An 84,967-nucleotide genomic window follows, 5' to 3' on the forward strand; every position below is an offset into this window, starting at 1 on the left:
AACAGCAGCGCGGTTACCTACGGCAACATCGCCGCCAGCTACAACGCCGGCACCGGGGTGTTGACGCTGACTTCCAGCGGCGGCATCGCCACACTGGCGCAGTGGCAGGCCGCCTTGCGAGCGGTGACCTACACCGACAGTGCCATCACACCCAACACCGCCACCCGCACCGTCAGCGTCAGCGTCAGTGACGGCAGCAAGGACAGCGCAACGGTGACGCGCACGGTGACGGTGGCGGCCACCGACCAGACCCCGATCGCCACTACTACCGGCAGCGCCGGTGCTTATGTTGTTGGTGGCGGGGCAACGGCAGTGGACAGCGGCCTGACCGTGTCCGATCTGGACAGCGTCACCCTGGCCAGCGCCACGGTGGCGATTACCGGAAACTTCCACAGCGGCGAGGATGTGCTGGCGTTCAGCAACACCAGCGCGATTACCTACGGCAACATCGCCGCCAGCTACAACGCCGGCACCGGGGTGTTGACGCTGACCTCCAGCGGTGGCACCGCCACGCTGGCACAGTGGCAGGCGGCCTTGCGCGCGGTCACGTACAACGACACCGCGGGGACGCCGAGTACCGTCACCCGTACCATCAGTTTCAGCATCAGCGATGGCAGTAAAAGCAGCGCGGTGATGTCCCGCAGCATTGAAATGCAGCTGCCGGTGCCCAGCATAACCGGGCTGACGGTAGGCAGTGACACCGGCAGCAGTTCCAGCGACGGCATTACCAGCAATGTCCACCCCACTGTAACCGGCACCGCCGTCGCCAACAGCACTGTGAGCATCTATGTGGATAACGTACTGATTGACACCACCACTGCCGATGGCAGCGGCGCGTGGAGTTATAGCTTGGTGTCCAGCTTGTCCTCTGGTACTCATAGCATTACAGCGCTAACAACCATAGGCGGGGCCAGCAGTGCGCAATCCATGAGCTACAGCATCATGGTAGATAGCAGCGCCCCGGCCGCTCCGGCTGGACTGGCACTGAGTACGGCCACGGATAGTGGTAGCAGTAGCAGCGACGGTATCACCAGCCAAACCATGCCGACAGTGACCGGCACCGCGGAAGCCAACAGCACTGTGGAGGTGTATGTCGACGGCGTCCCGGTCGGCTCCGTGACGACTGACGGCAGCGGTGCGTGGAGCTATACCTTGGGCCGTGCGCTGAGCAGTGGTAGTCACAGTCTTAGCGCGATCGCCACTGATGCGGCTGGCAATAGCAGCAGCCAGTCTACGACCTACAGCATCACGGTAGACAGCAGTGCGCCGACGGTGCTTGCCATGAGCCTGCTCGATGACAGCCCGACCAGCAACAGTGTGCGCTATCTGGTGAGCTTTTCCGAAGATGTGGAGGGGCTGGACAGCATCGATTTCAGCCTGAGCGGCAGCGCTCGCGGCAGTATTGGCGGGGTGCAGCAGCTTAATGCTCGCACCTATATCGTGCTGGTGAACAATGTGGCGGGCAGTGGCGCCTTGCAGCTGAATCTGGCTGCTGGCAGTGTGGGCGATGCCGCCGGCAATACCCTGGCTGCTACTTACAACGGTGCCAGCTACAACGTGATACCGCTGGCGGTAGTGGTGGCCGAGCCCGCTCCGGAGGCGGTTGTCTCCACGCCCGCCGATGCGGATGTAATGCCAGTTACACCGAACATCGTGCTGGCGGCTACCGGTCTTGGCGGCGCGCTGGCGCCGATTGACACCTTGCTGCCAAGTGCACTGCTTACCGAAGCCATTCAGCCGCTGTTGGGCACTAGTGGCATGCCGATTAGCGCCGTCATGGTCAATGCCATGCAAGTGCTGGCCATCGAAGTGAGGTTGCCACTGCTCATCCAGCCCTTGCCGGTGGGCGAGAACTTCAGTTTCTCCCTGCCGCCGGGTACCTTCAGTCTCAAGCATGGTGATGGTGTGGTGATGGTTGCCCGCCAAACCAATGGCCAGCCCTTGCCATCCTGGATGCGCTTTGATCCGGCATCAGGCCGCTTCAGTGGCCTGATGCCGGCGGGCAATAGGCAACCTGTCGAGGTGGTGGTGATGGTGCGGGATAGCCAAGGTAATCAGGCCGAAACGCGGCTGAGGCTGGAGGCCGCTCGTGCCGCCCTGGAGCAGGCGACGGCAGAAGCGCCGGATCAAGGGTCTGTGGCCAGCGATGGTCAGAGTGCCGTGCTACAGGAGGATGGGCAGACCATCCTACCCGGCAAGCTGGCCTTGGCGGAACAGCTGGCGAGGCAGGGCAACAAGCATTTTGGTAGCGCAGTAAATGCATTGCTGGGGGCTGCCGACAAGGTGGTGACGCGTGGATGACGATGCTGGCTTTACCGGTTGCTCAATTTCAGTCGGACAAACAGGGATAATCTTATGACCAAGCTTGCAACAAGGGAGGGGGTAAACAAGTTGTTTGCCCTGAGCAGTCTTGCCGTGGCTGTATTGCTGTTGGGCGGTTGCGCCATTACACCAAAACCGCTGGACCAGGCCGGGCGCTTGGCTAGCCTCAATACTGATCGTCAGAACATGTTTGCCGGGCAGGAGGCGCTATCCGGCCCGGTAACGCTGCAGGAAACCATGGCCCGTGCGCTGAAATACAATCTGGATTACCGAGTGAAACTGCTGGAAGAGGCACTGGCGCAGCGTCAGCTGGACCTGACCAGCATGGATCTGCTGCCCAAGCTGACCCTAGGGGCCGGTTATAGCCATCGAGACAACGACGCCGCCTCCTCCTCGCAGGATGTCATGACCGGCAGGCAGTCGCTGGTGCCGTCGATTTCCAGCGAGCGTACCCGGCGGAATGCCGACCTGAGCATGACCTGGAACGTACTGGATTTCGGGGTCAGCTACTACGGCGCGCAGCAACAGGCCGACCGCGTGCTGATCCTGCAGGAGCGCAAGCGCAAGGTGGCACACCAACTGATGCAGCAGGCGCGGCAGGCGTACTGGCTGGCGGTTGGGGCGCAGCGCCTGGAACCCAAAATCAGCAGCTTGCTGATCGAGGCGGAAACGGCGCTGGACGATGCGAAGAAGGTGGAGCAGGAAAAACTGCGTTCGCCGCTGGAGTCGCTGAGCTACCAGCGCCAGCTGCTGGATGTTATTCGCCAGATGACGCAGATCCGTAACACGCTGGTGCAGGCCAAGCCAAGGTTGGCCGCGATCATGAACCTGTCGCCTGGCATGAGTTTCACTGTCGCCGAGCCGACTCAGCTGAGTGAGCCCAAGCTGGGGCTGTCTCTGGAAAAAATGGAAGAAATGGCGTTGAGCAACCGTCCGGAGATGATGGAAGCCCGCTACAACGAACGCATTGGCGTACTAGAAACCCGCAAGGCGGTGGCCAAGCTGCTGCCGGGGCTGGAGCTGAGCATTGGCGGGCACTACGACGACAATAAATTCCTGGTTAACCAGGGTTGGAACGATGTCGGTCTGCGCGTGAGCTGGAACCTGTTTAACTTGCTGAATGCCGGCGCCATTCGCCGCAGTGCCGATGCCCAACTCAAGGTGGCGCAAGAGCAGCGCATGGCGCTCAACATGGCGGTGCTGACTCAGGTGCATGTTGCTTGGCTGGATTATCAGGGTCGAACCCGCCAGTTCGCGCTGGAACATGACATTTTTGCGGTGGAAAAACGGCTGAAGGAATACAACAGCAACGCAACGCAAAGCAATGCCCAGGGCCGCCTGCCATCCATTCTGGCCAGTGCCAATGCAGTGCTGTCCGAGTTGCGGCTGTATCAGGGCTATGGTGACCTGCAGAACGCTTACGGCCAGATTGCCGCGACGGTGGGTCTGGATCCGTTGCCGGCGGAAGTCGGTGCGCATGATGTTGCCACCTTGGGGGGGGCGTTGCAGGATGTTTCCGCTCGGGTAGAGCAAACGCTGGCCGGAGGCGTGTGATGGCAACAGCCAAGTATTGTGTTGCCGCGTTGCCACTGCTGCTGGCGGCCAGTCTGCAGGCCGCCACGCCACCTGCCAACGGTGGTCGTATCCGCGTACAGTTAATGTCGCGTGCTGCTGTTACCCTCTCCAGTGAGCTGCCGGCCAAGATTGCGCGGCTACCTCTGGAGGAGGGTAGTCATTTTGCTAAGGGGCAGACGCTGGTCGAGTTCGATTGCAGCAGCTACCGTGCCCAGCTCAACAAGGCGCAGGCTTCGCAGGAGGCGGCGCAGCAGCTGGTGAAGGTCAACGCCCGGCTGGCCGAACTCAACTCCATCGGGGCACTGGAGCTGACCCAAGCGCAAGGCAAGGCCAAGGAAAGTCATGCCGAAGTCAGCTATATGCGCAGCACGGTAGCCAAGTGTGTGATCAGCGCACCGTTTGCCGGGCGGGTAGCCAAGCGCATTGCCGCTCCACACCAGTATCTCAATACCGGCATGCCGATTCTGGAAGTCGTCGATAGCGGCCCGCTGGAACTGCGCATGCTGGTGCCATCCAGATGGCTGGCCTGGCTCAAGCCGGGGCAGCGTTTCGATGTGCAGGTAGACGAACTGGGCCGCAGCTTCCCGGCCAGCCTGGTCCGGCTGGGCGCCAGGATAGACCCGGTCAGCCAGTCAATTGCCGCCACCGGCCAGATTGAGGCCAAGGATGCCGCGCTGCTGCCGGGCATGAGCGGCTGGGCTACTTTTGCGCTACCCAAATAAACCGCATGGCACAGCCATGCGCCAGCTGCTGCCGCCAGCCGGCGACAGCTTCTGCAGAGCAAATTCATGAATCCGCTTCCTCCCTCTGGCAGTGACGCGGCTCGCCCGCTGGCAACTCTGCTGCATTTGCTGCGCCGGGCACGCGATGCCGAAAGCGAACACGTGCTGGGCTTTGTCATGGTCAACGAGACCATCAATCTGTTGCCCTACCGCCAGGCCGCGCTGTGGCGTGGCGGGCCGCTAGGGCGGATCGTCAGCCTGTCCGGGCTGGCCGAGGTGGATGCCACCGCACCCCATGTGCAATGGTTGGCCGCCGTGTGTAAGGTATTGCCGGCAAGCATGCCGCTGCAGCGTGTGACTGCGGCTGATTTGCCCCCGGTTCTGGCGGCAGACTGGGGTGAATGGCTGCCGACCAATCTGCTGTTCATCCGCTTGGAACTGCAGGGTATCCATGCCGATGGTGCGCTGCTGCTGGCGCGCGACGCGGCATGGAGCGATTACGAACTGACGCTGGCGGCCGAGCTGGCGCACGGCTACGCTCATGCCCAGGCCCGCTTTGCTCCTGAGCGCAGTTGGCGCGACCGTGTTGCACTGCTGTGGCAACAGGGTAAGAACCGGCGCCGCCTGCTGCTATTGCTGCTGGTACTGGCCTGTTTCCCGGTGCGTCTGAGCGTGCTGGCGCGCAGCGAGGTCACACCGCAGGAGGCCATACTGTTGCGTGCGCCGTTGGCCGGGGTGATAGATCGCATCGAGGTACAGCCTAATCAGCCGGTGACGGCTGGTGCGCCGCTGTTCAGCCTGGACTCCACCGTGCTTGCCGGCCAGTTGGCGCTGGCCAGCACGGCACAGGAGGCGGCGGCAGAAAGCTTTCGGCAGCAGGCGCAGCTGGCGGTGACCGAGGACAAGGCCAGGCTGGAGATGGCCGGCGAGCAGGCGCGGCTGGAGCAGAGACGCATTGAGACCGAATACACCTCGCGCCAGCTGGCGCGCATTCACGTCAAGGCACCGCGCGACGGGGTGATCGTGTTTTCCGACCGTAACGACTGGCTGGGGCGGGCGGTGGCTCCGGGCGAGCGGGTGATGCAGCTGGCCGACCCAGGCAGGGTGGAGCTGACCGCTTGGCTGCCGGCATCCGAGGCGATTCATGTTGCCCCCGGCAGCAAGCTGCGGCTGTTTCCCAATGCGGCGCCAACCGAGTCTTACGATGCCGTGATCACCCGTGTGGCCTATCGTGCCGAAGTGGGAGAGGACAACGTACTGGCTTACCGGGTCTATGCCCGCTTCAGCGCAGGGCAACCGCTGCCACGCATCGGCCAGATGGGCACCGCCAGGATATACGGCAGCTGGGTGCCGCTGAGCTATTACTCGCTGCGCCGGCCGTTGACCTGGCTGCGGCAATGGGTGGGCTGGTAGATGGCAAACAGTTTGCAGCTGCCGGCACTGCGGCAGGATCTGGGACTGCACGCCGCGGCACCGGAGCACGACGGCAGCCCCGGCTGGGTGCTGCACGATGCTGCGGCCAACCGTTTCTACCGCCTGGGCTGGCCGGCCTTCGAAATCCTGTCGCGCTGGCCGCTGGGGATGGCCGAGGCTATCGTGGCGGACGTCCATACCACTACCACCCTGCAGCTGCACGCGGACGACGTGGCGGCGGTGGTGGACTTTCTGAGCCGCCACCACCTGCTGCAAGGCGGCAGTCCGGCGCATACCGAACAACTGACCAGGCATGCCGCCCGGCTGCGGCTGTCGCCGGCCAAATGGTTGCTTAAACACTACCTGTTCTTTCGCCTGCCGCTATTGCAGCCGATGCCGTTGCTGGCGCGGCTGGCACCGCTGTTCGAGCGGGTGTTCGCTCCCGGCTTCTGGTATCTAGTGTCGGCGGCCCTGTTGCTGGGGTTGCTGCTGGTACTGCAGCGCTGGGATGCCTTTACCCACACTTTTGCCAATTATCAGGGGATGGGGGGTTTGCTCGGCATCGGCTTGTCGTTGTCGTTTGCCAAGCTACTGCACGAGTTCGGTCATGCGCTTACCGCCTACCGTTACGGCTGCCGTGTGCCGGCGATGGGGGTGGCATTCCTGGTGATGTTCCCGGTGCTGTATACCGATACCAACGAAGCGTGGAAGCTGGCGTCGCGCCGGCAGCGGCTGCAGATCGGCGCCGCCGGCATGCTGGCCGAGCTGGTGCTGGCAGTGTTCGCCACCCTGTTGTGGAACTTTCTGCCGGACGGCCCGCTGCGCGCCGGGGTGTTCATGCTGGCGACCACTACCTGGCTGGCTACGCTGGCGATCAACGCCAGCCCTTTCATGCGTTTTGACGGCTACTTCCTGCTCTCCGACTGGCTGGGCATTCCCAATCTGCACAGTCGCGCCTTTGCTTTTGGTCGCTGCTGGCTGCGTCGTCAGCTGCTGGGGCTGGACGAACCCTTACCGGAAGCGGTGCCGGCGGCACGCCAGCGCATGCTCACCCTGTTTGCCTTTGCCACTTGGCTGTATCGGCTGGTGCTGTTCCTGGGGATTGCATTGGTGGTCTACCACTACTTTTTCAAGGCACTGGGCATCTTCCTGTTACTGGTGGAGTTGGGCTGGTTCATCGCCTACCCGCTGTGGAGCGAACTGAGTGTGTGGTGGCAGCGCCGCACCGAGTTGGGTTGGAACCGTATTACCTGCCGCAGCGTGTTGCTGCTGCTCGTCGCGCTGTTATGGGTGGCGGTGCCGTGGCGGGCCGAGCTGTCGGCGCCTGCGGTGATGGGGGCGCAGGAAGTGAGCGAGCTGTACGCACCGGCAGAGGCCACGGCGGAGGTGGTGCAGGTCTGGGTGCAGGATGGCCAGGCGGTACAGGCCGGCCAGCGGTTGCTGACCTTGCGCTCACCCGAGCTTGTCTGGCAGCGGCAGCAGGCTGAGGCTGAGGCTGAGGCATTGCGCTGGCAGCTGGAGCGGCAGCCATTTGACGACAAGCTGCTGGCCGAAGGGCTGGCATTGCAAAAGCAATGGCAGCTGGCTCAGCAGCGAGTCAACCAGCTGCAGCAGCAGATCGATCGGCTTGGTGTGCGCGCGCCGCGTGCCGGTCGGGTAGTGGATCGCAGTGAGGCCTTGCAGGTGGGGACAGTGATTCCGCCGGGAGAGCGGTTGCTGGCGGTAATCGACCCGAGTCGGCCACGTGGCGAAGCCTTTGTCGATGAAGCCGCGCGCATGCGGCTAACCCTGGGGGGCGAGGCAGTGTTTGTGGCCAACCTCGCCGAGCAGGAACGCGTGCAGTGCCGGATCGACAATATCGATCGCCTGGCTTTGCCCAGCCTGGATCAGCCCGCGCTTGCCTCCAGCTTTGGCGGGCCCATCGCGACCCAGCAACAGCAAGACAGCCTGCAACCATTGTCGGCACAATTTCGCGTGCGGCTGAGCCAGTGCGACGGCGGCGAACACTGGTGGCAGGAAATGCCCGGTGTGGCGCTACTCGAGGGCGAGCGGCAGAGCTTGCTGCAGCAATGGTTGAACCAGGCCGTGGCCTTGCTGCAGCGCGAAGCCGGGCTGTAAGTCCTCGCTGCCGCCAGCTTGTGGCCAACCTGGGCTGCCGTAAACCAGGACTCCTCAAGAGGGCGCCTTTTTTATTGGTCACCGGCCGCTTGCATCTTCAAACCAGATCGGCGCGGTAAGCCTGACAAGCTTGGCCGCAAGGCCGGCCTGACAGCAAAACCGCGCTCATGCAGATGAGCGCCGTTTGTGTTTGCTGGTGCGGCGCGTCAGGCCGCGTCGCTGTTGCGGGATTCGAAGCGCGGCTTGTTGGCCGAGAACGGTACGGCAGCGCCGGTCTGGCTGTCGATGCGGAACCAGGCCAGATCGCGGTTCATCTGCTCCGACACCTCGCGCCAGCGCCCCATCGCCGGCGCCAGCGATTCCATCTTGCCGAAGATGTCGCTGGCCAGCGCCGACACCTCGCTGCCGCGGCTGCGGATGTGGCTGCCGGCCTGGCTCTGCTGGTGGCTGGCTTCCGCCACCTCGCGCAGCACCTGGTTGATGGTGACCAGCGCGCTGTCCATGCTCAGCAGCGCCTCGCCCAGCGAGGTCTGCGCCACCACGCTGCCGTGGCTGGCCTGATGCGCGGCGTCCATGGTGGCGGCCAGCGCCTTGGTGGCGCCCTCGATGCGCAGCAGGGTGTCGAAGATGCCGGCGGTGGCACTGGAAGTGCGCTCCGACAGCTTGCGCACCTCGTCGGCGACCACGGCAAAGCCGCGGCCGTGCTCGCCGGCACGCGCGGCCTCGATTGCCGCGTTCAGCGCCAGCAGGTTGGTCTGCTCCGCCACGTCGCGGATCATGTTGCTGATCTGCGCGATGTCGGCGATGGCGTGCTTCAGCTGCTCGGTCTCGCCCACCGCACCCTGGATGCGGCCGGCCAGCGCCTGCAGCGTGCCGGCGGTGTCGCCGGCCAGCTCGCGGGCGTGGGCGGTGCGCTCGGTGGCGGTGTCGGCGTCCTGCAGCGCGCGGCGGATGTGGCTGACGATTTCCTCGGCCGAGCTGGCCACCGCGTTGGCGGCGTGGTTACTGTGCTCGGCGGTTTCCGCCTGCTGGCGGGTGGTGCCGATCACGTGGTGGGTGAGGTCGAGAATGTCCTGCGCCTCGCGCTCGCTGCCGGCGGCATTGCTGCGCACGGTGCCGAGCAGCTCGCTGAGCTTGTCGAGGAAGCGGTTGATGTGGCCGGCGGCCTGCGACAGCTCGTCGCGGCCGCTGACCGGCAGCCGGGTGCTGAGCTGGCCTTCGCCGAGCAGGTCGGCGGCGTGTTGCATCGCGGCGATCTGCTTCTTCAGCCGCTGTGCCAGCAACACCTGCGACAGCACCACCGCCACGCTGGCGACGCCGAGCGGGCCCAGCACCAGCAGCACCAGTTGCAGCATCGCCTGCGCCATCGCGCTTTCGGCGCTGGCCAGCTGGCGCTGCTCGTTATCCAGCGTGCTGTCGATCAGGTTGACCAGCGGCACGATGCTGAGGCTGTAGGCGCGCTCCGGGATCGACAGCGCGTCTTCCGGCGCGGTTTCGGCGATGGTCAGCGCCGAGCGCAGGTTCTTGGCAAATTCCTGCCAGTAGCCCTGCGCCTTGCCGGCGAAGGCCTGGCGGCTGGCCGGCGGCAGTGCCTGGCTAATCGCCGGGATCAACTTGGCGACGTTCTGCTGCACCCGCGCCAGCCGCGGCGCGGTGTCTTCCAGCAGCGGGTCGGCGCGCGAGAGCGACAGCACCTCCGCCTTCAGCGTCTGCAGGTGGGTGGACAGCTGCTGCCGCTCGCGATAGTCGGCAAACTGGTGGCGCAGCGAAAACAGCTGCTGGCTGCTGAGCAGCATCACCACGATCAGACAGCCAAGGGTAAAGGCTACGGTTAGCCACAGGCGTTTTACCAGCGTCATTTTCAATCATCCCTTCAAGATGCCGACAGTGTAGGGCGGCGACATTACCGGGAGATGACGTGTTAACTTGGCCGTCATGGCGCCTGCTGCGTTGCCGCAGTAGTACCCTAACCGTTGCGGGTGACGTTTTGGTGACGCCGGCTCAGTGCTGATGCAGGCTTTGCCGCGGCCGGTAGGCGTGGCTGTCGGCGACGTCGGCCTGGGCGGCGGCCAGATAGCGCCCTGCGTAGTGGCGCCAGATGCCGCTGTCGAGGAACAGCCGGTACAGCTCGGGGTCGAGGTGCCCGTCCTCCGCCATCTTGCGCATGATCTGCAGCGCCTCCGACAGCGGCTTGGCCGGCTTGTACGGGCGGTCGGCGGCGGTCAGCGCCTCGAACACGTCGGCGATGGCCATCACCCGCGCCAGCACGCTCATCTCGTGGCCGTGCAGGCCGCGCGGGTAGCCCTTGCCGTCGATGCGCTCGTGGTGGCCGCCGGCGATCTCCGGCACGTGGGCGAGGTGGGCGGGGAAGGGCAGCGCGTGCAGCATCTTGATGGTTTCGGTGATGTGGGCATTGATCTTGTAGCGTTCTTCCTCGGTCAGCGTGCCGCGGCGGATGGACAGATTGTTCAGCTCGCCCTTGTGGTACAGCAGCTCCGGCACCTTGACCTTGAAACCCCAGCGGTTGTCGGCCGGCAGCGCGTCAGCGCCGCTGCGAGCGATGCGGTGTTCCGGCTTGTCGGCGAGCAGGTTTTCCTCGACCGGCAGCGACGGCGCGGCGATGCCGGCCAGCCGTGCCTGTTCCATCGGCCCCAGCCCGAGACGGTCGTCCAGCGTGCGCGTCCAGCGGCGGCCGGCGATCTGCTGCAGCCGCGCCAGATCGGCGTCGTCCATGAATTCGCCGCCCAGGTTGCAGCGCGCGACGAAGGCGAAGTCGTCGTCCAGCTGCGCCTTCTGCTGCTGGCACTGCTGTTTCAGCCGCGCGGCGTCCTCGCCGGCGGCGAGACCCTGCCAGTAGGCGACATCGGCGTCGCGTTTCAGCAGCTCGAAGCGCATGCGGATCTCGTGGATGCGGTCGTACAGCGTTTCCAGCTTGGTGGCCTTGTCGACCACGTACTCCGGGGTGGTGACCTTGCCGCAGTCGTGCAGCCAGCTGGCGATGTACAGCGCCTCGCGGTCGGCGGCGCTGAGCTGGAAGCCGGCAAACGGCCCTTGCTGGCTCTGGTGCGCGGCCTCGGCCAGCGCCTGCGCCAGCTCCGGCACCCGCTGGCAGTGGCCGCCGGTGTACGGCGACTTGGCGTCGATGGCGCCGGCGATCAGCTCCACCAGCGCGTTCATCAGCTGCTGCAGCGCCGAGGCCAGGCGGCGGTTATCGATGGCGATGGCGGCAAAGCCGACCAGCGCCTGCAGGTAGTTGATGCGGTGGCCGCTCTGGGTGTGGGCGATGCTCTCGCTGCTGGCCAGCACCAGCAGGCCCAGCAGCTCCTGCGATTCCAGCCGCAGCGGCAGCAGAATCAGCTGCCGGGTGTCCTCGCCCAGCAGGCTGCGCATTTCCACCGGGATCAGCGCCGGGTTGGCCGCAATCTGCTGTGGCGCGCTGGCGGCCAGCGTGTCCAGCAGCAGCGCGTCGTCCAGCGGCAGCTTGCCCAGCTGCAGCGGCTGCTCGTGCTCGTCGCGGCTGATGGACGGCGCCAGCTGCGCACCGTCCATCAGCCACAGCCCGCCGCGCTGCGCCGGCAGCGCGTGCATGGTCGATTGCAGCACGGTGCCCAGCAGCTGTTCCAGCGCGTTCTCGGCGACCATGTCGCGACTGAGGCCGATGAAGTCGCGGATGGTGACCTTCATCGCCTCCGACGCCGCCATCAGCTCGTTCAGCTCGCGCACCGGGCTGGGTGGCAGGCTGCTGTCGGAAAAATCCAGCGACTGGATGCGACCGGAGGCGGCCACCAGCTGCCGCAGCGGCTGGCTCAAGAGGCGCGACAGCAGCCAGCCCAGCGGCAGCATCAGCAACAGGATCAGCAGCGGAATCCACGCCGCGCGCTCGGCCACCGCGCGGCCGGCGGCGAACAGCTCGTGCTCCGGCATCACCATCACCAGCTGCTGGTGGCTGCCGCCGGGCAGCGCCGACACCGCCACGTGCCATTGCTGGCCTTGCCACTCGATCACCGCCGGTGGCGGTGTGCCGGGGTGCCATTGCGTACCCAGCGTCGCCAGTGCCGACGGCGCGCTCTCGCCGAGCTTGACCGGGCGCGGGTCGCGTTCGTCGGTATGGGTGCTGACCAGGATGTCGTGCGCGGCGTTGACGATGGCCATCTGCGCCGCGGCACTGGGCAGGTTTTGGCGCAGGATGGTGCCCAGCGTCAGCAGGCGCAGGTCGGCGCCGGCCACCGCGCTGGCATCGCCGTTCTGGTGCGCGTAGGTGAGGCCGATCAGACCGGTGGTGCTAAAGCGGTACGGCTCGGTGGCGGCGGCGCCGTGGCTGGCCACCGCCTGCTGGTACCACGGCCGCTGCCGCGGATCGTACACCCGGCGCAGCACCAGCTCCGGCTGCACGCTGTTCAGTGCGTCGTCGAGAAAGCTGAAGCGCTGCTCGGCGACGCCATCCGGCTGCTGCTGCACCAGCTGTCTGGCCCAGCGTGCGCCGGGGCCGGCATCCGGCAGTGCCTGGCGCGCGACGTCGTCCAGCCGTCGCAGCAGGAAAAAGTCGCCGTTGGGGTAGACCATGTACACCGCCTGCAGCGCCGGGTTGCCGCGCAGCACCGCCACCAGCTGCCCGGTGTACAGCACCCGCTCTTCCATGCTGTAGGTTTCCGCCAGCGCGGAGTGCGCCAGCAAGTTGGTGGTGGCGGCGGCACCGGCGCCGCTCTGCTCGATATTGCTGGTGATCAGGGTGCTGGTGGCGCGGAACAGGTTGTGTTGCGCCAGCGTCAGCTGGCTCTGCATCGCGCGGTAGTAGAAGAAGCCGAGCGCGGCCGCGGTGGCCAGTACCAGCACCGAGATCAGCACCGTCAGCCATACTTGTAATGACTGTCCACTTTTGGGGAGAAGCTGTGGCATCACGTTTTGGCTCCGTTAAGGATGGCGTGCTCGGTACTGGCTATTTATGCTTGCAGTATTACAAATGTTTTATGCCTTGGTAATGAATAATGCACGCGGCGCGGCATTTGCCGCCGGCCGCGCCACAATTGGTCACAGATTGGCTTTGTGCTTCTGCATCACCTTCAGGTAATGCTCGGCGGAATACCTGAAGTAGGCCAGCTCGTCTTCGGTCAGCGGCCGCACCTGCTTCACCGGGTTGCCCAGGTACAGGTAGCCGCTCTCCAGCCGCTTGTTCGGCGGTACCAGGCTGCCGGCGCCGATCAGCACGCGGTCCTCGATCACCGCGCGATCGAGGATAATGCTGCCGATGCCGACCAGCACTTCATTACCGATGGAGCAGCCGTGCAGCGTCACGTGGTGGCCGATGGTGACATGGCGGCCGATCACCAGCGGCGCACCCAGCGGGTCGGATTCCTTGCGATGGCTGACGTGCAGCATGGCAAAATCCTGCACATTGCTGCCTTCGCCGATGCTGATGCGGTTGACGTCGCCGCGCACCACCGCGCACGGCCACACCGACACGTTGGCCGCAAGCTCCACCTCGCCGATCACCACCGCGGCGGGGTCGATATAGCAGGAGTCGTCGATCTGCGGCTGGTGGCCGTCGTAAGGGCGGATATTGCGATTCACTGATTTGTCCCTATCTCTAGAAAGATTCGCGCCGGCAACAGCACGGCGCACTGCCTACAGGATGCCAAACATGACCACCAATCCGCTACTGGACTTTAGCGATCTGCCGCGTTTTGCCGCGATCAAGCCCGAACACATCACCCCGGCGCTGGACGTGCTGCTGGCCAACGCCCGCGCCGCCATCGACAAGGTCATCGCCGCCGGCGGCGACGACTGGGACAGCGTGGCCGAGCCGCTGTCCGACGCCACCGAGCAGATCTCGCGCGCCTGGGGCGTGGTCGGTCATCTCAACGGCGTGATGGGCAATACCGACGGCCTGCGCGACGCGTACAACGCCGAAATCCCGCGCATCTCCGCCTTCTTCACCGAACTGGGACAGAACCTCGACCTGTTCGCGCGCTTCAAGGCCGTTGCGGCCAACCCTGCGTTCGCCGGCGCCTCCGCCGCGCGCAAGAAAATCATCGAAAACGACCTGCGCGACTTCCGCCTGTCCGGCGCCGAGCTGCCGGAGGCCGACAAGCAGCGCTTCGCCGCACTGTCCAGCCGTCTGGCCGAGCTGTCCAACCAGTTCTCGCAAAACGTGATGGACGCCACCGACAGCTTCGCGCTGTACATCGACGACGTGGCCGAGCTGGCCGGCATCCCGGAAGACAGCATCGCCATGTACGCGGCGCTGGCCGAGGCCGATGGTCAACCGGGCAAATACAAGCTGGGGCTGCAGTTCCCGCTCTTGTTCCCGGTGCTGCAGTACGCCGACAACCGGAGCTTGCGTGAAAAGCTGTACGAAGCCAACGCCAAGCGCGCCTCCGAGTTCGGCCCCGCCGAGCAGGACAACAGCGCGCTGATCCGCGAAAAACTGCAGCTGGCGGCGGAAGAAGCGCAGCTCTTGGGCTTTGCCAACTACGCCGAGCTGTCGCTGTACACCAAGATGGCGGAAAGCCCGCAGCAGGTGATCGACTTCCTGCGCGATCTCGCCCGCCGTGCCAAACCCTACGCCGAGCAGGACCGCGCCGAGCTGGAAGCCTTCGCCCGCGACGAGCTGGGCCTGGACACGCTGCAGGCGTGGGACATCACCTACGCCGCCGAGAAGCTGCGCGTCGCGCGCTACGCCTTCTCCGAGCACGAAGTGAAACAGTACTTCCCGGAGCCGAAGGTGCTGGCCGGCCTGTTCAGCGTGGTGCACAAGCTGTACGGCATCAGCGTGGAACAGAAGGACGCCGAAACCTGGCACGAGGACGCGCGCTACTACCAGATCTTCAAGGACGGCCAGCTGCTGGGCGGCTTCTACCTGGATCTCTACGCCCGCGACGGCAAGCGCCCCGGCGCGTGGATGGACGACGTGCGTGGCCGCCGCCTGAAAAACGGCCAGGTGCAGACCCCGGTCGCCTACCTGGTGTGCAACTTCACCCGCCCGCTGGGCGACAAGCCGGCCTACTTCAGCCACGACGAAGTCACCACCCTGTTCCACGAATTCGGCCACGGCCTGCACCACCTGCTCACCCGCGTCGACGAGCTGGGCGTGTCCGGCATCAGCGGTGTGGAGTGGGACGCGGTCGAGCTGCCCAGCCAGTTCATGGAAAACTTCTGCTGGGAATGGGACGTGCTGCAGGGCATGACCGCGCACGCCGAAACCGGCGAGCCGCTGCCGCGCGCGCTGTACGACAAGATGCTGGCGGCGAAGAACTTCCAGTCCGGCATGCAGACCGTGCGTCAGCTGGAGTTCTCGCTGTTCGACATGCTGCTGTACACCGACGCCAAGCCCGAGTCCGTCGACTGGCTGGCGCTGCTGGAAACGGTGCGCGACGAAGTCGCCGTCAACCGTCCGCCGGCCTACAACCGCTTCCCCAACAGCTTCAGCCACATCTTCGGCGGCGGTTACGCTGCCGGCTACTACAGCTACAAATGGGCGGAAGTGCTGTCCGCCGACGCCTACGCCGCGTTCGAGGAAGCCGGCGGCGCCAATCCGGAAGTCGGTCGCCAGTTCTGGGACGAGATCCTGGCGGTGGGCGGTAGCCGTCCGGCGTTGGAATCCTTCCGCGCCTTCCGCGGCCGCGATCCGCAGATTGATGCGTTGTTGCGGCATAGCGGGATGAGTGAGGTGGCGGGGTCGTGATGGCTACTTAGCGGGATGCGGCCAAGGTTGGCCGCAGGGTGATTGAGAAAGGGCAAGTCGTTGTGGCTTGCCCTTTTGCTATTGTGGTAATGCTATGATTTTCAAATATTAGGTTGGTGTGATGAGATGTCTCGCTGAATGTTAGTCAGGGTGGTGCAGTGAGCGGTAAGCTTTGGGTTTCACAACGCTCGCCCAACACTAACGTGCTGCTTCTCCTGGATAAAATGAAAAGCACTCTGGAGTGGTGAATCATATGTCTGATGAAAACAGGATGATTGAAGAATTATATCGTGTAAAAAATAGTGGAAATATTACAGAGGAAGATTTTTTAAATTATTTTTCTTGCAAGTATCCATCGGTTAGGGCATTGGCTGCAACGGTGGTAGGCCTGAATCTAAAGAAAGAATTTGCGTGTAAGCATATTGTTAAGGCAATTGATTTTGAGAGTGACGAGACAGTGGTTAAGTCATTAGTGGATTCGTTGGTTTCTCTTGTTCATGCTGGAGTTTGTGATAAAGAAGCTGTTGCATCGAAATTAAAGAAAATAATTATTCTTGGATGTGGGAGTGATGAATTGAAAGGCGGGGTTTATTTGGGCTTGTTGAAGTTGTTTAGAATAATTACGCCAAGAGAGTATGCGATTGCTCCGGACTTTTTGAGTGAAATGAGCTTGGATGTTGATTTTATTGAATCGATACCGTTGGTGAGTGGTGATAAAGGTTGTGAAACGCGGTAAGTCGGCTTGTAGGTTGGCGCTGAGCCTGCGAAGCCCAACGTTTACCGCGATGGAATGAAAAAGGTTGGCCGCAAGCCGTAACAGGTTTTGCGGCCAACCTTGTTTTTGTCTGGGGTATCCGCTGTGCGGATGTTTTTTAGCTGCCGCTTGCCGCGCGGCGGCGGGAAAAGGGGCTGCCGCCGCCCCTTTTCAATCCCCGCTCTCCCGAAGGCGCAAGAATTCCCGTGCAAACCGCCGCCATCCCGGCGCCGCCCATACGCTGCGCTCAAAAGAGGGCGGCTTGTTTCCGGGCTGTCGGCAGTTTGCACGGCTTGCGCCAACGGGACGGGGCGCATCGCGGCAGTTCTGGCTGTTGCGGGGTGTGCTTATTGATATAGCGTGCGTCACCCGGCTTGCCAGGCGCCGCACCGGTGATACGCAAAGGTTGGCCGCAGAATAATTTTTGAAAGGACATACCTGATGGCTTGCCCTTTTGTCATACTGGCGTGCCATCTGTCGAGATGGCGAACTGCCAGACTGAACTGAGTTGCTGGCTTACACAATAAGTTGACTGTTTTCAGATTGAGCCACCATGCAAGCATATGAGTTCATCGAGGGGTACGAGCAGGTTGTTGCCCGGTTTGGGGTGTGGCCGAGTTTTCATGATGGCGAGGTGCTGCGAATTATTCTGGATCGGGTGCCTCGTTTACCAGACGGGGCAAGTGTCCCGTCAGTCGAGATTCACCTTCGTGGCTGGATCATGGGGCCAGAATTTTCTGAGGATGGCAGCTACAAACTCCACAACGATTCTGTCGTGCACCTGCTATTTGAAGACATTTTTGAATTCGAGCTTGAAGGCTTCAATCAACAGAATGTTGTGTCGTCGCTAAACCTCTCGCTGTGCGACGAGCCTCATGGGGGACGTGACACACTACACATAGAACTTGAACACTGCTATCAGTTTTGCTGTGAGTTCAAGGCTCTCCGCGCGAAAGTTATTGCTGTCACTCCATATGTCGAACCCTCCGCCCGTTAACCTGAGGGCAAGCAGCCCCCTGTCTGTCATTGGATACCCCTATGCAGCATCAGTGGTTCCTCTGCTCGCAAAACCGCTTGCGCAACGCGGTAAGTCGGGCTTGTTAGGTTGGCGCTGAGCTTGCGAGGCCCAACGTTTACCGCTCATTCAGGAATGGCATCGTATGTCGCTATCAATTCAAAAAATGCATGATGCAACCCTGCTGGCGATCCACTTTGATTGGATGTCACGTACGTGCACATTCGATTTTGCCGGGGCGCCGACTTTACTAGAGCCTTTTGCCATTAGTTTTTTTGATGTCACTGAGCTTGTGGTGCCTGCAAAGCAAGAATGGGGATCATCCAATTCCGTTCTTGAGGTTCTGGATCAAGGAACGGGTTGCCATGACTTCATCATGCAATCTGGTGACATCATCCGGGTTGTAGCGTCAAACCATTCTGGATTGTCCCCTCTATCTCAACATGGTAAGTCTGGCGTGTGGCCTGGTGCAGAGCCTGCGACGCCCAGCGGTTACCGAGAATCAATGAACAAGGTTGGCCGCAAGCCGTAACAGGCTTGCGGCCAACCTTGTCTGGTTTGTGCCCGTCGCGCGGCGGCGGTGGCTTACCACCGCTTTCTCATCCGCAGTTCCACTTGGTGGCGCTTCACCTTGACCGACACGCGGGTGTCGTCGTCCAGCCGCCAGCTGGGGCGCAGGTCGATCTTGTTGCCGCCGGAGAGTTCGTTTCTTTCCAGGATAAAACTGGGGGTCGGCGGGGGGATGAAGGTCTTGTCGCCGGCGCTTGCCGTTTCCAGCTGCAGGATCAGCGGGGCGGTTCTGGCGCATTTGAGGACTTCCGACACACAGAGGGCGTGGGTCGGCTGGGCGATGCCTAGCAAGAGCAGGCTGAGCAGAAAAGAGCGTGTCATGGCGCGTGTCCCGCCGGGGCGACCCAGTGTCGCCGCTAGCTTCAGCATGGTTCATCCATGGGGACTTGCAAGCCCTGTTTTGGGGCCGGGCGGGGGCGGGCGGATGGGGGCCGGCGTCTGGCCGCGCAGCGCCGGTTTTGCCGCTCCGGCGCGCGGCAGGGCGGCGCTGACGGGGAGCCAGGCTGGCGCCGGTGCTGAGCCGGGGGAGGCGGCTTGCGGGGCGGCTAGCGGGTGCCCGTGCCCGTCGCCACCGGCGCGGCTTGCGGCCAACGTTGGCCGCAGGCGTTCAGCGCTTGAAGGCGAGTTGCACCAGCAGGCCGCCCAGTTGCGGGCCGTCGTGCAGGCTGATGTCGATGTCGTGGAGGCGGCAGATGTCCTTGACGATGGCAAGGCCAAGGCCGCTGCCGCCGGGGGCGGCGTCGGGCAGCTGGTGGAAGCGCTCGAAGACCTGTTCGCGCTGCTCGGGCTGGATGCCGGGGCCGCTGTCCTCGATCTCGAAGATGCAGCCGCGGTCGCCGCCGGGGGCGGCGTCGTACAGGCGCAGGGTGATCACGCCGCCGGCCGGGGTGTGGCGCAGCGCGTTGTCGAGCAGGTTGAGCAGCACTTCTTCGATCAGCATCTGCTTGCCGTGGATCGGTACGTTCTGGTCGCGGCAGCGGTTTTCCAGGCCGAGGTCGATGTCCTTGCGCCGCGCGGCGGCCAGCTTGGCCATCACGATCTTCTCGATGCTGTCGAGCAGCGAAAACGGCGGTTGCGGCCGGTCGCGGCGCAGCTGGTGGCTGCCGGAGTCCATCTTGGCCAGCAGCAGCAGCTGGTTGGTGAGGCGGGTGGTCTTCTTCAGCATCTGCTTCAGCTCGGTGAGGCTTTCGCGCATCACTTCCGGACTGCCGTCGCGCAGCGCGTGGTCGGCCTGGGTGGTCATCACCGCCAGCGGGGTGCGCAGCTGGTGCGAGGCGTCGGCGGCGAAGCGCTGGTAGCGCGTCAGCAGCTGCGCCAGGCGGCGGCGGTACTGGTTGATGGCGGAGACCAGCGGCAGCAGCTCGCTGTGGGTGGTGCCGACCTCGATGTCGCTGAAGTCGCCGGGCGGGCGGCGGATCACTTCCTCGCCCAGCTGGCGGATCGGCTGCAGGATGCGCGTCATCGCCAGCCACACGAAGCACAGCGCGCAGAACACCAGTAGCCCCTGGCCCCACAGCGTGTAGTTGAGCACCTGGTGCGTCATGTACTGTCGCGCCTCGGTGGTTTCGGCGACCTCGACCTTGATCATGCCCTGCAGCCCGCCCTCGTACAGCGGCTTGTAGAAGGTGGCCATGCGGATCGGGCGCTCGCGGTAGGTGTCGTTGTGGAAGTGCACCAGCGCCGGGTACAGCTCGGTGCGCGGCGTGTTCTTCGGCATCTGCGGCAGGTCGCCGTAGCCGGAGATGATGTTGCCGGCGAAGTCGCTGACGCGGTAGAACATCTGGCCGCGGTTGTCGTACTCGAAGTTGTCGAGCGCGATGTAGGGCACTTCCACCTGCAGCTTGCCGTTGCGCACCATCACCTGTTCCGCGATCACCCGCGCCGAGGCCAGCAGGGTGCGGTCGTAGGCCAGGTTGGCCGCGGCGCTGCTGATCTGGTAGGCGACCACGGTGTTGATGATCCACAACAGCAGCAGCGGCAGCAGCAGCCAGCGCACGAACTTGCCGAGCAGGCTGCGGCGGTTGAACAGCTGCTCAAGGCGCATCGCGCTGTTCCAGCAGGTAGCCCAGGCCGCGCAGGGTGGTGATGCTGACGTTGCTGCCGTCCAGCTTCTTGCGCAGGCGGTGGATGTAGACTTCGATCGCTTCCTGGTTGGCGTTGTCATCGAGGGTGAACACCTGGTTGAACAGGCGTTCGCGGTTCAGCGGCTGGCCCTTGCGCCGGATCAGCACTTCCAGCACCGTGTGTTCGCGCCGCGTCAGCGTCAGCAGCTTGCCGGCCAGCTCGAAGAACTGCTGCTGCTTGCTGTAGCGCAGGTCGCCACACTGCAGCCACGCGTTTTCGTGGCCCTGGTGGCGGCGCAGCAGCGCCTTCAGCCGCGCCTCCAGTTCGTCCAGCTCGAAGGGCTTGACCAGGTAGTCGTCGGCGCCCATTTCCAGGCCCTTGACCTTGTCCGACAGCTCGCCGCGCGCGGTGAGCACCAGTACCGGCAGGGTCTGGTGGCGGGCGCGCAGCCGTTGCAGGATGGTTTCACCGCTCAGACGCGGCAGGTTCATATCGAGGATGGCGAGGTCATATTCTTCGGTTTTCAGCGCGTTGTCGGCGTCGATGCCGTCGCCGATCACGTCGACGACGTAGCCGCTGGCGGTCAGCGCCCGCGCCAGCCAGTGGGCGAGGTCGGGCTGGTCTTCTATCAGGATGATGCGCATGCTCTCTCTTTGTCTCTGTGCGTGCCGGGTGAAAGGTTGGTGAAAGTGCTTGTGCTTATGATCGTCTCCAATAATACGGAGCGTGATTCGCCAACCCCGGACAAGCGTTGCGCCTGACGGCGCGGGTGTCAATAGGCAGTATCGGGGGCAGACAAGGCGAACGGAATAATGAGGAGTCAACACATCATGGCAAGATCCTGTGTTGCCGTGCTGGCGGGCGCGCTGCTGCTGGTGTCGCTGGCCGCGGCGGCGGAGCCGGACGACCCGGAATGCATCGCCCCGGCACGGCCCGGCGGCGGCTTTGACCTGACCTGCAAGCTGGCACGCTCGGCGCTGAACAACAGCAAGCTGCTGACGCGGCCGCTGCGCATCAGCTACATGCCCGGAGGCATCGGCGCGGTGGCCTACAACACCGTGGTGGCGCAGCGTCCGGCGGACGGCAACATCATCGTCGCCTTTTCCGGCGGCTCGCTGCTGAACCTGGCGCAGGGCAAGTTCGGCAAGTACAACGTCAACGACGTGCGCTGGCTGGCCGGGGTCGGCGCCGATTACGGCATGATCGCGGTGCGCGCCGATTCGCCGTACCAGAACCTGAAACAGCTGGTGGCGGCGGTGAAGGCGCACCCCAGCGAGATCGTGTTCGGCGCCGGCGGTACCGTCGGCAGCCAGGACTGGATCAAGACGGTGCTGATCGCGCGCCAGGCCGGGGTCAGCCACCAGCAGATGCGCTATGTCGCGTTCGAGGGCGGCGGCGAGACCACCACCGCGCTGCTCGGCGGCCATATCCAGGCCGCGTCCGGCGATCTCAGCGAGGTGATGCCGCAGCTGGACCAGCGCAAGATCCGCGTGCTGGCGGTGATGTCGGACAAGCGCCTGCCGGGCCGGCTGTCCGGCATTCCCACCGCGCGCGAGCAGGGTTTCGACATCGTGTGGCCCATCATCCGCGGCTTCTATGTCGGGCCGAAGGTGTCGGCCGCCGATTACGCCTACTGGGAAACCAGCTTCCGCAAGGTGATGGCGACGCCGGAGTTCGCGCGCCTGCGCGAGGGCTACGACCTGTTCCCGTTCAGCCTCACCGGCGCGCAGATGGACGCCTATGTAAAACGCCAGGTGAAGGAATACCGCAAGATCGCCACCCAGTTCGGGCTGGTGTACCAGACACTGTGAGCGCCCGGCGCCTGCCGGCGCTCGCCACCGGATCCACGTAGTACTCTCTTTTGCCACGCCTGACCGGCGTGGTTTTTTTATGGGGTGGTGGCGGAACTAGTGGCGAGGTGGCGTGCTCCTACCCGAGGTTGCATGCAGTGAAAGAACTAGACGTTGGCCCCCGCCGCAAGCGGGGGCATTCTTTTGTCCGCGTCAGTGCTGCATCGCGGCCAGTGTCACGCCGGCTACCACGAACAGGCCGCCGGAAGTGCGCGAGAAGCGCTGCAAACGTTGGCCGCAGGCCAGCCACACGCCCAACCGGCCACCGGCGGCGGCCAGCAGCACGGCGATGACCAGATCGGCCACCACCCAGGTGGCCGCCATCACCGCGTATTGCGGCCACAGCGGCTGCTGCGGCTCCAGGAAGCGCGGTAGCAGCGCGCTGAAGAACACGGTGTCCTCCGGATTGCTGATCGCCAGCAGGAAGGCGGGGCGGAAACCGCTCCACAGCTTGCTGGCCGGCGCGGCGCTGGTGCCGCCACCGATGCTGAACGGCTTGCGCCACAGCGCCACCCCCAGCCACACCAGATAGCCGGCACCGAGCAGCTTCACCACGTTGAACGCGGTCGGCGAGGCCAGCAGCAGCGCGCTGATGCCCAGCGCCGACAGCGCCATCAGCAGCAGCGCGCCGGCGGAAAAGCCCAGCGCATTGGGAATGCCGCCACGGGCGCCGTGTTGCGCGCCGTGCGACAGGGTCAGCAAGGGCGCCGGGCCGGGCGCCGCCATCAACAGCACGATGGTGCCGAGGTACATCAACCAGTTATGGAATTCCATTACAACATCCTTGGCCCGCGGCCCGGCCGGCGCTAGCAACACCGGAACAGCCGCGGCTGGCGCACGACAAGGGGCGCAGGCAGGCGGCATGACGGCATCACCGTGCGGCAAAAGGGCGGCAACGGGCGACAGGCACAGTACGGGCGCGGGACGCGGGTACTGCGCGTTTTACGACATCAAATCAGCGGGAAGGTAAGGCGGCGAACAGCGGCGGGAAGCTAACGGGGTGGCTCGGACTGGGTGTCCGGCTGGGCAGCGGCGTGCAGGGTGTCGCGATGACGGAAGGTCGGGGTACGCATGGCAAAGCTCTGCGCGATCGGCGCCAGGCGGTTGCGTTGCGGGTGCAGCGTCGGGCAAATGGCGACGGCGGACTGCGGCAGTTGTTTGGAATTGAACGACAATTTGGACATCCGGTTACGATAACGGGACCATTCTAGGCAGCCGCGCACGGCTTTGGCAAATCGGCATGCGGTGGCTGTTGTTTATTTGTTTAAACATGGTTGGGCAAAAATCAGCCACTTGGCGCTTTTTTTGGCGTGATGGTGTTTGGAATATTAGTCACTGGCGTGCTGCACACTGGCGGGTGGCGGGCGTGGTTTGCCAGCCCGCAGCCGGCACGCTAAGGTGGCGGCCTGCAATCAATTAGGAGCCTCGCTATGCGTCTTGCCACCTGGAACGTCAACTCGCTGAAAGTGCGCCTGCCGCAAGTGCTGCAATGGCTGGCCGACAACCCGATCGAGGTGTTGTGCCTGCAGGAACTGAAGATGGATCACCCGGTGTTCCCGCTGGCGGAGATCGAGGCTGCCGGCTACCAGGCGGCGTGGTTCGGGCAGAAGACCTATAACGGCGTCGCCATCCTGGTGAAGAACGGCTGCAGCGTCAGCGACGTGGTGGCCGGCATTCCCGGCTACGACGACGAGCAGCGCCGCGTGATCGCCGCCACCGTCGACGGCGTGCGCGTGGTGTGCGCCTACTTCGTCAACGGCGAATCGGTGGAATCGCCGAAGTACCAGTACAAGCTGCAGTGGCTGGCCGAGCTGGAGCGCTACGTCGCCAGCGAGCTGGCCGTGCACCGGGATTTTGCGCTGCTGGGCGACTACAACATCGCGCCGGAAGACCGCGACGTGTACGACCCGGAGGGCTGGCGCGAGCAGGTGCTGTGCACCACGCCGGAGCGCGACAGTTTCCGCCGTCTGATCGGCATGGGACTGGCGGACAGCTTCCGCCTGTTCAACGACGAGGACAAGCAGTACAGCTGGTGGGATTACCGCGCGATGATGTTCCGCCGCAACATGGGCGTGCGCATCGACCACATCCTGATCAGCGACAGCCTGAAGGCGCGCGCCAGTGGCTGCGTGATCGACAAGACACCGCGCAAGTGGGAGCGACCATCGGACCACACCCCGGTGGTGATCACGCTGGCCTGAGATCGCGTGCCAGCCTGGCATTGAACATTGCGGCCAACCTTTGCCAAGGTTGGCCGCAATGCCGTCAGCAGTCCGGCAGCAGTGCCAGCAGGTCGGTGACGCCGATATCGGCGCCCTGCCGGTAGAGCTGGGTGCTGGCCTGGCCGCGATGGTGGCTCTGGTGGTTGAAGAAGTGCACGATCAGCGAGGCGAACGGCTTGCAGTGCGTCTCGCCGCGCATATTGCGGTAGGTCAGCGGCAGGTTCAGCGCCGCCGGCGTCAGTGCCGCGCTCCACTGCGTGATGATGGCGTCCAGTTGTTGCCGTCGTGCCTGCAGCGCAGGCAGATCGTCAGCCAGGCGGCTGTCCAGCCGCGGTGGCGCCGGTTCGGCCAGCAGCGGCTGCAGTGCGGCGAAGGCGGCCGGGTGCGTGGCGAAGCGCTGCAGCCAGATGGTATCGCCGACCAGCAGGTGGTGCAGCGTGCCGCTGATGCTGCCGAAAAAGCTGCCATCGGCGGCGTCCAGCAGCGCTGGCGGCAGGCTGGCCGCCGCCGCGTACAGCTTGTCGTTCATCCACTGGTTGTAGGCGGCCATCTGCCGCACGTAGTCCACGCTGATCATGCTGCTTCCTCCGTTATTGCCAGCGCCGCCGGCGGCGCGGCCAGGGTTGGCCACCGCGTTCAGGCGACGCTGTCCGTGGTGTCGGGTTTGCTTCGTGTCGCGCGCAGCAGCCCCCAGCCGGCGCCGGCGAGCAGGGCAAACCACAGCGCGAACCAGAACCAGCGGAAAAAGCTCCAGGTGGCTTCGCCGGCCTCGGCGAGGCGGATGGCGGTGACGTTGGGGTACAGCGACAGCATGTTGATGCGCCAGCCGTAGCTGGTGAGGTAGGCCGGCTGTTTGGCGTTGGCAATGGCGTTGGCGGTGGCCTGCACGTCGGAAGCGTCGAACTTGAAGTAGAACGGCCAGCCCCAGCCGGTGTCCTCGTTGCGGTACACGCGCACGTCGTCGATGGCGTGCTGGGTGTAGATCAGGTACATGTCGCGCACCGGCTGGTCGGCCGGGTTCTGGCGACTGATCGGGCCGTCCTTGTCCGCCAGCTTGACCTCGACACCGGTGATGGTGGTGATGCTGTGTTCCGGCAGGTAGTAGTCCAGCAGCGCGCTGCCGAGCAGGGCGACCAGCGCCAGCAGGGCGAGGGCGAATTTGCGTAGTGTGTGGCGCATGGTGGCAGCTCCGGAGGGCGATGATGCCAGCATTGTACGGGCCGCCGGCGGGCGCTGTACACGGCGGCAAGGTTGGCCGCAAGCGTGCCGCCCATGCAAAAGCGGCTTTCACCGCCGGCGTGGGGCCGGGATGAAAGCCGCTGTCGCGGGCTGGTGCGTGGCTTACTTGATCACGGTCACCGGCACCACCGACTGGTGTACCACGTCGGTGGCCACCGAGCCCAGCAGCAGCTGGCCGAGGCCGCTGCGGCCGTGCGAGCCGATGATGATCTGGCTGAACGCCATCTCCTGCGCGTAGCGGGCGATGGTGTCGGCGATGTGGCCAACCGCGATGTGCTGCTGGCAGGCCTGACCGGCCTGTTGCAGCAGTGCGCTCGCCGCTTGCAGCGCGGCGAGGCCTTCCTCGCGGTAGTAGTCTTCCAGCTGGTCGTGGCCGACAAACAGGCGCACATGGCCGGATTCGACCGGGATCTGCACGTTCAGCAGGTGCAGTTCCAGCGCCGGGTTGAGCTTGGCCAGTTGCAGGGCGTGTTCTACCGCGCGCAGCGCGTGCGCCGAGCCGTCTACCGGAATCAGGATACGAGTGCTCATGGTGTCCCTTTCTTAGCTGTGGTCTTTGTTGGCGGCCAGCGGAATCTCGTGCAGCGGCGCGGCGGCGGCGGTCTTGCGGCTGGCAAGGAACTTGCCGGTCAGGACCACCAGGATGGCACCGCTGGCGGCGCTGACGTAGTGCAGCCAGCTTGGCGCGTCGACCAGGTACGGTTTCACCACCACGTCGCCGATCACCATGTCGCCCGCGATCCAGCCCAGCAGTGCGGCACCGAAGGTGATCACGATCGGGAAGCGGTCCATCAGCTTGAGTACGAACTTGCTGCCCCACACGATGATCGGGATGCTGATCACGATGCCGAACACCACCATGCCGAGGTTGCCCTTGGCGGCACCGGCCACCGCGATCACATTGTCCAGGCTCATCACCGCGTCGGCGATGATGATGGTCTTGATGGCGCCCCACAGGTGGGTGCTGCCCTCGATATTGCCGTGGGCGTCGTCATCTTCCGGTTGCAGCAGCTTGATGCCGATCCACAGCAGCAGCAGCGCACCGACCACCTTCAGGTAGGGCAGTGCCAGCAGTTGCAGTGCGAAGAAAATCAGTACCACGCGCAGGCCGATGGCACCGGCCACGCCCCAGAAAATGCCGCGGCGGCGTTGTTCTTCCGGCAGTTTGCGGCAGGCCAGCGCGATCACGACCGCGTTGTCGCCGCCGAGCAGGATGTCGATGGCGATGATCTGCAGCACCGCCAGCCAGAAGGAGCTTTCAAACAGGATCTCCGGCATTGTGTTGTCCTTGTGCAGTGAAAAGTGTCAATTAAAAGGACACCTGGCCAGCAAAGCGCCAGGTGTCCCGGGAGGTTTGGTTTAACGTGCGCTGTCCAGCAGGGCCTGGCGGCGTTTCATCAGCGGCGGCACCACCAGGATGGCGGCGGTGACCAGCAGGATGACCAGCGAGATCGGGTGCGTCAGGAACACGGTCAGGTCACCCTCGTTGATCGACATGGCGCGGCGGAAGTGTTTCTCCGCCATCGGCCCGACGATCAGGCCGACCACCAGTGGCACCACCGGGAAGTCGAAGCGCCGCATCAGGAAGCCCAACACGCCGATTATATAGAGCAGCATCAGGTCGAACCAGCTCTGTCGCAGCGCGTAGGCACCCATGGTGGCCAGCACGATGATGCCGCCATAGAGCAGCGGGCGCGGCACTTTCAGGAATTGCACCCACAGGCCGACCAGCGGCAGGTTCAGCACCAGCAGCATCACGTTGCCGATGTACAGCGAGGCGATCAGGCCCCACACCAGTGCCGGGTTGGTGTCGAACAGCAGCGGGCCGGGCACGATGTTGTACTGCTGGAATGCAGACAGCATGATGGCGGCGGTAGCCGAGGTCGGGATGCCCAGTGTCAGCAGTGGCACCAGCGTGCCGGTGACCGCTGCGTTGTTGGCCGCTTCCGGTCCGGCCACGCCTTCGATGGCGCCCTTGCCGAACTGCTTGCGCGTCTTCTCGTCGGCCAGCTTGCGCTCGGCGGAGTAGGACAGGAAGGTCGGCATCTCGGTGCCGCCGGCCGGCAGGGTGCCGAACGGGAAGCCGATGGCGGTACCGCGCAACCACGGTTTCCACGAGCGTTTCCAGTCGTCCTTGCTCATCCAGAAGCTGCCCTTCAGCGATTCGATGCGGCCGGCGATCTTGTTCTCGTAGGTGGCGGTGTACAGTGTCTCGCCCACCGCGAACAGGCCCATGGCCACCACCACGATGTCGATACCGTCGATCAGCGGCAGCAGCCCGAAGGTGAAGCGCGACTGCCCCGACTGGCCCTCGATGCCGATCAGGCCCATCGACAGGCCCAGCAACAGCGCGATGAAGCCCTTCAGTGGCGAATTGCCGAGCACTGCCGACACCGCGGCGAAGGTCAGCATCATCAGCGCGAAGGTTTCTACCGGGCCCAGCTGCAGCGCGAAGCCGGCGATCACCGGTGCCAGCAGCGTCAGCAGTACGGTGGCGATGGAGCCGGCGACGAAGGAGCCGATGGCGGCGGTGGACAGTGCCGGACCGGCGCGCCCCATCTTCGCCATCTTGTTGCCTTCCAGCGCCGACACGATGGAGCCGGCTTCACCGGGGGTATTGAGCAGGATGGAGGTGGTGGAACCGCCGAACATGGCACCGTAGTAGACACCGGCCAGCATGATCAGCGCGCCGGTCGGGTCGACACTTTGCGTCACCGGCAGCAGCAGCGCCACGGTTACCGCCGGGCCGACGCCAGGCAGTACGCCGATGGCGGTGCCCAGCGTGCAGCCGAGCAGCGCCCACAGCAGGTTGGCCGGGGTCAGCGCGGTGGCAAACCCCAGACTGAACAGGGCATTCAAGGAATCCATTTACAGCACCCCCGTGATCAACGCCGGCAGGTTCAGCCCCAGCGTCTTGAACAAGTGAAACAGGCCGAGGGCCAGCAGGAAGGACAGCACCAGATCCAGCGCCGGACGGCGTGTCTCCAGCGCGCGGCAGATGCCGAAGCAGAGGAAGGTGCCGGCCAGGGTAAAGCCGACCAGGCCGATCAGCGCCATGTGCGCCAGCAGGCTGCCGCTGGCAATGATGAACATGTTCCAGTTGGCCTCGCCGCGTACGGCGGCTTCTTCCGCTTCCAGTTGTTCCGTGTCGTCTTCGCCTGCGCTGAGAATGGTGTCCGGCCCGTTACGGTGGCGGCGCTGCATCAGCAACGCGCCCCCGGCAACGATCAGACCGGCCACCACCAGCGAAGGAAAGAAGCGCGGACCGATGCCGGCATAACCGGCCTCCTCAGGGATATCGCCGATCTGCCAGGCCATCACCAGGCCGATCAGGATGATCCCGATGGCGAGCAGCTGCTCGCCGGTTACGCGCTTGATCATGGCTTAGTTACCCAGCTTCAGTTTCTTGACGATGGCCGCGGTGCGCTTGATGTCTTCGTTGAGGAAGGCCTTGAAACTGTCGCCGCTCTGCAGCATGTCCAACCATTCCATCTTCTCGGCCTTGGCTTTCCAGCTTGGCGACTTGACCGCGGTTTCCACCATCTTGATCAGATCGTTGCGCTGGGCGGGGGTGATGCCGGGGGCGCCAAACACACCGCGCCAGTTGTACACCACCACGTCGGTGCCCTGCTCGCGCATGGTCGGTACCGGGATGTCGGCGTTGCGGGTGGAGGCGGAGATGCCCAGTGCGCGCACCTTGCCGGCCTTGATCAGGTCGGCCAGCTCGCCGTAGCCGCTGATGTAGGCGGAGATCTGGTTGCCGAGGATGGCCGCCTTGCCCTCGCCGCCGCCGGCGAACGGGATGTAGTTCAGCTTGTCGGGATCAACGCCGGCTTTCTCCGACATCAGGCTGGCCATGATGTGGTCGATGCCACCGGCCGAGCCGCCGCCGATGCTCACCGCACCCGGTTTCGCCTTGTAGGCGGCCATCAGGTCTTTCAGGTTCTTGAACGGCGAGGCGGTCGGTACCACGATGACGTTGAACTCACCCATCAGGCGCGAGATCGGCGTCACCATGCCGAAGTTGACCGGCGACTTGTTGGTTTCCAGCGCGCCGACGGTGACGGCACCGGCCACCAGCAGCGCGTGCGGGTTGCCTTTTTCGTTATTGACGAACTGTGCCATGCCGATGGCCCCACCGGCCCCGGCCTTGTTCTCGACCACCACGCTCTTGGCCTGGCCGGACGCCTGCAGCGCTTCGCCGAGGGTGCGGGCGATGGTGTCAAAGCCGCCGCCCGGGTTGGCCGGCGCCATGATCTTGAATTGCTCTACCTGGGCCTGGGCGACAAACGGGGTGACCGCCAGCAGGCAGCTTACGAACAGTTTCGACAGTTTCATTGTGTAATCTCCGGAGTGTTGCATATTGTTGTGTATGCCGAGGTGGCATCAGCGGGAGCTTGGCTCCTCACCCTGTGCGTCCCCTGCGGCCTGACGTTGCCTGCCGTGCAGGTCACGCCACCTCAGGTGGGGCGAGCAAATTATAGGGTGGTCAACCTTTCAACTAGCTTTCAGCGCGGCAAGCAGTTTCAATGTCGCCAGCCCGTGCATTTGGCATAGGTAAAGATGTGCCGGAATACAAGCCTGCTCGCCGTAGCGGCATGGCATCAGCGGCGGGCAAACGGTGGTGCCGCTGTGCTGTACTGGCCACCGCCGCCGGGCGCGGGCGAGCGTTTGCTGGCTTTTATGGGATTTATTAAGGGTAAAACAAAAATAAATTCAATTAATCGTTGACCGGGGGAGGGATGCTGCGTATAACGGTGCTGGCAGGACCTTCAAGCAGCAGATTGCTTGCGACATCGTTGATCCACCTCAAAAGCGGCACGTCATTGTTACCGGTTTGATTCCTTGATCGTCATGCACCTGGGCAATTGCCCGTCAATCTCGTTTTAAAGGAATTAAAAATGGAAACTGGTACCGTTAAATGGTTTAACGATGCAAAAGGCTTTGGCTTCATCACTCCAGATGCAGGCGGCAACGACCTGTTCGCTCACTTCTCCGAAGTGCGCTCGGAAGGCTTCAAATCGCTGACCGAAGGCCAGAAAGTTAGCTACACCCCAGGTATGGGTCAAAAAGGCCCACAAGCCACCAATATCCAGGCTCTGTAATTTTTTACAGCGTTTGATAAAAACCCCGCTACGGCGGGGTTTTTTGTTTTTCCCGCCCCTTATCGCCGCTGCCGTGGCGGGTGCACACCGGCACAATGTCCGCCAACGGGCGTTGTGCTTTTTTGTTGCCGGAGAAACGGGGAGCTGTGACGCCGCATGCTGTTGCTGGCGGCCTGCGGGCTGTGGTAGCTGCGCTGTCACCCGCTGGCGGTGCTGCGTGCACTGGGGCGGTCGCCAAGCTTGGCCGCAGCTAGCCGGTGCGCACTTCAAAGTGTGCAAAGTTGCTGGCCACCGCCGCCTGCAGTGCTGGCGCCGGCCAGCCTGCGGCGATGGGGGAAAACGGCTGCGGCAGTTGCGGGCCGGGGCGCAGCAGCTGCCAGGCGTAGTGGCGCACGCCACGCTGGGCCAGCCACGCGGCCAGCTGCGTCAGCGTGCTGTCGTCGTGCAGCGCCGGGTGGAGGGTGCTGCGGCATTCGTAGGCGACGCCGCTGGCTTGCAGCAGCGCCAGGCTGGCGGCGGCACGCTCGCCGCTGCCGGCCACCGCGGTGATGGCCGGGTACTGTGCTGGCATCGTCTTGATGTCTAGCCCCACCCAGTCCAGCAAGGGCAGCACGCGTTGCAGACGATCGGGGTGGCTGCCGCCGCTGTGCAGGCCGGTGGCAAAGCCCATGGCGCGCACCTCGGCCAGCAGCGCTGGCAAGGCCGGCTCGCTCAGCGGCTCGCCGCCGGAAAACACCACCCCGTCCAGCAAACCGCGCCGCGTCTGCAATTGCGCGCGCAGCTGCGGCCAACTGGTCTGGCCGTGGCGGCGCTGCAGCAGGCCGGGGTTGTGGCAGTAGCCGCAGCGCCACGGGCAGCCGGCGAGGAACACCACCGCGGCCAGCCGGCCCGGCCAGTCGCAGGCCGAGAACGGCTGCCAGCCGCCGATGCGGGCGCGCTCAGCCGGCGCGCTGTTCGTCGAAGTGGCAGCGTTCATGGAACTCGCCCTGTTTGCCGGTATTGAACGAGGCCACCGGGCGGTGGTAGCCCATTACCCGCGTCCACACCTCGCAGCGGGTGCGTTCTTCGTCTTTCAGCTCGATGGTTTGCTGCTGTTGCATGGTGTTTCCTTTCAAAGGTTGGCCGCATGGCGGCGGATTGGCTCTGTGTTGTTGGTCTGGGGTTGCTGTTAGGCAGGCTGCTGTGCGCCTGTCACCGCACTTGTCGATTCGCCTCACGTCGCCCGGATAAGCCGCAGGCGCATCCGGGGAGACGGTTGTGAGGACATGCGATTTCCCCGGATGGGCTTCGCTTATCCGGGCTACGGGGTGCAGGCCGCCTGGCGCTTTTTCTCGATCAGCTCGGCGTCGCACTTCGGGCAGAAATCATGGCGGCCGGACAGATAGCCGTGCGTCGGGCAGATCGAGAACGTCGGCGTGATGGTGATGTAGGGCAGGCGGAAGTTTTCCAGCGCGCGCTTCACCAACTGGCGGCAGGCGTCGGCGCTGCTGACCGCCTCGCTCATATACAGGTGCAGCACGGTGCCGCCGGTGTATTTGCGCTGCAGTTCGTCCTGGCGCAGCAGCGCCTCGAACGGGTCGTCGGTAAAGCCCACCGGCAACTGGCTGGAGTTGGTGTAGTACGGTTGCTGCGGCGTGCCGGCCTGCAGGATGCCGGGGTAGCGCTTGTTGTCCTCGCGCGCAAAGCGGTAGGTGGTGCCTTCCGCCGGGGTGGCTTCCAGGTTGTACAGGTGGCCGGTGGCCTGCTGGAATTCGACCATGCGCGCGCGGATGTGGTCCAGGTAGCGGCAGGCAAAATCATGGCCCCAGTCGCTGGTGATGTCGTGGGCGTCCGCCGTGAAGTTGCGGATCATCTCGTTGATGCCGTTCACCCCCAGGGTGGAGAAGTGGTTGCGCAGGCTGCCGAGGAAATGGCGGGTGTACGGGTACAGCCCGCCGTCGATGTGCTGCTGCACTTTGCTGCGGCGCGCTTCCAGCACCTCGCGCCCCAGGTTCAGCAGGCGGTCGGTTTCGGCCAGCAGCGCCGCTTCGTCACCGGCAAAACGGTGGCCGAGGCGTGCGCAGTTGACGGTGACCACGCCCACCGAACCGGTCTGCTCGGCGCTGCCGAACAGGCCGTTGCCGCGTTTCATCAGCTCGCGCAGGTCCAGCTGCAGGCGGCAGCACATGCTGCGCACCATGTGCGGCTCCAGCTCGGAGTTCACGAAGTTCTGGAAGTAGGGCAGGCCGTACTTGGCGGTCATCGCGAACAGCAGCTCGCTGTTCTCGCCGTACCAGTCGAAGTCCTTGGTGATGTTGTAGGTGGGGATCGGGAAGGTAAACGCCCGTCCCAGCGCGTCGCCGGCCAGCATCACCTCGATATAGGCGCGGTTGATCAGCGCCATTTCTGGTGCGCAGTCGCCGTAGCGGAACGGCATCTCCTCGCCGCCCAGCACCGGGATCTGCTCGCGCAGGTCTTCCGGGCACACCCAGTCGAAGGTCAGGTTGGTGAACGGCGTCTGCGTGCCCCAGCGGCTGGGCACGTTCAGGTTGTAGATCAGTTCCTGGATCGCCTGCTTTACCTGCGCGTAGTCCAGCGCATCCTTTTTCACGAACGGGGCGAGGTAGGTATCGAAGGAGCTGAACGCCTGCGCGCCGGCCCATTCGTTCTGCAGCGTGCCGAGGAAATTGACGATCTGGCCGCAGGCGCTGGACAAATGCCGCGGCGGTGCCGATTCCACCTTGCCTCCGACGCCGGCAAAACCCAGCTGCAACAGGGTGCGCAGCGACCAGCCGGCGCAGTAGCCGGACAGCATGTCCAGATCGTGGATGTGCAGGTCGCCGTGGCGATGCGCAGTGGCGGCCTCGGCGGGGAAAACTTCGTTCAGCCAGTACTCGGCGGTGAGCTTGCCGGCGATGTTGAGGATCAAGCCGCCCAGGCTGTAGCCCTGGTTGGCATTGGCCTGCACCCGCCAGTCGGCACGGGACAGGTATTCGTTGATGCTGCTGACGGCGTCGACATGGCTGCTGGGGCGTGCGGACATCGTTTGCTCCAATATGTTGTGGTTGGCGCATTGTATGGACGCATCATGTAGTAGTGATTGATGTGGATCAAGCGTTAAAAAATTCTTATGGCATGGCCTGTGGTGGTGTGGCGCCATGAAAAATGGCCAGCCGGTCGTTGCCGGGCTGGCCATCGGGACAGGACGCGTGGCGCCCGCGCTAGCGTGCCTGTGCCAGCGCCTGTTTGATCTTGAGGTCGGTCTTGTACTGGCTGAGCGCGTACACCGACCAGATCGCCGCCGGGATCCAGCCGATCAGCGTGCACTGCAGCAGCAGGCAGAACAGGCCGGCAAACGGGCGCTTGATGGTGAAGAACTGCAGCCAGGGCAGCAGGATGGCGAGTAGCAGACGCATGGTGACTCCGATCGCGGATGGACAGTGACGAGGACTTTGATGCTATCCGGTTATGTCAAAACCATCAAATGCGGTGATGGTAGGCTGCCGACGGCCAGGGTTGGCCGCAGCCTCAGCCGGGCGCCGGCATCACGATGCTGCGCTGGAAGCGCAGCAGGCTAGTGCCGGGGTTGTGGTAGCGGTAGCCGTGCTCGGTGCCGTAGCCGGCGGTGTCGCCCGCTTGCAGCGTGTGCTCGCCGCCGGCACAGGCCAGTTGCAGCGTACCGCTGTGCACTTCCACGATCTCGCCGCAGCCGGCCGGATCCGGCGCGGCCAGGTAGCTGTCGCCGGGTGCCAGCTGCCACTGCCACAGCTCCAGCGTGCAGCCGGCCAGCGCCAGGCTGTGCAGCAAGGTGGCGTGGCTGTCGCTGCTGTCGCCCTGCCATACCCGCACCGGCGCGTCGCTGCCGGGGGCGCGCACCAGCTCGGAAAAGGTCAGTCCCAGCGCGCTGGCGAGGCGGTCCAGCGTGGCGATGCTGACATTGCTGGCGCCGGCTTCGATATTGACCAGCATGCGGCGGCTGACCTCGGCGCTGGCGGCCAGTTTTTCCTGGCTCAGACCGCGCTGCTGGCGGGCTTCGCGCAGGTTGCGGGCGACGTGACTGAAGACTTGCAGGGGAGTGTGTTCGCTCATAAGTGCAATATATTGCTCAATTGTGTTGTTGTGCAGTATAGTGCACAAAACCGAGCCACCACCCTACACGCGAGCCTTGCCCATGTCCACCGTTGCCCTGTCTGCCGCACCCGCGGCCCACCGTTCCTGGCTGCCCGACCTGTCGCTGGTCGGCGTCACCCTGATCTGGGGCGGCACCTTCCTCGCGGTACAGACCGCGCTGCAGTGGAGCGGCGCCTTCGTCTTTGTCGGCATGCGCTTTGCCGTCGCCGCCTTGCTGGCGCTGCTGCTGTGCCGCCGCCAGCTGGCCGGCCTCAACCGCACCGAGCTGCTGGGTGGCATCGGCATCGGCGTGATCCTGTATTTCAGCTACAACCTGCAGACGCTGGGGCTGGGCCACATCGCCAGCAGCACCTCGGCCTTCCTCACCGGCCTGTACGTGCCGCTGGTGCCGCTGCTGCAGTGGGGGCTGTTCCGCCAGCGCCCGGGCTGGCTGGCGTGGGTGGGGGTGGCGCTGGCCTTTGCCGGCCTGCTGCTCCTGGCCGGGGTGGACGGGCTGAGTATCAAGCTGGGCTTGGGCGAGTGGCTGACCATCGCCGCCACCGCCACCATCGCGCTGGAAATCTGCCTGCTCAGCCGCTTTGCCGCCGGCTGCAACGCCGGGCGCATGGCGCTGGTGCAGCTGGCGACGGTGGCGCTGCTGTCTCTGTTGTCGGCGCCGCTGGCGGGCGAGGCGCTGCCGCAGTGGCAGCCGCTGTTGCTGGCGAGCGTGCTGGCGCTGGGCGCCGCCACCGCGCTGATCCAGATCGTGATGAACTGGGCGCAGCAGACGGTGCCGGCCACCCGTGCCACCATCATTTACGCGATGGAACCGGTGTGGGGCGGGCTGATCGGCTGGCTGGCCGGCGAGGCGATGGGCGCCGGCAAGGTCGGCGGCGCGGCGCTGATCGTGGCCAGCGTGCTCTTGAGCCAGCTCAGCGCGCACAAGGCGACGCACGCGCCGGCCTGATCCTTAGGACCTGTTCACGATCTGCTGCGACTTGCTCGCAATGGGGCGATACGGCGTTAAAAACGGCTTCGGCATGCTTGTTTGAATCTGGCTACACGCCGCTTCCTCAGCCGTTTTCGCCTTGTCTCGCGTGAGCGTGCGGGATCGTGAACACGTTCTGACGATGCAAAACACTGCGGCCAACCTTGCCCAAGGTTGGCCGCAGTGTTTTGTGCCGCGTTCAGCGGCCGCCGCCGGGGGTGAAGGCCATGCCTTCCTGCTCGCCCAGCGGGCGCGGGCAGAGGTGGGATTCGAACTGCCGCGTCGCCGCCGTCCACGAGTAGCCCTCGGCCACGCGGCGCACCTGGTCGCGGTCCAGCATCAGCGCCTGCAGGCAGGCGGTGCGCAGGTCCTGGTGCAGCACGCCGCCACCGCTGGCTCCGACCACGTCCAGCGGGCCGGCCACCGGGTAGGCCGCCACCGGCGTGCCGCAGGCCATCGCCTCCAGCAGCACCAGGCCGAAGGTGTCGGTCAGGCTGGGGAACACGAACACGTCGCCGGCGCGGTAGAAGCGCGCCAGCTCGTGCTGCGGGAACACGCCGGCGAAGTAGACCTCCGGATATTTGGCCTTCAGCTCGGCCAGCTGCGGCCCCTCGCCGACCACCCACTTGCTGCCGGGCAGGTCCAGTTTGAGAAAGGCCTCGATGTTCTTCTCCACCGCCACGCGGCCGATGTAGAGGAAGCGCGGCTGCGCGGTGTCCAGCCGTTCGCGCTCGCCGGGGCTGAACAGGCGGGTGTCGACGCCGCGGCTCCACAGCACCACGTTGTGAAAGCCGCGTGCCTTGAGGTCGGCGACGATGGCCGGCGTTGGCGCCATCACCGCCTGCGCGCGGTTGTGGAAGCGGCGCATCCACGCGTAGCTGATGGCCAGCGGCAGCCGGGTGCGGGCGTGGATGTATTCCGGAAAACGGGTGTGGTAGGCGGTGGTGAATGGCTGGCCGTGGCGGCGGCACCAGCTCTGCGCGGCGAGGCCCAGCGGGCCTTCGGTGGCGATGTGCACCGCGTGCGGGCTGAATGCGGCCAACCTTTGCGCGACCTTGCGGTAGGGGAACAGCGACAGGCGGATGTCGGGGTAGGTCGGGCAGGGCAGGGTGGCGAAGCCGTCGCCGTCGTCCGTCTCGCCGCCCAGCGGGGTGATCAGGGCCACCTGGTGGCCGAAGCCGCGCAGCTCGCGCACGGTTTCGGTGATGCTGCGGACCACGCCGTTGACCTGTGGCAGCCAGGCGTCGCTGATGATCATGATGCGCATGTTTCGGCCTCTGTGTTGAGCTGGGGTTGTGCGGCAAGGTTGGCCGCAATGCTCTGCGGGATGGTGTCGCCGGCCTGCTGCGTCCAGTGCACGATCTCAAGCCGGCCGTCGTGGTGCTCCACCAGCGCCGACAGGCTTTCCACCCAGTCGCCGCAGTTGCCGTACACGATGCCGTCGATGTCCTTCACCTCCGCCTTGTGGATGTGGCCGCAGACCACGCCGTCGAAACCGCGGCGGCGCGCCTCGGCGGCGAGGATGTGCTCGAAGTCGCTGATGAAGTTCACCGCGTTCTTCACCTTGTGTTTCAGGTATTGCGACAGCGACCAGTACGGCCGCCCCAGCTTGTGGCGCAGCCAGTTGTAGTGGCGGTTGAGGCCGAGGATCAGCGTGTACAGGCTGTCGCCGACGTAGGCCAGCCACTTGGCGTGCTGGATCACGCCGTCGAACTCGTCGCCGTGGATGACCAAGAGCCGTTTGCCATCGGCGGTGTGGTGCTCGGCCTCGCTGCGGATGGCGATGCCGCCGAAATCCAGCCCGGCGTACTGCCGCGCCGCCTCGTCGTGGTTGCCGGGCACGTAGATCACCCGCGTGCCCTTGCGCGCCTTGCGCAGCACCTTCTGCACCACGTCGTTGTGGCCCTGCTTCCAGTACCACGATTTCTTCAGCTGCCAGCCGTCGATGATGTCGCCGACCAGGTACAGGGTGTCGGAGTCGTGGTGGCGCAGGAAGTCGAGCAGGAAGGCGGCCTGGCAGCCGGCGGTGCCGAGGTGGACATCGGAAATCCAGATGGTGCGGTAGCGCTGGTTCATCGCGTGCTCCGGCGGGGGCAGATGCGCCGATGGTGGCGCAGCGATGTGACAGGCGGATGTGGCGGCGATGACGATACGGTGACGTGGCTAAAAGCCGCTAACAAAAACCCTGATCCTGCGTTGCGCCTCCTTGTCGTACTACTTGTACTGCCTGCGTCGGCGCGCCTTGGCTCAGGTGCTCTGCGAGGTTTTGTTAGCGACTCTAAGGCTGGCTTAAGGCTGGCCTGTTTTCATCGGCACCAGGATGAGCGGGCGTGCCTGCTCCGAAACCCGTTGCCGAGAGACCCCGCATGAAGCTTCTGTCCCGTCCGCTGCGCGCCGAATGGCTGGCGCTGCTCATGGCGCTGCTGTTCGTCACCCTGTTCAACCTGCCGTTCTGGCGCCACCTGCTGCAGATCATGGCGCCGCTGGACGGCCAGGACCTGCGCATGCTGCTGCTGGCCTTCGTGTTCGTTACCGCCTTTTTCACCCTGTTGCTGCTGTTGCTGCTGTGGCCGAAGATCGCCAAGCCGCTGCTGACGCTGCTATTGCTGCTCACCGCCGCGGTCAGCTATTTCATGAACCAGTACGGGGTGCTGATCGACAGCGACATGGTGCGCAACGCGCTGCAGACCGACGTGGCCGAGGCCGGCGACCTGCTGACCGTGAAAATGGCGCTGACCGTGCTGCTGCTCGGCGGCCTGCCGTCGTGGTGGCTGTGGCGCACGCCGCTGCGCTTTCGCGCCGCGCTGCCGGAGCTGGGCGTGCGCGCGCTGGCGCTGCTGCTCAGCGGCGCGGTGCTGCTGCTGGTGGCGCTGGGCGCCTATCAGGACTTCGCCTCGCTGTTTCGCAACCACCGCGAGCTGCGGCTGGAGCTGACGCCGAGCAACTACCTGCAGGCCACCAGTTCCTACCTGCGCAAGGTCAACGCCACGCCGCAGCCGCTGCTGCGCATCGGTGGCGATGCGCGTCGCGATGCGACTGCCGGCGCCAAGCCGCGGCTGCTGGTGCTGGTGGTCGGCGAGACCGCCCGCGCCGACCATTTCTCGCTCAACGGCTACCCGCGGCCGACCAACCCGCAGCTGGCCAAGGTGGCGGGGCTGGTCAACTTCCCTGATGTCTGGTCCTGCGGCACCGAAACCGCGATTTCGGTGCCGTGCATGTTCTCGTCGCGGCCGCGCGACAGCTTCGACGCCGAGGAGGCACGCCACCGCGAAAACCTGCTCGACGTGCTGGCCCACGCCGGGGTGCAGGTCAGCTGGCGCGACAACAATTCCGGCTGCAAGGAGGTGTGCAAGCGCGTGGCCAGCAGCATGCTGTACGACAGCAACGATCCGCGCTTCTGCAGCGGCGGCGAGTGTCACGACGCGATCCTGCTCGACAGCCTGGCGGCCCGGCTGCAGAACCTGCGCGGTGACAGCGTGCTGGTGCTGCACCAGAAGGGCAGCCACGGCCCGGCCTACTACAAGCGCTACCCGGCGGCGTTCGCCCGCTTCGGCCCAGTGTGCGAAACCGGCGAGCTGCAAAAATGCAGCCGCGAGCAGATCGTCAACGCCTTCGACAACACCATCGTCTATACCGACCAGGTGCTGGCGCAGCTGATCGCCACGCTGCAGGCGGCGCCGCAGGTGGCCAGCAGCATGCTGTACCTGTCCGATCACGGCGAATCACTGGGCGAGAACAATCTCTACCTGCACGCCACGCCCTACCTGATCGCGCCGGACGCGCAGAAGCACGTGCCGATGCTGGCGTGGTTCTCGCCGCAGTGGCAGCAGGACAGCGGGCTGTCCGGCAGCTGCCTGCAGGCGACCAGCAAGCAACGCTACAGCCATGACAACCTGTTTCACAGCGTGCTGGGGCTGATGGCGGTGCGCACCGCGCTGTACCAGCCGGCGCTGGACATCTTCGCCGCCTGCCGCGCGCCGCTGACGGCCGCGGCGCCGGCGGCTCTGGGCGCCTGAGATGGCGGCGCCAAGGTTGGCCGCAACGGCCGCCGGCCTGCCCGCCACCTTCTACGCGCGGCAGCTGCTGTGGCTGCTGCTGCTCGGCGCCGTGCTGTGGTGGCTGGAGGCGGGTACCCGTCTCGATGTCACGCTGGCGCAGTGGTTCTTCGATCCACTCAGCCAGCGCTTTCCGCTGCAGCACAGCCTGTGGCTGGAGTGGCTCAACCACCGCCTGCCGAAGTACGCGCTGATCGCCACCAGCGGCGGGTTGGCGCTGCGTGCCGTGCGGCGGCGCGAGGTGCGCCTGGGTTACGCGGTGCTGGTGATGTGGCTGGCGACGCTGGCGGTGTCGCTGCTGAAGGCGCACAGCGCGCACTCCTGCCCGTGGGACCTGCAGGCCTTCGGCGGCAGCGGCGAGTGGTTCGCGCTGTTCGGCGCGGTGGCGGCCAACCCCGGCCCGGGGCAGTGCTTCCCCGGCGGCCACGCCTCCGGCGGCTTTGCGCTGCTGGCGCTGTTTTTCTACTGGCGGCCGCACGCGCCGCGGCGGGCACGGCAGGCGGCGGTCGCCGCGCTGGCGCTGGGCCTGCTGATGGGGCTGGGGCAGATGGCGCGCGGCGCGCACTTCCTGTCGCACAACCTGTGGAGCGGCTGGGTGGTGTGGCTGGTGGCGGTGCTGCTGTTTGCCGCCTTCGACCTGGGTCGTGCCGCCAGCACCACAAAAAGTACCGGCCAGTTACCCGGCATAAGCGGCGCTTAAGCTTGCCTTGCTTTAATGAAGCTGTACCTGCGCTGTTGCAGGCTTTGACCAGGAGCGTAACGATGAAAAAACTGCTTGCTGTGGCCCTGATGGCCGCTTTTGCTTCCTCTGCCGCCTTTGCCGGTGCCGAATGCGCGGCCCAGCCGAAAGACAAGTGGCAGAAAGAAGCCGACTTCCAGAAACAGCTGACGGCGCAGGGTTACCAGATCAAGAAGTTCAAGGTGTCCGGCAACTGCTACGAAATCTACGGCAAGAACAAGCAGGGCCAGAAAGTGGAGATCTACTTCGATCCGGTCTCCGGCAAGACCGTGAAGAGCGAAATCGACGATTGAGCCGTCGCGCGGCCGCGGCGCTCGCCGCCGCCGGCCATGTCTGTGCCGCGGTGATGCCGCGACTGCCCGCGGGGCAGGGCTGTGGCCCTGTCCCGTACTGTTTTTACAAGGAGTATTGCCATGACGCCAACTGCCTTACCCCGTCAGGAAAAAGTGTGGGACATCGTGGTCCGCCTGTTCCACTGGAGCCTGGTCGCCTGTGTGCTGGCCAATCTGCTGTTGCTGGAAGAGGGCGATCCGCCGCACCGCTGGGCCGGCTATATCGCGCTGGGCCTGATCGTGCTGCGCCTGGTGTGGGGCTTTGTCGGCAGCCGGCATGCCCGCTTCGCCAACTTCTTCCCGACCCCGAGCCGTCTCAAGGCGCACCTGGGGGCGGTGAAGCAAGGCCAGCATCCGCAGACGGTGGGGCATAACCCGCTGGGCGCACTGATGATGTTCGCGCTGATGGGCCTGGTGCTGTCCCTCGGCGTCAGCGGTTACCTGATGGGCACCGACCAGTTCTGGGGCGAGGAGTGGCTGGAAGAAGTGCACGAGGCGCTGGCGACCCTGCTGCAGGTCGCGGTGCTGCTGCACGTTGCCGCCGCGCTGCTGATGAGCCGCATCGAGCGGGTGAATCTGGTTCGTGCGATGATTACCGGCATCAAGACGTGGCGCTGAGCCGCGGCAATCGGCAACGGTAAACGGGCAACGGGATCAGGCATGCGGGTATTGATAATCGAAGATGACGAACTGATCGGCGACGGGCTGCAGGCCGGGCTGTCGGCGCTGGGCTTTGCCTGCGACTGGCTGCGCGACGGCAAGCAGGGGCTGGCCGGCATCGGCGCCGCGCCCTACGACGCGGTGGTGCTGGACCTCGGCCTGCCCGGCATGGACGGGCTGGCGGTGCTGGCGGCGTGGCGGCGCAGCGGCCGCAGCGAACCGGTGCTGCTGCTCACCGCCCGCGACGCGGTGGACGACCGCATCCGCGGCCTCGATAGCGGCGCCGACGACTACCTGGTGAAGCCGTTTGCGCTGGGCGAGGTGGCGGCGCGGCTGCGCGCGCTGGTGCGGCGCCACAGTGGTCACAGCACGCCGCTGCTGCAGCACGGCCGCGTCAGCTTTGACCCGGCGGCGCGGCGGGCGACGCTGGACGGCGCCGCGGTGGAACTCAGCGCGCGCGAGCTGGCGCTGCTGGAGCTGCTGCTGGGCAACAAGGGCCGCGTGCTGCGCCGTGAACAGATCGAGGAAAAGCTGTACGACTGGGCGCACGAGGTGGAGAGCAACGCCATCGAGGTGCACGTGCACCATCTGCGCAAGAAGCTGGGCAGCGACTTCATCAAGACGCGGCGCGGCATCGGCTACACCCTCGGGGACGAGGCATGAGCTACAGCCTGCGCGGCACGCTGATCAGGAGCCTGCTCAAGGTGGTGACGCCGCTGTGGCTGGTGGCCTGCGCGCTGCTGGCCTTCCACGCCTGGCACGAGGTCAACGAGCTGTACGAGGAACAGCAGACGCTGTTCGCGCGCCAGCTGTACGGCACGCTGTCGACGCTGGGCGCGCGCAACGAGCCGCAGCTGCCGCAGGTCGGCGATAGCGACCACCAGGCGGTGGCGGCGTGGAACCGGGGCGGCCAGCTGCTGCTGGTCGACAGCGACGGCCTGGAGCTGGATGCCCGTCCCGGCTACACCGGTTTTGCCAGCCTGCGCCAGCACGACGAGGACTGGCGCGTCTACTACCTGTCCGGTGAAGCCGGCAGCGTGGCGGTGGCGCAGGAGATGTCCGAGCGCTGGGAGATGATAGGCGGGCTGCTGCTGACGCAGGGGCTGCTGTGGCTGCTGCTGCTGCCGTTTGCGCTGCTGGCCTTGTGGTGGGCGGTGGGGCGTGGCCTCGCGCCGCTGGCGCACATCCGGGAGCAGCTGCAGCAGCGCGCGCCGGACGATGCCACGCCGCTGCCGCGCGAGGTGCCCAGCGAGCTGCACACCCTGATCGACGCGATGAATGATCTGATCGAGCGTGTGGCGCAGACCCTGCAGCGCGAACGGCGCTTTACCGCCGACGCCGCCCACGAGCTGCGCAGCCCGCTGGCGGCGATGCGGGTGCAGGCCGAGGTGGCGCAGCTGGTGCAGGATCCGGTGCTGCGCGAGCGGGCGCTGCAGCAGCTGATGAGCGGCGTCGACCGCAGCAGCCACCTGCTGGCGCAACTCCTGGCGCTGTCGCGGGTGGAGGCGGCCGAGCAGCAGCACGAGGCGCTGGACTGGCCGCTGTTGCTGCAGGAGCTGGGCGAGGCGGTGTCCGGGCTGGCCGCCAGCCACCACGTCACCCTGCAGCTGCCGCCGGCCGGGCACACGCAATGGCCGCTGCAACACGGCGACCGCACCCTGCTGCTGCTGATGCTGCGCAATTTGCTGGACAACGCCATCCGCTATGGCGGCGGCACCGTCAGCCTTGAGGCCGACGCCACGCGGATCAGCGTCAGCGACGAAGGCGAGGGCGTGGCGGAGGCCTTGCTGGACAAGGTGCGCGAGCGCTTCTACCGGCCGCCGGGACAGCAGCAGACCGGCAGCGGTCTCGGCCTGTCCATCGTGGAGCGCATCGCCGCGCTGCACGGCCTGCAACTGAGCCTGCACAACCGCGCCGGAGGCGGCCTGCAGGCGGTGCTGAGCCGCAGCCATGGCTAGCGCATGCGGCCAACGTTGGCCGCATGTCGGCCCGGAAGCGGTTCAAGGCCTGCGGCAACGGGTTTCAATGGGGTGAGACGATGTTAAAAACGACTGCGGCATGCGTGTTTATCGCTGGATAAACACCGCTGCCGCAGTCGTTTTTGCTTGGTCTCGCGTCAGCGCGCGAGACCAGGAAGCTGTGCTCAGGCGCCGCGCAGGTCGAGCGGTTTTTCGCCGGTGAGGAAGTAGTGGATGGTCTCGCGCGCGCTCTTGATCGCATCGCCGAAGGGCAGCGGCTCGGCGCCGCGGAAGAACAGCCCCTTGCTGGTTTCGCCGCGGAAGGCGGCCGCCAGCTTGAGGTCGATGCAGAACTGGCCGACCTTGGACAGGCCGTCGCGCAGGCCGCACACCGTCAGGCAGTTCAGCGCCTGGGTGCAGCGTGCCGGATCGGCCTTGGCGTTGGCCTGCAGCTTGTCCTCGCGCTTGAGGTAGCTCTTCAGGAACGGGGTCAGGATGCCGCGCGCCGGCAGGCCGGCCACCGACATGAACTCGACGATGTCTTCGCGCGTGGCACCGGCCAGCGTGCGCTTGAAGTTGATATGCGCGTCGCCGTCGCTGGTGACGGCGAAGGCGGTGCCGATCTGCACGCCGCTGGCGCCGTACTGCTGCAGGTAGGTCTGCACCTTTTCATGGCTGTTGACGCCGCCGGCGACGATCAGCGGAATGCGTTCGCGCTCCAGCCCCAGGCCCTTGAACAGCTCGAAGCTTTCTTCCAGCACACGGGCAAAGTCGAACTTGGCATCGCCAACCCCGGCGATGCTGGCGGCGCCGAGGTGGCCGCCGGCGTGGTTGGGATGCTCGATCACGATCGCGTCCGGCAGCCGCCCCTTCTTCATCCAGCGCTTGAGCACGATGCCGATGCCGCGCGATTCCGACAGGATCGGGATCAGCGCCACCTCGGGGTGGTTGCTGGCCATCTCCGGCAGGTCCAGCGGCAGGCCGGCGCCCATCACCACCGCATGCGCGCCGGACTCGCAGGCCTGGCGCACCAGCGCGGCGTGGTCGTCCACCGCCTTCATGATGTTGACCGCCACCATGCCGTGACCGTCGGCGCGTTGCAGCGCGCCCTTCACCTCGCGATCGAGCGCGATGCGGTTGAGGCGGTTGATGCCGTCCTGGCCCTCGAGGTTGGCCGCATCGGCCAGCAGGTCGTCGTGCAGGTGACGCAGGTCGACGCTGGCCACGGTGCCGACACCGCCTTCACGCGCCACGGCACCGGCCAGTTGTTTGGCGGAAATGCCGACACCCATCCCGCCTTGCACGATAGGCAACAGGCTGCGGCCGCGAATTACGAGCGGGGAAAAGGCATGGGGGCGGGACATGGCAAACTTTCTGTTGGGCAAAGGAACGATTGTGGCGGCAAGGGCGTGCGCCAGCGTTGACGTGGGTCAAGCGGCCTTGGCGGCCGGGCGGGTGGTGGCGCGCTTCGCCGGCGGCAGTGTTGTATTCCCGCCGCAGGCAATGACAAATGCGAGAAACATCGCGGCGTCTGGGCGCAGGCCGCTGTTGCCCGCATTTAGGGCGCCGATTCCGGGCATTTCTCTGTCATTACCGCCGTTTTCGTCATATTTTGCTGCTGACGGGCACTTTTGCAGGCGCCGAAAGCCACAGCAAGGCCATTGCAGGCCGCCTTGGCTTGCCAATTGCATGAAATGCTGGTCATTCGCGCACAAATTCGACACAAAACTGGTAGGAATGGGACTTATCATATTTAATGGAAAATAAGGAAATAGCTTTAACAGAATCGCTGTTTCGCTTATCATCTTTCAAAGTGTTTTGTTAATCGCCGGTTTCTTTTGTGGTGTCTCTTGTTAAATGTGTGGCGCCGCCGGCCTCAATGATTGAATCGAGCTATGGATACCTTGAAAGCATTAATGGTCTTCATGACCACTGCTGAGAATGGCAGCTTTTCCGATGCCGCCCGCAAACTGGGCGTGTCGCCTGCCGCGGTCAGCCAGAGTATTGCCAGGCTCGAACAGGAACTGGAGGTGCGGCTGTTCAACCGCACCACGCGCCAGCTGACGCTGACCGAGGACGGTCGCCGTTTCTACTCGCAGTGCCGCGGCCCGGTCAACAACCTGGACTCCGCGATCAACCAGCTCAAGGCCAGCCGCGACGAGCCGGCCGGCCACCTGCGCATCAGCCTGCCCAATGCCTTCGGCCGCCGCTTCATCCTGCCGCTGATGGAAGAATTCTGCAGCCGTTACCCGAAGATCCGCGTGTTCTTCGGCATGGGCGACCACTTCAGCGACCTGATCGAGGACGGCTACGATGTCGGCGTCCGCGTCGGCATGATGCCGGACAGCCGCATGGTGGCGCGCCACCTGGCGCACATCCCGCAGTACGTGGTCGCCGCGCCGGAATACTGGGAAGCGCACGGCAAGCCGCACATCCCGGAAGACCTGTCCTCGCACGACTGCATCAATTTCCAGTTCCCGACCTCCGGCCGGCTGTACAAGTGGGAATTCGAGCGTGACGGCGAGCGCATTCCGCTGGAAGTCGGCGGCACCTACACCGCCAACGATGTCGACGGCGTGCGCGAACTGGCGCGCCTTGGCCTGGGCGTCGCACAGCTGCCGGGGCACGAGATCCTGAATGACGTGCGCACCGGCAAGCTGCAGGTGGTGCTCACCGATTTCGTGTCGATGGAGCGTTCGATCTACATCTGCTTCCCGCACCGCGACCACATCGCGCCGCGCACGCGGGTGTTCGTCGATTTCGTGGTGGAAAAGCTGCTCGACCACCCGGACATCATCGCCGAGCTGCCCGGTGTCGACCTGTCGCAAAAGCGCGAAGTGCTGCGGCAGACCATCCTGTAAGCACGCACAAGCCCGGGCAACCGGGCTTTTTTTTGCAGTGCAATGTTTAACATATTAGACATTTTTGCGGCGCTATCTGATAATCAAGCCAGATTGAGCGCCGCCCGTGGCGGCCCTGTTTAAAAAATGCAGTATCGAGGACTCCGCCATGAGCCAGACCACCGAACACACCCGCTCCTATTACGCCTACTCCGCCAACCCGTCGCCGCAGCGGCCGGCGCTGCAGGGCAGCCAGCAGGCTGACGTCTGCGTCATCGGCGCCGGCTACACCGGCCTGTCCACCGCGCTGCACCTCGCCGAAGCCGGCTTCAAGGTGATCGTGCTGGAAGCGGCGCGCGTCGGCTGGGGCGCCTCCGGCCGCAACGGCGGCCAGATCGTCAACAGCTACAGCCGCGACATGGACGTGATCGAGGCGCGCCACGGCAAGGACGCCGCGCGCAAGCTGGGCGCGATGGCGTTCGAGGGCGGCAAGATCATCCGCGAGCGCATCGCCAAGTACGGCATCCAGTGTGACCTGAAGGACGGCAACGTGTTCGCCGCCTTTACCGACAAGCAGCTGGACGAGCTGGAAGCGAAAAAGCGGCTGTGGGAAAGCTACGGCCACAGCGGCATCGAGATGATCGACAAGGCCGGCATGGCGCGCATCGTTGATTCCGGCCAGTACGCCGGCGCGCTGCTCGACCACTGGGGCGGCCACATCCACCCGCTGAACCTGGCGCTGGGCGAGGCGGCGGCGTTCGAATCGCTGGGCGGCCAGATTTTCGAGCAGTCGGCGGTGACCGACCTCAAGCGCGGCGAGGTGGCGGTGGTGAAAACCGCAGAGGGCCAGGTCAGCGCCCGCTTCGTGGTGGTGGCCGGCAATGCCTACCTCGGCGACCTGATCCCGAAACTGGCGGAAAAGAGCCTGCCGTGCGGCACCCAGGTGGTGACCACCGAGCGGCTGGACCCCAAGCTGGCCAAATCGCTGCTGCCGGGCGACCACTGCGTGGAAGACTGCAACTTCCTGCTCGACTACTACCGCCTCACCGCCGATAACCGCCTGCTGTACGGCGGCGGCACCGTGTACGGCGCGCGCGATCCGGGCGAAATCGAGAGCCTGATCCGTCCCAAGATGCTGCACACTTTCCCGCAGCTGGCCAAGGTCAAGATCGAGTTCACCTGGACCGGTAACTTCTCGCTGACGCTGTCGCGCCTGCCGCAGGTTGGCCGCATCGACAGCAACATCTACTACTCGCAGGGCTGCAGCGGCCACGGTGTCACCTTTACCCACCTTGCCGGCCGCATCCTGTCCGAGGCCATCCGCGGCCAGAGCGAGCGCTTCGACGCCTTCGCCAGCCTGCCGCACTATCCGTTCCCCGGCGGCCGCCTGCTGCGCGTGCCGATGCTGACGCTGGGCGCGTGGTGGTATGGTATGCGCGACCGCCTCGGCGTCTGAGGGCGCTTCACGATCGGCGGCGCTCCCGCGATCGTGAGCCCACCCTGAACTCCCGTTTGTTCTCCCTGCTGTCTGTTGCACCGGCCCCCGATCAGGGCCGGTTTTTTTTCGCGCTCAGAACCTGTTCAAGGTCTCGCGAGCTAGAGCGAGACAAGGCGAAAACGGCTGAGGAAGCGGAGTTTACAAGTGGTAAATGAGCATTCCGAAGCCGTTTTTAATGCCGTATCGCCCCATTGAGATCAGTCGCAGCAGACATTGAACAGGTTCTCAGAACGGCCACGCCAGCTTGGTCTTCGCCACCGCGATCATGTACAGCGGCATCGCCAGCGCGAGCGCCAGCACCACTGCGCGCCACGGCGAGCCGTGCAGTTTTTTCAGGCCGATGCTGCCCAGCGCGATATAGGCCAGCAGCGCCACGAGCTTGGCTGCCAGCCACGGCTGATTGTGCGGCGAGAAGCCGGCCAGCACCGCCAGCGTCACCCCGGCGGCGAGCAAAAAGGTATCGATCACATGCGGCGCGATGCGCAGCGCCTTGCCCTGCAGCTGTTGCGGGCAGATGTACGACAGCGCGGCGCGCACGGCGAACAGCGTCACCGACAGATAGGCCAGCCCAGCGTGGGCGTGTTTCAGTACCAGATAATCCATGCTTGATATTCCTGTGACGCGTTGCTGATTCAAAGCGGGTAATGGTAGCGGCTTTGCCCGGCGGCGGGGGTGCTAAACTTGGCACCTTGATGACTACGCCATCACCACGCCATGTCCCTGCACCTGTACCAGTCCAACCGCCTCGAAGCCCTCGGCATACTCTATCGCCACCTGACAGACACGCCGCTGGCCGATCCGTTCGCGCCGGAAGTGGTAATGGTGCAAAGCCGCGGCATGGGGCGCTGGCTGACGCTGCAGCTGGCGCGCGAGCGCGGCCTTGCGGCCAACCTTGAGTTCGTGCTGCCGGCCGGCTTCGGCTGGCGGCTGATGAAGACGGTGCTGCCCGAGCTGCCGCCCAAATCCGCCTTTGCGCCGGAGGTGCTGACCTGGCGGTTGATGGAGGTGTTGCCCACACTGCAGGGCGAGCCGTACACGCCGCTGGTGCGTTATCTGGAAGGCGGGCCGCTGGCCTGTTTCGAGCTGGCCGGCAAGATCGCCGACATCTACGACCAGTACCTGGTGTTCCGCCCGGCGTGGATCCGCGCGTGGGAGGCCGGCCAGCGCCTGGATCTGGGCGAGGACGAGGCGTGGCAGGCGGCGCTGTGGCAACAGCTGGCCGCAGACTTGCCCGGCCGCCACCGCGTCACCATGCTCGACGACTTCTTCGCCCGCCTGCGGCCGGAGCACCTGCCCGAGCGGGTGTCGGTGTTCGGCATCGCCACCCTGGCGCCGATGTACCTCGCGCTGTTGCTGCGCATGGCCGAGCTGACCGAGGTCAACGTGTTCCTGCTCAACCCGTGCGAGGCCTACTGGGGCGACATCGTCGACGCCCGCGGCCAGCTGAAGCTGTTTGCCCGTGGCGAAAGCGCCGACGGCGGCCACCCGCTGCTGGCCTCGCTGGGGCAGCAGGGGCGCGACTTCTTCGACGACATCGCCGCCGGCGTGCCGGACGCCGAGTCGATGTTCCTGCCCCCCGCCGGCGACAGCCTGCTGGCGCGGCTGCAGCGCGACATCCTGCAGCTGACGCCGCCTGCGGCCAACGTGCAGTCGCCGGCGGCGGACGACCGTTCCATCGTCTGCCACATCACCCACAGCCCGATGCGCGAGCTGGAGGTGCTGAAAGACCGCCTGCTGGCGATGCTGGTGGCCGACACGACGCTGACCCCGGCCGACATCGCGGTGCTGACGCCCGACATCAACGCCTACGCGCCCTATATCGACGCCGTGTTCGGCTACCGCAGCGACGCGCCGTCCATCCCCTACAGCATTGCCGACCGCCGCCTGACGCGCGAAGTGCCGCTGCTGGCCACCTTCGGCGCCGTGCTTGAGCTCGCCGATTCGCGCTTTGCCGCCGACGAGGTGCTGGCGCTGCTCGATTGCCGCGAGCTGCTGGCCCGCTTCGGCCTCGCCGACGAGGACGTGACCCTGCTGCGCAGCTGGGTGCGCGGCGCCGGCATCCGCTGGGGCCGCGACGCGGCGCACAAGGCGGCGCTGGGGCTGCCGGCCGAGGCCACGCACAGCTGGCGCTGGGGGCTGGACCGCCTGCTGCTGGGCACGCTGCTGCCGGCCAGCCTGGCCGGTGACGGCGAGCCGCTGTTCGGCGGCCTGCTGCCCGACGGTGCGGCGCAAGGCCAGGCCGCCGAGCGCCTGGCGCGGCTGGGCGCGCTGTTCGACACCCTGTGTGCGCTGGCCGAACGGTGGGCGCAGCCGGCCAGCGTCGCCGACTGGGCGGCGCGCCTGCGCGAGGCTGCCGCCAGCCTGTTCCAGGTGGAAGAAGACGGCGAAGCCGCGCTGCAGGTGCTGCACGGCATCGCCGACGAGCTGGCCGCCGACGCCGCGCTGGCCGCTTTTGACGGCAGCGTGCCGCTGGCGGTGGTGCGCGACGCGGTGCTGCGCCAGCTGCAAGTGGCCAGCAGCGGCGGCTTTCTCACTGGCGGGCTGACCTTCTGCGCGATGGTGCCGATGCGCTCCATCCCGTTCCGCGTGCTGTGCCTGATCGGCATGAACGACGGCGCCTACCCGCGCGACGAGCGCCCGGTCAGCTTCGACCTGGTGGCGCGCCATCCGCAAAAGGGCGACCGTTCGCGCCGCTTCGACGACCGCTACCTGTTCCTGGAGGCCATCCTCTCCGCCCGCGACACGCTGTACCTCAGCTGGGTCGGGCGCAGCGTGCGCAGCGACGAGCCGCTGCCGCCCTCGCCGCTGGTGGCCGAGCTGCTGGACACGCTGGCCGCCATGAGCGGCAGCGACATCAGCGACACCATCACCACCCGCCACCCGCTGCAGCCGTTCTCGCGCGCCTACTACCGCGCCGCCGACAGCTTCGAGCCAGTGTGGCAGCAGGCGCTGGCGGCGCCGCCGGCCGTGCCGCAGCCGTTTGCGGCCAACCTTGCGCTGCCGGAGCTGACCTCGGTACGACTGGCCGACCTGCTGCGCTTCTGGCGCAACCCCGTCCGCGCCTGGCTGGCCGACCGCCTCGGCCTGAAGCTGGAACGCATCGCCGACGAGCTGCCCACGCGCGAGCCGTTCGCCATCGACCGCGACAGCCGTGCCGACATCCGCGACACCCTGGTGCACACGCTGCTGGCGCGCCAGCCGCTGCGCCACGCCGAAGCGCGGCTGCAGGGGCGCGGCCTGCTGCCCGATGCCGCGCTGGGCGAGTCGTGGCTGGCGCTGGAGCGCGCCGCCAGCGCCCGCTTCGCCGCGCGCCTGCCGGCCACGCTGCTGGACGATACCCTGCCGCCGCAGCCGGTGCGGCTGCAGCTCGGCGACATCCTGCTCAGCGGCGAGCTGTCCGGCCTGCGCCCCGAGGGCCTGCTGCGCGTGGTGCCGCGCAAGGCCTACGCCGGCGACCTGATCGCGCTGTGGCTGGAACACCTGGTGCGCCTCGCCGCCGCCGTGCCCGGCATCGCGCCGCAATCGCAGCTGTTCGCCGAAGACGGCGTGCACAGCTTCGGCACGGATGACGGCGACGGCGCACCGCTGGATGCTGCCGGCCTGTTGCACGCCTGGCTGCTGCGCTACCGTCAGGGACAAGGCCAGCCGCTGCCGTTCTTCGCCCGCACCTCGCTGGCCTACGCCCGCGCCAAGCCGGGCCAGGAACTGGACGCCGCGCAAAACGAATGGGCGCCCGATTTCACCGGCTTCGGCCGCAGCCCGCAGCGCGACGACGCCGCCAACCTGCTGGTGTTCCGCCATCAGGAACCGCTGTCCGACCCGCTGTTCGCGCAACTGGCGGAAACGCTGCTGAAGCCGATGGTGGGCGCATTGAAGGCGGGGGAGGAGTGAGGGGAAACAGCTCATGCCCACGAAACCCACTAACAGATACGAAAGCAAAAAGAACAAAGGTTGGCCGCAAGCCATTTTCATCGCTAGCTAGGACCAGCCCGACGCACCCGATCCCGTTGATGCAAGCCGTGAAAAATGGCGCCATCCCGGAAACAAGCCGCCCCCTTTTGAGCGCAGCGGATGGGCGGCGCCGGGATGGCGGCGGTTTTTACGGGAATTCTTGCACCGTCGGGTCGCCTTTTCTTTGGGTACTTTCTTTTGGCGAAGCAAAAGAAAGTACCCCGCCGCCGCGCGGAAAGCGGCAGATAAAATCATCCGCGCAGCGGATACGCCAGACAGAACAAGGTTGGCCGCAAAACCTGTCATGGCCTGCGGCCAACCTTGATCATTGATTCGCGGTAAACGTTGGGCTTTGCAAGCTCAGCGCCAACCTACAAGCACGACGTACTGCGTTAAAAAACAACCGCGCAGCGGATACCAAACCGGTAGATAACAGACATGCACCCCCTCGACCCCCTGAACTGCCCGCTCACCGGCACCAACCTGATCGAAGCCTCGGCCGGGACCGGCAAGACCTGGACCATCGCCGCGCTGTATACCCGCCTGTTGCTGGAACACGACGCCGACGGCAATCCGCCGCCGACGCTGGACAAGCTGCTGGTGGTCACCTACACCAAGGCCGCCACCGCCGAGCTGCGCGACCGCCTGCGCCGGCGGCTGGCCGAACTGGCGCGGGTGATGGACGGCGAGGCGGCAGGGGATGCGTTCCTGACGGCACTGGCGGCGCGGCTGGCGGCGCAGGACGGCGCGATGGCGCGCGAGCGGTTGCGTACCGCGATCAACGGTTTCGATGCGGCGGCGATCTACACCATTCACGGCTTCTGCCAGCGCGTGCTGACCGATGCGGCGTTTGACAGCGGCCAGACCTTTGCCGCCGAGCTGGCCAGCGACAACCTGGCCGAATTGCAGCAACTGGCCGACGATTTCTGGCGCCAGCACATCGTGGCGCTGCCGGCGCTGTCGCAGGTGCTGGCCGAAAACGGCGACACGCCGGAAGGCTGGCTGGCCGAGATCCGCCCCTTCCTGTCCAAGCCCTATCTGCGCCACCCCGACATCGACAGCGCCGCGCTGCTGGACGCGCGTGCGGCGGTGGCGGCGGCGTGGCAGCCGCTGCAGGCCGCTACCGCCACCATCGAGGAGGGCTGTGCCTGCCTGCTGGCGGCCGAAGGGCTGAGCCGTACCAGCTACAAGCCGGAGCAGCGCCAGCGTTATGTCCGGCTGCTGCAATTGCTGGCGGCGGATGCCAGCCTGCCGCAGCTGTCGTCGGCGCAGGAAAAAGACCTGCAGCGGCTGACGCCGGCGGCGCTGGCCAAGGGCTGCAACAAGGGGGCCACGCCGCCCGAGCATGCGCTGTTCGGCCTGGTGGAAACGTGGCTGGCGGCGTGGGCAGACTACAGCGGGGCGCTCGCGCAGCAGCTGGCCGGGCTGAAGCTGCAGCTGATCGCCTGGATCAACCGGCACGCGGTGGCGCAGCGCCGTGCCACGCGCAGCCGCGGTTTCGACGACCTGCTCACCGATCTGGCCGCCGCGCTGGAGGATGCCGAGCACGGGCCAAGGTTGGCCGCACGCATCGCCGCGGACTTTTCGGTGGCGCTGATCGACGAATTCCAGGATACCGATCCGCTGCAATACCGCATTTTCCGCCACGCCTTCGTGCAGCAGCAGCGGCCGGTGTTCATGGTCGGCGATCCGAAACAGGCGATCTACAGCTTTCGCGGCGCCGACATCTTTGCCTATCTGGCCGCGCGCAACGACGCGCCGGCGCAGCGCCAGTACACGCTGCTGACCAACCGCCGCTCGCAAGCGCCGCTGGTGGCGGCGGTGAACGCGCTGTTTGACCGGCCGCAGCCGTTTTTGCTGGACGGCATCGACTACCCGGCGGTGGACGCGGCGCCGGCCGGCGGCAGCGTGCTGGAGGTCGACGACGGCGACGCCGCCTTCAACCTGCTGACCTTCCCGGCCAGCGACAGCGCCAAGGGCGTGTCGAAGACCGAGGCCACACCGTACGCCGCCGACGCCTGCGCGCACGAGATCGCCCGCCTGCTGGCGCTGGCGCGGGCCAATCAGGCACGGCTGCGGCGCGGCGACAGCGTGCGGCCGCTGGCCGGTGGCGACATCGCGGTGCTGGTGGCCTCCCACCGCCAGGGCGACGCGGTGCGCGAGGCGCTGGCGGCGCGCGGTGTGCCGTCGGTGGCGCTGACGCAGGAAAGCGTGTTCGCCAGCCGCGAGGCGGGCGAGCTGCTGGCGCTGCTGCGCGCGTGGGCGGAGCCGGCGTCGGAAGGGCGGCTGAAGGCGCTGTGCGCCACCGAGCTGTCCGGCTTCGATGCCGCGCGGCTGCTGGCCTTGCTGGAAGACGAAACGGCGTGGGAAGCGCAGCTGGCGGCCAACCTTGACGATCACAAGGCGTGGCAGCAGCGCGGCTTCATGGCCGCGTGGCGGGCATTCTTTGCGCGGCAGGCGGTGGCGGTGCGGCTGTTGCCGCAGCCGGACGGCGAGCGGCGCCTGACCAACCTCGGCCATCTGGCCGAGCTGATCCAGCAGCAGAGCGAGCACATGGCCGGCATCGCGCCGCTGCTGGCGTGGTTCGAGGCGCAGGTGGCCAGCCCGCCGGCGGCGGAAGAGGCGCTGCTGCGGCTGGAAAGCGACGCCGAGCTGGTCAAGATCGTCACCATCCATACCTCGAAGGGGCTGCAGTATCCGCTGGTGTTCTGCCCCTTCTTGTGGGACGGCGCGCTGGAGCGGCGCGACACCACCTTCTGGCGTTACCGCGATGGCGACGAATCGTGGCTGGCGCCGGACGATCTGGTCAGCGCCGGCGCACGCGATGCGGCGCGCAGCGAGATCCTGGCGGAGAAGCTGCGCCTGCTGTACGTGGCGCTGACCCGTGCCGAGCACCGCCAGTACGTGGTGTGGGGCCATGTGCAGAAGATGCACACCGCCGCGCTGTCGTGGCTGCTGCACGGCCGCGCCGCGGCCAACCTCGCGCAGCTGGAGGCCGGCGAGCTGCTGGCGACGCAGGTGGCGGACGACGTGGCCGATCTGGCGGCGCGGCTGCCGGACGCGGTGCGCTGCCGCGAAGTGGATGTCGCGCTCAACGCGCTGCCGCCGGAAGCGGCGCCGGATTTCGTGCCGCAGCTGGCCGGCGTCAACCGTTCGCTGTACACGCCGTGGCGGGTCAGCAGCTTTACCGGCCTGACGCGGCACCTGCACGGCGGCGCCAGCCCGCGCAGCGAGGCGCCGGATCACGATCACGGCCCGCTGCAGCAGCCGGACGCGGCGGTGGCGGCCGACCGCTTCAGCTTTCCGCGCGGCGCCCGCGCCGGTACCTGCCTGCACGAGATGTTCGAGCGCGCCGATTTCACCCGGCCGGAAGCCTGGCCGCAGGTGGTGCAGGAGGCGCTGCACAAGCACGGCTTCGACGCGCTGTGGCAGGACGCGGCGCTGGCGATGCTGCACGACACCCTCCACTGCGACATCGCGCCCGGCGTGCGCCTGGCCGCGGTGCCGAACGCGCGGCGGCTGGTGGAGATGGAGTTCACGCTGCCGGCTGACGGACTCAGTCTGTCGCGGCTGCAGCGCATCCTCACCAACCCGGCGATGGGCCTCGCCGCGCCGCTGCGCGAGGCGGCGGCCACGCTGACCTTTGACCGCGTGCAGGGCTATCTGAAAGGCTTCATCGATCTGGCCTTCATCCACGGCGATGCGCTGTGGCTGGTGGACTACAAGTCCAACCACCTCGGCGACGGCTTTGCCTGCTACGACGACGACGCGCTGGCGGCGTCGGTGGCGCGCGAGCACTACTACCTGCAATACCTGATTTACTGCGTGGCGCTGCGCCGCTATCTGGCACAGCGCGCGCCACAGCTGCGCCTGGGCGGCGTGCGTTACCTGTACCTGCGCGGCATCAGCGGCGCGGGCTACGGCGTGTGGCGCGATGCGCCGTCGGAGGCGCTGCTGGACGCGCTGGATGGGGTGTTCCGGGCGACGGTGCCGGCCTAGGGGGGGGCACCCGGCTGGCCGGGCGTCGCACCGGTTGCGCAGGAAGCAGGGCAGGTAGCTTGGCGCTGAGCTTGCGAAGCCCAACGTTTACCGCGATTGCATGGCAAAGGTTGGCCGCAAGCCGTGACGGGTTTGCGGGCAAGCTTGTTTTTGTCTGCGGTATCCGCTGCGCGGATGATTTTTATCTGCCGCTTCACCGCGCTGACTGAGCGAGGCAAGCGCAGCGTCGCGAAGGAATGGGCGGGAAAGGGGATACCGCATCCCCCTTTCCGATCCCCGCTCTCCCGAAGGCGCAAGCATTCCCGTGCAAACCGCCGCCATCCCGGCGCCGCCCATACGCTGCGCTCAAAAGAGGGCGGCTTGTTTCCGGGCTGGCGACAGTGTGCACGGCTTGCGCCAACGGGATTGGGGCGCGTCGCTTCGGTTCTGGTTTTTGTGGGGTGTGCTTATTGATGTAGGGTGTGTCACCCGGCTGGCCGGGCGACACACCGTTGCATCACCAAGGTTGGCCGCAAGCCGTCACCGCGTTGCGGCCAACGTTTGCCATCCATCGCCACGGCCACCGCATGACGTGCGCAAGGCTTGATCCTGGTCGCGATGGCGGTGGCGGATCCGTGTTGCAATGGCCGCCCCGGTGCCGCTGACATTCCCGCTACAATCATGTCATTGAGCATCGCCACCTGCGCCGCTTGCGGCCAACCTTGCAAAGGATCGCCCCATGTTTGAATCCGCCGAGATCGGCCACGTCATCGACAAGAGCACTTACAAGGCCGAGGAGGCCGCGCTGCGCGAGGCGTTGCTGGAAGTGCAGTACGAGCTGAAGCAGCGTGGCGAATTCCCGCTGCTGTTGCTGATCCACGGCATGGACGGTGCCGGCCGTGGCGAGACGCTGAGCCAGATCAACGAGTGGCTGGATCCGCGCCTGATCCACACCGCCGCCTTCGACAAGCCGAACGACGACGCGCGCGAGCGGCCGTGGATGTGGCGCTACTGGCGCGAGCTGCCGGCCAAGGGCCGCATCGGCATGTTCTTCGGCTCCTACTACTCCGATGCGCTGTTCGACCGCGTCGACGGCAAGACCAACCGCGACGCCTTCGACAAGCAGCTGTTCGACATCCTGCGCTTCGAGCGCATGCTGGCCAACGACGGCGTGCTGGTGCTGAAGTTCTGGCTGCACCTGGCCGAGGACAAGCAGAAGAAGCGGCTGAAGCTGCTGGAAAAAGACCCGGCCACCGCGTGGCGGGTGACCGAGGCCGACTGGAAGCACCACGGTCAGTACGGCCGCATCAAGAACAATGCCGAGCACATGATGCGGCTGACCAACACCGCCTACGCGCCGTGGCTGGTGGTGGACGGCGAGGATGCCAACTACCGCAGCCTGACCGTCGGCCGCGCGCTGTTGCAGGCGCTGCAGCAGCGGCTGGCGCTGGATCACGTGTGGCAGGCGCGCTCCGATGTGGCGGCGATCACGCCGCCGGCGGACAACAAGCTGCTGCTGGAATCGCTGCAGCTGGATCAGGCGCTGTCCAAGGGCGACTACCAGCGGCAGCTGGAGGCGCTGCAGGGGCGGCTGAACGGGCTGACGCGGCATCCGAAGTTCGCCGAGCACTCGCTGGTGCTGGCCTTCGAGGGCAACGACGCCGCCGGCAAGGGCGGCGCCATCCGCCGCATCACCCAGGCGCTGGACGCGCGGCGCTACCGCATCGTGCCGGTGGCGGCGCCGACCGAGGAGGAACGCGCGCAGCCGTGGCTGTGGCGCTTCTGGCGCCACGTGCCGGGCAAGGGCAAGGTCACCATCTTCGACCGCACCTGGTACGGCCGCGTGCTGGTGGAGCGGGTGGAGGGCTTCGCCGAAACCGCCGACTGGATGCGCGGCTACTACGAGATCAACGACTTCGAGCACCAGCTGCGCGACAACAACGCCATCGTGCTCAAGTTCTGGCTGGCGATCAGCGCCGACGAGCAGCTGGCGCGCTTCAAGTCGCGCGAGGAAACCGGCTTCAAGCGCTTCAAGATCACCGAGGAAGACTGGCGCAACCGCGACAAGTGGGACGACTACAAGGTGGCGGTGTGCGACATGATCGACCGCACCAGCACCAGCGCGGTGCCGTGGACGCTGGTGGCGGCCAACAACAAGTACTACGCGCGCATCAAGATCCTGACCACCATCTGCGAGGCGCTGGAGGCGAAGCTGGGCGCCTGAGCGCGGTGTGCGGTATCGTGATGCCGATTCCGCTTGCCCGCTGCGGCGGGTAAAACCCCGTTCACGATCTGCTGTATAGCAATGGGGTGACACCACCTTGAAAACGGCTGTGGCCTGCGGGTTTATCTCCGGATAAACGCCGCTTGCTCAGCCGTTTGCGCCTTAGCCTCGCGTGAGCGCGCGAGATCGTGAACACGTTCTAACGTCTTTTGCCAGGTTTGCCCATGACTGCCACTGTCAGCGACAGCTTTCTTCCCGACCAGCTTGCCCGCCTGTTCGCGCGGCTGGACCCCGAGCACGGCCCGGCGCTGCAACCGTTGCTGCAACGGCTGCTGGCGGCGGTGGCCGGCGGCCACGTCTGCCTCGGCGGCCTGTCCGGCGACGACTACGCGCGGCTGCGGCGCAGCCCGCTGGCCGGCCGCGCCGGCGAGTACACGCCGCTGGTGCTGGACGAGGGCGGGCGGCTGTACCTGGCGCGCCACTGGCAGGACGAGACCCAGCTGGTGGCGGCGCTGACGCGGCTGGCGCGCGACCCGCAGCCGTTCGGCGGTGAGGTCGAAGCCGTGCTGGACGCGCTGTTCGGGCCGGCTGATGCCGGCGACTGGCAAAGGTTGGCCGCGCGGCTGGCCACCGAGCGCCGCTTCATGGTGATCTCCGGCGGCCCCGGCACCGGCAAGACCACCACCGTGGTGCGGCTGCTGGCGGCGCTGGCGGCGTTGTCGCCACGGCCGCTGGTGATGGCGATGGCGGCGCCGACCGGCAAGGCGGCGGCGCGGCTGACCGAATCGGTGCGCGCCGCGCGCGATGCGCTGCCGGTGGCCGACGCGGTGCGCGCGCAGCTGCCGGACAAGGCGCAGACGCTGCACCGCCTGATCGGGCTGATCCCCGGCACCGCGCGACCGCGCCAGCATGCGGCCAACCCCTTGCCGCTGGACGTACTGGTGGTGGACGAGGCGTCGATGGTGGACTTGAGCCTGATGGCGCAGACGGTGGCGGCGCTGCCGTCGCACGCGCGGCTGATCCTGCTCGGCGACCGCGACCAGCTGGCGTCGGTGGAAGCCGGCGCGGTGCTGGGCGACATCTGCAGCCGGCAGGCGTGGCGCAGCGACACGGCGCAACGTCTGGCCGCCGCCGGTGTTGCCCTGCCTGGCGTGATCGACGACAGCGCCATCCTCGCCGACAGCGTGGTGGTGCTGCAGAAGAGCCACCGCTTCGGCGCCGACTCTGGCATCGGCCGCCTGGCGCGCGCGGTCAATGCCGCGGCGCTGGACGAGGTGCACGCCTTGCTGGCGCAGCAGGCGCTGGCCGACATCCGTCAGCAGCCGGCGCTGCCCGACGCCGCCGGCCTGCTGGCGCAGCGCGCCGACTACTGGCAGGCGCTGGCACAGCTGGATGTCGACGTCGACGCTGCGGACTGGGCGCCGCTGTTTGCCGCCTTCCACCGCTTCATGCTGCTGGCGGCGGAGCGGCATACCGTGGCGGCCATCAACGCGCAGATCGAGGCCGAGCTGGAAAAGCTGGGCCGCAAGGCCGCCGGCAGCGACTGGTACGCCGGTCGGCCGGTGATGGTGACGCGCAACGACTACGGCATCGGCCTGTTCAACGGCGACATCGGCCTCACCGTGATGCGGGAAGGGCGGCTGCGGGTGGTGTTTCCCACCACCGATGGTGGCTGGCGCGAGGTGGCGCCGGCGCGGCTGCCGGAACACGACACCGTGTATGCGATGACGGTGCACAAGTCGCAGGGCTCGGAGTTCGCCAGCGTGTGGCTGGCGCTGCCGGCGGCGCCAAGCGCGGTGCTGACCCGTGCGCTGGTGTATACCGCGATTACCCGCGCCCGCGATATGTTCGTGCTGGCCGGCAACCCGGCGGTGCTGGAGGCCGGCGTGCTCAACGCGCCGCCGCGGCAATCCGGCCTCGCCGAGCGGCTGTGGCCGCAGCCATGAACGGGTGAACCAATCGCCTGCCGGCGGCGTCTGTCTGTGACAGGCTGACGGACTGGCCGCCAGCTCCTGAGCGTGAAAGGTTGGCCGCATGACGACACCACTGAAAATCGGACTCTCCGCCCGTATCTATCACCCGCAGCCCGGCGCCGACGGGCTGCAGTCGAAAACCCTGCAATACCTTGAGCAATCGGTGGCGCACTGGGTGATGTCGCGCGACGTGATGGTGCTGATGATTCCCACCGTGCTCGGCGACGGCATGATCAACCGCAGCAGCATCCGGCTGGCCGATTACGCGCGCTACCTGGACGGCCTGGTGCTGCAGGGCGGCGCCGATCTCAGCCCGCGCAGCTACGGCGAGGAGCCGCTGCACCAGGACTGGCACGGCGACGCGGTGCGCGACGCCTACGAGATGGAGCTGTTCCACGAGTTCGTCGAGGCCGGCAAGCCGGTACTGGGCATCTGCCGCGGCGCGCAGCTGATCAACGTCGCGCTCGGCGGCACGCTGTACCAGGACATCCCCAGCCAGCTGGGCGTGTCGCATCACCTGCACCGCGACTACGACAGCCACGCCCACGACATCGTGCTGACGCCGGATTCGCTGCTGGCCGGTCTGCTCGGCGGGCAGGGCGGCAAGCAGGTGATCTCCATCCACCACCAGGCGATCCGCGCGCTGGGGCGCGGCCTGCTGGTGGAGGCACGCGCCAGCGACGACGGCCTGATCGAGGCGGTGCGGCTGGACGACGACAACTTCGTCTGCGGCCTGCAGTGGCACCCGGAATTCCACCCGCCCGGCGCCGCGCACCTGCTCGACTGCACCCCGGTACTGGACCGTTTCCTGTTGCGCGCGCGTGAGCGCTCGCGGCGCTGAACGGCGCGGCTACATTTTTTCTTGAGGAATGGCTTGACAGGACGGGGAGTGTTACTTATAATTTGCTCCACTTCTTCGGAAGTGACGGAGTGTAGCACAGCCCGGTAGTGCGCCTGCTTTGGGAGCAGGAGGTCCAAGGTTCGAATCCTTGTACTCCGACCAACATGAAAGCCAGTTATCCTCGTGATAACTGGCTTTTGCGTATTTGTGGCCCGCCAGAACTATCTGGCGGGCCGTTGTCATTTCCGCGCCGCCTTGTCGTATGCCGGCGCTGGCCATCGCCCCGCGCTGTCGGCGTTCCCCCCGCTGTTAAAACAATCCAGGGTTGGCCGCACGGTTGCGCTAGCCTGCCGCCGTTTCCCCGTTTCCCCGTTTCCCCGTTTCCCCGTTTCCCCGTTTCCCCGTTTCCCCGTTTCCCTGTTTCCCCGTTTCCCTGTTTCCCCGTTTCCCTGTGCCCATCCGGTTGTCGAGTGGCGGGGGTGTGGCGCACACCGGTTTATCCACAGTGACGGGCTGATTCTGCAAGTTATCCACAGTTGGCGCCATTGCGGTCGCTAAACGTCACGGTCGCAGGCCATGCCATGCCATGCCCGGCACGTTCACCTGCGCGGCAGCGGGCGCCAATAGCAAAACACCCCGCACGCGGCGGGGTGTGACAGGCTGGCCGCAAGCGGCAGGGCCGGTATTACTTTTCGACGAAGGCGCGTTCGATGGCGTAGTGGCCTGGCTCGCCCATGCGTGGCGACTCGACAAAGCCGAGGCTGTCCAGCAGCTTGCAGGTGTCTTCCAGCATCGCCGGACTGCCGCACAGCAGCGCGCGGTCGGTCTGCGGGTTCAGCTGCGGCAGGCCGATGTCGCTGGCCAGCTTGCCGTTGAGGATCAGGTCGGTCAGGCGGCCCTGGTTGCGGAACGGCTCGCGCGTCACGGTCGGGTAGTAGATCAGCTTTTCGCGGATCATCTCGCCCAGGAACTCGTGCTCGGCCAGTTCCTTGGTGATGTAGTCCTGGTAGCCCAGCTCGCTGACCCAGCGTACGCCGTGGATCAGCACGATTTTTTCGTAGCGGTCGTACACGTCCGGGTCCTTGATGATGGACATGAACGGGGCGAGGCCGGTGCCGGTGGACAGCAGGTACAGGTTCTTGGCGTCCGGCAGCAGGTTGTCCTGCACCAGGGTGCCGGTCGGCTTGCCGGAGATCACCACCTTGTCGCCCGGCTGGATGTTCTGCAGACGCGAGGTCAGCGGACCGTTCGGCACCTTGATCGAGTAGAACTCAAGATGCTCTTCCCAGTTGGCGCTGGCCACCGAGTAGGCACGGATCAGCGGTTTGCCGTTCACTTCCAGACCGATCATCACGAACTGGCCGTTGATGAAACGCAGACCCGGATCGCGGGTGCAAGTGAAGCTGAACAGGGTGTCGTTCCAGTGATGGACGGACAGGACGGTTTCGGAGGAAAGAGTAGCCATGAGTGTCGTCTTTATCAAACGGGCAAATTCAACAAGCGCGTATTCTAACCCGACTTCCAAATAACTGCTTGGATGTAAAGGTTCTGTCTTTATTGCTTTTTTGATTTATATCAGGGGATAGAATGATAGCCGTTCTCGAATAGCCCGCCGTGGCGGGCTTGCCGGCGCTGCTGGCGGCGCCACTTGCCCTGTGCCGGGCGGCGCGATATGTTGCCATGCAACAACAAGCAGGCGACACCGAGCGGGAGCAGAAGATGAAACTATGCGTGATCAGCGGCGATGGCATCGGCCGCGAAGTGGTGCCGCAGGCGGTACGGGTATTGCACCGGCTGCTGCCGGCTTTGCAGATCGTGACCGCCGACGCCGGCTGGGACACCTTCCGGCAGCAGGGCACGGCGTTGCCGGCGGCGACGCTGGCCGCGGCGCGCGATTGCGGCGCGGTGCTGTTCGGCGCGGTCAGCTCGCCGGCGTATCCGGTGGCCGGCTACCGCTCGCCCATCGTGCAGCTGCGGCGCGAGCTGGGCTGCCACGCCAATGTGCGGCCAACCCTGAGCCTGCCCGGCAGCGGTGCGGCCGAGGGCATCGACCTGCTGATCGTGCGCGAGAACACCGAAGACCTCTACGTCGGCGAGGAGCAGTCCGACGGCGACACCGCCACCGCCATCAAGCGCATCACCCGTGCCGCCTCGCGCCGCGTCGCCGAGACCGCGTTCCGCCTAGCGCAGGACGGCGGCCGCCGGCGCGTCACCATCGTGCACAAGGCCAACATCATGCCGCTCACCGACGGCCTGTTCCGCGACGCGGCACGCGAAGTGGCCGCCGCCTATCCGCAGATCGCGGTGGACGAGCTGCTGGTCGACACCGCCGCACTGAAGCTGGCGCAGGCGCCGCAAGGCTTCGACGTGCTGCTGGCGCCCAATCTCTATGGTGACATCCTGTCCGATCTGGCGGCGGCGTTCGGCGGCGGGCTGGGGGTGGCGGCGTCGCTGAACCTGGGCGCGCAGGCGGCGATTGCCGAGCCGGTGCACGGCTCGGCGCCGGACATCGCCGGGCGCGGCATTGCCAACCCGGTGGCGGCGCTGCTGTCGCTGGCGCTGCTGCTGCGCCACTGCTGGGCGCAGCCAACGTTGGCCGCAAGCCTGGAGCTGGCGGTGCGGCGCACGCTGGCCGACGGCATCGCCACGCCCGATCTCGGCGGGGACGCGAGTACGGCGGCGTTTTGCGATGCGGTGCTGGCGCGGCTGGGCTGAGTACGACGGCGCGGTTGGACTGGCAGGCTGCGACAAGATGCCGCATTCCGCCGCCGCCGGTCATTGGCTATAGTCGGGATTGGCGGGGAGGCGTCTCCGCCGGCGAACTGGAAGTGGCCGTCCGCAGCAGCGGGCGGCTTTTTTTTTGCGGCCGCGGGCTGGCGGCGCGGGCAAACAAAAAAGCCCTGACGCGGTGCGCAGGGCTTTGATGAGTCTTGTGGTGGGGGGAGAAGGATTCGAACCTTCGAAGGCTGAGCCGTCAGATTTACAGTCTGATCCCTTTGACCGCTCGGGAATCCCCCCGACAAGAGCGGCGCATATTAGCCGCCCGCTTTGGCGCTGTCAAGCCTGTGCCCGGCAAAAGGCGCGACCGGCCGCTGCGACAAATCGTCGCAGCCTGCCGCGCGCGGCGACGGCGATGCTAAAGTAGCCGCCATGATGACTTCCACTTTTCCGGCGCTGTTTGCGGCCAACCTCGGCCAGGTGGCGCAGGCGGTGCGGAGCCTGCGCTGGCTGATGCTGGGCGCGGCGCTGCTGGCGCTGGCGCTGGCCGCGTTGCTGGCCTTGCAGCTGCCGTGGCTGCTGCTGGCTCAGGCGCTGGCGACGCTGGCCGTGCTCAACTTCGCGCTGCGGCACTGGCCGCTGCCGCCACGCTCGCAGCTGGCGCTGGGCCTGTTCGGCGACGTGCTGGTGCTCTCCGAGGTGCTGGCCTTCAGCGGCGGCGCCGCCAACCCGCTGGCCTCGCTGTATCTGCCGCCGGTGCTGCTGGCGGCCTTACTGTTGCCGCCGCGCCAGGCGTGGTTGCTGGCGCTGCTGAGCCTGGGCGGCTACGCGCTGCTGTTTGGCTGGCACCTGCCGTGGCCACTGGCCGGTGACGATGCCGCCTACGCCTTCCGCCTGCATCTGGTCGGCATGTGGCTGACTTTTGCGGTGTCGGTGTTGTTGCTGACCACCTTCGTGTCGTCGCTGGCGCGGCAGCTGGCGCAGCGCGAGGCGGCACTGGCGCAGGCGCGCGAGGCGCAGCTGCGCGACGAGCAGCTGGTGGCGCTGGGGGTGCAGGCGGCCGGCACCGCGCACAGCCTGTCGACGCCGCTCAACACGCTGACCCTGCTGTGCGACGAGCTGTGCGCCAGCCACGCCGCCGATGCCGCGCTGCAGCCCGACCTGCAGCTGATGCGGCAGCAGCTGGCGCTGTGTCGCCAGGCGCTGGTGCAGCTGAAGGCCGGCGCCGAAAGCCGGCCGCCGCCGCAGCCGATCGGCGACGCGCTGGCACAGCAGCTGCAGGGCTGGCAGGCGACGCGGCCGGGGGTGCGGCTGCAGCGCGACGGCCTGCTGCACGGCGGGCCGCTGATGGCGCCGGACCCGCGCTTCTGGCCTGCGCTGTGCAACCTGCTCAACAATGCGGCGGATGCCGGCGGCGGTGAGGTGGAGCTCGACGCCGCCATCGCCGACGGGCAGCTGCAACTGCGCATCCGCAACCGGCGCGGCCGCCTCAGCGCCGCACAGCTGGCGCGCGCCGGGCTGGCACCGCTGGACAGCGACAAGCCGGCCGGCCTCGGCCTTGGCGTGATGCTGTCGCACGTGACGCTGTCGCATCTGGGCGGCGAATTGCGGCTGGAAAACGATGCCGCCGGTGGCGTGTGCGCCACGCTGCGGCTGCCGCTGGAGGGCGACGCATGATGGACATCTTGCTGGTGGAAGACGACGCGGTGTTCGCCGCGATGCTGGCGCGCAGTCTGCAGCGCCGCGGCCATGTGGTGCGCCATGCGCCCGACGCGGCCGCCGCGTTGCAGGCGGTGACCAGTGCGCCGCAGGCGATCATCCTCGACCTCAATCTTGACGGCGACAGCGGCCTGCGCCTGCTGCCGCAACTGCTGGCCGTGGCGCCGCAGGCGCGGCTGCTGGTGCTGACCGGCTACGCCAGCATCGCCACCGCGGTGGAGGCGGTGAAGCTGGGCGCGGTCAACTACCTGGCCAAGCCGGCCGGCGTCGACGAAATCCTCGCCGCGCTCGGTGCGCCGGGGGCGGACCCGGAGCGCGCGCTGCCCGTCGCGCCGATGTCGCTGAAGCGCGTCAGCTGGGAGCACCTGCAGCGGGTGCTGGCCGAACACGACGGCAATGTCTCCGCCACCGCCCGCGCGCTGAACATGCACCGTCGCAGCGTGCAGCGCATGCTGGCCAAGCGTCCGGTCCGCGATTGAGGCGCCGATCCGCCCGCCGCGGCGGGCGCCGGTAACGGTGTGTTCGTCGCCAAGAACCTGTGCACGATCTGCTGCGACCTGATATCAGTGGGTGATCCTGTATCGGCATTGGCCAAAACTTGGGTATCGATATCAGCATCAACAGTGCTTTTTGGGCCACGTCCGCCTTGCCTGACTTGGGCGCGCGGGATCGTGAACCGCGGCTAAGCCCCTGATAAAGCAGTGGACAAATTAGAGCAATTGCCTTAAATTGTGCGCTGCACTCAAGCCGAAAGGTTTTTGTGGTGTTAGCCCCTCGAAGCATCCGTCGGCCCCGTGCCGGTGTGGTGTTTCTTCCTCGTGTTGGCCCCTGTGGAAACCCTCAGGGGATTTTTTTTGCCTGCTCGCCGTGACCGGCCGGCCGCGGCACCTGCACCGAATACGCCAATGCGGCCAACCTTGAGACAAGGTTGGCCGCATTGTTTTGTGGGTGTTGCCGCTCATTCGTGCGCCGGTGGCGCGGCCTGCCGTGCGTGCGCTGGCAATAACGCCCGCAGCGCCCTGAGCCGTGGCGCGCCGCCGCAGACGACAGGCGCAACGCAGGCGTAGTGAAGGCGGCGCTTAGACTTGCAGCAGCCGCAGCACGTTCTGGCTCTGGCTGTTGGCCTGCGCCAGCATCGCGGTGCCGGCCTGTTGCAGCACGCTTTGCCGCGTCTGGTTGGCGGTTTCCTGCGCGTAGTCGGCGTCCATGATGCGCGAGCGTGCGGCGCTGGCGTTCTCGGTCGAGCTCTGCAGGTTCTGGCTGGCACTGTCCAGCCGCGACATCATGCCGCCAATCTTGGCCCGCTCCTGCGAGACGTAGTCCAGTGCCTGGTCGAGGTGGAAGATGGCGAACTTGGCCAGCTTGTCGAGATCGAGATCCTGCAGCCCGAGCGAGGCCACGTTCACCGCGCCGACCGAGCCTTGCAGCGTGTCGCCGGCATTGCTGCCACTTTGCACGGTAAAGAAGTTCTGCCCGGTGGCGCCGGCAATGTCGGGGAAATCCAGCTTGAAGCCCTGCAGCACGTTCTCGCCGGACAGTGAGGCGTTATTGTCGTCCAGCGCCGTTTCCGCGTTCAGCACCGTGCCGCCGTCGGCATCGGCACCGCCGACGGCGCCGGTGTCGGCATTGCTCAGGTCCATGCTGCCGATAAAGGCGGCGCCGTTGGTGTTCCACGAGGCGATGAAGGCGGCGCTGCTGGCCAGGTTGCCCTTGGTGGCGCTGTTGATCGCGGCGTCGAGCGTGGCGCCGCCATTCAGCGCCTGCATCACGTCCTTGATGCCGCTGCCGCCGGCCTGTTTCACCTGCTGGTGCAGGTAGCGGGTGGCGGCGTAGGCGGCCGAATAGTGCGCCGAGTCGCTGGCCCACGCGCCGCCGAGGTTATTGCCGCCGACCAGAGCGGCGGCACTGCCGGCCGCCGCCACGTCGCCGGCCAGGCGCTCGTCGGCGCCGTGGATGAATTCGGCGGTGCCTTCCATGAACCAGGTCGGCAGCGTCGCGATGTTCATGCTGCGTCCCATCACCGCGTGCACCATCTCGTGGGCGATCACGCGATCGTTGTAGAACGGGGCGCTACCGCCGTTGGGCAGGTTGGCCGGCGTGAAGTCGGCCATCTCGACATTGAGCGCGACGCCCAGCATCCTGCCGCCGCCGTCGGTGCCGGTGTAGCTGACCGAGGCCAGCGTGCCGCCCGGCGTGCCCGGATCCAGATTCACCGTCATGGTGGCGCCGTCGCCCTGGATACCGTAGAACTGCTTGATGCGGCGTTCCGACGCCTCCAGCCAGCCCAGCTGCAGGCCGTCCATCACCGCGCGCTTGTCGGCATCGCCGCCAAGGCTGGTGGTGGCTTGTGAAAACACCTGCTGGCCGTTGAATTCGGTCTCGCGTCCGATCTGGTCGATGCCCTGCAGCAGCTGGTTGGCTTCCGCCTGCAGTGCCTGCCGGTCGGGGCTGCTCAGCGTGCCGTTGGCGGCCTGCACCGACAGCTCGCGCATGCGTTGCAGCATGTCGCTGACCTTGGCCAGCGCGCCTTCGGTGACCTGCAGCATCGAGGCGTTGTCGGTGACATTGCGCAGCCCCTGGCGTTCGCCGCGGATTTTTGCATCCATGCGGCTGGCGCTGGCCTGGCCGGCGGCGTCGTCCATCGCGCTGTTGATGCGCAGGCCGGAAGACAGCCGCGCCAGGGTCCGCGTCAGGCTGTTGCTCGACTTCTCTAGTTGTCGCTGCGCATGCATGGCCAGCGTATTGGTATTGATTTGCACGAAGCGCGATCTCGCAGAGCGATGCTGGTGGCAAGGGATGATCCCTTATCGGCGTGGCGCGCTTGTTCTTGAGGGCTTTTGTTGCCGGATTATGGCTGTTTTGTATTTCCATGCCATTGTTTTTTATAGAAATACAAATGCATGGTCGATGTGCTTGCGGCCAACCTTGAGATAAGGTTGGCCGCATTGTTTTGGGGGCGTGACCGTGTTTACAGCCACTTGCCCGGGTTCATGATGCGCTGCGGGTCGAGCGCCTGTTTCACCGCGCGCATCACCGCCAGCGCCGCCGGGTCCTTGTAGCGCTGCAGCCAGTGGCCCTTGAGCTGGCCGACGCCGTGTTCGGCCGCCAGTGTGCCGCGCAGGCGGTGAACCTGTTCGTAGACGATGGCGTTGACCGCGTCCTCGTCGGCAAACAGTTCGGCATTGCCGGGGCGGGTGTGGCTGATGTTGTAGTGCAGGTTGCCGTCGCCGGCGTGGCCGAAGGCGACGATGCGCACGCCGGGGAAGGCGGCTTGCAGCGCCGCGCCGCAGGCGTCGAGAAAGGCCGGGATCGCCGAGGTCGGCACGCCGATGTCGTGCTTGATGCTGGGGCCGTCGCGCTTTTGCAGCTCCGACATCTGTTCGCGCAGCTGCCACAGCCGCGCGCGTTCGCTGTCGTTCTGCGCCAGCACGCCGTCGCCTAGGCCGCGCGCGGCCAGCCACTGCAGCAGCCGCTCCTGCAGGCTGGTGTTGTCGCCGCTGTCGGACAGCTCGACCAGCAGCGCCCACGGCGCCCGGAACGGCAGCGCGCCCGGCTGGTACTTATCGACCAGCTGCTGGCACACCTCGGACATCATCTCGAAGCTGGTCAGCCGGTCGCCGAACGCCGCCTGCAGCGCGTTGAGGGTGGCGATGGCCTCGTCAGCGCTGGCGACGCCGAGCAGCGCGGTGGCGTGCGCGGTGGGCTGCGGGAACAGCTTCAGCGTGGCGGCGGTGATCAGTCCGAGCTGGCCCTCGGCGCCGATGAACAGCTGCTTCACGTCCAGGCCGCTGGTGTCCTTGCGCAGCGCGGTCAGCGCGTCCAGCAGCTGCCCGTCCGGCAGTATCACCTCCAGCCCCAGCGTCAGCTCGCGCATGGTGCCGAAGCGCAGCACGGCGAGGCCGCCGGCGTTGGTGGACAGGTTGCCGCCGATCTGGCAGCTGCCCTCGCTGGCCAGCGATAGCGGGAACAGCAGCCCGGCGCTGGCCGCCGCCGCCTGTACCGCCGCCAGCGTGCAGCCGGCCTCGACGGTGATGGTCTGGTTGGCCGCATCGACGGCGCGGATGCGGTTCAGCCGTCGCAGCGCGATGACTAGCTGCCGGCCGCTGCCGTCCGGCGTCGCCGCGCCGCAGGTGGAGGTGTTGCCGCCCTGCGGCACGATGGCGATGCGGTGGGCGGCGCAGAAGCGCACCAGCGCTGCCACTTCGTCGCTGCTGGCCGGCAGCGCCACCGCCAGCGGCGAGCCGTGGTAGCGGCCGCGGTAGTCGGTAATGAAGGGCGCGATGTCGTGCGGCGTGGTCAGCAGGTTGGCGGCGCCGACAATGGCGGCCAGTGGCGCAAGCAGATCGGTCATGGGGTGGTTTCCGGTTCGGCACTGGAGTCGGAGTCGCAGCCGGTGCCGATCGCCAGATAGCGTCGCGCCAGCGGCGCGAACAGCGGCACGGCGACGGCGGGCAGCCAGCGCAGGTAGTGGGTGGGGGCGGTGAGCAGGCCGCAGTGGTAGCGTGCGGCCGCGGCCTGCCACTGCAGCGCCGGGCAGGCGCCGGCACGGTGGCGCAGCAGCAGCTTTGACAGCGGGCAGGGTGCGGCGGCGCAGCACACGCCGCAGCCGTTGCAGGCGGCGCCGAGCGCCGGTTTGGTCGGCGCGGCGCGGGCCAGCCAGATGCGCTGCGGCGCGCTCATGTCAGTGCCCACTCTCCGGCGCCATCAGCGCGTCCGGATGCTGCCAGCCTGGCCGGGCGGCGATGCGCGCCAGCCAGGCGCCGACCTGCGGCCAGGCTTGCAGGTCGATGCCGGCGTCGGCGGCCCACCACAGGTAGGCGCTGGCCGACAGGTCGGCGAGCGACAGGCCGCCGGCGAGCAGGTAGTCCTGCGTCGCCAGCTGCGCGTCCAGCACGTCGAGGTCGGCGCGGCAGCGTTGTTCCAGCCAGGCTTCGACTGCTGCCGGCTGCGGCTCGAAGCGGCGCGCGTAGCGCAGATTGGGCAGCGACAGCCCGATGCGGTTGCTCTCCCAGCTCAGCCATTCGCGCAGCGCCTGGCGCTCGCCGGGCTGGCCGGCCAGCACGCCTTTGCTCTCCGCCAGCCACTGCAGGATGGCGTTGGACTGCACCATCGCCACGCCGTCGACCACCAGCGCGGGCACCTCGTCCCAGCGGCTGGCGGCGCGGAAGTCGGCCGGACGCTCGGCGCGCGGGGTGGACAACGCGACGTTGCGGTATTCATGCGCGACCTTGCCCAGCACCAGCGCCAGCCTGATCTTGTAGCTGTGGCCGGACAGACGGTTGCCGTAGAGGATGAGACTGCTCATGGGGGAATCCTGTGCCAATACGGGCGTGGCCCGCTCAAGCCCCCGATGATACGCGCAAGTGGCGGCCTGGCGCTGCTCACCACACCTCGCCGTGTCCCCACACCAGGGCGCCGACGCCGACAGAGGTAGGCGTAAGGCCAGGCGAATGACAAGGTGGCGCCACGCAGGAGCGGGGGCGTGGCGCTTAACCGGTCCAGCCGCCGCGCAGCAGGCGGTAGCCCCAGGCCAGGATCTCGGCGCCGGCCCACCACAGCAGCGCGACATAGGCCCAGGCCAGCACGGTGACGACGTAGCCGGCCAGCAGCAGCGCGCCGTCGCGCAGCCGCAGCCCCCACGCCAGCAGCACCACCGCGGCGGCGGGCACCATATTGTCGAAGGAGATCACCGGCACCGGCACCATCATCGATAGCCCGGCCAGCGCCAGCATGCCGCCATTGAGGTAGCGGTAGTGCGGCGAGCTGAGCCGCAACAGTCGCGGCCGGCTGCGCGTCAGCAGGCGCTGGTTGAATTGTGCCAGCAGCCTTTGCAGGCGTTCGCCCAGCGCCGGCGGCAGGCGTCGCCGTGCCAGCCACGGCGGCAGCGTCACCGGCCGTGCCAGCAGCAGGCCGCCGGCCAGCAGCAGGCACAGCACACCGACGCTGGTGGCCATGCCGGGCACGGTCAGCGGCAGCAGCAGCGGTAGCGCCAGCAGCCCGAGCCAGCGCAACTGCTGGCGCGGGTGACGGCCGACGGCCTCGCCGAGGGTGGTGTGCGACAGCGGGGCAGGGAGGACGCGCGCGCGGCGGGTGCGCGCGGGGCGGGAGTGGTGAGGCAGCATGGCAGTCCACGGAATGAAGGCAACAAGCACTATGCGACCGGCGCATGGCGAATTTGTTGCAGGCCGCGGCCGCCCCGCGCCTTATTTTTGCCAGTAGGTCTTCACGTTGACGAATTCGTAGAGGCCGAACTCGGACAGTTCGCGGCCGTAGCCGGAGGCCTTGACGCCGCCGAAGGGCAGGCGCAGGTCGGAGCTGGTGTAGCGGTTGATGAACACCGCGCCGGCCTCGATCTCGCGCCCCAGCCGCCACGCCTGCTCGGTGTCGGCGCTGAAGATGGTGGCGCCGAGGCCGAACGGGGTGTCGTTGGCGAGGCGGATGGCGTCGTCAACGTTGGCCGCACGCAGGATGCTGGCCACCGGGCCGAACACCTCCTCGTGGTAGATACGGCAGGCGCTGTTGACGTGGTCCAGCACCGTGGCCGGGTAGTAGAAGCCGGCGCCGTGCGGCATGATGCCGCCGGCCAGCAGCTGCGCGCCGTGGCCCTGCGCGTCCAGCACCTGCGCGTGCAGCGCCTCGCGCAGGTCGGCGCGGGTCAGCGGCGCCAGCGTGGTGGCGGCGTCGGCCGGGTGGCCGGGCACCAGCGCGCGGACGTGTTCCAGGAAGGCGGCGACAAAATCGTCGGCGATCTCCGGCACCACGATCATGCGCTTGGCGGCGTTGCAGCTCTGGCCGGCGTCGCGAAAGCGCGAGTGTGCGGCCTCGCTGGCGGCGGCCTCGACATCGGCGTCGGCCAGCACGATGAACGGGTTGCTGCCGCCCAGCTCCAGCACCGTCTTTTTCAGGTGACGACCGGCCATGGCGGCGATCTGGCGCCCGGTGGTGGTGGAGCCGGTGAAGGCGACCGCGTCGCAGCCGCGGATCGCGTCGTCCACCGCCTCGTGGTCGATCCACGCCACGTCCAGCACCGCCAGCCCGGCGCGGCGCACGATGTCCAGCAGCAGCGCGCTGCACTGCGGCACCGACGGCGCCGGCTTCACCAGGCAGGCGTTGCCGGACATCAGCGCCGGCACCGCAAAGCGCAGCACCTGCCAGATCGGGTAGTTCCACGGCATGATCGCCAGCACGATGCCCAGCGGCTCGAAGGCGACGCCGCTTTTGCTGGCGCCGGTGGCGATGTCCTTGCTGGCCAGCAGCGTCGGTGCCAGGTCGGCGTAGTAGCGGATCAGCTGCACCGACTTGTCGATCTCGGCCAGGCATTCGCGTTCCAGCTTGCCCACTTCCAGCGACACCAGGGCCGCCAGCGCATGACGGCTGGCCGCCAGCTGGTCGGCCAGCAGCAGCAGGCGTTCGGCGCGTTCGGCGGTCGCAAGGTGCGACCACGCGTGCTGCGCGCGGCGCAGCGCGGCCAGTTGTGGCGGCAGGGAATCGGCGGACAGGGCGGGGCGGGTGTACACCACCTCGCCGGAGGCAGGGTTGCAGCTGGTAAAGGCGGTCATGACGCGGCGGCTTGGCTACGGGGAAAGACGGTCACTGTAGCAAAAATCCACCCGTCGCGGCAGGCGGCAAGGTTGGCCGCAAGGGCTGCAGCCAACCTGGTGTTGGCTTGGAACGTGTTCACGATCTCGCGCTTACGCGAGACCAAGGCGAAAACGGCTGAGGAAGCGGCGTTTATCCGGCTTTAAACACGCATGCCGACGCCGTACTCACCGCACAACGTTTCACGAGGCGCCGCAGACCGTGAGCAGGTTCTCAGCGGCCGGCGGTGTCGGTGCCGGGCACGCCGCGCACGCCGGCCAGTAGCGCGTGCAACGCGGTATCGTCGCCCCAGTAGCCCAGCCGCGCCATGCAATCGATGGCGGTCAGCGCGGCATCGCTCATGAACTGACCGTTGACCAGATGCTGTTCCACTTCTGGCAGCGGCATCAGCACGTGCTCGGCCACTTCGCCGTCCTGATTCTGCGGGATTTCGCCTTCCTTCAGCCACAGGTCGAACACGTACAGCCATTCGCGGTGCAGGCCGCGCGGCACCGGGCGCTCGGCCAGCAGCAGCGCGGTCTGCGGCAGCAGTTCCAGCCGTGTCGGCGGAATGCCGGCTTCTTCCCAGCCCTCGCGCTCCAGCGCGATCTGGATGCTCTCGCCGGCGGCGATGCCGCCGCCCATCAGGTTGTCGAGGCGGTTGGGCGCCACGTCCTTGAACGGGCTGCGGCGGCCGACCCACATGCGGATCTCGCCGTCGGCCATGCGCTGCAGGCCGTTGAGGTGCACCGCGCGGCTGGTCAGACCCAGCGGGCGGAACGCGGCGCGCTCCATTTCGAAGGCCGGCGTGCCGTCGGTGAAGTAGGCGGTGAATTTCTCGTCGCGCCAGCCGTTGAGCCAGCCGGCATCGCGCCAGCGCAGCGTGGCGGCGGTGAGAGTGGCGCTGCGCGCGGCAAAGTCGGCTTCGTCATCCAGCGCCTTCAGCACGCCGTTTTCCTCGCGGAAGATCGCCGCTTCCTGCGCCAGCAGGCGTTCGCGCCAGATGTCGTTGACACAGCCGATACGCTGACCTGCGAGTTCAAGAGGGGAATAACCAGTCTTGTCGTAGCACACGATCTGTTCGAGTGCGGCGGTAACGGCTTGCAACTGCATGACATCTCCTGCCTGTTTTCGTGAAGGCGACATCTTACGGAGATTTGCCGCGACGGGCAGGAATTTGCAGCAGGATGGCATCTGGCGCGCGTGCCGGCGTGTGCATGTGCAACAGTCGCGGCGATTGCCTGCGCACGGAACATGCTCAGGGTATATAAATGCAGCTGACAGCGAGGGGAGACGCAGCGAGGAGGCTGCTTTGACAATCCGCAAAGAACACTGCGGCGGGATGCCGGATAATCCGGCGGATTGGCGCACCCGAGTGGGATCGAACCACTGACCTTCAGCTTCGGAAACTGACACTCTATCCAACTGAGCTACGGGTGCTGCGCAAAAAAGCAGGCGGATCATAGCGCAAAGCGGCGCCCAGCGTCCAGTCGTGACTGCCGGTTTCACGGATTTCCGGAAAGTTCCTGGCGCCTTTGCCTTGTGCGGGGGCTTTCCGTATAATTTCCCCAATTTTTGAATGACATTATTACAGCGAGGCTGGAATGAGTAACGAAACCAAAGCGCCAGGCCAGATCGTCACGATCTTGCTCGGTATCGTCGTACTGGTCGTGGTGGGTATCTGGTTGCTGGCGAAACTGGCCACCAGCGGTTTTGATGTCAATGCGGAAGTGATGAGCAAGGAAGCCGTTGCCGCCCGCCTCAAGCCGATCGGCGAATCCGTGGCCAGCGACGCGCCTCCGGGCATGCGCACCGGCCAGCAGGTTTACAGCGGCATTTGCATTTCCTGTCACGGCGCCGGCCTGGCTGGCGCACCGAAATTCGGTGATGCCGGTGCCTGGGCACCGCGCGTGGCACAGGGCTGGGATACCCTGGTCAAGCACGCACTGGAAGGCTTCAACGCGATGCCGGCCAAGGGCGGCGCGGCTGACCTGTCCGACGACGAGCTGAAACGCGCGGTGGCCTATATGGGTAACGCCGCCGGTGGCCAGTTCACCGAGCCGCCAGTAGGTGGTGCCGAAGGCGCCGCGGCTGCGGATCCGGCGGTGGTGGGCAAGAAGGTGTACGCCAGCGTGTGCATGGCCTGCCATGACAGCGGCGCGGCCGGCGCACCAAAGTTCGGCGACAAGGCCGCCTGGGCGCCACGTCTGGCCAAGGGCCTGGACGGTCTGGTGGCTTCCGCTACCAAGGGCCTCAACGCGATGCCGGCCAAGGGCGGCTACAGCGGCTCCGATGCCGAATTCAAGGCTGCCGTGGAATACCTGACCAACGCCGCCAAGTAAGTTGCCGGCAGTTGTCATCAAAAACGCCGCGCTGTTGCGCGGCGTTTTTTATTGCGGCCAACGTTGGCCGCAACGCCGTGCTCACTCCTCCGGCTTCTGCACCTTGCTGTCGAGGCTGGCCATCAGGCTGGCCAGCTTGCTCTTGCCTTCGCGTTTGCTGACGATGGGCTCGGCGCCAGGTTTGCCGAAGTGGCGGATGTCGTCGCCGTTGATCTCGCCGATGAAGCGCGACGGCTCGACGAACAGCCACTCGCCGGCGCGGCGGCGCTTGACGCAGTAGGTCAGCGTCAGGCTGCGCTGGGCGCGGGTGATGCCGACGTACATCAGCCGCCGTTCTTCCTCCACCATGCCGTTGTCCACCGATTCGCTGTGCGGCAGGATGCCTTCCTCGCAGCCGATCAGGAACACGTGCGGGTATTCCAGCCCTTTCGACGCGTGCAGGGTCGACATCTTCACCGCGTCGACCTCGCCCTCGTCGCGGCCTTCCAGCATGGTGATCAGCGCGATGGTCTGCGACAGCTCGATCAGGTTCTTGCCGTCGGCATCGCCCTTCTTCTGCAGCCACGCCACCAGGTCCATCACGTTTTTCCACTTCACTTCCGCGGCGCGCTGGCTGTCCTCGCTGTCGTACAGCCAGGCCTCGAAGCCGATCGCCTTCAGCATCTCCATCACCAGTTCACCGGCCGGCTCGCGCGTGGCGCGGTATTCCAGGTTGACGATGAAGCGGCAGAAGTCCTGCAATGGCGCCAGCTGCGCGGCACCGACCTGCAGCTGGAAGCCTTCCTCGTGCGCGGCGGCGAACAGGCTGTTGCCGCGCTGGCCGGCCCAGGCGCCCAGCCGCTCCAGCGTGGTGGCGCCGACGCCGCGCTTGGGCGTGGTCAGCGCGCGGATGAAGGCCGGATCGTCGTCGGGGTTGGCGATCAGGCGCAGGTAGGACAGCACGTCCTTGATTTCCGGCTTGTCGAAGAAGCTCTGCCCGCCGGCCATCTGGTAGGGGATGCGCTGATTGCGCAGCGCCTGCTCGAAGATGCGTGCCTGGTAGTTGCCGCGATAGAGGATGGCGTAGTCCTTGAATTCGGTGCGGTGCTCGAACTTGTGGGCGACCAGCCGCTGTACCACCACGTCGGCCTCGTGCTCCTCGTCCTTGCACTGCACCACGTGGATCGGCTCGCCCAGGCCCAATTCGCTCCACAGCTGCTTCTCGAACAGCTTGGGGTTGTTGGATATCACCGAATTGGCGGCACGCAGGATGCGGGCGGTGGAGCGGTAGTTCTGCTCCAGCTTGATCACCTTCAGCCTGGGGAAGTCGTGCTGCAGCAGGCGCAGGTTTTCCATGTTGGCGCCGCGCCAGGCGTAGATCGACTGGTCGTCGTCGCCCACCGCGGTGAACATGCCGCGCGCGCCGGTGAGCAGCTTCACCAGCTGGTACTGGCAGGTGTTGGTGTCCTGGTATTCGTCGATCAGCAGGTAGCGCAGCTTGTGCTGCCACTTCTGCAGCACCTCGGCGTTGCTCAGGAACAGCTCGACCGGGAAGCGGATCAGGTCGTCGAAGTCCATCGCCTGGTAGGCGGTGAGCGTGGTCTGGTAGCTGGCGTAGGTCATCGCGCAGATGCGGTCGAACTCGTTGTCGGCCTGCACGATGGCGGCGTCGGGGCCGAGCAGCTCGTTCTTCCACAGCGAGATGCGGCTTTGCACCTTGCGCACCTCGTCCTTGTGCGTGGTCTTGAGCACGTCGGAGATGATCTTGGCGGCGTCGTAGCTGTCGAGGATGGAGAACTGCGGCTTGTAGCCGAGGTGCGGCGCCTCCTGGCGCAGCAATTGCATGCCCAGCGAGTGGAAGGTCGACACGGTGATGCCCTTCAGCTCGCGGCTGTTCATCAGCTTGCCGACGCGCTCCAGCATCTCGCGCGCCGCCTTGTTGGTGAAGGTGATGGCGGCGATGTTGCGCGCGTCGTAATTGCCCTCGCGGATCAGGTACTCGATCTTCTGGGTGATCACCCGCGTCTTGCCGGAGCCGGCGCCGGCCAGCACCAGGAGCGGGCCGTCCAGCGACATGATGGCGGCGCGTTGCGGCGGATTCAGTTGCAGCAGGGACATGAGGTGTCGTCAATCTTTCATGGACAACGCGCATTGTAGAGCCAGCGGCACGATACGGCCATGCGCTTTCCTTTATCATTGGCGGCCGGCGCGCTGCCGTGGCAATCGCGGCGGGCGCGACGTTGCGGCAGGGCTCAGAGCGTGCTCACGATCTAGCGAGCTAGAGCGAGACAAGGCGAAAACGGCTGAGGAAGCAGAGTTGACATGGGGTCAATGAGCATTCCGAAGGCGTTTTCAACGCGGTATCGCCGAAGCACAGCAGATTGTGAACCGGCTCTCAGGCCAAGGTTGGCCGCATTCATCAACAGGACAACAACACATGGCCACCTACGCGATTGGCGATTTGCAGGGCTGCTTCACGCCCTTTATGGCGCTGCTGCGCCAGATTGAATTCAACCCCGGCCGCGACACGCTGTGGCTGACCGGCGACCTGGTCAACCGCGGCCCGGAATCGCTGGCGGTGCTGCGCTGGGTGTTCGAGCACCAGGACTGCACGCAGATGGTGCTCGGCAACCACGACCTGCACCTGCTGGCGGTGGCCGAGGGCTACGGCAAGATCCACAGCGACGACACCATTAACGACGTGCTGGACGCCGCCGACAGCAAGCTGCTGCTGGACTGGCTGCGCTGCCAGCCGCTGATGATCTACGAACAGGGCTACGCGATGGTGCACGCCGGCCTGCTGCCGGAGTGGAGCATCAACAAGGCGCTGCGGCTGGCGGAGGAGGTGGAGGACGAGCTGTCCGGCAAGGACTACCGCAAGCTGTTCGCCAAGCTGTACGGCAACAAGCCGGCGCGCTGGCACGGCGAGCTGAAGGGCATGGACCGCTGGCGGCTGATCATCAACGCGATGACGCGGATGCGCTTCATCAACAGCGACGGCGAGCTGGACCTGTCCTACAAGGGCGAGCTGGACGGCGCGCCGGCGCAGCTGCGGCCGTGGTTCGCGGTGGACGGGCGGCGCAGCATGGACACGCCCATCGTCTGCGGCCACTGGTCGGCGCTGGGGCTGATGCTGACAGAGGACGTGCTGGCCATCGACAGCGGCTGCCTGTGGGGCGGCCGCCTGACCGCGGTGCGGCTGGAAGACCGCGCCCAGTTCTCGCTGCCGTGCCCGCCGTACCGCCAGATCGGCAAAGTCAAGTAAGCCCAAGTAAGCCCAAGTAAGGCGCGGCGGTTGCGGCCAACGTTGGCCGCAAGAAAAAAGCCCCTGTCTCGCGACAGGGGCTTTGTGTTTGGCTTTTGGCCGGGATTAGCTCAGTTCTTGCGATACTTCGCGGATCAGGTGCGGCGCTTGTACCGGTGCACCGTGGTTGATCGGTGTCGGGTTGGCGAGCTCGCGCTGCATCTGAGCCACGTCCAGCGAGTCTTCCCACTTGGCGACCACCACGGTGGCCACCGCGTTGCCGATCAGGTTGGTGATGGCACGGGCTTCGGACATGAAACGGTCGATGCCGAGGATCAGCGCGAGGCCGGCAACCGGGATTTCCGGTACCACCGCCAGGGTGGCGGCCAGGGTGATGAAGCCGGAGCCGGTGACGCCGGCGGCACCCTTGGAGGTCAGCAGCAGCACGCCGAGGATGGTCAGCTCTTGCGTCAGGGTCAGGTCGATATTGCATGCCTGGGCGATGAAGATCGCCGCCATGGTCAGGTAGATCGAGGTGCCGTCGAGGTTGAAGGAGTAACCGGTCGGTACCACCAGGCCGACGACCGGCTTGGCGCAGCCCAGCTGTTCTAGCTTGGTCATCAGGCGCGGCAGCGCGGATTCGGACGACGAGGTGCCCAGCACGATCAGCAGCTCTTCCTTGATGTACTTGATCAGCTTCCACACGCTGAAACCGTAGAAGCGGGCGATGCTGCCCAGTACCAGGCCGACGAACAGCACGCAGGTCAGGTAGAAGGTGCCCATCAGCGATGCCAGCTGCACCAGGCTGCCGACGCCGTATTTGCCGATGGTGAACGCCATCGCGCCAAAGGCACCGATCGGGGCCAGCTTCATGATGAAGCCGATCATCGCGAACAGCACGTGCGACACTTTTTCAAAGAAGCCCAGTACCGGTTTGCCCTGCTCGCCCATCAGCGACAGGCCGGCGCCGAACAGCACCGAGAACAGCAGCACCTGCAGGATCTCGCCTTCGGCAAAGGCGCCGATCGCGCTTTGCGGAATCACGTGCAGGATGAAGTCCACCGTGCTCTGGCCGGCGGCCTTTTCGGTGTACTTGGCGATGGCACCGGCGTCCAGCGTGCTCGGGTCCACGTTCATGCCGGCACCCGGCTGCACGTAGTTCACCACCAGCAGGCCGATGGCCAGCGCCAGCGTGGTCACCACTTCAAAGTACAGCAAGGCCTTGCCGCCGACGCGGCCAACCTTTTTCATGTCTTCCATGCCGGCAATGCCGACCACGATGGTGCAGAAAATGATCGGCGCGATCATCATCTTCACCAGCTTGATGAAGCCGTCACCCAGTGGCTTGAGTTTGGCGCCGAGTTCCGGCATCAGGTGTCCGAGGGTGACCCCCAGTACGATGGCGACAATGACCTGAAAATACAGGCTCTTGTAGAACGGTTTTTTCTGCATGGTGCACTCTCCTGTGTCTGGCGCCGTGATGGTCGCCCACGCTGTGTTGGCGTCTTGGCGAGGATCATGCGGCAGGCGGGCAGGGCGCCAACATTGGGTATTTCCCCATCGCGGAAAACCCTATTGGGGAATCTCCGTATTGGCTTTTTCCGGCTAGCAGGCTGGCATGGTTGCGGTGCAGCATCGGTGATGCCCCATGCCGGCGGCGTGCGGGCCGGCCGGGGCTGGCCAGGGCGGCTATTCGGCGGCGACGACGGGCTCGGCCGGCAGCTGCAGTGCGTCGCGGATGGCGTCGCGCGCGGTTTCCGACAGCTGGAAGCGGCTGGCCAGCGCGGTGTCGTAGGGCGGGATGGCGGCGGTGTAGCTCAGCTCCACCACCATGGCGCGGCTGGCCAGGATCAGGCACAGGCTCTGCCAGAAGCTGGTGTCACCGGCGTAGGCGGCGGCGGCGCAGTAGTGGCCGCCGGGCGTCAGGTAGCGGATCGCCACCGGCTGCACCGTGGCGTGAGCCAGGCGCGAGGCCTCGAACAGCGAGGGCTTGAACGGCAGCAGGCTGCGGCCGTCGGAGGTGGTGGCCTCCGGGAATACCGCCATGCAGCCGCCGTCCTGCAAGGCCTTGGCCAGCTGCTCGTTGACGCGGCTGGCGTCGCGGCGGTTGTTGCGGTCGATGAACAGGGTGCCGGCGTTCTTGATCAGGAAACCGGCCAGCGGCCAGTCGCGCAGCTCCTTCTTCGCCACGAAGCGCGACACGGTGACACTGTTGAGCGCGAAGATGTCCAGCCACGAGATGTGGTTGGCGACCACCAGCGTGTTGGCCGGATACACCGCCGGCGGCGTGCCGTGGACGCGCACCTTGATCGCCAGGATGTGCAGCAGGTGGCGCGACCAGCGCTGGGTGATCACCGCGCGGGCCGGTTGCGACAGGTGCGGGTAGCGGGTGGCGATCACCAGCAGGCCGCGCAGCAAGTGCATGCCGAGGCGGCCGAGGCGGAGCAGGCGGGTAGGCCAGGAGGTGGGACGATGCACGATAGGCTTTATCAGTCAGGCGACGCGGCGCAATTTAACACGGCTGGCAATGCGGGCAAAAGCAGGAGCTGCGCTGCCCCTGGCGCAGCTCGCGGATCAGGCTGCCGCAGACGTGGCAGGGCAGGTCGCGGCGGCCGTAGACCATATAGCTTTGCTGGAAGTAGCCCGGTTTACCCTTGGCGTCGACAAAGTCGCGCAGTGTGCTGCCGCCGGCGTCGATGGCGCGCGCCAGCACCGTCTTGATCTCGGCGGCCAGCCGCGCGCATTCCTCGCCGCTGAGGCCGTTGGCGGCGCGGGCCGGGTGAATGCCGGCGTGGAACAGCGCTTCGTTGGCGTAGATGTTGCCGACGCCGACCACCACGTGGTTGTCCATGATCGCCAGCTTGATGGCGCTGCCGCGGCGCTGGATCGCCTGCTGCAACACCGCGCCGTCGAAGGCGTACGACAGCGGCTCCGGCCCCAGCTGCGTCAGCAGCGGGTGCGCCTCGATCGGACCCTGCTGCCACAGGATGGCGCCAAAGCGGCGCGGATCGCGATAACGCAGAACCGTTTGCCCCAGATCGATGTCTACATGGTCATGCTTTTCCGGCGGCGCGCCCGGCGCCACAAAGCGCAGGCTGCCGGACATGCCCAGATGCAGGATCAGCGTGCCGTGTTCGAAGTCGACCAGCAGGTACTTGGCGCGGCGGCTGATGCCGAGTACGCGGCGGCCGGTCAGGTTGGCCGCCAGATCCGGCGGCACCGGCCAGCGCAGGCGCGCCTCGCGCACGGTCACGCCACGGATGGTGGCGTGCAGCAGCAGGGGTGTGATGCCGCGACAGGTGGTTTCGACTTCTGGCAATTCCGGCATTGCAGTTTTCCTTGCCGTGAGCATGATTAAATGAATGGGCGTGGTATTCTACCCGTCTGAACCGATGTTTAGGCCAAGCATGAACGCACTACTCCGTATCGCCGCAGCACTTGCCCCCCTTGCCCTGGTCGCCTGCGCCAGTGTCCCGCCCGCTCCCCCCGCGTCGTCCGTCAGCGCGGAAGCGGTGGTCGAGGATCTCGCCGACGAGGCGGTCGAGGAGGAAACGGTCGACAACCCGCGCATTCCCAAGCTGGAGCTGAGCGAGGAGTGGCTGTACGGCCTGCTGGCCGGCGAGATCGTGGTGCAGCGCGGCGGCGCCGGTGTCGCCGCGGAAACCTATCTGCAACTGGCGCGCGAAACCCGCGACCCGCGCGTGGCGCAGCGCGCCTCCGAATTCGCGATGTTCTCCGGCAACGTGCGCCAGGCCTCCGAGGCGCTGGCCTTGTGGATCGAGCTGGACCCGGATGCCGATTCGGCACGCGAACAGCTGCTGATCGCGCTGCTGCGTGCCGGCAAGCTGGCGGAAAGCCAGCCGCTGGTGGAAGGCATGCTGGCGCGGCAACCGGCGCGCGCCGGTGCCATCTTCGTGCAGCTGGCGCGGCTGCTGGCGCGGCAGCCGGACCGGGTCGCCGCGGCGAAACTGGTCAGCGACCTGGCCGAGCGCTATCCGGAACTGCCGGAAGCGCGCTTTGCCCATCTGGCGGTGGCCGCCGAGGCCGGTGAGCAGGCCGAGGTCGACAAGGAGTTCGCCCGTCTCGCCAAGATTGCCCCGACGTGGGATCTGCCGCTGCTGTGGCAGGTCGACCGCCTGCGCCGCCACTCGGTGCCTGGCGCCATAGACTTCCTGCAGGCGCAGCTGCAACTGCGTCCCGCCGCCAGTCTGGAGCTGAACCTGACCATGGTACGGTTGCTGGCCAGCGAGAAGCGCTACACCGACGCCCAGCGCCACGCCGAAAAGGCGCTGCAACAATATCCGAAACAGGCCGAACTGCTAAACATGGCCGGCCTGCTGGCGTTCCAGAACGGCAACCTGCCGCTGGCGCGCCGCCAGCTGGAGGCCTCGCTGCTGGCCGGTTACGCCGATGCCGACACCCTGCGCTACACCCTGGGCCAGCTGGCGGACGAACAGAAACAACCGCAACAGGCGCGCCACTGGTACCAGCAGGTGGGGCAGGGCGAGAACTACCTGCCGGCACGGCTGCGCCTGGCACAGCTGGACGCGGCGGACGGCAACTGGCAGCAGGCGATCAACGACCTGCAGCCACTGGGCAACGACGGCAACCAGCTGGTGCGGGTGGTCACGCTGCAGGCGCAGATCGCCAAGAATGCCGGCGACCGCGCGCAGGCGATGACGCTGCTGAACCAGGGCCTGCAACGCCAGCCGCGTGCCACCGAACTGCTGTACGACCGCGCGCTGCTGTCGGAGCTGGACGGACAGTTTGCGCTGGCGGAAAAAGACCTGCTGCAGGTGCTGGAGCTGGTGCCGGACCACGTGCACGCGCTGAATGCGCTGGGTTACGCGCTCAGCAACCACACCACCCGCTACCGCGAGGCACTGGCCTACGTGGAGAAGGCGCACCAGGCGGCACCGGACGATCCGATGATCCTCGACAGCCTGGGCTGGGTGTACTACAAGCTCGGCAAGCTGGAACAGGCGCTGCAATACCTGCAGGCGTCCTACGCCAGCATGCCGGACGCCGAAGTGGCCGCCCATCTGGGCGAGGTGCTGTGGCAGTCCGGGCGCCTCGACGAGGCGCGCAAGCTGTGGGCCGAGGCGCGCAAGAAGGAGCCGGATCACCCGGTGCTGCGTGAAACCCTGCAACGCCTGCAGCCATGATCGCGCGTTGGCTGTTACTGCTGCTGCCGCTGTGGCTGCTCGCTGGCTGTGCCTCGTTTCAGGAAGTGCCGTCCACTGCGGCACCGCTGCAGCCACAGGTGCAGGACCAGCCTTTCGACGTCGCCGGCCGGCTGGCGGTGAATCTGGACGGCAAGGGGCATGTTGCCGGCTTTGACTGGCAGCACACCGTGGACGACGACCAGCTGGCGATCAAGACGCCGGTGGGCAATACCGTGGCCAGCCTGCACCGCGACAGTCATGGCGTCACCCTGCTGGCCGACGGCCAGCAGCAGTTCGCCAGCGATGTCGAGACGCTGACCGAGCGCCAGCTGGGCTGGCCGCTGCCGCTGGCCAATCTGGTGTGGTGGGTGCGCGGCCACCCGGCGCCGCAGTTTCCCTACACCACCACCCCGGAAGGCCACCTGCAGCAGCAGGGCTGGCTGATCCGCATCCACCGCGATGCGGCCAACCTTGCCCAGCCGCGCCGCGTCGAGCTGGAGCGCGAGGGCCTGACCATCCGTCTGGTGCTGTCCGACTGGCGCCAGTTTGTTCCCCTGCTACCCGTTGCCCCCGCTTTGCCATGACCGATTCCGTTTTTCATGCCTTTCCCGCTCCGGCCAAACTCAACCTCAACCTGCTGATCACCGGCAAGCGTGACGATGGCTATCACCTGCTGGACAGCGATTTCCGCTTCATCGACCTGTGCGACAGCATCGACATCGCGCTGCGCGACGACGGCGACATCGTGCTGCTGAACCCTATCCCCGGTGTGCCGGCGGACAGCGATCTGACCGTGCGTGCGGCGCGGCTGTTGCAGCAGGCCAGCGGCAGCACGCTGGGCGCCAGCCTGCGCCTGCACAAGCGCATCCCGATGGGCGGAGGCCTCGGCGGTGGCTCTTCCGATGCGGCGACGGTGCTGCTGGCACTCAACCGCCTGTGGGGCTGCGGCCTGTCGCGCGCGGCGCTGATGCAGCTGGGCGTACAGCTGGGGGCCGACGTGCCGGTGTTCATCTTCGGGCGCAATGCGCGCGCCACCGGCATCGGTGAGCAGCTGAGCGAGATCAGCCTGCCGGCGGCCTGGTATGTGGTGTTGCACCCAACAGTGCATGTGCCGACGGCGACGGTTTTCAAGGAATTTTCACGTCAGGTGTTGACAGGGCAGGCCAGTTTCTCCATAATGCGAACCCTAGCAACGACGCCGCAAAAACAAAACGATTTGCAAAGCGTTGTTTGCCAAATGTATCCAGCGGTAAATGAAGCCTTGAGCGCATTAAGAGAATGTGGCTCGCCGTTGATGACCGGTTCCGGAGCCTGTGTATTTCTGGAATGCGGTAACGAAGATCAAGCAAAAACAGTATATCAGTCCTTGTCGTCACGATTCAGCGGCTTTGTTGCCAAGGGGTTGGCAGCACATCCGATGTTTGACGGGGAATAGCAGTGCTACTG

General features: G+C 66.2%; 71 protein-coding genes and 3 tRNA genes. 35 read left to right on the forward strand and 39 right to left on the reverse strand.

The window, feature by feature from the left end; genetic code table 11:
• Positions 1 to 60: 60 nt before the first annotated feature.
• The 5 genes from NOM55_RS03850 to NOM55_RS03870 all read left to right on the forward strand — a co-directional run bounded on the left by NOM55_RS03850 (position 61) and on the right by NOM55_RS03870 (position 8,150).
• Entirely contained in the window at positions 61 to 2,301 is a 2,241-nt protein-coding gene (locus NOM55_RS03850) for an Ig-like domain-containing protein (RefSeq protein WP_255907578.1), read from the forward strand.
• An 18-nt stretch (positions 2,302 to 2,319) separates the two neighbouring features.
• Positions 2,320 to 3,876, forward strand: coding sequence for a TolC family protein (locus tag NOM55_RS03855; RefSeq protein ID WP_255907579.1), 1,557 nt, complete (start codon positions 2,320 to 2,322; stop codon positions 3,874 to 3,876).
• Entirely contained in the window at positions 3,876 to 4,619 is a 744-nt protein-coding gene (locus NOM55_RS03860) for an efflux RND transporter periplasmic adaptor subunit (RefSeq protein WP_255907580.1), read from the forward strand. The genes NOM55_RS03855 and NOM55_RS03860 overlap by 1 nt, the downstream gene beginning before the upstream one ends.
• Before the next feature lie 66 nt (positions 4,620 to 4,685).
• Positions 4,686 to 6,032: an efflux RND transporter periplasmic adaptor subunit gene (locus tag NOM55_RS03865; protein WP_255907581.1), complete on the forward strand. Its 1,347-nt coding sequence runs from the start codon at positions 4,686 to 4,688 to the stop codon at positions 6,030 to 6,032.
• A complete protein-coding gene (locus NOM55_RS03870) occupies positions 6,033 to 8,150 on the forward strand; it encodes an HlyD family efflux transporter periplasmic adaptor subunit (RefSeq protein ID WP_255907582.1) in 2,118 nt (705 codons plus the stop codon). It begins immediately after the preceding gene.
• Between the two features lie 206 nt (positions 8,151 to 8,356).
• On the opposite strand, the gene NOM55_RS03875 is transcribed toward NOM55_RS03870, so the two are convergent.
• The 3 genes from NOM55_RS03875 to NOM55_RS03885 all read right to left on the reverse strand — a co-directional run bounded on the left by NOM55_RS03875 (position 8,357) and on the right by NOM55_RS03885 (position 13,718).
• The gene (locus tag NOM55_RS03875) at positions 8,357 to 10,009 is read right to left on the reverse strand and encodes a methyl-accepting chemotaxis protein (RefSeq protein WP_255907583.1); all 1,653 of its coding nucleotides are present in this window, start codon (positions 10,007 to 10,009) and stop codon (positions 8,357 to 8,359) included.
• A gap of 142 nt (positions 10,010 to 10,151) precedes the next feature.
• Entirely contained in the window at positions 10,152 to 13,046 is a 2,895-nt protein-coding gene (locus tag NOM55_RS03880; protein ID WP_255907584.1) for an HD domain-containing phosphohydrolase, read from the reverse strand.
• Between the two features lie 132 nt (positions 13,047 to 13,178).
• On the reverse strand, positions 13,179 to 13,718 hold the full coding sequence (locus NOM55_RS03885) for a gamma carbonic anhydrase family protein (protein ID WP_255907586.1): 540 nt from the start codon (positions 13,716 to 13,718) through the stop codon (positions 13,179 to 13,181).
• A 70-nt stretch (positions 13,719 to 13,788) separates the two neighbouring features.
• Between NOM55_RS03885 and NOM55_RS03890 the strand changes: the two genes are divergently transcribed.
• The 4 genes from NOM55_RS03890 (at position 13,789) to NOM55_RS03905 (ending at position 18,132) form a co-directional block, all read left to right on the forward strand.
• Positions 13,789 to 15,831 (forward strand): M3 family metallopeptidase, encoded by a 2,043-nt coding sequence (locus tag NOM55_RS03890; RefSeq protein WP_255907587.1) that lies wholly within the window; start codon positions 13,789 to 13,791, stop codon positions 15,829 to 15,831.
• Positions 15,832 to 16,084: 253 nt separating this feature from the next.
• Positions 16,085 to 16,567, forward strand: a complete 483-nt coding sequence (locus NOM55_RS03895) for a hypothetical protein (protein WP_255907589.1) — start codon at positions 16,085 to 16,087, stop codon at positions 16,565 to 16,567.
• A 571-nt stretch (positions 16,568 to 17,138) separates the two neighbouring features.
• Positions 17,139 to 17,582 (forward strand): Imm50 family immunity protein, encoded by a 444-nt coding sequence (locus NOM55_RS03900; protein ID WP_047966581.1) that lies wholly within the window; start codon positions 17,139 to 17,141, stop codon positions 17,580 to 17,582.
• Positions 17,583 to 17,745: 163 nt separating this feature from the next.
• Positions 17,746 to 18,132 (forward strand): hypothetical protein, encoded by a 387-nt coding sequence (locus NOM55_RS03905; protein ID WP_255907590.1) that lies wholly within the window; start codon positions 17,746 to 17,748, stop codon positions 18,130 to 18,132.
• A gap of 53 nt (positions 18,133 to 18,185) precedes the next feature.
• Here the strand turns inward: NOM55_RS03905 and NOM55_RS03910 are convergent, their stop codons facing one another.
• The 3 genes from NOM55_RS03910 to NOM55_RS03920 all read right to left on the reverse strand — a co-directional run bounded on the left by NOM55_RS03910 (position 18,186) and on the right by NOM55_RS03920 (position 20,878).
• Positions 18,186 to 18,491 (reverse strand): hypothetical protein, encoded by a 306-nt coding sequence (locus tag NOM55_RS03910; protein ID WP_255907591.1) that lies wholly within the window; start codon positions 18,489 to 18,491, stop codon positions 18,186 to 18,188.
• Positions 18,492 to 18,777: 286 nt separating this feature from the next.
• Positions 18,778 to 20,214, reverse strand: a complete 1,437-nt coding sequence (locus NOM55_RS03915; RefSeq protein WP_255907592.1) for a sensor histidine kinase — start codon at positions 20,212 to 20,214, stop codon at positions 18,778 to 18,780.
• Positions 20,204 to 20,878, reverse strand: coding sequence for a response regulator (locus NOM55_RS03920; RefSeq protein WP_047966579.1), 675 nt, complete (start codon positions 20,876 to 20,878; stop codon positions 20,204 to 20,206). The genes NOM55_RS03915 and NOM55_RS03920 overlap by 11 nt, the downstream gene beginning before the upstream one ends.
• 186 nt (positions 20,879 to 21,064) lie before the next feature.
• On the opposite strand from NOM55_RS03920, the gene NOM55_RS03925 reads away from it, so the two are divergent.
• Positions 21,065 to 22,045 carry a tripartite tricarboxylate transporter substrate binding protein gene (locus NOM55_RS03925; protein ID WP_255907593.1) on the forward strand — a complete coding sequence of 327 codons (981 nt, stop codon included), beginning with the start codon at positions 21,065 to 21,067 and terminating at the stop codon, positions 22,043 to 22,045.
• 192 nt (positions 22,046 to 22,237) lie between these two features.
• Here the strand turns inward: NOM55_RS03925 and NOM55_RS03930 are convergent, their stop codons facing one another.
• Together NOM55_RS03930 and NOM55_RS03935 are read right to left on the reverse strand one after the other, a co-directional pair.
• Complete coding sequence (locus tag NOM55_RS03930; protein ID WP_255907594.1) at positions 22,238 to 22,858, reverse strand: LysE family translocator; 621 nt, start codon at positions 22,856 to 22,858, stop codon at positions 22,238 to 22,240.
• Between the two features lie 218 nt (positions 22,859 to 23,076).
• Positions 23,077 to 23,259: a hypothetical protein gene (locus NOM55_RS03935; protein WP_147424464.1), complete on the reverse strand. Its 183-nt coding sequence runs from the start codon at positions 23,257 to 23,259 to the stop codon at positions 23,077 to 23,079.
• Positions 23,260 to 23,514: 255 nt separating this feature from the next.
• Between NOM55_RS03935 and xth the strand changes: the two genes are divergently transcribed.
• Positions 23,515 to 24,285, forward strand: a complete 771-nt coding sequence (xth, locus tag NOM55_RS03940) for an exodeoxyribonuclease III (protein WP_255907595.1) — start codon at positions 23,515 to 23,517, stop codon at positions 24,283 to 24,285.
• Positions 24,286 to 24,349: 64 nt separating this feature from the next.
• Here the strand turns inward: xth and NOM55_RS03945 are convergent, their stop codons facing one another.
• The 7 genes from NOM55_RS03945 to NOM55_RS03975 form a co-directional block, all read right to left on the reverse strand.
• Positions 24,350 to 24,883 (reverse strand): DinB family protein, encoded by a 534-nt coding sequence (locus NOM55_RS03945; RefSeq protein WP_255907596.1) that lies wholly within the window; start codon positions 24,881 to 24,883, stop codon positions 24,350 to 24,352.
• 59 nt (positions 24,884 to 24,942) lie between these two features.
• Positions 24,943 to 25,485: a DUF1523 family protein gene (locus NOM55_RS03950; RefSeq protein ID WP_255907597.1), complete on the reverse strand. Its 543-nt coding sequence runs from the start codon at positions 25,483 to 25,485 to the stop codon at positions 24,943 to 24,945.
• A gap of 162 nt (positions 25,486 to 25,647) precedes the next feature.
• Positions 25,648 to 26,076 carry a universal stress protein gene (locus NOM55_RS03955; protein WP_047966573.1) on the reverse strand — a complete coding sequence of 143 codons (429 nt, stop codon included), beginning with the start codon at positions 26,074 to 26,076 and terminating at the stop codon, positions 25,648 to 25,650.
• A 12-nt stretch (positions 26,077 to 26,088) separates the two neighbouring features.
• Positions 26,089 to 26,823, reverse strand: coding sequence for a TerC family protein (locus NOM55_RS03960; RefSeq protein ID WP_120810135.1), 735 nt, complete (start codon positions 26,821 to 26,823; stop codon positions 26,089 to 26,091).
• 81 nt (positions 26,824 to 26,904) lie between these two features.
• A complete protein-coding gene (locus NOM55_RS03965) occupies positions 26,905 to 28,413 on the reverse strand; it encodes a tripartite tricarboxylate transporter permease (protein WP_255907598.1) in 1,509 nt (502 codons plus the stop codon).
• A complete protein-coding gene (locus NOM55_RS03970; protein WP_047966570.1) occupies positions 28,414 to 28,926 on the reverse strand; it encodes a tripartite tricarboxylate transporter TctB family protein in 513 nt (170 codons plus the stop codon).
• Positions 28,927 to 28,929: 3 nt separating this feature from the next.
• Positions 28,930 to 29,883 (reverse strand): tripartite tricarboxylate transporter substrate binding protein, encoded by a 954-nt coding sequence (locus tag NOM55_RS03975; protein WP_255907599.1) that lies wholly within the window; start codon positions 29,881 to 29,883, stop codon positions 28,930 to 28,932.
• 563 nt (positions 29,884 to 30,446) lie between these two features.
• Here NOM55_RS03975 and NOM55_RS03980 point away from each other — a divergent pair.
• Positions 30,447 to 30,650 carry a cold-shock protein gene (locus tag NOM55_RS03980; RefSeq protein ID WP_047966568.1) on the forward strand — a complete coding sequence of 68 codons (204 nt, stop codon included), beginning with the start codon at positions 30,447 to 30,449 and terminating at the stop codon, positions 30,648 to 30,650.
• A gap of 250 nt (positions 30,651 to 30,900) precedes the next feature.
• On the opposite strand, the gene NOM55_RS03985 is transcribed toward NOM55_RS03980, so the two are convergent.
• The 5 genes from NOM55_RS03985 to NOM55_RS04005 all read right to left on the reverse strand — a co-directional run bounded on the left by NOM55_RS03985 (position 30,901) and on the right by NOM55_RS04005 (position 34,718).
• Positions 30,901 to 31,626 (reverse strand): anaerobic ribonucleoside-triphosphate reductase activating protein, encoded by a 726-nt coding sequence (locus NOM55_RS03985; RefSeq protein WP_255907600.1) that lies wholly within the window; start codon positions 31,624 to 31,626, stop codon positions 30,901 to 30,903.
• Positions 31,589 to 31,750, reverse strand: coding sequence for an anaerobic ribonucleoside-triphosphate reductase (gene nrdD / locus NOM55_RS03990; RefSeq protein ID WP_047966566.1), 162 nt, complete (start codon positions 31,748 to 31,750; stop codon positions 31,589 to 31,591). The genes NOM55_RS03985 and nrdD overlap by 38 nt, the downstream gene beginning before the upstream one ends.
• Positions 31,751 to 31,950: 200 nt before the next feature.
• Complete coding sequence (locus NOM55_RS03995) at positions 31,951 to 33,672, reverse strand: ribonucleoside triphosphate reductase (protein WP_255907601.1); 1,722 nt, start codon at positions 33,670 to 33,672, stop codon at positions 31,951 to 31,953.
• A gap of 178 nt (positions 33,673 to 33,850) precedes the next feature.
• The gene (locus NOM55_RS04000; RefSeq protein ID WP_047966564.1) at positions 33,851 to 34,045 is read right to left on the reverse strand and encodes a YqaE/Pmp3 family membrane protein; all 195 of its coding nucleotides are present in this window, start codon (positions 34,043 to 34,045) and stop codon (positions 33,851 to 33,853) included.
• 112 nt (positions 34,046 to 34,157) lie between these two features.
• On the reverse strand, positions 34,158 to 34,718 hold the full coding sequence (locus tag NOM55_RS04005) for an XRE family transcriptional regulator (RefSeq protein WP_255907602.1): 561 nt from the start codon (positions 34,716 to 34,718) through the stop codon (positions 34,158 to 34,160).
• An 82-nt stretch (positions 34,719 to 34,800) separates the two neighbouring features.
• Here NOM55_RS04005 and NOM55_RS04010 point away from each other — a divergent pair, with 82 nt between their 5' ends.
• Entirely contained in the window at positions 34,801 to 35,706 is a 906-nt protein-coding gene (locus NOM55_RS04010) for a DMT family transporter (protein ID WP_255907603.1), read from the forward strand.
• 220 nt (positions 35,707 to 35,926) lie between these two features.
• On the opposite strand, the gene NOM55_RS04015 is transcribed toward NOM55_RS04010, so the two are convergent.
• Together NOM55_RS04015 and NOM55_RS04020 are read right to left on the reverse strand one after the other, a co-directional pair.
• Complete coding sequence (locus NOM55_RS04015) at positions 35,927 to 36,994, reverse strand: glycosyltransferase family 1 protein (RefSeq protein ID WP_255907604.1); 1,068 nt, start codon at positions 36,992 to 36,994, stop codon at positions 35,927 to 35,929.
• The gene (locus tag NOM55_RS04020; RefSeq protein WP_255907605.1) at positions 36,982 to 37,803 is read right to left on the reverse strand and encodes a UDP-2,3-diacylglucosamine diphosphatase; all 822 of its coding nucleotides are present in this window, start codon (positions 37,801 to 37,803) and stop codon (positions 36,982 to 36,984) included. The genes NOM55_RS04015 and NOM55_RS04020 overlap by 13 nt, the downstream gene beginning before the upstream one ends.
• A gap of 290 nt (positions 37,804 to 38,093) precedes the next feature.
• On the opposite strand from NOM55_RS04020, the gene NOM55_RS04025 reads away from it, so the two are divergent.
• The 6 genes from NOM55_RS04025 (at position 38,094) to NOM55_RS04050 (ending at position 43,471) form a co-directional block, all read left to right on the forward strand.
• Entirely contained in the window at positions 38,094 to 39,743 is a 1,650-nt protein-coding gene (locus tag NOM55_RS04025; protein WP_255907606.1) for a phosphoethanolamine transferase, read from the forward strand.
• Position 39,744: 1 nt separating this feature from the next.
• The gene (locus NOM55_RS04030) at positions 39,745 to 40,482 is read left to right on the forward strand and encodes a phosphatase PAP2 family protein (RefSeq protein WP_255907607.1); all 738 of its coding nucleotides are present in this window, start codon (positions 39,745 to 39,747) and stop codon (positions 40,480 to 40,482) included.
• A gap of 62 nt (positions 40,483 to 40,544) precedes the next feature.
• Positions 40,545 to 40,814: a PepSY domain-containing protein gene (locus NOM55_RS04035; protein WP_255907609.1), complete on the forward strand. Its 270-nt coding sequence runs from the start codon at positions 40,545 to 40,547 to the stop codon at positions 40,812 to 40,814.
• Between the two features lie 120 nt (positions 40,815 to 40,934).
• A complete protein-coding gene (locus tag NOM55_RS04040; RefSeq protein ID WP_255907610.1) occupies positions 40,935 to 41,471 on the forward strand; it encodes a cytochrome b/b6 domain-containing protein in 537 nt (178 codons plus the stop codon).
• 42 nt (positions 41,472 to 41,513) lie between these two features.
• A complete protein-coding gene (locus NOM55_RS04045) occupies positions 41,514 to 42,176 on the forward strand; it encodes a response regulator (RefSeq protein ID WP_255907611.1) in 663 nt (220 codons plus the stop codon).
• Positions 42,173 to 43,471 (forward strand): ATP-binding protein, encoded by a 1,299-nt coding sequence (locus tag NOM55_RS04050; RefSeq protein WP_255907612.1) that lies wholly within the window; start codon positions 42,173 to 42,175, stop codon positions 43,469 to 43,471. Before NOM55_RS04045 ends, NOM55_RS04050 begins: the two co-directional genes overlap by 4 nt.
• Positions 43,472 to 43,656: 185 nt before the next feature.
• Here the strand turns inward: NOM55_RS04050 and NOM55_RS04055 are convergent, their stop codons facing one another.
• Complete coding sequence (locus NOM55_RS04055) at positions 43,657 to 44,835, reverse strand: nitronate monooxygenase family protein (protein ID WP_047966554.1); 1,179 nt, start codon at positions 44,833 to 44,835, stop codon at positions 43,657 to 43,659.
• A 66-nt stretch (positions 44,836 to 44,901) separates the two neighbouring features.
• Positions 44,902 to 45,276 (reverse strand): hypothetical protein, encoded by a 375-nt coding sequence (locus tag NOM55_RS04060; protein WP_255907614.1) that lies wholly within the window; start codon positions 45,274 to 45,276, stop codon positions 44,902 to 44,904.
• Between the two features lie 90 nt (positions 45,277 to 45,366).
• Between NOM55_RS04060 and NOM55_RS04065 the strand changes: the two genes are divergently transcribed.
• Together NOM55_RS04065 and NOM55_RS04070 are read left to right on the forward strand one after the other, a co-directional pair.
• Positions 45,367 to 46,332: a LysR family transcriptional regulator gene (locus NOM55_RS04065; RefSeq protein ID WP_047966553.1), complete on the forward strand. Its 966-nt coding sequence runs from the start codon at positions 45,367 to 45,369 to the stop codon at positions 46,330 to 46,332.
• A gap of 148 nt (positions 46,333 to 46,480) precedes the next feature.
• Positions 46,481 to 47,767 (forward strand): FAD-binding oxidoreductase, encoded by a 1,287-nt coding sequence (locus NOM55_RS04070; RefSeq protein ID WP_255907615.1) that lies wholly within the window; start codon positions 46,481 to 46,483, stop codon positions 47,765 to 47,767.
• A gap of 267 nt (positions 47,768 to 48,034) precedes the next feature.
• Here NOM55_RS04070 and NOM55_RS04075 read toward each other — a convergent pair whose 3' ends face one another.
• The gene (locus NOM55_RS04075; RefSeq protein ID WP_255907617.1) at positions 48,035 to 48,412 is read right to left on the reverse strand and encodes a SirB2 family protein; all 378 of its coding nucleotides are present in this window, start codon (positions 48,410 to 48,412) and stop codon (positions 48,035 to 48,037) included.
• Between the two features lie 111 nt (positions 48,413 to 48,523).
• On the opposite strand from NOM55_RS04075, the gene recC reads away from it, so the two are divergent.
• From recC to NOM55_RS04105, 6 genes are all read left to right on the forward strand, one after another.
• Positions 48,524 to 51,700 carry an exodeoxyribonuclease V subunit gamma gene (recC, locus tag NOM55_RS04080; protein WP_255907618.1) on the forward strand — a complete coding sequence of 1,059 codons (3,177 nt, stop codon included), beginning with the start codon at positions 48,524 to 48,526 and terminating at the stop codon, positions 51,698 to 51,700.
• A 498-nt stretch (positions 51,701 to 52,198) separates the two neighbouring features.
• Positions 52,199 to 55,759, forward strand: coding sequence for an exodeoxyribonuclease V subunit beta (gene recB / locus NOM55_RS04085; RefSeq protein WP_255907619.1), 3,561 nt, complete (start codon positions 52,199 to 52,201; stop codon positions 55,757 to 55,759).
• 718 nt (positions 55,760 to 56,477) lie between these two features.
• Entirely contained in the window at positions 56,478 to 57,962 is a 1,485-nt protein-coding gene (pap, locus tag NOM55_RS04090; protein WP_255907620.1) for a polyphosphate:AMP phosphotransferase, read from the forward strand.
• A 224-nt stretch (positions 57,963 to 58,186) separates the two neighbouring features.
• Positions 58,187 to 59,908 carry an exodeoxyribonuclease V subunit alpha gene (gene recD, locus NOM55_RS04095; RefSeq protein WP_255907621.1) on the forward strand — a complete coding sequence of 574 codons (1,722 nt, stop codon included), beginning with the start codon at positions 58,187 to 58,189 and terminating at the stop codon, positions 59,906 to 59,908.
• 88 nt (positions 59,909 to 59,996) lie between these two features.
• Positions 59,997 to 60,776: a gamma-glutamyl-gamma-aminobutyrate hydrolase family protein gene (locus tag NOM55_RS04100; protein ID WP_255907622.1), complete on the forward strand. Its 780-nt coding sequence runs from the start codon at positions 59,997 to 59,999 to the stop codon at positions 60,774 to 60,776.
• Between the two features lie 85 nt (positions 60,777 to 60,861).
• Positions 60,862 to 60,938: transfer RNA gene (locus tag NOM55_RS04105), tRNA-Pro, on the forward strand.
• 523 nt (positions 60,939 to 61,461) lie between these two features.
• Here NOM55_RS04105 and NOM55_RS04110 read toward each other — a convergent pair.
• A complete protein-coding gene (locus NOM55_RS04110) occupies positions 61,462 to 62,241 on the reverse strand; it encodes a ferredoxin--NADP reductase (RefSeq protein ID WP_047968497.1) in 780 nt (259 codons plus the stop codon).
• A gap of 215 nt (positions 62,242 to 62,456) precedes the next feature.
• Between NOM55_RS04110 and NOM55_RS04115 the strand changes: the two genes are divergently transcribed.
• Complete coding sequence (locus NOM55_RS04115; protein ID WP_255907623.1) at positions 62,457 to 63,491, forward strand: isocitrate/isopropylmalate dehydrogenase family protein; 1,035 nt, start codon at positions 62,457 to 62,459, stop codon at positions 63,489 to 63,491.
• Between the two features lie 218 nt (positions 63,492 to 63,709).
• Here the strand turns inward: NOM55_RS04115 and NOM55_RS04120 are convergent.
• A tRNA-Tyr gene (locus NOM55_RS04120) sits at positions 63,710 to 63,794 on the reverse strand.
• A 132-nt stretch (positions 63,795 to 63,926) separates the two neighbouring features.
• Here NOM55_RS04120 and NOM55_RS04125 point away from each other — a divergent pair.
• Together NOM55_RS04125 and NOM55_RS04130 are read left to right on the forward strand one after the other, a co-directional pair.
• A complete protein-coding gene (locus tag NOM55_RS04125; protein WP_255907624.1) occupies positions 63,927 to 65,171 on the forward strand; it encodes an ATP-binding protein in 1,245 nt (414 codons plus the stop codon).
• Positions 65,168 to 65,692 carry a response regulator transcription factor gene (locus NOM55_RS04130; RefSeq protein ID WP_255907625.1) on the forward strand — a complete coding sequence of 175 codons (525 nt, stop codon included), beginning with the start codon at positions 65,168 to 65,170 and terminating at the stop codon, positions 65,690 to 65,692. The genes NOM55_RS04125 and NOM55_RS04130 overlap by 4 nt, the downstream gene beginning before the upstream one ends.
• A 600-nt stretch (positions 65,693 to 66,292) precedes the next feature.
• Here NOM55_RS04130 and NOM55_RS04135 read toward each other — a convergent pair.
• The 8 genes from NOM55_RS04135 to NOM55_RS04170 form a co-directional block, all read right to left on the reverse strand.
• Positions 66,293 to 67,972 (reverse strand): flagellinolysin, encoded by a 1,680-nt coding sequence (locus NOM55_RS04135; RefSeq protein WP_255907626.1) that lies wholly within the window; start codon positions 67,970 to 67,972, stop codon positions 66,293 to 66,295.
• A gap of 209 nt (positions 67,973 to 68,181) precedes the next feature.
• Positions 68,182 to 69,564, reverse strand: coding sequence for an FAD-binding oxidoreductase (locus NOM55_RS04140; protein ID WP_255907627.1), 1,383 nt, complete (start codon positions 69,562 to 69,564; stop codon positions 68,182 to 68,184).
• Positions 69,561 to 69,893, reverse strand: a complete 333-nt coding sequence (locus tag NOM55_RS04145) for a hypothetical protein (RefSeq protein ID WP_255907629.1) — start codon at positions 69,891 to 69,893, stop codon at positions 69,561 to 69,563. Before NOM55_RS04145 ends, NOM55_RS04140 begins: the two co-directional genes overlap by 4 nt.
• Position 69,894: 1 nt before the next feature.
• Positions 69,895 to 70,518 carry a glutathione S-transferase family protein gene (locus tag NOM55_RS04150; protein ID WP_255907630.1) on the reverse strand — a complete coding sequence of 208 codons (624 nt, stop codon included), beginning with the start codon at positions 70,516 to 70,518 and terminating at the stop codon, positions 69,895 to 69,897.
• A gap of 184 nt (positions 70,519 to 70,702) precedes the next feature.
• Positions 70,703 to 71,335 carry an exopolysaccharide biosynthesis protein gene (locus NOM55_RS04155; protein WP_255907631.1) on the reverse strand — a complete coding sequence of 211 codons (633 nt, stop codon included), beginning with the start codon at positions 71,333 to 71,335 and terminating at the stop codon, positions 70,703 to 70,705.
• Positions 71,336 to 71,416: 81 nt separating this feature from the next.
• The gene (locus NOM55_RS04160; RefSeq protein ID WP_120809418.1) at positions 71,417 to 72,772 is read right to left on the reverse strand and encodes an aldehyde dehydrogenase family protein; all 1,356 of its coding nucleotides are present in this window, start codon (positions 72,770 to 72,772) and stop codon (positions 71,417 to 71,419) included.
• A gap of 253 nt (positions 72,773 to 73,025) precedes the next feature.
• Positions 73,026 to 73,904: a DUF4743 domain-containing protein gene (locus NOM55_RS04165; RefSeq protein ID WP_255907632.1), complete on the reverse strand. Its 879-nt coding sequence runs from the start codon at positions 73,902 to 73,904 to the stop codon at positions 73,026 to 73,028.
• A 250-nt stretch (positions 73,905 to 74,154) separates the two neighbouring features.
• Positions 74,155 to 74,231: transfer RNA gene (locus NOM55_RS04170), tRNA-Arg, on the reverse strand.
• 164 nt (positions 74,232 to 74,395) lie between these two features.
• Here NOM55_RS04170 and NOM55_RS04175 point away from each other — a divergent pair.
• Complete coding sequence (locus NOM55_RS04175; protein WP_255907633.1) at positions 74,396 to 75,133, forward strand: cytochrome c5 family protein; 738 nt, start codon at positions 74,396 to 74,398, stop codon at positions 75,131 to 75,133.
• A gap of 81 nt (positions 75,134 to 75,214) precedes the next feature.
• On the opposite strand, the gene NOM55_RS04180 is transcribed toward NOM55_RS04175, so the two are convergent.
• Positions 75,215 to 77,230: a UvrD-helicase domain-containing protein gene (locus tag NOM55_RS04180; RefSeq protein WP_255907634.1), complete on the reverse strand. Its 2,016-nt coding sequence runs from the start codon at positions 77,228 to 77,230 to the stop codon at positions 75,215 to 75,217.
• Positions 77,231 to 77,549: 319 nt separating this feature from the next.
• Here NOM55_RS04180 and NOM55_RS04185 point away from each other — a divergent pair, with 319 nt between their 5' ends.
• Complete coding sequence (locus NOM55_RS04185; RefSeq protein WP_255907635.1) at positions 77,550 to 78,377, forward strand: symmetrical bis(5'-nucleosyl)-tetraphosphatase; 828 nt, start codon at positions 77,550 to 77,552, stop codon at positions 78,375 to 78,377.
• Between the two features lie 105 nt (positions 78,378 to 78,482).
• On the opposite strand, the gene NOM55_RS04190 is transcribed toward NOM55_RS04185, so the two are convergent.
• The 3 genes from NOM55_RS04190 to mutM form a co-directional block, all read right to left on the reverse strand.
• Complete coding sequence (locus NOM55_RS04190) at positions 78,483 to 79,808, reverse strand: dicarboxylate/amino acid:cation symporter (RefSeq protein ID WP_255907636.1); 1,326 nt, start codon at positions 79,806 to 79,808, stop codon at positions 78,483 to 78,485.
• Positions 79,809 to 80,045: 237 nt separating this feature from the next.
• A complete protein-coding gene (locus NOM55_RS04195) occupies positions 80,046 to 80,834 on the reverse strand; it encodes a lysophospholipid acyltransferase family protein (protein ID WP_255907637.1) in 789 nt (262 codons plus the stop codon).
• Positions 80,835 to 80,868: 34 nt separating this feature from the next.
• The gene (mutM, locus tag NOM55_RS04200) at positions 80,869 to 81,684 is read right to left on the reverse strand and encodes a bifunctional DNA-formamidopyrimidine glycosylase/DNA-(apurinic or apyrimidinic site) lyase (RefSeq protein ID WP_255907638.1); all 816 of its coding nucleotides are present in this window, start codon (positions 81,682 to 81,684) and stop codon (positions 80,869 to 80,871) included.
• A 79-nt stretch (positions 81,685 to 81,763) separates the two neighbouring features.
• On the opposite strand from mutM, the gene NOM55_RS04205 reads away from it, so the two are divergent.
• From NOM55_RS04205 to ispE, 3 genes are read left to right on the forward strand one after another with little or no spacing between them, the layout of a single operon-like run.
• Positions 81,764 to 83,521, forward strand: coding sequence for a tetratricopeptide repeat protein (locus NOM55_RS04205; protein ID WP_255907639.1), 1,758 nt, complete (start codon positions 81,764 to 81,766; stop codon positions 83,519 to 83,521).
• Positions 83,518 to 84,105 carry a lipoprotein insertase outer membrane protein LolB gene (gene lolB, locus NOM55_RS04210; RefSeq protein WP_202902786.1) on the forward strand — a complete coding sequence of 196 codons (588 nt, stop codon included), beginning with the start codon at positions 83,518 to 83,520 and terminating at the stop codon, positions 84,103 to 84,105. The genes NOM55_RS04205 and lolB overlap by 4 nt, the downstream gene beginning before the upstream one ends.
• Positions 84,102 to 84,956 (forward strand): 4-(cytidine 5'-diphospho)-2-C-methyl-D-erythritol kinase, encoded by an 855-nt coding sequence (gene ispE / locus NOM55_RS04215; RefSeq protein ID WP_255907640.1) that lies wholly within the window; start codon positions 84,102 to 84,104, stop codon positions 84,954 to 84,956. The genes lolB and ispE overlap by 4 nt, the downstream gene beginning before the upstream one ends.
• Positions 84,957 to 84,967 lie beyond the last annotated feature (11 nt).

Origin of the sequence: Vogesella sp. AC12 (genome assembly GCF_024437575.1) — a bacterium.
GTDB classification, from domain to species: domain Bacteria; phylum Pseudomonadota; class Gammaproteobacteria; order Burkholderiales; family Chromobacteriaceae; genus Vogesella; species Vogesella indigofera.

Coding starts and splice junctions, on each gene's coding strand:
- xth (WP_255907595.1), top strand. CDS start 23,515: ATGCGTCTTGCCACCTGGAACGTCAACTCGCTGAAAGTGCGCCTGCCG.
- NOM55_RS04175 (WP_255907633.1), top strand. CDS start 74,396: ATGAGTAACGAAACCAAAGCGCCAGGCCAGATCGTCACGATCTTGCTC.
- NOM55_RS03880 (WP_255907584.1), bottom strand. CDS start 13,046: ATGCCACAGCTTCTCCCCAAAAGTGGACAGTCATTACAAGTATGGCTG.
- NOM55_RS03890 (WP_255907587.1), top strand. CDS start 13,789: ATGACCACCAATCCGCTACTGGACTTTAGCGATCTGCCGCGTTTTGCC.
- NOM55_RS04145 (WP_255907629.1), bottom strand. CDS start 69,893: ATGAGCGCGCCGCAGCGCATCTGGCTGGCCCGCGCCGCGCCGACCAAA.
- NOM55_RS04035 (WP_255907609.1), top strand. CDS start 40,545: ATGAAAAAACTGCTTGCTGTGGCCCTGATGGCCGCTTTTGCTTCCTCT.
- lolB (WP_202902786.1), top strand. CDS start 83,518: ATGATCGCGCGTTGGCTGTTACTGCTGCTGCCGCTGTGGCTGCTCGCT.
- NOM55_RS03920 (WP_047966579.1), bottom strand. CDS start 20,878: ATGCGCATCATCCTGATAGAAGACCAGCCCGACCTCGCCCACTGGCTG.
- NOM55_RS03975 (WP_255907599.1), bottom strand. CDS start 29,883: ATGAAACTGTCGAAACTGTTCGTAAGCTGCCTGCTGGCGGTCACCCCG.
- NOM55_RS03955 (WP_047966573.1), bottom strand. CDS start 26,076: ATGAGCACTCGTATCCTGATTCCGGTAGACGGCTCGGCGCACGCGCTG.
- NOM55_RS04070 (WP_255907615.1), top strand. CDS start 46,481: ATGAGCCAGACCACCGAACACACCCGCTCCTATTACGCCTACTCCGCC.
- NOM55_RS04180 (WP_255907634.1), bottom strand. CDS start 77,230: ATGTCCCTGCTGCAACTGAATCCGCCGCAACGCGCCGCCATCATGTCG.
- NOM55_RS04130 (WP_255907625.1), top strand. CDS start 65,168: ATGATGGACATCTTGCTGGTGGAAGACGACGCGGTGTTCGCCGCGATG.
- nrdD (WP_047966566.1), bottom strand. CDS start 31,750: ATGCAACAGCAGCAAACCATCGAGCTGAAAGACGAAGAACGCACCCGC.
- NOM55_RS04100 (WP_255907622.1), top strand. CDS start 59,997: ATGACGACACCACTGAAAATCGGACTCTCCGCCCGTATCTATCACCCG.
- NOM55_RS03915 (WP_255907592.1), bottom strand. CDS start 20,214: ATGCGCCTTGAGCAGCTGTTCAACCGCCGCAGCCTGCTCGGCAAGTTC.
- NOM55_RS03910 (WP_255907591.1), bottom strand. CDS start 18,491: ATGACACGCTCTTTTCTGCTCAGCCTGCTCTTGCTAGGCATCGCCCAG.
- NOM55_RS03960 (WP_120810135.1), bottom strand. CDS start 26,823: ATGCCGGAGATCCTGTTTGAAAGCTCCTTCTGGCTGGCGGTGCTGCAG.
- NOM55_RS03870 (WP_255907582.1), top strand. CDS start 6,033: ATGGCAAACAGTTTGCAGCTGCCGGCACTGCGGCAGGATCTGGGACTG.
- recC (WP_255907618.1), top strand. CDS start 48,524: ATGTCCCTGCACCTGTACCAGTCCAACCGCCTCGAAGCCCTCGGCATA.
- NOM55_RS04015 (WP_255907604.1), bottom strand. CDS start 36,994: ATGCGCATCATGATCATCAGCGACGCCTGGCTGCCACAGGTCAACGGC.
- NOM55_RS04000 (WP_047966564.1), bottom strand. CDS start 34,045: ATGCGTCTGCTACTCGCCATCCTGCTGCCCTGGCTGCAGTTCTTCACC.
- NOM55_RS04050 (WP_255907612.1), top strand. CDS start 42,173: ATGAGCTACAGCCTGCGCGGCACGCTGATCAGGAGCCTGCTCAAGGTG.
- NOM55_RS03865 (WP_255907581.1), top strand. CDS start 4,686: ATGAATCCGCTTCCTCCCTCTGGCAGTGACGCGGCTCGCCCGCTGGCA.
- NOM55_RS03860 (WP_255907580.1), top strand. CDS start 3,876: ATGGCAACAGCCAAGTATTGTGTTGCCGCGTTGCCACTGCTGCTGGCG.
- NOM55_RS04040 (WP_255907610.1), top strand. CDS start 40,935: ATGACGCCAACTGCCTTACCCCGTCAGGAAAAAGTGTGGGACATCGTG.
- NOM55_RS03970 (WP_047966570.1), bottom strand. CDS start 28,926: ATGATCAAGCGCGTAACCGGCGAGCAGCTGCTCGCCATCGGGATCATC.
- NOM55_RS04185 (WP_255907635.1), top strand. CDS start 77,550: ATGGCCACCTACGCGATTGGCGATTTGCAGGGCTGCTTCACGCCCTTT.
- NOM55_RS04140 (WP_255907627.1), bottom strand. CDS start 69,564: ATGACCGATCTGCTTGCGCCACTGGCCGCCATTGTCGGCGCCGCCAAC.
- NOM55_RS04190 (WP_255907636.1), bottom strand. CDS start 79,808: ATGCAGAAAAAACCGTTCTACAAGAGCCTGTATTTTCAGGTCATTGTC.
- NOM55_RS04030 (WP_255907607.1), top strand. CDS start 39,745: ATGGCGGCGCCAAGGTTGGCCGCAACGGCCGCCGGCCTGCCCGCCACC.
- NOM55_RS03980 (WP_047966568.1), top strand. CDS start 30,447: ATGGAAACTGGTACCGTTAAATGGTTTAACGATGCAAAAGGCTTTGGC.
- NOM55_RS03895 (WP_255907589.1), top strand. CDS start 16,085: ATGTCTGATGAAAACAGGATGATTGAAGAATTATATCGTGTAAAAAAT.
- ispE (WP_255907640.1), top strand. CDS start 84,102: ATGACCGATTCCGTTTTTCATGCCTTTCCCGCTCCGGCCAAACTCAAC.
- NOM55_RS04110 (WP_047968497.1), bottom strand. CDS start 62,241: ATGGCTACTCTTTCCTCCGAAACCGTCCTGTCCGTCCATCACTGGAAC.
- NOM55_RS04125 (WP_255907624.1), top strand. CDS start 63,927: ATGATGACTTCCACTTTTCCGGCGCTGTTTGCGGCCAACCTCGGCCAG.
- NOM55_RS03965 (WP_255907598.1), bottom strand. CDS start 28,413: ATGGATTCCTTGAATGCCCTGTTCAGTCTGGGGTTTGCCACCGCGCTG.
- pap (WP_255907620.1), top strand. CDS start 56,478: ATGTTTGAATCCGCCGAGATCGGCCACGTCATCGACAAGAGCACTTAC.
- NOM55_RS03925 (WP_255907593.1), top strand. CDS start 21,065: ATGGCAAGATCCTGTGTTGCCGTGCTGGCGGGCGCGCTGCTGCTGGTG.
- mutM (WP_255907638.1), bottom strand. CDS start 81,684: ATGCCGGAATTGCCAGAAGTCGAAACCACCTGTCGCGGCATCACACCC.
- recB (WP_255907619.1), top strand. CDS start 52,199: ATGCACCCCCTCGACCCCCTGAACTGCCCGCTCACCGGCACCAACCTG.
- NOM55_RS04150 (WP_255907630.1), bottom strand. CDS start 70,518: ATGAGCAGTCTCATCCTCTACGGCAACCGTCTGTCCGGCCACAGCTAC.
- NOM55_RS03945 (WP_255907596.1), bottom strand. CDS start 24,883: ATGATCAGCGTGGACTACGTGCGGCAGATGGCCGCCTACAACCAGTGG.
- NOM55_RS03905 (WP_255907590.1), top strand. CDS start 17,746: ATGTCGCTATCAATTCAAAAAATGCATGATGCAACCCTGCTGGCGATC.
- NOM55_RS03930 (WP_255907594.1), bottom strand. CDS start 22,858: ATGGAATTCCATAACTGGTTGATGTACCTCGGCACCATCGTGCTGTTG.
- NOM55_RS04160 (WP_120809418.1), bottom strand. CDS start 72,772: ATGACCGCCTTTACCAGCTGCAACCCTGCCTCCGGCGAGGTGGTGTAC.
- NOM55_RS04010 (WP_255907603.1), top strand. CDS start 34,801: ATGTCCACCGTTGCCCTGTCTGCCGCACCCGCGGCCCACCGTTCCTGG.
- NOM55_RS03985 (WP_255907600.1), bottom strand. CDS start 31,626: ATGAACGCTGCCACTTCGACGAACAGCGCGCCGGCTGAGCGCGCCCGC.
- NOM55_RS04165 (WP_255907632.1), bottom strand. CDS start 73,904: ATGCAGTTGCAAGCCGTTACCGCCGCACTCGAACAGATCGTGTGCTAC.
- NOM55_RS04115 (WP_255907623.1), top strand. CDS start 62,457: ATGCAACAACAAGCAGGCGACACCGAGCGGGAGCAGAAGATGAAACTA.
- NOM55_RS04065 (WP_047966553.1), top strand. CDS start 45,367: ATGGATACCTTGAAAGCATTAATGGTCTTCATGACCACTGCTGAGAAT.
- NOM55_RS04155 (WP_255907631.1), bottom strand. CDS start 71,335: ATGCTGCCTCACCACTCCCGCCCCGCGCGCACCCGCCGCGCGCGCGTC.
- NOM55_RS04075 (WP_255907617.1), bottom strand. CDS start 48,412: ATGGATTATCTGGTACTGAAACACGCCCACGCTGGGCTGGCCTATCTG.
- recD (WP_255907621.1), top strand. CDS start 58,187: ATGACTGCCACTGTCAGCGACAGCTTTCTTCCCGACCAGCTTGCCCGC.
- NOM55_RS04045 (WP_255907611.1), top strand. CDS start 41,514: ATGCGGGTATTGATAATCGAAGATGACGAACTGATCGGCGACGGGCTG.
- NOM55_RS04020 (WP_255907605.1), bottom strand. CDS start 37,803: ATGAACCAGCGCTACCGCACCATCTGGATTTCCGATGTCCACCTCGGC.
- NOM55_RS04025 (WP_255907606.1), top strand. CDS start 38,094: ATGAAGCTTCTGTCCCGTCCGCTGCGCGCCGAATGGCTGGCGCTGCTC.
- NOM55_RS03900 (WP_047966581.1), top strand. CDS start 17,139: ATGCAAGCATATGAGTTCATCGAGGGGTACGAGCAGGTTGTTGCCCGG.
- NOM55_RS03995 (WP_255907601.1), bottom strand. CDS start 33,672: ATGTCCGCACGCCCCAGCAGCCATGTCGACGCCGTCAGCAGCATCAAC.
- NOM55_RS04205 (WP_255907639.1), top strand. CDS start 81,764: ATGAACGCACTACTCCGTATCGCCGCAGCACTTGCCCCCCTTGCCCTG.
- NOM55_RS04005 (WP_255907602.1), bottom strand. CDS start 34,718: ATGAGCGAACACACTCCCCTGCAAGTCTTCAGTCACGTCGCCCGCAAC.
- NOM55_RS03875 (WP_255907583.1), bottom strand. CDS start 10,009: ATGACGCTGGTAAAACGCCTGTGGCTAACCGTAGCCTTTACCCTTGGC.
- NOM55_RS04060 (WP_255907614.1), bottom strand. CDS start 45,276: ATGATAAGCGAAACAGCGATTCTGTTAAAGCTATTTCCTTATTTTCCA.
- NOM55_RS04055 (WP_047966554.1), bottom strand. CDS start 44,835: ATGTCCCGCCCCCATGCCTTTTCCCCGCTCGTAATTCGCGGCCGCAGC.
- NOM55_RS03950 (WP_255907597.1), bottom strand. CDS start 25,485: ATGCGCCACACACTACGCAAATTCGCCCTCGCCCTGCTGGCGCTGGTC.